Raw genomic sequence first — 99,402 nt, 5'->3', positions numbered from 1 at the left:
CATCCATGATCACGCCAGCTTCCGACCTGATTTTCTGCTTCACGGTCGCGTCCTGAGTGGACTTTTCCGACACGAAGCCCGTCCTGCCCGTCCTTGCAGCGTCATAGGTCGCGTTCTTCAAAAGAATGTCGGCGGCAAACGCGATTCCCGTCTCTATGATGGCAAACGTGATGAAGATCAGGACAGGAGAAATGATCGCGAATTCAACGGCAGTGGCGCCCTCTTCAGACGCGCGAAATCGCTCGATCTCGAGACCTCTCAAAACACACCTCATCTGCCGAAAATTTCAACCTGAGGAAGCAATATCGCCAGAGTCTTCACAAGCTTCTAAAAGAAAGGATTGCATTTGATGCAACCGACGCTTTAGCTCAGTAGATTTTATTTCCCGGATAGGCTTTGCAGAACAGATAGGAGAAACTGCTACATCCTGTTTGACAAGAGGATGTCGTCGGTGAGTGGCTTCAAGCGAGTTGAGGCGACGACTGGCTCATAGTTGCCATGCCATTACACGACGTCAGGTATTTGATTGAATTCGGAATTATCGCAAGGTGTGAGCGGCCATCGTTTATTCTACTTCACTTCCGAAGCCTTGATGGAATTCGAACCTGCGACCGACTCGTGCCTCGATTAGACGCTTCCATAAATCGCCGATTTTTTTGGCTGGAGCGGCATAGGATGATTTGCGGATCTTCCGCGAACACTTCACCATTGCAAAACCGGCTGACCACGAGATGCCTAGCACCTCCAGCGCAATGCAGCGGTAGCAACGGGCGAATCCCATAGAGAAAACTCCTCGTCCGTGAGGAAGGCGAGCGTGATGGAAAGGCCCTGCATGTCGAGCGAAGTGGCATAGGTGCCAACAAGCGAGCGCTCGACCCGCAGGCCGTACTCCGACATGATGCGAAGGGCAGAGTTGTAGGCGAGATAGAGTTCAGCAGGCGGTGTGCCGCCAAGTCCGTTCACCAGAAGCAATGCTCTGTCTGTGCTTCGGTTGGTATCGTTGAGGATCGTCTCGCTGAGATACCTGACGATAGTGTCAGCGTTGGAGAAACGCTCTCTCGAATGACCCGGCTCCCCATGAATGCCGACGCCCATTTCTACCTCGTTCGGCCCGAGCGCGAAGGTTGTGCGCTGGGTGTCCGGCACGGCGACACCGGTCAGGGCAACGCCCATCGACCGGATGCGTGAAGCGAGGTTGTCGCCAAAGGCTTTTAGTTCCGAAAGGGAGCGACCCTGCTCGGCCGCCGCTCCGAGCAGCTTTTCAGTGATGAGCGTGCCGGCAACCCCACGTCGCCCACGACCGTCGCCGGCCCTCGTCGTTTCGATGTCGTCGCAGGCAAGGACCATTTCAATTTTATGCCGGTCCGACGCCATCTCCGACGCCATTTCGAAGTTCATGACGTCGCCATCGTAGTTCTTGACGACGAGCAAGCAACCGGCGCCGGTGTCTGCTTCCTCAATCGCGCTGACGATCTGGCTGGGCGTGGGCGATGTGAAGATATATCCGACGCAGGCAGCATCGAGCATGCCGCGACCGATAAAGCCGATATGCATTGGCTCATGGCCGGCCCCACCACCAGAAATGATGGCGACCTTGCCAGGAACCAGTTCACGGCGGCGTATACATTTACGGTCGGCGCCAAACACAACGAACTCCTGATGGGCGCGCACAAAGCCTTCGATGCTTTCGGCGACCATGGTCTCCGCTGTGTTCATGAATTTCTTCATCAAGCCCCTCCCAAGGCGATGATCATGCCAATCCTTTTGCATGTGCCACAAGGGCTTGCCTAATCCGGCAACCCTGAAATTGCGGCAATCTTCTGCACCAGATCGGCAATCGCTTCCTCCAGCAGCCGGTTGCGTCTCTCGTCGCCGAAATCGGGCACCATCAGCGAAATGTGCCGCAGTTTTTCCGAGGCGCCAAGTTCCGGCAGCTTGCCTGGATGCGCAGCTTGATAGGCATCCAGAAAGCGCTCCTGTTCAGCGGCGCTGAAATGGCACACCCGGAAGATCGTCGCGAGATGCCGGGCAGGAAGCGGCGTTGCATAGGTCGGGCTCGTTATCTGCGTGACGAAACTGCGATGTTTGCCAAGTTCCGTCGCAAGCCGCTGGCGTGTTCCAGAAGGCCTGTTGTCGATGATTTGCGCCAGAATGGACTTGTAGGCGATAATGGCGTCTTCCGTGTCTTCGCGCGCCATCCTATTCTCCGGCTGCCTTTGTCCCATCTGCCTTCAGGCCGACGATTGCCGATCTTATCGCGGGAAGTTGAGTGGGTGCCACGGAAAAATGCCGTATGCCTGCGGCAAGCAGATCCTTGGTCAGGGATGGATCCCCGGCCATGTCGCCGCAGATGCTGACCGGTTTGCGTCCGGCGAGTTTTATGGCCTGGGTCAGCAGGCGCAGTACGGCCGGCACCGCCTTGGCCTGGTAAAGCGTAAAGTCGGCATTCTCGCGTGGCGAGGCGACGAGATATTGCGCAAGGTCGTTCGTCCCGAACGAAAAAAAGTCAGCGCTTTCGAACTCGTCCAGCATGAGGGCTGCGGCCGGGACCTCTACCATCATTCCGATGGGAGGCATGCGATGCGGCACACCGCGTCGGGCGAGCGCGTCCGATTCTTCGCGATAGATCTGCCTGATATCATCGACGTCGGATGGAAACATCACCATCGGCAGCAAGATGCGAAGACTGCCGAAGACTGCCGCACGCAAAAGCGCGCGGGCTTGAACACGCGCGATCTCCGGCCGGGCCAGCAGGAGACGGATACCGCGTAGCGAGGGTACTTCGGCAAGTCCGGCGAGCGGCTTGTCGCCGCCTATATCCAGCATGCGAATTGTAACTGACCGACCGTCCGCCCAATCCAGCAGATGGCGGTAGATTGCAAACTGCTTTTCCTCGTTTGCGGCATCTCCAAGCGATGTCAGGGCGAATTCCGAGCGCATCAACCCGATGCCGGCGGTTGTCGCAACGTCAATCGCATCGACTTCGTCGGTAGCGTTGACGTTGACGGCCAGCAGGACCTGCGAGCCGTCGGCCGTGTACAAAGTGCCGTTGTCGGCTGTCGATGCCATGCTTGTCAGGCGATGGTCGAGCGGAGCCGGCGTCGCCCTCTGCTTGGCTATCTGAAGCATGATGATACCTGAATCGCCATCAACCCCGATGTATTGTCCTTTCTCCGTCGCGAAGCGACCAGCGCCGATGACCATCGGGACCGAGCGAGACCTGGCAAGCAGCGCCACATGGCCGACTGCGCTGCCCGCGTAAAGGGCGATACCCCCACCGGCCGACCAGTCATGTGCCAAGAAGCGACTGGGCTCCATGTCTTTTCCAACATAGATGGAGCCGGCCGGAAAGTCGTCGATCGGCACCCCGGTCAGGATCGACAGGACGCGATTCTTGACGTCGAGAATGTCGACGGCACGCGCCTGCACTTGGTCTTCCTCCGCGCCTTCCAGTTCGCGGATATAGCCATCGAGTGTCCCGGCCCAGGCAAACGCCATATTTTCGCCCGCGTCGATCCGCGCGCCGGCCGTCTCCATCAGCGTCGGGTCCTCGAGCACTTCGATCTGAAACTCGATGATTTCTCCGCTCTCAGGGTCTGTCCCGGCCGCAATGTTGCGTAATTCGTGTATGGCCTTCTTGATGGCATCGCCGAGTTCGGCATGGCCCGAAAGGCTCGATGGCGGCAACGCAGCAGCGGCCATCGGCCTCGCGACATAGGCCGGCCCGGTTGCAACGCCCGGCGATGCACCTATGGCTTTCAGACTAGGCGGTGCGGCCATGCTTCTTTTCCTCATCGAAGTTACGCTCGACGAGGCCTTTCAATGCGCGAATCGCTTCCTCGGCGAGGATCCCCTCGGCGCGAATCTTGAGCAATGATCCCTTACGGATCCTGGCACCCATGATCTTGATGATGCTCTTGCCATTCAGCCAGACATCGCTGCCGTTGATCGCGACTTCGATCGAGCAGGGAAACGACTTTGCAAGCCGCGTGAATGTCACCGAGGGCCGAGCATGCAGTCCAACGCCATGCTTGACCTCTACCTCCGTCTGGCAGTTGGCATGCATCTGTTCGCCCTCACGGCCTCCCATGCGCAATCCGCTGCTCATCAGGGTGATAGCTCCTCTGCCGTCGCAATCACCTTGCCCAGCGATGCGCCGCCGGAGGCCTCGGCCGCCGCGATAACAGCTCCCTCCACGACGGGTGCATTACAGATCGATACCAGCTTCGACCTCGGCAGGCCGAGCATTTCGACCGCCATTTCACTGTTGGTTTCAGCTCCACCAAGATCAACGAAGACGGCAACGCCTGCGTCCGACCAAGCCTCCTCGATGGCTTTGAGAATACCGCGGGCATCCGTCCCGAGTTCGCCGTGACTATTACCGCCCGACCAGGCAAGCGGCACACTGTCGCCGACCATCTGCCGCACCATGTCGGCAGTACCACGCGCAACCAGCGGCGAGTGGGAAACAATCACAATCCCAACGTTGGGCCTCTTCCCATTCATACAGGTCGGTACTCCTCGAGGTAGCGGCAGATCGCAGTTGTCAGCAGTGCACAACTTGAGGCGCCCGGATCGACATGACCGATCGACCGGTCTCCGAGATAGGAGGCACGCCCGCGCATGGCTCTCATCGCTGCCGTCAGCTCGGCAGAAAGTTCGGCCCGGCGCGCGATGTCCGTCAGAGGCAATCGATGTGCGAGCGCGTCCTGAACGGGATAGAGAACATCAAGAAGCGTCTTGTCCCCAGCATGTGAGCGGCCACGACGCGCGACGGCGTTGATCGCCTGTTTCAGTGCCGAAGGAAAATCCTTCTCCTCGTCCGGGGCACGGAGCTCGCGGCCCATCTCCATGAGCAACGTCCCGTAAAGCGGGCCTGCCGCTCCGCCGATGTTCATGACGAGCGTCAGGCCAATTTTCTCAAGCGCGTCAGGCAAGGGAAGGGCAGAAACGAAGGCTTCCTCGGCGCTCACCGCTTCGCAGCCGCGGCGCATGTTCGTTCCATGATCGCCATCACCAATGGCGCGATCAAGCGCACACAGGTGCTCGCTGTTTGCCGCGATCGTCGCACGGCAAGCTTCGATCAATCCCATGAGAAGAACCGGTTCAGCCAGCACCCGAAACCCTCCCGCCTGCAGAGCTCATACGAGCGCTGCCATTACCTCGAATACGCCTGCCACGGCCACGGCACCCGGATCGGGCACACCTTCCAGATCCCTTTCGCCAACGTAGGAGGCACGACCGGCCTTGGCCTGTCGCATCGCTCTTGTCGACTCAGCACCTGCCGTCGCCGCTCTTGCCGCGGCTGCAACCCCCTCCGATGAAAGGGCCGCAAGCGCGGGAGCCAGTGCGTCGACCATAGTGCGGTCGCCCACAACGGCGCCTCCATAGAACGTCATCCGATCAAGCCCGGCAAGCAGGGCAGCGGCGATATCCTCCTTTTCGGCCATGGACTTGGATGCGGCCGTGAAGAAGATCGAGAGAAGGACGCCGCTGGAGCCGCCCATGCTCGTGCTCAGGATTTCGCCGATGGAGGCCATCGTCGCGGCAGGATCTTTCAAGGGAAGTGTGTCGATGCGGGCAAGAATGCTGCGGGCTCCGGTCGCAACGGTGGAGCCGGTATCGCCATCACCAACCCGGCCATCCAGGCGGTTGAGCTCGCTCTCGAGCGAGATCAGGTGCTCGCAAAGTGCGGTCAGGAGACGACGATTATCCCGATCTTCGCTGGCGGGCGCCGCTTCGCTCTGCGACGCCCGTTGAGGCGCGGAAAGGATAGCGATCTCGTGCCGTTCGGTCGCGGGCGGCCAGGCATGGGGTTCGACGGCGGCCCTCAGGGCGGCTTCACGGTCGGCGTCCAGTCGAATGAGCGACAGGGAAAAGCCGTTCATGTTGAGAGCGGTCATCATCGGTGCCGGCCCAATGATCAACCGGACACGGTTGGCGATGGGTGACAACAGCACAGTGTTGGCGATGACGCCCATTTCGAGCGGCGGCACGGCGCCGAGGTTGTTGATCAGCAGCGCATGATCTCCCGCACCATCGAGCTTCGCCGCCAGTCGCCCGGTCATCGTCGCGACCAGATCGGCAATCGGCTGCAGGGAAATACGCTCGACCCCGGGCTCGCCGTGAATACCAAGGCCTAGTTCGCCTTCGTTGGCGCCCAGTCGATCCTCATGCGTTTGGCCCGGCACGCTGCAGGTTGAAAGCGACATGCCAAGCGAAACGATGCCGCCCGCTGCGGCGGTCGCCAGGCCCGCCAACGTCTTGAGCCCGGCGCCGGCTTCGGCATGGTAGCCGGCGATCTTGTGTACGAACAGCGTGCCGGCAACGCCGCGGGGCTGATTGATGCCGGGGATCGCGATATCGTCGGCAACAATGACCATCTCGACGTCGAAACCTTCGGCACGGGCCTTTTCGGCGGCGAGACCAAAATTGAGGCGATCGCCCGTATAGTTCTTGACAACCAGCAGGACGCCCTTGGGGCCGGTTACGGCGCGGATCGCCGTCAGCACCGCATCGACGCTCGGCGAGGCAAAGATTTCGCCGGATACGGCTGCGGTAAGCATGCCCTTGCCGACGAAGCCTGCATGCGAAGGCTCATGTCCCGCTCCGCCGCCCGAGATAATGGCGACCTTCGACTTGTCCCAATCGGCACGCAGTATCACCTTGATTTCCGGGAACGTGTCGAGACGGGCAAGACGACCGGCACTGCTTGTCTGGATCAGGCCGTCCAGGGCTTCGGTGACAATGGTTTCCCGGCGATTGAAGAAATGTTTCATGGAGACAGACCCGTCTTTTATGCCAGTGAGTTCGTTTCTTTCAGTTGCTTATCAAAGACGCTGACCGCTGGCGTCGAAATAGAGTGGATCGCGCAGCGTCAGGCTTATTCGATCACCCGGCCGGATCGCGAGATATGGATCGGCAAGCGTGACCAGCTTGTGGTCGCGCACCTTGATGTGAAGGTGGTTCTGGTCCCCCAGATGTTCGATCCAATCGATCTTCGCATCGGCGTTCTGATCGACGATGATATCAAGATGCTCGGTTCGCGCGCCGATCGTCTTCGTTCCCGGCGGCGGATTGGCACCGGGAAGAAGATCGGCCGGCAACAGGTTGATATGTGGCTGGCCAAGGCGCGCGGCGACATGAAGGCTGGCCGGATTGCCATAGATTTCGCGCGGCGTTCCGACCTGCAACAGTCGTCCTTCCGAGACAATGCCGATCCGATCCGCCATGGTCATCGCCTCGACCTGGTCGTGGGTTACATAGAGTAGGGTCGAGCCGAGTTCTTTCTGGATGCGCTTCAGTTCCAGGCGCAGTTCTGCGCGCAGTTTCGCATCGAGAGACGAGAGCGGTTCGTCCATCAGATAAATGGCGGGTCGGCGCACGAGCGCCCTGCCGATCGCAACGCGCTGCATTTCGCCGCCCGACAGACGCGTTGAACGGTTCTCCAGCTTGTGGTCGATCCTGACCATGCGCGCAATTTCGCGGACACGGCGGTCGATTTCTTCGCTTGCAAGTCGGTGCGCCGGGGCCCGCAGCGGAAAGGCAAGGTTGTCGTAGACCGTCATATGCGGATACAGCGAGTATTGTTGAAAGACGAAGGCGACATCCCGTTCAGCGGGAGCTTCGCCTGCAACATTGCGGCCGCCGATTTCGATACGTCCAGCGTCGGGGTGCTCCAGTCCCGCAATAAGACGCAACGTGGTCGTCTTGCCAGCACCCGTCGGCCCGAGCAGAACGACGAATTCACTGTCTCGGATCGACAGGTTGAGATCGGCCAGAGCCTGAGTGTCACCGAAACGCTTATTGAGCCCCTTGAGAACGACGTCAGCCATGCTGAGCCTCCGAGTAGAGTGCCGAGGCGACGGCGCGGCCCGACTTGCAGTCGAACAGCGCGAGCTTTCCCGGATTGAGTTCAAGGCCAACAGTCTCGCCGATACGGAAATCGCGGTTTGCCGGAACGCGTGCCTTGATCACGCCGCTCGATGTCTCGATTGCCACGACCTGATTGGTTCCGAGATATTCGCTGCCGTAGACGGCTCCGCGCAAGGGTGACGCGTCGCTGAAGCGGATATGTTCGGGCCTGACGCCGAGCGCAAGCTCCGCCTCGGCCATATCCTGGTGCACCTCGGGAATGCTGACGTCGACGCCGTTAAGCGATATCGACCGCGCTCCCGCCTTGAGACCCGACGTGAAGCGCATGAAATTCATCGGCGGCGAGCCGATGAAATCTGCGACATACATGGTGGCCGGCTTGCTGTAGATTTCCTGCGGTGTGCCGAATTGCTCGATGACGCCATGGTTCATGACCGCGATCTTGTCGGCCATCGCCATCGCCTCATGCTGATCATGCGTCACGTAAACCGTCGTCGCGTGGATCCGGTTATGCAGTTCGCGCAGCTCATGGACCATCACCTCGCGGAATTCGGCATCCAGCGTGCCAAGCGGTTCATCCATCAGGAAACACTTCGGACGGCGCACGATCGCGCGGCCGAGAGCCACGCGCTGGCGGTCGCCGCCCGCAAGTCCTGAGACGGACCGGTTCAAGATATGATCGATCTGCAGCAGCCGCGCGGTCTCCTCGACGCGCTGGCGGACCTGCGCCTTCGGCATACCTTGCGACAGGAGTGGGAAGCCGATGTTCTTGCGCACATTCATATGGGGATAGAGCGCAAAAAGCTGGAAGACGAAGGCAATGTCGCGGGCGCTGGCGCGGTTGAAGGTGACATCCTCCCCATCAAGATAGATCTTGCCGCTGGTCGGCAATTCCAGGCCGGCGATCATGCGAAGCGTCGTCGTCTTGCCGCAGCCAGAGGGGCCGAGCAGCGCCAGGAACTCGCCGTCATGAATGACGAAGCTCGAATCCTGCACCGCCACGAAGCCGCCGAACTGCTTGCGGAGATTTTCTATCCTGATGTCCGCCATGGCTCACTCCGGAAACTTCGAGACGATGATGAACATGGCGGTGCCTGCGAGCAGCGTCACCAACGAATAGGTATAGAGCACGAGAAGGAACGGCTGGAAGAGCATGAGGAAACCGATGGCGATCAAGGCGGTCGCGATGTACTCCATGGGGCCTCGGCGCAAAAAGAACGGGCGCTTCGGGCGGGATGGGCGTGGGGTCTCGATGAGATGGGTCATTTGCGAACCGCTCCGAAAGTGATGCCGCGCAAGAGCTGCTTGCGCAGCAGAATGGTGAAGACGAGGATCGGGATCAGGAAGATCGTTGTTCCCGCGGCAACGGCAGGCCAGTCCTGGCCGCCTTCGCCGATGATGGTCGGGATGAATGGCGGTGCCGTCTGGGCTTCACCCGAGGTCAGCAATGCGACAAAGGCATATTCGTTCCAGGCAAAGATCAGGCAGAAGATCGCAGTGGCGGCGATGCCGGTGGTTGCCTGCGGCAGGACGACCTTCCAGAAGGCCTGCAGCCGGGTGTAGCCGTCGATCATCGCAGCCTCTTCATATTCGTGCGGGATCTCGTCGATGAAGCCTTTAAGCAGCCAGACGGCGAGCGACACGTTGACTGCCGTGTAGAGCAGGATCATGCCCAGCGCCGTGTCGGAGAGGCCAAGCTCGCGGTACATCAGATAGATCGGTATGGCGACCGCGATGGGCGGCATCATGCGCGTCGACAGGATGAAGAACAGAAGGTCGTCGGCGAGCGGTATCCTGAAACGGGAAAAACCGTAGGCGGCCAAGGTTCCCAACGAGACGGCCAGAAATGTCGAGCCGAAGGCAATCACCAGAGAATTGGCAAAGCGTGGCAGGAAATTCGAGGGACCCGCAATGACCATGTTTCGCTTGCGGGTAACCTCATCACAGGTGCCGGTCGGTGCAGGCAGGGAGGTGATGTATTCCGGCGTCTGACGCGTTCTCGTCGTCAGCAGATTACAGTAGCCTTCCAAGGTCGGCGTGAAGACGATCTTCGGAGGATAGCTGATGGAATCCGGCGGAGATTTGATGCTGGTCAGGAAGATCCAGACGAGCGGGATCATCGTGATCAGGGCGTAGAGGATCACGATAGCACCGGCGATCCTCTTGCTGGTCGGGCTCGGCTCGACGACCGAATGGGCTGAGGTAACCGAGCTCATCGCTGCTTCACCTTGTTGAGTGCCTTGACGTAGATGTTTGCGAGACCGAACACGGCAACGAAGAGGACGATGGCAAAGGCCGACGCCCGTCCGGTTGCCCAGCTCTCGAAGGCGGCCCGCTTCAAGGTGATGGAGGCAACCTCGGTGGTCGAGCCCGGGCCACCACCTGTCAGCAGTGTCACCATGTCGAACATCTTGAAATTCTCGATGCCGCGAAACAGCACCGCAAGCATGATGAAGGGCAGCGCCATCGGCACGGTAATCGACCAGAATTGCCGCCAGGCGGAGGCGCGGTCCACCTCGGCCGCCTCATAGATATAGTCGGGGATGGAACGCAGGCCTGCCAGGCAGATCAGCATGACGTACGGCGTCCACATCCAGGTGTCGACGATAATGATCGCCCAGGGTGCAAGCGAAACGCTGCCGAGCATCTGTATGTCGGCTGTCGGGATGCCGGTGACCAGGGAAACTGCATAGGCGAAGAGACCGATCTGCGGCTCATAGAGGAAGCGCCAGAAGTTGCCGACGACGGCTGGAGACAGCATCATCGGGATCAGGATCAGCGTCGTCCAGAAGGCGTGGCCGCGAAACTTGCGGTCGATCAGATAGGCGAGCGTAAAACCGATGACGGTCTGCAGCAGGATCGTCCAGAAGACGAAGTGCGCCGTCGTCTGCATCGCCTGCCAGATGTCGGGGTCGTTGAGCACCCGCTCGTAATTGCCCAATCCAACGTTCAGGACCGGCGCATTCGGACGGTTGGCGCGATAATTCGTGAACGACAGATAGATCGCCCAGATCAGCGGAAAGATGTTGATGGCGAGAAGCAGGATAATGGTGGGCGCGATAAATACCCAGGCGATTGCTCGATCGGATAGTCCGCGGACGCGGCGGGCAAGCGATGTCGGCGTCGCCCTTGCAGTTGCGTCTGCAGCCTTCTCGACCATAGAGGAAGAAGAAATGTTCAAGGTGTCACCTGGTCTTTGCGTATATGAGACATGTGGCGGCCCGGCAGTCTTGGCGAGCCGGGCCGCCATTCTGACAAGAAGGTTGTGCGTCCAGCCGGACACTAGATCTTGCCATCGTCCTTGAAGACTTCGGTCCAGTCCTTCACCAGGCCATCAAGCGCCTCTTGCGCGGTGCCGTTGCCGGCCACGACATAGTTATGAACGCGCTTCTGCATGTCCTGGAGGAGGGTCGCGTAGCTCGGCTCGGCCCAGAAATCCTTCACGATCGCCATCGAGTCCAGGAAAGCCTGGGCATAGGGCTGGCTGGAAGCAAAGTCAGGAGCGTTCACCACCGATTTCAGGCAGGAATAGCCGCCGAGCTGCCACCATTTCGCCTGCACCTCGGGCTGAGCGAACCACTTGATATACTGGAGGGCAGCGTCCTTCTTGTCGGAATAGGAAACTACCGAGATGCCCTGTCCGCCGAGCTGAGCGAAGTGCTTCTTTTCAGCCGGGTTGGGGAAGAAACCGATCTTGTCGCCGCCCACCTTCTCGTCCTTGTAGAGGCCAGGCCAAGTGAAGGCGAAATTCATCTGCATCGCGACCTGGCCGGATTTGAAGGCATCGGCCGACTCGACCATGTAGACGTTGGAGCTGCCGGGCGGAGTGCAGCAATCATAGAGCGACTTGTAGAATTCCAGCCCCTTCACCGCGTCGGGTGAATTGACGAATCCTTCCATTTCATAAGGCTTTTCAGGGTTGTCGTACTGGAAACCCCAGTCATACAGCACGTTGGTCACACCCATCGTGATGCCTTCGGAACCGCGCTCGGTGTAGATCGAAGCGCCGTAGACTGTCTTCCCGTCGATCTCACGCTTCTGGAAAAACTCGGCGATCTGCTTCAGCTCGTCATAGGTCTTGGGCGCGGTGAGATCGCGGCCATATTTTTCCTTGAATTCCTTCTGCAGTTCCGGCCGCTCGAACCAATCCTTGCGATAGGTCCAGCCGACCACGTCGCCCATGGCAGGCAGCGCCCAGTAGTTCGGCGTATTCTTCGGCCATTCCGAGTAGCCAACCACCGTCGCCGGCACGAAGTCATCCATCTTGATGCCTTCCTTGTCGAAGAAATCGTTGAGCTTGACGTAGTGGCCGTTTTCAGCCGAGCCGCCGATCCACTGGCTGTCGCCGATGATCAGGTCGCAGAGCTTTCCGTGAGAGTTCAGTTCGTTGAGAAAGCGGTCCGCATAGCTGGTCCACGGCACGAACTCGAACTTCATTTCGGTGCCGGTTTTGGCGGTGAARTCYTTCGASAGTTCGACMAGCGCGTTGGCCGGGTCCCASGCCGCCCAGCAGAGTGTCAGTTGATCAGCTTTTGCGAGATTGGGCAGCGCCGACGACATGATGAATGCCGATGCCAGCCCGAGAAGGGCTTTCGATTTCTTTTGCATACGTTCCTCCCAGAACCAAAGCCGGCTCCCCGCCGACATGCAAGTCCACCAATTTCAGAGAATGCCTACATGAACTCCTCAACCCTCATGTTTAGCAATATGTTTAGTGATAGACGTTTTTATAAACATTGCAAGTAACAATCGTCACAGTCCTGTCACCGACCCCGTAATGATGCAGATTGCCGGCATGTCGAACAGTGCAAGACCCTGACGTGCCACGCCTACGGGGTGAAGCGTGATTGCCTCGAGGTCAGAACGACGCTATGGGCAAAGGGAGCGCGCCGGGTATGATCAATCAATTGAAGGGAGATCGGCTGGTGTCTGCGCAGATGGATCGCGGCGGGGATGTGAAACAAACGCCAGCCGGGCTTTCGGACGTGCTCGGCTTGGGCCTGTCCGTCGTTTTCTGTGGCCTGAACCCTGCACTGTCAGCAGTCCGGGACGGCCATAATTTCTCGTCTCCCAGCAACCGCTTCTGGAGGGTGCTACACCTTTCCGGCTTTACGTCGCGCCTCTTGCGCGCCGACGAAGAGCAGGAACTGCTCCACTATGGATGCGGCATCACGGCCGCCGTCTCGCGAGCCACGAAGAGCGCCAGCGAATTGCGGCTGGACGACTATAAAAAGGCTGCACCTCTGCTCGAAGCGAAGATAACCAAGTTCGCGCCGGCCAACCTCGCCTTTCTCGGCAAGGCTGCCTTCGCAGCGATTACCGCACGGGCGGACTGCGATTGGGGAAGGCAGAGTGAGGTATTCGCCGGCGCCAACACCTGGATTCTGCCGAACCCCAGCGGGCTTAACAGAGCTTTCGGCCTCGAGCGACTGACGGCGCATTACCGTGACTTGAGAGCAGAAACCTAGCCACGCGTCGGCTGAGTTCCTGCTGAAAGCCTACAGGCGAACATCCAGATCGAAGATGGCGCCGGCCTCATCGACAATGTCAACCGAAGCAAGTTCGGCATAACGATCCGAAGGAGAAAGGGAGAGCGCTGCCCCGGTGCTGGGCACTCCCCTCCGCGCAAGAGGCAAGCGCCTAGCTTACCCCATTGAGAACGACCATCTTGTCATCGGCCATCTCCTGCATCGTCCAAGGGATACCGCCGACGCCATAACCGGACTGGCGGCGACCAGCAAACGGCATCCAGTCCGTCCTAAACGCAGTGTGGTCGTTGATGAGAACGGTGGCTGCATCCAGACGCTTCGCCGCCCGGAGTGCAACGGCAATATCAGAGGAAAATACGCTCGACTGAAACGCATAAGGCAGCGAGTTGGCACTCTGAATTGCATCGTCGAGGTTTCGGTAACCGTAGACGCAGGTCAGCGGACCGAAGACTTCGAGTTGCGACACCTTTGCGTCGGCCGGCGGATTGAGCAGCACCGACGGCAGCAGCGTCGTTTCCGACAGACGCCCGCCTCCGAGCTGTTTTGTTCCGGCATCAACGGCTTCCCGGATCCAGTTCGACACCCGCTCCGTTTCGCGTGGCAGGATCAGTGGCCCCACCTCGGTTTGCTTGAGGGTCGGATCGCCGACCCGAAGGGCCGCGACCGCAGCGGCAAGGCTCTCGGTGAACGGCTCCAGGATCTCTTCGTGCACGAATATCCGCTGGACCGACACACAGACCTGGCCTGCATGATAGTAGCCACCTTTGACGATGGGACTGACGACTGCGGCCGCATCTGCACTTCGATCAACGATAACAGGTGCGGCACCGCCATGTTCAAGCGCGCATCTCGTGCCTGGCGGCAGCTTGCTCTTGAGATACCAGCCGACTTTCGCAGATCCGATGAAGCTTAAAAACGCGACGCGGGGATCGGTCGCAAAGGATTCAGCAAGCGCGTTGTCGTCGGTGACGAAGGTCTGGCACCAGCGCTCGTCCAGGCCGGCCTCCCAAAGCAACTTCACGATTTCGACGCATGAGATGGGCGTTGTTGCTGCGGGCTTTACAATGACGGGGCACCCGACGGCGATCGCAGGCGCAATTTGATGGACGATGAGATTGAGGGGATGGTTGAATGCCGAGATCGCCGCGACAACACCGATCGGCTCTTTCGTTGTAAACGCCAGGCGATTCAGGCTCGCGGCCGTCAACCCCATCGGGATTTCCTTGCCGCCGAAGTTGCGGATTTCATCGGCGGCGTTGATCAGTCCGTCGATCGCCCGTGTGACCTCGACGATGGCGTCCGCCAGAGGCTTGCCGCCTTCCCGCGCAATCATCATCGCGAAACGATCCCTGTTGTCGTGCAGCAGTTCCGACGTCTTTCTCAGGATCGCCATGCGCTGATACGCAGGCAACCACCCGTCGCGATCGGCAAAGGCTTTCGCGGCAGTATCCAGCTTGCGATCAAGCGCGGCGGCGTCATCGGTCAGTAACTCGGTGATGATCGCTCGATCAAACGCCTGATAAACCGTTAAGCTATGCGACATCTCATGCCTCCAGAATTGCCGGGAGCCGTTCGCGCAGCTCTTTCACCAGCACACGTTCATTTTCCGAATAGTCGACGGGGACATTGACCAGATGCACGCCCCCACCTTTGAATGCATCCTCAAGAGCCTGCTTGAGCTGGCCGATATCATCGACCCTCGTTCCTTTGGCGCCGTAGGATTGCGCATATTTGACGAAGTCCGGATTGCCGAATGTCATGCCGAAGTCCGGAAATTCGTCAACGGCCTGCTTCCAACGGATCATCCCATAGGCATCGTCTTCAATCACGAGAACGACAAGGTTCAATTTCAGCCGGACGGCGGTCTCCAGCTCCTGCGAATTCATCATGAACCCGCCGTCGCCGCAGATCGCCATGACCCGCCGTTGCGGGTAAAGCATCGACGCGACCATCGCGGACGGAAGGCCAGCCCCCATCGTCGCAAGCGCGTTGTCGAGAAGCAGAGTATTCGCCATTTTGGTGCGATAATTGCGAGCGAACCATATCTTGTACATGCCGTTATCGAGAGCGAGAATGCCATCGTGGGGCATGACCTCTCGGATGTCGTGGACGAGCCTCTGGGGCGTAAACCGTTCCTCGGTCGCCCGGTCTGCAATACGATTGAGAATTCGCTCTCGCAGGTGAAGAAGCGCCTGCGCGTTTGGGAGCTTGCCTTCCAGGCGATCGGCGAGCGCCTTGAGTGACGGTCCGATGTCGCCGATGACCTCGGTCTGAGGAAAATAGACCTGCTCGACCGTCGCCGGCTGGTATCCGACATGGACGACCTTGGGGCCGCCCTTGCCCATGATGAACGGAGGTTTTTCGATCGTGTCATGGCCGATCGTGACGATCAGGTCCGCCTGTTCGATGGCCTCGTGGACGTAGTCTCGCTCCGAGAGGGCCGCGGTGCCCATATAGAGCTCAGTTCCCCCTGGAACCGTCCCCTTCCCCATCTGGGTCGTGAAATAAGGGATGCGCGTTCGAATAACGAACTGGGCGATGTCCGACGTGGATCGAGGACGCGAGGCTGCCGCTCCGAACATGAGCAATGGACGCTTGGCCGATGCAATCAGCGCAGCCGCACGATCAAGCGCAGCGTCGCTTGCGGTCGGTAGTTCAAGCTGATGCGGCGCTACCAGCGCGATGTCTTCACACTCCTCTGCTGCGATGTCTTCAGGCAGTTCGAGATGAACTGGACCAGGCCGTTCCTCCTGCGCGATCCTGAACGCCTCCCTCACCAGGGTCGGGATCATCTGCGGCGAAACGATCTGACGCGTCAGCTTCGTCAACGGCTTCATCGATGCGACGACGTCAACGATCTGGAAGCGGGCCTGGCGCGATGAAAGAATACCCTTCTGGCCGGTGATCATCACCATGGGCATTGCGCCGAGAAGAGCATAGGCTGCTCCAGTCGACAGGTTCAGCGCTCCTGGCCCGAGCGTCGTCAGGCATACGCCAGGCTTACCCGTCAGCCGTCCGTAGGTCGCTGCCATGAACGCAGCYGCCTGCTCGTGTCGCGTGAGCACGAGCTGGATAGACGATTTGCGAATGGATTCGACGACATCGAGGTTTTCTTCGCCTGGAATGCCGAAGATACGCTCCACGCCTTCGTTCTCAAGCGCCGCAATGAGGAGATCCGAGCCTTTGGTCATGGAAGGTGCCTGTGTGCTTTGACGCCGCGGTCAAGGGCGACGCGATGAGAAACGTCAGACGCTGAACATAGGTCGATTTGCGGTCCGAACCAATCGCACCTTAGTGCAGATTTTGCATGCGAGATATGCTCGCAGAACCTCCCTCGGATTTGGAGCAGCCAGTCGATCAAAATCATTGACGGCAAGCGCATTGCCCGCGTGCTGCCTCTCCCGTTGCCTCGCGCAGTTTGCGTTCAGGAAATAGATTGGCGAAAAATGCCAGCGAGGCGCGCTGGCGAGAGGTTTGGGATTTTCGCGACAGGGTTCAACTCCCGAGCAGGATCGCCCCTGCCGTAACAATAATGCAGGCGAGAATGCGCCGAGCGGTCAAGATTTCGCCAAGGAATAGCCAGCCGATCAAAACGGCGAATACAACGCTTGTTTCCCGTAGCGCCGTGATTGGGCCGGCCGGTCCGAGTGAGAAGGCGGCAATCACCACACCGTAGGCGATCATTGCAACCAAGCCACCTCCGAGAGCCTTCCATGTGTCCGGCGCTCGAAAATCGACCCGAAGCCGCCGGCGCATACCAATGAACGCAACAGGCAGGAACGTGCCGTAGAGGACGAGCACCCAGGCAGTATATGCGCCGCTCTGGCCGGCCAGTCGTACGCCGATGGAGTCGACCGTTGCGTAGGCGGCGATGATCGCTCCTGTCGCCAAAGCGAACAGGATAGACGAAGTGGAGGATCTGCCCTTGCCAAAGGATAGGCTCATGATCCCGAGGGCAATGAGAATGACACCTGCAATCTGGAAAGGGTCCAGGTGATCGCCAGCGATGACGAACCCGCCGAGCGTCACGAGAAGCGGCACCGTTCCGCGAACGATCGGATAGACCTGCCCCAGTTCCCCATAACGATAGGCCGCGACGAGGAAGACGCTATAGCCGACCTGGAGGAAGGCAGAGAGGAAGATATAGGACCATGCGGCCGACGGCGGCAGCGGATAAATGAACAGGAATGGAAGCGCGACAACCGTGCTCGCAAAGCTCATGACGGTGACGGTCCAGAGCCGGTCGCCGCCGCTGCGCAGGAAGGCGTTCCATGTGGCGTGAAGGACTGCGGCGAAAAGCGCCAGGCCGATGACGGCGGCGCTCATTGCCGCGTCCTCGTCGCCAGCAGATCGGCGGCGACGTTCCGGGCATTGTCGATCGCCTCTTTCCCCTGGCCCATCTGAGCGAGCATCGTTGCCCCCTCGATCAGCATGAACAGGATCATGGCGATATGCGGCTCTCGACCCTCCTGCATCGACGGCGCCAGGATGTCCCGAATGCGGTCCTGAAGATCGCGCTTCTGGCGCATGACGGCCCCGAATACCACATGATCCCGCTCGCCGAACTCCGCAAGCGCATGCTGAAACAGGCATCCGTGAAAATCCGGACTGTCGAACCAGCGTTCATGCCAATCGAAAACCGCCATGATCTTCTCATCTGGCGTCATTGCGGTTTCCGAAAGCCGGTCGAGCTGGCGTTTGAACCGATCCGTCCGCCAGTTCAGAACCTCGACAATCAGGCCGTCCTTGCTGGGAAAATGCCGATACATCGTCATCTTGGCGACCTCCGCCTCGGCAATGATCCGGTCTATGCCGGTGGCGTGGAAGCCGTCGCGCTTGAACAGGGTATAGGCAGTTTCAATGATGTGCTGACGTTTCTCGATGGCAATGGCGCGGCGTGGCATCGCGAAAATCCAAGTGAGACAGACCTGTCTACCTCATATATCAATCAACAGCTTTGGTCAATGAGCGTGGGAATATCGGGATGGCAGCAGCGCCTTCAGCATCGGCAGCAGATGCCTGAAATGGGCGTGACGCGGATCGAGATCGGACCAGGTGGATAGAATGCCGATCAGCGGCTTGCCGGCCCAATCGCCAGTGTCTTATTGGCTCTCACAGACATGCCGACATGCCTCCATCCACGTAAAGTATGTGACCATTGACATAACTTGAGGCGTCCGAGGCAAGAAAAATACAGGCGCCCGTCAGTTCCTCCCAGTCTGCCCCAGCGGCCGGCCGGCGTGCGCCGCCCGATCCAGCTCGAAAACTCGGTATCGGCCACGAGCGCTGCGTTGAGCGGCGTATCAAATATCCGGGGGCGATGGCATTGACTGCCAGCCCATGGCGGGCCCAGTCGGTCGCCATGCCTTTGGTGAGATTGCCGAGCGCGCCCTTGCTTGCGGTATAGGGCGCAATTCCGGGCCGGGCAAGCGCGGTCTGGATCGAAGCGATGTTGATGATCTTGCCGCGCCCGCGTGCGATCATGTGGCGTGCGACGGCCTGGCCGACGTTGAAGGCGCCGGAGACATTCGTTCGCATCAGCAGTTCGAACATGTCGGGCTCGAACTCCTCTAGCGGGGCGCGATGCTGCATGCCGGCATTGTTGACGAGAATATCGATCGGTCCTGTGGATTGCTCGAACGCGTCGATGGCTGCACGTACGGCCCTGGCGTCGGTCGTGTCGAACAGCAGCGTTTGCGCCGGCGTGCCGGCCGCGCTCAGGAGCCCGGCCGCGGTAGCGAGCTTTTCGGCATCGCGGCCATTGAGCACGATTTCGGCACCCGCCGCGGCCAGGGCCTGAGCCAGGCTAAACCCGATGCCTTGGCTGGATCCGGTAATCAGAGCACGTTTGCCGGACAGATCGAAGAGTTCAATACCCTTTTGCACGGCACCGCCGCGCAATTGCGGCATGCGCGTCTGGGAAGCTTGTCATACGCTGAGCGGCTCCTGGGGTTACCACCGCGACGAGGATACTTGGAGCGCGGAACAATTGGTGCAGATGCTGGTCGGCACCGTTGTCATGGGCGGCAATCTCCTGATGAATGTCGGGCCGACGGCGCGCGGCACGCTCGACCACCGCGCGATTGCAGCCTTGCCACTTATGAGGAGTGGATGGCGCTGCACGAGCGCAGCATCGTCTGCTGCATCCAGTCCGATTTCTCCGCGCCGCTCGATTGCCGGCTGACCCAGAATGGCGATCGCCTCTACATCCACCTCTTCAACTGGCCCTATCGCCATCTGCATTTCGATGCGCTGGCGGGCAAGATCGAATATGCGCAATTCCTGCATGACGGCAGCGAGGTCACCTGGCTGCAGCCGTCCGCCAATACCTTATGGTCGAATACCCAATTCCCCGTCGCCGACGATCAATTGACATTCGTCCTGCCGGTGCGCCGACCCAAGGTCGTGGTCCCCGTCATCGACGTCAAACTCAAGCCGGGAAGCGCCCCCTCCATTCAGGATTGAAGCGATCAGCACGCGTGACAGCTTGCCTGGACCGGGAAACGTCCCGGCCCAGGAAAAAAGGTTTCTGACACGTCGAACTCTAGGGCGGCGATAGGTCATTCCTCTTTGAATGCTCGACCGACCTGGAAAATCGTAGATGTACCACCTGGCCGAATGCTCACCTTATCGATGTCGGTTGGTGAAAGCCTGACGGCGTATTCTCTGTGCGCCCAAAACGCCCTGAGCAACTATCGCAGTGGGGGAATACGAGCAAAAAGCGGGCCGAGTCCTTCCGCGATCGTCAGGTGCACGATCACCGCTTCGCGAAGCTGGGTGTATGGCAGTCCGGCCATCATTGCCGTTTGAACCACAGCCATGACCTCTCCAGCCTCGGAGCCGATCATCGTAAAGCCCAGGATGCGATCATCATTCGCGCTTACCACGGCTTTCATGAAGCCTTGGGTCTCCTCGGTCGCTTCGGTGCGCAACACATTTCCCATTGGCAGCGTCGCGACACGATAGGCAATGCCCAGGTGCTGGGCCTCGCTTTCGCTCATGCCAACACGAGCAAGCGGAGGATCTGTAAACATTACATAGGGGATCTGGCGCGCGTCTGTGCGACGGTTGCCTCCCGCCATGTTGTCACGAACGATCCTGAAATCGTCAACGGACACATGCGTAAACTGCGGACTGCCGGCGCACTCACCGATCGCCCAAACGCCTTCTTCTGTAGTTTCCAGACGCTCACTGACGCGAATGAACCCGCGATCATCCAGCTCGACGCCGGTCTTCTCAAGTCCGATGTCCGCAGTATTTGGAACCCGGCCAGCCGCCACCAGCAAGTCGCTACCCTCGACGGTTCGGTTTCCGGCGTCGGTATGAACTTCGACGACAACAGCGTCCCCCGACAAGCCCCACACTTGTGTCGGTTTTGCACCCAAAAGGACCTCGATACCCTCTGAAACAAGTATACGCTGCATCTCCTCGGCAACATCGGCGTCCTCCCGACCCATCAATCGCTGCGAGGGTTCGACAATGGTCACGCGACTGCCGAAGCGGCGGTACGCTTGCGCCATTTCGATACCCACATAGCCGCCTCCGAGCACAATCAGATGCGACGGCAGGTAGTCGAGCTCCAGCGCCTCGATATGGGTCATTGCGCGCGCTGCCGACAGGCCAGAGATATCCGGTATCGCAGCATGACTGCCGACATTCACCACGACCTGGTTACCGGAAAGCCTGCGCTGGCCGCCGTCATTCAAGCTGACTTCGATGGTCTTCGGCCCGACGAATTTTCCCTCCCCCATGATGAGTTCGGCACCGCTCGCCTTGTAGGCATCAAGGTGAAACGCAATCTCCCGATCGACCATCGCTTGCTTGCGCCGGCGGACGGCCGCCATATCGGTGGTCACCGATCCAGTCGCAGTACCAAATTCTGCCGCATGGCGAGCCAGATGAGCGACCCGCGCACTCCAGATCTCGTTTTTGCTCGGCAGGCAGGCGACCGCCGGGCAGGAACCGCCGACCCATCTTCGTTCGACGACCGCAACTTTCTCACCGGAACGAGCCAGGTGCCAAGCAAGCAATTTGCCGCCCTGGCCGCTACCAAGGATCAGTGTGTCGAAATTCTCAATATCGTGCATAGGAATTCCCCTTCAGCTGGCAGAAGCCCAGCGCGTCGAATGCGATCTGCCTCTGCGATGACAATGGGAGGAGGCTATAACGGCAGCATGATTTGATTAATGCCAATTTAGCTCATATTCATGCTTGATCAGCTCATTCTGGAAAGATCGACATGTCGCAGCGCATCGATTGGCTTAGCCGTCTGCTCGAAATGATGCCGGTCACCGGCAAGCTGGAGCTTCATTGCCTTTATGGTGCACCTTGGCGGGTTGCGTATGAGCAGGGGGCCGCCCAGGACATCGTTTATCACGTGATATTGAGCGGCGAGGCATGGCTGAATGATCGCCATGGCAACAAAGCACAGCGTCTCACGTCTGGCGACATCCTCCTGGTCCCCGCTGGAGCACCGCACGTCCTCACCGATGGCAGCGGCACCGAGCCGGTGAAGGCGACGCAAAGGCAAGGGCTGAACGTCGTGATCAGCGAGAACTCCGGTCAGGGCGAACGGCTGGACATGCTTTGCGGCCGCTTTGTGCTTGCCCCTCCTCACGACCGTCTGCTGGGGACTTATCTGCGTTCACGGATGATCGTACGAGGAACATCAAAATCAGCGATATCGCCACAATCCGTGACGCGCCAACAGATGGAGGCCCTTGTTGGCCTCATGCGGGCTGAGGCAAATGTCGAGGGGATTGGCGGTCAGGCGATGCTCAACGCGTTTTCGGCAGCGTTGTTCACGCTGGCGCTGCGACTGGCAAGTCAATCCCACGATGCGCCACTAGGGCTGGTCGCCCTTGCGAGCCACGTCAGGCTCGCTCCCGCGCTCAACGCGATCTTCTTCGAACCTGCCCGCCCATGGACGCTTTCAAAACTGGCAAGCCTTTGCAACTTGTCTCGGGCGACTTTGGCCCGCTACTTCGAGAGCAGTTTGGGTCGCTCCGCTAGCGAACTTCTTCAAGACGTTCGCATCACCCTGGCAGCCAATGCGCTGCGGATGCCGACGACGTCGACCGCTACGGCGGCCGATCTGGCCGGGTATCGATCTGAAGCTGCCTTCCAGCGGGCCTTTAAGCAGCATCTCGGATTGACCCCCGCCCAATGGCGCGCTTCCCGGACGGCCAAAGCGACGACGGACACGGACGGTGCATCCAGCGCCGCCGACCCTCAGATACGTCAATCCGAAGAGCATCGGGATGTCTCGAACCAAGCCTAGACTTTCCCAGCATATTCCAACGTCGCTGTTGCTGCTTACGCCTGACTGAACGCGTCAAATCAGACAGTACGGTCCGCGGGGCCTTTTCCGCCACCACCAAGACTTGGACCGCTTTTTTGAGTGATGCGAGAGCTTGCGGCGGATGGCGGCGCCCTCCTTCTCAATGAATTTCATCCCGCACAACGCARGCTGTTCTGGCCAGAAGGTCCACACCTACCAAGCCTTCGTGGAGCGCGAGCGCAGTGTCGCTGCACTAAGCGCCAGACAGCTTTCATGCTAGATTGGCGTTCCGGAAATCCACCACGAGCGAAACAGCCATGGCCGCAGCAAACAAATCGTCCCAAGCGGGAGCGCCACAGAAACGTCGCCACAAATTCCATCCCAAGCGAGACCCGAAGCCAGAGGTACTCGCCCAGGCCAATCGCACAGTTTTACGGATGGTTTCCGTGGTGGTAGTTGCTTTTCTCGTCGTCATCGCCGTCCAGGCGCTGTGGTAGAGCGAATGACGCTGGCCCGGAGCGGCCATGGTCAGCGGCCATGGTCAACGGAAATTTCCTGGTCTCGGAGCCTCCCGATATGTCCGTAAGGTAGGCGCTTGCGACAACATGGCGTCGAGTTTGGTTCGCACGGGCGGCTCTCTTAAAGAGCTGTGACTTGAAACGGACAGTCGCCCAACCTCCGGCCCGTCTCCCCTCAACCTGCTCAGACAAGTGCCGCCCTCATCCGATCGCTTTCGCTAATTCGGTGTTGCAGTTTCGCACTCGACTCCCGTGGTACTCAATGGTTCAATTTCCGCTGCTGAGAGGGAGTAGGCAGCGATGTATTACGAGTGGAGCGAGGCGAAGGCACGCAGGCGGTACCTGATCAAGTTCGCGTCCGTATGGTTGGCTGCTATTGCGCTGGGATTTCTCCCGGTTTGGTGGTTGGTGCAGGAGACCACGTTCTAAGCCGCTAACGATATAAACGGTGGCGCTATATCCTGAATGGCACGTTCAGCGACCAGACCCGCCCGTCCCGCGGTGCTATCGGACGGGCTAGCAACAGGCTTCCGTTGCGAGCCACTATGGTCACTCACCATACGTGCAAGCTGCTAGCTGCGCTCCCGGTCAGGGCTGCAGGGACTCGGCCCGACGCCTGATCCTGATCTCGATGCGGCGACGTTCCTTGACGTCTCCCGCCTGCCCGCTGGTGAGCGTATCACCCGGAATAACCAGCTGGGCAGCTGACATCGGTAACACGGTCACGTCCTTCAGCTTCGGATTTTCCTTCAGAATATTCGCAACCGCGATCGCCCGCGCGAGTCCAAGCCCGGCATTATCGGCAGGCTGGAGGAAATCGACAGGTAACTGGCCGTCGATGACGCCGATCGAAGCGTCGTCGAGATTGGATGTGCTTCTGGCGACGCGCTGCTCGTCCGTGTGCCCGATCACCTCGACCACGTCGACCTGATAACGCTCGAGGTTGTCGGCAATCTGGTCCGCGATCGAGGTCTCAAGCTTGTCCTCGAATTCCCGCGTCAACGCGGCGCTGCCTGACGTGAAGTAATATCCGCCGGCTTCGGAGAGGCTAATGATAGGCGGCCATTCATGGGGTTTGATGTCCCCGTGCAGCAGTTGCTCGAGCTGGTCCGGAGCTTTGTCGAGTGGGATGTTGTTCGCTGCCAGTACCTTTGCGACCGCGGCCAGCTTGGCCAGATCAGCGGGGCTGGCGTCGTTCATTTTCAACCTGTCGATGATCTGCCGGGCAGAGACCAGCTCGCGCCATTCGCTCTCGAATTTCGCGCGATCGGTCGCCGACATGTTCGAGCCGAGTTTCGACTGCACCTCTACGAGCTGGGCGGACAGTTCCTTGTTCTGCTGTTCCAGCTGCGCGAGGCGCTGCTCGGCGTCCATCCGCTGTTTCCGCTCGGCCGTGATCATGGCGGCGGCAACCAGCAGCAGGCAGAACACCAGCAGAAGCATGGATTCCGCCATCGTCAGCCCGAGGATGAGCCCGCGGTTGTATCCCTTATGCTCCAGCTTGGGGCTTCCGCTTGCCTGGGTCACCATCTGAACAACCGCCGTTTCGGCTCGTCTAGTGTCGGCCTGGTCTCCGTCTTCTCGCCATCCGGGACAACCGGTTCGGCATCCACCGTCGCACTCTCGCTCGCCCCGACCACGACAACGTCTGCCGTTTTCGAAGGGATGGACGGTTGCGGATTTTCCCTGTCACGCTCAAGCGCTTCCGCGATGCGATCCAGCTTATTGTCGATGCTGGCTAAGGGCTTCAATGCATCATCCACCTTGGCGGACTGCGAGCGTGTTTCCGCGATCCCCTCCTCCATCCGCCTGAGATGGGCAGCGGTCATATCCTTGATCGCGTCTATTGTCGGTGTCAGCTCGAAACGGATGACATCCTCGGGTGGCCTGATCTCTCCGAGACGGGTACCGACGCCCTCCACGGCGACACCGAACTTGTCGATGATCGTCGAGAGCTTATCCGTCGTCTCACTCAGTTTGCGGGTAGCTTCCGCTGCTTGATCTGTCACCGACCTGTTGTGGTCCTCGATGATCGATGAAAGCTTGGTCGCGGCCTCCTGGATCGGGATAATGGCCTCCTTGGAGATCGACTCGATGACCTTGCGGATTTCCTCGCCGTTCTTTTCCGCCTGGCGACCGATCTCCTCAAAGCCCTCCGTCAGCATCTGATTGCTGACCCTGCGGTAATTCGAGAACTCGCGAGCGGACGTGTCGAGCTCGGTTCGGACCCGCCGCGTCATCTCCGCAAGCTCGTGGCGGGCGCTGCGTTCGATGTCGATCGGGTCCCGGCGCATCTGGTTGAAGAGGATGCGTAGCGTCACGCCTGCGATTGTCGATGTCACCGCGATACCGAAGTTCCGGACGATTGTCTCGATCGAAGTCTCCCCGGCGAACAGGTACAGGGATACACCAAGGCTCGAGAGCGTAAACAGGAACCCCATGTAGTAGAGGTTGTCGCCCGCCTGCTCATTGTGCAGCCGGAAGCCAGCCAGCGCTATCGACGCCAGGAAGTAGATCGCCATTAGCACCAGGGGCACTGCCGTCACAACAAATGTCGACCAGGCGGCGAGTTTCGCCGACCAGATGAAGATCATTCCCCCGATCGTCACCGCCGCGAACAGCACGATAGGAGCCCAGTCCCGAAACGCAGTTCTTCCCGTGTCGTTTGATGCCATCACTCCAGTCCCTCCAGACGGGTGAAACCAGCGAACTCGCCGTTATTCTTCTCTACCCAGGATTTCCAGAACGCAGCCAAGTCCTCCATCTTGAACTTCTGGCCCGGCCGCTGGAAAGCTAGGACTTTGACCTGCACCCCATCCAAAGACGTCCGGAATTTCTCCCGTGCAGGACTGCTTTCGAATTTGGCGATCGAAACGCCGTCGCGATAGCTGGAAAACGCCGCAGTATGTTCGACCATATCCGAGGCAACATACAAGGTCTTAGGGATGCCTGCAGGCAAGGGTTGGAAGGCTTCAAGGTTTATGCGCTGGATACCCGCCATGATCGGCGAGAATTCACCCGAAGCGCCAGACCCGAGTTTGCCCGCGATTTCATCCAGGGGCTTCTGGAAACCCTTCTCCCAGCGTTGCTGCACCAGCTTCGGATTGCTGGTCCACTCGTTGGCCAGATCGCCGCTGCCCGGATTGCAGCCGTGGAAGGTTCTTTCAAGCTCACCTTCCTTCTCGGTCAGCGCGTAGACGTCGATCGCTCCGTTGACCGGAACGCCGTAAACCAAGCGCTGGAACTGGTTCTTGAGGTCAAGCGATGTCGTGCCCGAAATCGGGTCAGTGACATCGAGCAGGATGGCCGTCTCGCTGGTCGGACCCGTCGTCGGGCATAGAGATGCCTTATCGAGCGAAACACTGGACATCGCCTGGTACTTGAGCCAACCAAAGGCTCCGATCATGGCAAGCGCGACTGCCGAAAGTGCAATCGTCGCCACAACAGCGCCCGTCGAAAAGCCGCCTTTTCTGGAACGACTGCTACGCCGCCTGTTCCGCGCCAACGCCTGCCTCCGGGAATAGATTGTCCAGTCTGTGGTACTGCTCGACGGCCATCTCGAACGCGGAACCGATCTTTCTGATCTGATCGCTGAGTTCTGCTTGGGCGACCTGGATGCGTTCTGATAGAACGCGATCGTCCCATTCTTCGCTCGTTTTCAGGACGGGCGTTATTCGCTCCAGCTTGTACGCGCTCGTAAAATATTGAGGCTCCGGCCCTGTTCTCGCAGCCCGATTCGCCTCGCGGTAAGCCGTAAGAACAGCGTTTGCCGTGCGCTCGAGGTGGCTCTGGTACTCCGCGAAAAGTCCCGTGCTCCGCGCACGATGGGCGATGATGGCAGCAGATTCCTGGCGGCGCGAGCTCAAATCCCTGACGATCTCTTCGATCTTGTCGTTGTGGTCGTCGCGAATCTTACGAAGGTTGTCGATCAGGTCCAGCTTCCCGGAAATGTAATTTTGCCGCGCATCGTCCAGACGGCGCTGGACGCCGGCAAAACCCGGATACGGATCGGTCAACATGCAGCCGTCGATAAATGCCAGGATCGAGAAGAAAATCCCGATGGCGAAAAGCATCCAGGAATTCAACTCGGTCAAACCGAGCGGATTCTCTTGTATTCGTCTGATAACCTCGGTCCCCGCCCCTTCCAGAATGGTGGCCGACACCTCGCGATAATGGGCTAGAGCAAGGTTCACGGCCAGCGCAACGACAATATAGGCTGCAAGGCCAAGCAATCCCCCGAGCTTCAGTAGCCATGACCGGTGGACGAGATTTCGAACGCAGAAGAAGGCGAACAACAGCGCAGCGCCGATATTGAGCACCGCGAAGACTACCGCTTCGGTGATGCCCCCGATGATGCCCTGTTCGCTGCCCTTGGCCAGGAAGTTGCCGTTCATGACGATCTCGATGAGCACCAAGACGACGAGCAACGCGATCTTGACGCTTGTTGCTCCGGCGCTCGGTACCTTCGCCGCCCGATCCAGCCGATGCTGCCTCTTGAAAGACGTCATCTCGTCTTCGGCGATCTTGAGATCGCGGCGCAAGCCATGGAGTTCGTCGACGCCGCTTGCGATCTCGGCCTTGAAATCGGAAAGACTGGACGCGTTCGCCTGCCGGATGAGCCCGAACTGCCCCTCGAAATCGAGATTGCGAAGCCGTCCGTCGAAGGTCTGGAATTGATCCTCCAGCACTTGATAGGCCGATGCCTTTTCCTGCTCGATGCGGCCGACGATACGCTGCTCGACCTCGTCCAGCGACTGTGCCGACGGTGCGGGACGGTTAGCCTTTCCGTTTTCAGCACCCTTCTCCCGGACTTCCAGCGTCTGGACCAGTTTGTCCGTATCGAGTGACGCGAAAATCTCCGTGGATGCGCGGAAGTCGTGACTGGATTCGCGAACACTGGTCCAGAGCTTGTTTAGTGCTTCAAACGGCAATGCGTCCTCATCGGAAACATGGTTGCGGAAATCCTAACTTGTAATGCGTAGCTCAGAGGTTGTGATCGGTCCAGCAGCTGCGTCAACGATCGGAGTTTAATCGCTCACCACGGTTAATCTGTGTCGGCAAGAACATCCTTCCAGGCGGCGGATAAAACGGTTCCGGCTCGGCGACCGGGCTACCTAAAGCTGTGGATTCGGACGCCAATCCACCAAAAAAAGTCCGGCTCTCCGATCGACTTGAGGGTGCAATGGCAAGAATGTCATAATCGCGGGCATTCCATCGGAAGTTGATATGGCGCGAAAACGCCGGCACAAGACGACATCGAAATCGACTTCGGCAGTTATCTTCGCGGTGTTGGTCTTCGGTGTTATTGTATCCCACTCTGGACGCAGGGAACCGCCGCTCGAGCCAGTAGCTCCACTGGCCGTATGAAGCCGAGATTGATACGGCCTGCCTCGATATGGCGGATGCGTCATCGGTGGTGCCGCTTTCGATATGTGGACGAAAGCTGGCCGTCGACCATTTCGCATGATGTCCAAGCCGACCAGCCGAACGCACAGCGCCATGACCGCGTCATTGATCCAATGGCACAGGCCTAGCGGACCGTTCCCCGCTAGGCGAAGTGGCAAAGCCATAGCTCACGCAGCAATACCGGCGCGCAGTGTCAGCGCCAGATCCGGGCTGTCCGAGGTCAGGCTGCCGATGCCGCGCTCCAGCCAGTGGCGGATGCCGGGCTCGTCGTTGACGGTCCAGACACAGAGGCGGTCGAGCGGCAGCCGGCTGCGGATCAAGTCCCATTCGGCTTCCATCAGCTCGTGATGAATGGCAACGATCTCCACCAGCCCGTCCAGGCGGTCGATGAAGGCGGCGAGCCCGCCCTGCTTCTCGGCCCAGGCGGCGTTGACGGAGACGAGGCGGGAAACATCAGGCGCGTGAAGGCGGCACTCCTCCAGTACCGACGGATCGAAGGAGGTCAGGTAGGAACGTTCGCCGACACCGAAGCGAAAAAGCTCGGCTGCGACGCGCGCGGCAATGTCAGGATAGGGCGTACCGGTCTCGTCGATCTTGATCTCGACATGTAGGTCGATGCCCTTGTTGACGGCAAGCACGTCGAGCACATCGGCGAGCGTCGGAATGGCCTCGTCCGTGCCTTTCAACCTGACGGACTTGCGGGCTTCCACCGACAGGTCCTGCACCGGGCCAACACCTTCGGCGGTGCGTTCCAGCGTCGCGTCGTGGATGACGACGAGTTCGCCCGAGCGCGTCAGGTGCACGTCGAATTCGATGGCGTCGACCCCGAGCGCGGTCGCGTTGCGGAAGCCGGCGAGCGAGTTTTCGGGCCAGAGGTTGCGGGCGCCGCGGTGTCCGGTGATAAGCGTCATGAAATATCCTTCAACCTGTTGATTTCATAAGCATTAGCGGATCGTCGGGTCGAGCTTGTCGCGCAGCCAGTCGCCGACGAGCGAGATCGAAAGCGTCGTCAGCATGATGACGGCGGCGGGCGCCAGCATGATCCAGGGTGCGCGCGTCAGATATTCGCGCCCGAAGCCCACCATGTTGCCGAGGCTGGTTTCTGGCGGCTGCACGCCGAGGCCAAGGAAGGAGAGCCCGCTTTCCATCAGGATGATTTCCGGGAAAGTGAGGGTCGTGGAAACGATCAGCGTCGAGGCGACGTTCGGCAGGATATGATGCAGGTAGACGCGCGCAGGTGTGGCACCAAGCTGCACCACCGCCGCCGCATAACCCTGCGCGCCGGCGGCAATGGCGAGGCCGCGGGCGATGCGCGCATAGCGCTCCCAGCCGTAGAAACCCATGAGGCAGACGAGCAGCAGCATCGAGGAGCCGAAGAAGGCGAGAACCGCGAGCGACATGATGAGGAAGGGAAGTGCCGCCTGGAAATCGGCGAGCATCAGGACCAGATGCTCCACAAAGCCGCGCAGCTGCGCCGCCAGGAACCCGAGCAGCGTGCCGAAGAGTGCCGACAGGATCGTCGCGCCGAAGGCGATGACGAGCGAGACGCGGATCGACTGGATGAGGCGCGAAAGCACGTCGCGGCCGAGTTCGTCCGTGCCAAGCAGATGCTTGAGCCCGCCCGGCGCCGAAAGCCGGCTGCTGAGATCCATGGCCGTGATGTTGAACGGGCGGATGGTATCGGCGAAAATGGCCGTCAGCACCATTGCCGCAAGCCACAGCAGGCCGAACGCCACCGAGAGCGGCACGTTGCGGCGCAGGAAGGAGACGAGGCGGTTCGGCTTTCCGGAAGCCGGCGTACCGGCGAGATCGACAGTTGCCATCGGCTTTCTCCTCAATGTCCGGCCGCGTGCGAGCGAAGCCGCGGATCGAGCCAACCGTAGAGCAGGTCGACAACGAGGTTCGACAGGACCATGACGGCGGCGATGATCAGCAGGATGCATTGAACGACGGCGAGGTCGCGATTGCTGACGGAGACCACCAGCAGGCGGCCGATGCCGGGCCAGGAAAAGATCGATTCCACGACGACCGCGCCCGCTATCAGCGAGCCGACCATGAAGCCGACGATCGTGACGATCGGCACCGCCGCATTGGGCAATGCGTGGTTCCACACCACGTCGCGCCATGTCAGCCCCTTGGCCGAGGCGGTGCGGATATAGGGCTGGCCCATCACCTCGATCATGGCACTGCGCGAAAAGCGGGCGAGGATGCCGATGCCGCCGATGCTCATGGTCAGCGTCGGCAGAATGCCGTGCACCCAGGTATCCTGCCCGCCCGAGGGCAGCCAGCCGAGGATGACCGAGAAGAGCAGCACGAGCAGCAGTCCCATCACGAAGGAGGGAATGGTGAAGCCGAGGACGGCTAGCAGGATGACACCGCGATCAGAGAAGCTTTGCCGGTGCAGCGCCGCGTAGACTCCGGCCGGAATGCCGAAGACGAGCTTCAGGATGAGGGCCGGCACCGTCAGCTGCAGTGTCGCCGGCACACGTTCCAGCACCAGCTGGATTGCGGATGCCTTGTCACGCATCGAGACGCCGAAATCACCGGTGAAGATCGACTTGATATAGGCGAGATATTGGATCCAGAGCGGCTGGTCGAGGCCCCATGCCTTGCGGAAGGCATCGACCGCCTCCCGCGGCACGTCAGGCCCGAGCATCACCATGGCGGGATCGCCCGACATGCGCAGGACCACGAAGGCGAAGGTGACGACCGCCATGATGGTCACCATCGCACGGAACAGGCGGACGAGAACAAAACGGATCATGGAACCCTCCCCTTATGCCGCCACCGGCGTGGTCTCGCCCGCCACGACATGGCAGGCGGCGGTGCGGTACTCGCCGATCCCTTGGAGCTCCGGCACGACGGAACGGCAGATGTCGCGGGCCAGCGGACAGCGCGGATGGAAGGCGCAGCCAGAGGGGCGCTTGGCCGGGTTCGGCGGTTCGCCCTGCAGGATGACGCGGCCTTCCAGCGGCTTGCCGGGAATGGGCACGCTGGATACCAGCGCCTTCGTGTAGGGATGCTGCGGGGCGCGGAAGATGACGTCGGAAGAAGCCTCCTCGACGATGCGGCCGAGGTACATGACCGCGACGCGGTCGGCGATGTTGCGCACCACCTTCAGGTCGTGGCTGATGAAGACCATGGCAATGCCGTTCTTTTCCTGCAGGTCGCGCATCATGTTGACGACCTGCGCCTGGATGGAGACGTCGAGCGCCGAAACCGGCTCGTCGCAGACGAGCAGTTTTGGCCGCGAAGCCAGCGCCCGGGCGATCACGGCTCGCTGGCGCTGGCCGCCCGAAAGTTCGTGGGGATAGCGGTCGGCCTGGTCATCGCGTAGGCCGACGGCCCGCATCAGTTCCGTCACGCGCGACCCCTGATGCTCCCTAGGAATGAGCTTGTGGATATCAAGCGGCTCGGCGATCTGCTTCGCAATCGTTACGCGGCGGTCGAGCGCTGCGAGCGGGTCCTGGAAGACGAGCTGCATCTTGGCGCGCAGTGCCCGCCATTCCGCGGTATGGCGCGCCGGCATCGGCTGCCCCTGGAAGCGCACACTTCCTTGCTGTGCGTCATCTATGCCGAGCAGCATGCGCCCAAGCGTCGATTTGCCGGAGCCGGATTCGCCCACGATGCCGAGTGTTTCGCCGGGCATGACCGAGAGCGAAACGCCGTCGACGGCGCGCACCGGCGTCGGGCGGCCGAAGAGGCCGCGACGGATCTGATAAATGCGGACGAGATCGTGGACTTCGATGAGCGGCGTCATTGCAGCAGGCCTTCGGCGATACGGGACGACCGGGTCTCGACGGCGCCCGCAACGGGCACCGGGCGCGTGCAGGCGAGGTTGCGGCCGCCATCGAGGGAAACGAGCGGCGGGCGCTCGCTGCGACAGGACTCGACGGCGCGCGGACAGCGCGGCGAGAAGGAACAGCCCTCCGGCAGATGTTTGGGATTGGGAACGGTGCCGGGAATGGGGATCAGCCGTTCGCGGCCGCCGTCGAGGCGCGGAATGGCATCGAACAGGCCGCGCGTATAGGGGTGGCGCGGCTCGGAGAAGAGCTGTTCGACACTGCCCTCCTCCACGATGCGTCCGGCATACATGACGCAGACGCGCTCGCAGACCTGGCTGACTGCGCCGAGATCATGGCTGATGAAAACGGTCGCCATGCCGGTTTCGGCACGCAGGCGGATCAAGAGATCGAGGATCTGCGCCTGGATCGTCGCATCGAGCGCGGTGGTCGGTTCGTCGGCAATCAGAAGATCGGGCTGACCGGCCAGCGCCATGGCGATCATCAGGCGCTGGCACTGGCCGCCGGAAAACTCGTGCGGATAGAGATCGAAGCGGCGGCGCGAATCGGGAATGCCGACCATGTCGATCAGCCGCAGCGCCTCGGCCTTTGCCGCCCCGCCGCCGAGCCCACGATGGACCCACAGCGCTTCCGCGATCTGCCGGCCGATGCGCAGCACCGGGTTGAGCGAGCTGGACGGATCCTGGAAGATCATGGCTATGCGGCTGCCGCGCACGCTTTCGAGCACCGTGCGCGATCCGCCGATGAGTTCGCGGCCTTCGATTTGCACCGAGCCGGAAACGCCCGCCTTGCCGGGCAGCAGGCCGAGGGCCGCAAGCCACGTGACCGACTTGCCGCAGCCGGATTCGCCGACGAGGCCGAGCGCCTCGCCTCTGGCGACATCGAGATCGATGCCGTGGAGAACCTGCACCCCGTCGAAGGCGACCCTCAGGTCACGCAGTTCCACGAGATTGGAGCCGGTCGAGCCCATCTTTCATCCCCGCTCTTCGTTTGCATCAAAAACAGGATCTCCGGCAGCCCTTCAGCCGCCGGAGACCGGAGTGACGGACCGATCAGATCGACCAGTTGGTGGCGCGGAAGTCCATGGCGAAGGCCGGAGCGGCCTTCCACTTCAGCGACGACTTCATGCCGGTGAAGACGGCATTCTGATGCAGGACCTGATAGACCGGGTCTTCGCGCTCGGCGATTTCCAGCATGCGGGCGATGGCCTTCTTGCGCTGCGCCCGGTCGGTGGAGGTTTCCATGACGACGGCGAGCTTGTTCATCTCTGCGTTCGTCCAGTCCTTCTTCTGCTGCACTTCGCCGTTCGGGCCGAATTGCACGACCATCGGCGTGATCGGGTCGTTGATCGAGTTGCCAGCCGACCAGTCGCGCACGCCCTTGATGCCCTGGGGATCGTGGATCTGCGCCCAGTTCTCCTTCATCTCGATCTCGACGTTGAGGCCGACCTGTTTCCACATCTCCACCATGATCTGGCCGTTGGCCGTCTGGTTCGTGTAGTAGTTGTTGAGCAGGCGGTAGGGGATCGCATCGCCCTTGTAATTGGCCTGCTTCAGAAGGTCCTTGGCGAGATTGGGATCGTAGGCCGGGGGCGCCCAGCCATCGATGAACATGTCGCTGTTGCGGAAGGATTCGAACTGCAGGCCGGCCGGGATGACCGTCTTGCCGGCCCAGAGCGCATCGACGATCGCCTGGCGGTCGATGGCATGGGTCATCGCACGGCGAACCAGCGGGTTGGCGAGGATCTCGTTCTGGGTGTTGAAGACCGAAATGCGGTGGTTCCAGATCGTCGAGTTCTGGATCTCGTAGCCCGGAGCGGCCTGAACGGCGGCGATCTGATCCGGCGGCAGGTCGCAGGCGAAGTCGTATTCGCCAGACAAGAGGCCGTTGACGCGCGAGGCGACTTCCGGAACTTCCACGAAGCGGATCTGCTCGAGCGGCGGGCGGCCGCCCCAATATTCGTCGAAGGCGACGAGGGTCAGCGAAACGTCCGGCTTGTATTCGCCGACCATATAAGGACCCGTCGTGATCGGCTTGCGCGACCATTCGGTGAAGCTCGCGGCCTCATCCCAGGCGCGGCGGTTGGTGATCTGGCTGCCGCCGGAATAGAGGCGCCCTTCCAGCGTCACGTCGGGCGTCGTGTTGTGCAGGCGCACGGTGTACTTGTCGACGATCTCGATGCCGGCGAGCGCCGGCCACAGGCGACGTCCGACGCCGGGAACGGTTGCCGGCAGTTCCTTGGCGGTCGCAGGCTTGTGGTCAGCTTCGAAAATGGTCTTGCCACCGGCGGGCTCCGTGTTGCCGAACACGCGTTCCTTGGAGAAGGAGAAGGCGACGTCCTCGGCGGTCATTTCATCGCCGTTGTGGAACTTGACGCCTTGGCGCAGCTTCAGCTCGAGCGTCTTGTCGTCGATACGCTTCCACTCGGTGGCAAGACCCGGAACCGGACCCTGATTGCCCATCCAGTCACGCAGGATCAGGCCTTCCCAGAGGTTGGGGAAGAAGATGCGCTCGCCGACGTTGGACTGCTCGTGATAGACGTCGAGCGAGTTGTTGTTGGTGATCTTCTGCACCGCGATCGTGATGGACGGGCGCTTGCCCTGGCTGAAAGCGAGGCGCGGCAGAACGAGCGTGCCGGCGGTGGCGCCGATAAGGCCGAGCGCGCCGCGTCGATTGATCGAAATCATCGGAAACTCCTTGTGTCTTGACCGACGAGCCCCCGCTCGTGGTCTGTGTTGTTAAAATCAGCTAGATGTCGCCGCATTGACGGCTTCATGAATTTTTCAATAAAGGCGCCCGTCGCGGATGCCGCGAAGAGCCGTTCCAGCGCGTGAGGCAAGGCCCCCGCGCGACGAGATCAGCCGGCGACAGGAACCACCGGTTTGCTTGCAGGCGAAGCGGCGGTTCCCGCCGAAAACGCTTCGAGCGCGCGCGCCAGTTCACCCGCTCCCTCCACCGTTTGCAGAGCGCCTGCCGCCTTCAGCGCCGCGTGCCGTCCGCTGCGCGGATCGGCCGGATCGACGAAGCCGATCGCCGCCATGCCGGCCGCCACGGCACCCGTAATCCCGAGCGCGCTGTCGTCGATGACAAGGCAGCGGTGCGGCGCCACGTCGAGACTTTCGGAGCAGAGAAGGAAAAGGTCAGGCGCAGGCTTGGGCCTCGCCACCATCTCGGCGCTGTAGATATGCGGTGCAAATTCCGTCCACAGATCCAGAAGACCGAGGCTGCGGCGCAGCCTCTCCATGTCGCTGTTGGACGCGACGCATTTACGCTGCTTCACCTTCCGCACCAGCTCTTCCATGCCGGCCATCGGCCGCAGCGAACGGGAAAACTCCGCGTAGAGCGCGCTTTTGGCATCGGCGAAGACACGATCCGGATCGGCAAGGCCGAGTTCCTCGCGACAGAGGCGGCCGGCCGCCTCCCTCGAAAGTCCGGTGAAGCGACGGTGAACCTCAGCGTGGCTCAAGGGAACGCCGGCGCGCTGCAGGGCCTGCGCCAGCGTGCCGCTCGCCACCGGCTCGCTGTCGATCAATACGCCGTCGCAATCGAAGATCAGAAGTTCTATCGTCATGCAGACGGCATTACGTTACATATGTTACACCAATGTGAAATATGTAACGCCGAGGCGTTTCGGGATGGGGATTGATGGAATCGCATGAACTGAAAATTCGGGCGGCCTGGCTCTATCACGTGGAGGGGCTGACGCAGGCACAGATCGCCGAGCGCATGTACCTCACCCGTCGCCGGGTGAACGAGTTCCTGGCCTCAGCCCTTGAGGAAGGCATCGTCAGGGTGAGCTTCGCCTCGCCGCTTGCCGCCGGCATGGAGCTGGAATCGCGCCTGCAGGGACGTTTCGGCCTGGAGGCGGCAGTCGTCGTGCCCACCCCTGCCGATCCGCAGCTTCTGCACCAGGCGCTCGGCCGCGGCGCGGCCGCCTATCTCGACCGGCTGATCCAGGCCCGCAAGCCCCGCTCCATCGGGGTCGGCTGGGGCGCGACGCTGCGCGAGACCGTCACCAACATGACGCCGGCAAGCGAGCCCGGGATCGAGCTGCGCTCGATGATGGGCGGGCTGACACGCGGCTCGGAGATTAACACGTTCGAGATCGTGCGAGCCTTCGCGCAGGTCCTGAAGGCGCAATGCCACTATTTCGCGGCACCGATCTATGCCGAGAGCCCGCAATCGCGCGAGGCGATCATCACGCAATCGGTCTTCGAGCGCATTTTCCGCCAGACCTGCGAAGTGGATATTTCCTACCTGAGTGTCGGCGACGTGACCAGGCAATCCCTGCAGGTACGCTACGGCCTGCCGGCCGGAACCGACATCGGTGACCTCATCGCCGTCGGCGCCGTCGGCGACCTGCTGGGCCGCTATATCGATGCCGAGGGCCGCCCCGTCGCCCACCCGCTGAACGCACAGGTGCTAGCCCCCGACCTCACCGACTACCGCAGGATCCCCTGCCGCATCGTCGCCTCGGGCGGTATCCACAAACACGCCATCCTCACCGCCACCGTACGCGCCGGCCTCGCAACCGCGCTGATCACGGATGAGGAGAGCGCAAGGGCGTTGCTGGCGGGCGGATGAGGTGAGGTGTGTGCCTGCGTAATGGGAGGCGACCGGCGGGCGCGCAGGGTTTGAGCATGGTAGGTGGAATGTGGAACGTGTGCCCTTCCACCCCTTCGGCCGCACGTACCCGAATGTTGTCGCAAATGCCACCAACCGAAAGGCGCTACGGCGCCGACAGTTTTGGCCCGATGGCGGGTCGTGCACCCCGATGCTGGTGCATCGAGAGTAGAGCCTGCACGTGCCAAGGCGACACAAGATTATACGAACATGGAATTTCGTCAGGCGGCCAAAATAGGCGCCCATTCCTTTTGGGGATGGGTACTGGGAAGCGCGGTCATAGTCGGAGGAGCGGTATACGGGGCAAATCTCGATCTCCAGGGGGTTCGAAAGGCATTCTCGGAAGCCAGTCCGACGCGAAAGCCCGAATGGTTTGCCGAAGATGCACCGCAATCTTGATGCAAATCCTCGGCACGCCGGCCGAGCTCCTGCGCTGTTCGCGGCGAGGGTTTGACCTGGCAGCTCGACGGTGGCATCTTCCCTGTGCGCCCTGCGCATAGAATCCGGCTACTTCTCATTGTGTACTGAAATCGAAGCCCCCGCACCGCGTTGAACTGGCACGAAGGGAGAGTCTTGGATGCCTGGCCCGCAGCGTTCCGCCCTAGGATCCCTCGTATTGATAGCGGCCGTCATAGGTTTCGGCGTCGGCGCGTTTGCCTACACTGCCGGATGGCTCAGCCCTGACCGCCTTACGTCGACGAAGCTCGTAAATGCGTTGGCGCCTCCTGGCGGACCGGCTCTCGGACATCGGAGAAACCACGCAAAGGGCGTTTGCTTCACTGGCACATTCGAAGCGAACGGGAACGGTACTGCGATTTCACGGGCGTCAATGCTTGCCGCCGGACAGTACCCCGTCCTTGGCCGCTTCAACCTCGCAACGCCGGACCCGAATGCTGCCGATCCGACAGTTAGAGTTCGGGGCATTGGCGTGCAGATCGCAGCGCCCGACGGCAACGTCTGGCGGATGGCTCTGATCGATCCGCCTGTTTTTGCGGTCTCCACGCCGCAAGGTTTCTACGACTTGCTTAATGCGTCTGCGAGCAAGGATCCGGAAGCGATGAAAGGCTTTGTGGCAGCGCATCCAGAATTCGCTGCGTTCGGCGAGTGGGCGACCACGGCTCCCTGGACGGCCAGCTACGCCGAGGTGGCGTTCAACAGCCTCAATGCATTCATGTTCAAGGATGGGTCGGGCGTAGAGCACGCCGTTCGTTGGTCTTTGCGTCCGGAGGCGCAGGCCGCGCCGATCACGGCCGAAGACTTCGCCAAGCTCGGCGCCAATCATCTCGAGCAAGATATAACCGAACGCGTTGCGAGGTCGCCTCAGCGTTGGACGCTCCTGCTGACGGTGGCCGATCCCTCCGATCCAATATCAGATCCTACCAAGGCCTGGCCCCCGGGGCGGCGTACTGTCGAAGCTGGAACTCTGGTCGTGCAGAAAATAGAGCCGGAGGCGGACGGCCCATGCCGTGACATCAATTTCGACCCGACCATCCTGCCTGACGGAATCAAGGTTTCCGATGATCCGTTCCCCGCGGCCCGCTCGGCAGCCTATGCCAAATCCTATGATCTGCGGACATCGGAAGCGAGCAGTTATCCTCGAACAGGAGCGAGCGCGAAGCCATGACGGACGGCACCAAGACACGATTCTCCACCATCCAGCGCTTGTTGCACTGGCTGATGGCGATAGGCATCCTGGCAATGCTATTCATCGGCGTCGGAATGGTTTCCACCATCGGACGTGAGTATGTGCCGCTCTTGCTGACGCATAAGACGTTAGGGATCGCCATTCTTGTCCTTGCCCTGGTTCGCCTCGTGGTTCGCTTCATATCCGGCGCTCCACCGTTGCCCGCAGACCTTCCGGAACCGATGAAGCTTGCCGCTCATCTGTCCCACGTAGGTTTGTACGTGCTGATGATAGGGATGCCCTTGATCGGGTGGGCGATGTTGTCCGCCGCCGCTTACCCAGTCGTGCTCTATGGCGGCATAAGGCTCCCCCCGATACTGCCGCAGAGCGACACCCTGCACGCACTGCTCTGGAGCGCGCATTACTATCTTGCCTTCGCGTTCTTCGCTCTTGTGTTGATGCATCTTGCGGCGGCGCTTTTCCACGGGCTCGTCCGTCGCGATGGGGTCCTCGAGACTATGCTGCCTGGCAAATAACGGTGGTGTTCGTGGAAGGGTTATCGTCACCGCCAGGCCCTCAACCGAGGCAGCGCTGAGTGTGAGGGTGCCTTCGGCTACKGCATCTACCGCCGGTACCTGGATGAACCGCCTCACAGCTGATCGCCAACGCAATCGTGCGTTGCACTTCTAGGGCGCCAAGCCGACTCCATGGGGGCACCCCACTCGCCAAAACCAGTCCTGATCGAGATCGGGTTCACGGGACACCTCTCCAATGGCGGACTTAGCCCGGTTGAAGATCGCGTAGCAGAGTTCGGTATCGTCATGGCGAGCATGATAGGCAATTCCGTCAGGGCTCAGCGGATGATCGATCAATGCCTTTGCCCAAGCCTGTGGAGCGTCGTAGGAAAGACCCGAATGAGGGACTTCCCTCACGCTGCCGGACCAGTGCGGCTTCTTTCCCGCCGAAGCTAAGGTTGGCTATCCCCATCACCAGTTAGATCACGGCCGGACACAAAGATTACGCGCGGACGTGGGATTTCCGCAACTCTACGCCCGTCTCGGGCAGCAAGGACGGCGCGGAGCGTAGACTGGATGTCGTCGTTGCGGACTCTGAAGTACGAGCGGCCGCTCAATTTGGTCTATGGAACGCTTTTGACCAAATTGCCGCGACCGGTGCGGACCTGCCCCAACCTAAGACTTAACTGGTGCGAGCACGAAATCGTGCTCGACCTGCCAGAATTTTCCCTCGAAGCCGAGCTCTCTGGCTCGAGCGGGATCCTCGGTCAGCTTGAAGTCGGCAAGAAGGCTCTCCTTCACGCCAAACACCGCGTCCGAATGGATGTAGGGATCGTCGGGATCAAAGATATGCGTGACAAGTGTTTCGAACCCTCCCGCCTTGATGATGTAATGCAGATGCGCCGGCCTGAAAGGGTGTCGGCCGAGCGCACCCAACATCTGCCCGACAGGCCCGTCATCAGGGATCGGATAATATTTGGGCTTGACCGCGCGGAACCAATAGTGCCCGTCCTTTCCCGTTCGGAATACGCCGCGCAGGTTGAAATCCGGCTGGATACCTTGCTGCTGCACGTCATAGAAGCCTTCGTCATTGGCCTGCCAGACATCGAGGACGGCATTGGCGATCGGCTTGCCATCGGTATCCAGGATGCGGCCACTGATGACCATATCCTCGCCCTTGTGGTCCAGGCAGATATTGGCACCCATCGGCAATTCCGGGGCATCGGCGACGTGGAACGGTCCGAGTACCGTGCTCTCCGAGGCCCCGGTGGGTTTGCGATTGTTGATCGCATCGACGAGCATCGAAACGCCGAGCACATCCGAAAGGAGGATGAATTCCTGCCGCCAGTCGGTACAGGTGTGGCCGGTGCGCGTGAGGAACAGGATCGCATCCATCCATTCCTCCTGCGTCGGTTCCAGTTCCTTCACCGCCTCGTGGAGCTTGCGGGTGACGACCTCGATGATCACCTTCAACCGCGCGCTCTTTGCCCCGCCATTGCGGCTGGTGACGACGTCGACGGAATTTTCTTCGGTGAAATAGCCGTTTTCTTCAGCACCCATGACGACCTCAGCGATCCAGGATTATTTTCAGGACGTGGCTCAGTTCGGCTTCAGGCTCGGCGACCGCCGCATGCGAGCGCCAGGCGACATGATGGTCGGGACGAACGAGCAAGGCGCCGGAATCACTGATCTCGCGGGCGCCCGCCCAATCTCCCGTCAGATCCTGCCAGACCTGCCGGGGACCAATCTTGTGGATGGCGATCGGGATGCCGAACTCCTTCGACAGCGCCTTTACCGCGAGAGCCCAACTGTCGCCGCCGATCCCGGTCAGGACCGTGAAAATGCCATGCCCCGTAAGATCGAGACTGGAAACCTTCTCTCCCTGCGTCCCGAACAGCCAGACATGCGGAAGCCGTGCTCCCGGCCATGTCGTCGGCTGGCAGTGAAGCTCGGGGTCCTTTTCGAAGGCGGGTTCTGCCTGCCCGTCCTTGACGACGGCCTGCGATGCATAGCGATGGTTCATCTCGACGCCATGGGCATCAAATTCATAGACCTTGTAGGCGATGGCATCACGGATGGCGGCGCGCTGGCGTTCGGCGGCCTCGCCGTCATCGCAACGCGCGTCCATGTTCTGCTGCATCTTGACCGGATCGACGGAATCCAGAAGGCCCAACGCCTTGAAGATCGGGCCGAATTCCTCGATCGACTTGTTGGCGCGCGTGACGATCTGCTTTGCAATGGGCGCGCGCTCAGCCTGATAACTGTCGAGAAGGCCCATTCCGGCCTGGCCCCTGATCACCATGGCAAGCTTCCAGGCGAGGTTGAAGCCGTCCTGGATCGACGTGTTGGAGCCGAGACCGTTCGATGGCGGATGGCGGTGCACGGCATCACCGATGCAGAAAACCCGGCCATTCGACAGGGTCGTCGCGTACATATTGTTGACGGTCCAGGTGGAGACCGACTTGATCTTCGGCTCAAGCTCGGGAACGCCGACCAGTTCACGCACGACCTTGGTGGCAAAGGCATTGTCGACTGCGGGGGCCGGCTGATTGATGTCATAGCCCCAGACGATCAGCCACTCGTTCCACGGCCTTACCATGCGTACGAGGCCCATGCCGATACCGCCGACGTCGGCACCCGGCTGCAGAACCCAGTAAAGCACGGAGGGGCGATGGGCGACATAACGCGACAGATCCGCCTCGAAGAGAATGTTCATCGAACCGGCCACACCCATCCGGCCCTCGAAGGACAGGCCGGCATGCTCGGCGACCTTCGAATTGCCGCCATCGGCGCCGATGAGGAATTTCGAGCGGATCGTCACTTCCTTCCCCGTCAGGCGATCGAGGCATGTCGTCGTGACGCCGTCAGCATCCTGGACATGGCTCAGATATTCGGTCGACATGCGCGACTGGGCGCCGCGCGAACAGGCCGTCTTGAAGAGGAGCGGCTCCATATAGGTCTGCGGCAGGTCGTTCATCCGCCCCGGCGAGGACAGGATATGTTCGGCGCGCGACAGCGGATGATTGCCCCAGCTCTGCATGCGGCCGATTTCCTCGCCCGCGACCGCCGTGCAGAAGACGTTTTGCCCCATCAGGTCCTGTTCGGTCGCAAACAGATAGACCTCGTCTTCCACATCCCGGCCGAGATCGCGCAGAACCTCCATCGTGCGCTGGTTGGTGATATGCGCGCGCGGCGTATTGGCGAGCCAGCGATAGCGATTGATCACGAGCGGCTCCAGACCGTAGCTCGCCAGCAATGCGGCAGTCGCCGAGCCCGCAGGTCCCGTTCCTATGATCAAGACGTCGGTGGTGATATCAGCCATTCGGCCCTCCCTTTTCATCTGGTAGAACAGATCCGCCCCCGAGCAGGCGGCGAACCGGAAAGAGTTCCCAACCTGTGCGGTCGGATATCAGCCCCCAGAGTCCCCGGGGCGCAAACAGCATGGTGACGATGGCAAGCGCCCCGAGCGCCAGAAGGTACCAGGAGCCGTAGGCCGAAAAGGCGTTCTGCAGGAAAAAGAAGACCAGCACGCCAAGGATCGGCCCTTCGATCGTGCCTATCCCACCGATGACCGTGATGAAGATGACATAGGCCGTCCAGTCGGTCAGCGAGAAGGCGGCATCAGGCGATATCCGCCCCTTCTGGAGATAGATGAGCGCGCCGATGATGCCGGTGATGAAGGCCGTAAACAGATAGATCATCGTCTTAAGCCGGCGTGCATCGACGCCGAGTGCACGCGCAGCCGTCTCGTTGTCGCGCACCGCCGCAAGCCCGAGACCCTGGCGGCTGCGCAACAGCTTGTAGACGGTCGCAATCGTTGCGGCCGCGACGATCAGCGCAAGCCAGAAGGACAGGGCATCGGCTGCCGCGGCAGCCCGCATGCCGAACCAGTCTTCAAGCAGGGAGATGCCCAGCATGTCGCGGGTCGCATCCCGCGGCAGCGACGTGCCGGTACCACCGCCGAGCGCCTTCCATTGGGCAAGCAGCAGTCGTCCGACTTCAGCGATAACCCAGGTGCCGATCGCAAAATACGGGCCGTAGAGGCGAAAGGCGAAGAAAGCGGTCGGTACGGCGATCACCATGGCGGCGACGCCGGCAAGCGGGATGGCGAGGATCGGATCGAGCCCGGCCAGAATGACGAGGCCGAAGAGAGCATAGGCGCCGCAGCCGACAAAGAGCTGCTGGCCGACCGAAATCAGCCCCGCATAGCCGGCAAGCAGGTTCCAGCTCTGCGCCAGGGTCAGCATCGTCAGGATGAAGAACAGATCCTGCACCACGCCGCGTGACAGGAAAAGCGGTGCTGCCGCAAGGCCGGCGAGCACAACCAGGCAGACCAGCGAAAAGATCTGGGACAGCCGCGTGCCTGTTTCGATCCTCCAATCCGGGGATGCTTGACTATCGGTTGTCATGGTTTCCAAACCCGTGGTCATGGCGCCGCCTCAATCGACAGCGCGCGGAAAGAGGCCGCGCGGCCGCAGGAGCAGAACGATCAGGAAGGCGATATGTCCGGCAAGGATCTGCCATTCCGGATTGATGGCGGCCCCGATCGTCTGCGCAAGCCCGAGGATGACGCCGCCGGCAAGCGTGCCCCAGAGCGATCCGAGACCGCCGATGATCACGGCTTCGAAAGCATAGATCAGCCGCGCCGGCCCGGCTGTCGGATCGAAATTTGCCCGCATGCCGAGATAGAGCGCGGCAACGGTCACGATCATCATTGCCAGTCCCGTGGCGATGGCAAAGATCGAGTTCGGACGGATACCCATCAGGCCGGCTGTGACCACATCGTCCGACGTGGCGCGGAAGGCGCGCCCGAGTGCGGTGCGATAGATGAGCTGGTTCAGAGCGACAATCACCGCGACAGCCGAGCCGAAAGTCAGAAGCGGCATCAATCCGGCATTGATGCCGCCCACCTGCAGCGACGCCGTCTCCAGAGATCCGGCGGAAATCCTTCTGCTATCGGCAGTGAAGACCTCCAGAAGACCATTCTGGATGACGATGGACAGGCCGAAGGTCACAAGCAGTGGCGGCAAGACATCCTTGCCGAGCGTGCGGTTGAGAAGGTGGTATTGCAGCAGCCAGCCGATCGCAAACATCAAGGGCGCTGCGATCAGCGCCGCAGTGAATGGATCGAGGCCGAGCGACGAAACGAGAAGCAGAATCAAAAATGCTGCCAGCACGATGAGGTCGCCATGGGCAAGATTGACAAGCCGCATGATGCCGAACACCAGACTGAGGCCGGCAGCAAACAGGGCATAGAGCCCGCCGAGCAACACGCCCTGAAGAAGCGTATCAAGCCAGTTCATTGCTCTCCGCTCCAAAATAGGCTGCGTGGATGTCGGCCCGATCGAGGTCGGCCGGGCGCCCGCTCAGGGTTATCCGTCCCTCCATCATGCAATAGACGAGGTCGGCGACCTTCAGGGCCTGGGCGATATCCTGCTCGACGACGACGATCGCCATCCCGGATGCGCGAATGCGGCTGAAGGCTGCGTAGATATCCTTGATGACGACGGGCGCCAGACCGAGGCTGAGCTCATCGCAGAGCAGGATCTCCGGGTTCGACATCAGGGCACGGCCGATTGCCACCATCTGCTGCTGGCCGCCCGAAAGCGCAGTCGCCGGATTGCTGCGCCTTTCCTTCAGGATCGGAAACAGCGTGTAGACGCTTTGCAGCGACCAGGGCCCGGATCGCTTGCAGCCGTAGCTGCCGACCTGCAGGTTTTCTTCCACCGTCAGCGAGGCAAAGAGCTTGCGCCCTTCCGGCACGAGAGCGATGCCGCGGCGCACGACATCAAAAGAAGGCATTGCACCGATCGCCTCGCCCCGATGCAGGACCATATCCGCCCGGTTGGCAATCACACCTGCAATCGAGCGCATCAGCGTCGACTTGCCGGCACCGTTGGCGCCGATGACGGCAATCGTCTCGCCGGCATCGAGATCAATGTCGATGCCGAAAACGGCCTGGAAGTCGCCGTAAAAGGCCGTCAGGCCGCGGGTTTCAAGAAGGCTTGCCATCAGACCTCCATGCCGAGATAGATGGCGCGCACCTCGTCCGAGGCCATGATCGCTTCCGGCGCACCGATACCGACGACACGCCCGAAATTGAGGACCAGGATGCGCTCGGCGACAGCGGTCAGCGCATGCAGCACATGCTCGATCCAGATAATGGTCATGCCGCGTTGATGAACGCGCCTGATCGTCGCCACCAATTGCCGGCATTCGCCTTCCGTCAGGCCACCGGCGATTTCGTCGAGGAGCAGGAGTTTCGGCCGGGTGGCAAGCGCGCGGGCAAGCTCCAGCCGCTTGCGCTCCAAAAGGGACAGCGATGCCGCCTGTCGGTTGGCCTTGGCGATCAGGCCGGTCTCGACCAGGATGTCGGCGCAGAAACCGGCGACATCGGCTTCGCTCGCCCGTGTGCCGAAAGCGCCTGCGACGAGCAGGTTTTCATAGACGGTCAGACGCTCGAAGGGCTGCGGGATCTGGAAGGTGCGACCCATGCCGGCAAGGCAGCGCTGCATCGGCGGCGTATGGGTAACGTCCCGGCCGTCAAAGCGGATTGCCCCGCTCGCAACGGACAGATTGCCGTTGATCAGGTTGAAGAGCGTGGATTTGCCGGCACCATTCGGCCCGATGACGCCGAGCGCCTCGCCCGGCTCGACCGAAAAGCTGATACCCTCGGCAACGACGAGCGCGCCGAAGGATTTCGAGACAGCATTGAGTTCCAGGATGGGCATCGGCCAATCTCCGCAAAGGTCCGCCCGGCCGCAAAGCCGGGCGGATGTGCCTTACGCCAGCGCTTCGAGCTTGCCGCCGAGCGGCACGTTCGGTGCAAGGCCGTTTTCGACGACGATGAGATCGTAACCACCGCCCGATTTCAGCCGCCACTGACCGCMGACCAGCGGCGTCTTGGCGACGTTCTTCTGGGCGAAGGGCGGAAGCTTCTCATTGCCCCAGGCAATCGGTCCGACAAGCGTGTCGAGCTTGGTCTCGCCGATCGCTTTTGCGACCGTATCACCGTCACTGACATCGCCGGCACGCTTCATGACGTCGACGGCGAGTTCGAATAGGGCATGAGCAAAGCCGATCGGCTGCGTCCAGGGACGGCCGGTGGATTTCGTGAAGGCATCGGCGACGGCAGCCGTCGTCTCGCCCGTCAGTGACGATTTGAACGGATGGCTTGGTGTCCACCACACTTCCGTCGACAGATTGTGGCCGGCATTGCCGAGCGCCTCAACCGTCTGCGGAAAAAGCAGCGCCTTGCCGATCGAGGCGATCTTTGGCTTCAGGCCCTGCTGCTTGGCCTGGTTCCAAAAGGTGGTGAGATCCGGCGGGATCATCACGCCGGTCAGAATATCCGTGCCGGCCTGCTTGAAGGCGTTGATCTGCGCGGAGAAATCGTCCGTCAGGTTCTGATAGCGACCCGTGTCCGTCAGCCCATAGCCGAGCTTTTCAAGCACCGGCGGGAAGCCGACGACCTTGTCGCCCCAGGCATTGCCATCCCCGTCATTCGGAAAGAGCCCGCCGATCTTCTTGTTGGTTTCGATCTGTCCCCACATGCCGGTGAAGACGGCAATGATATCCTCCAGGCCCCAGAAGAAATGATAGGCATAGTCGAAGGGCTTCCAGGAAGCAGGATCGCCCGGATTGCCCTGCTGGCCGATGAACCAGGGCTGCCAGGGCGCGACCGTGGAAATGCAGGGCATGCCCTCGCCTTCGCAGGTCGTCGAGACCGGATTGGTCGTCTCCGGCGTCGAGGAAACCAGCATCAGGTTGATCTGATCATCGACGATCAGCTCCTTGGCGACCTCGGCAGCGCGGTTGGGGTTGGATTGGCTGTCCTTGACCACGACCTCATAGTTGAGGCCGAGCTTCTTGGTCGTCGCCAGGAAGGCATCGATGACGAACTTGTCGGCCTCTCCGAAGGCTGCAAGCGGACCGGTCTGGGGGCTGACATAGCCAAGCTTGATTGCCGCCGTCTGACCGATTGCCGGGGCGGCAAGGCTGGATGCGGCAAGCGCGGCTCCGCCGGCTGCCGTCGTCTTCAGAAAATTGCGTCTCGTAAACATATGTCCTCCCATTGTCCTCTCCTCCCAAAGAGTGCGTAGTCAGGCAGACGATCAATCTGCTGGTCGGCGGCCATCCCAGGCCTCCTGCAAAAGTGCCCTGATCGAACCCCGGTCAATCGGGCGCGGGTTCCAGTAAGGATTTTCAACGGCAATCGAAGCCGCACGGTCGAGATCGACCTCGGTCAGCCCGAATTCCTTGAGCGTCAACGGCGCGCCAATCGACTTGGCAAAATCCCACAGGCCGCCACCGATCGAGCCTCCGAAGAGATTGGCAGCTGGGGCAAGTTCTGCCGCTGCCGCCMTCGCGTTGAACGCGGCCGTATGCGGCAGCATCACCGCATGGGTTTCGGCATGCGGGGTGTCGAAGGAGCCGCCGAGCGTGTGGCAGATCTTGTGATGCAGCGCCATACCGACCGTGCCAAGCACTGTGCCGCAGAGCCAGGCACCATAGAGCGCCTCATTTCGGGCATCGGCATCGTCGGGCGCTGTTACGATTTTTGGCAGGCTTCTGGAAAAAGCGCGCAGCCCCTCAAGAGCCATCAGGGTCGAAATAGGATTACGGTCACGTGCATAAAGGCCTTCGACGGCATGCGCCATGGCATTGAGGCCGCTCGTCACACTCATCGAAACCGGTAGCCCCAGGGTCAAGGCCGGGTCGTAGAGAACGATTTCCGGCAGGATCCGCGCGTCACGTACAGTCGTTTTCCGACCGCCTTCCGTCTGGCCAAGAATGGGCGTGACCTCGGAACCGGCATAGGTGGTCGGCACGACGATCTGCAGAAGGTCGGTGCGATAGGCAATCGCCTTGCCGAGGCCGGTCGTCGATCCTCCACCGAGCGAGACCACGCAATCCGCCTCGGTTTCGGCCACCATTTTCATCGCGGCCTCGGTCACGTCGACCGGCGTATGCATGGTAGCGCCGGTAAAAACACCGCAGGCAAGAGAGCCGATTTCGGTTGCCAACGCCTCCGCATCCGCCTTTTGATGAGGCGTTGCAAGGACGAGCGCCCGCTTGCAGCCGGCCGTCACAATCCATTCTCCAACCTTGCTCCTGCTGCCGTCGCCGAAGACAATCCGGGCCGGACTGCCGGCATAGGAAAACGCGTCGATCATGCCGCCCTCTCCGGTTTTGCCCGGACCATGACGAAGATAAGCTCCACCGCCTTTGCATTACGTCCGTCGACCTCGACGGGATCGAAAGAGGTGATGAGCTCGGGGCGCACGCCAAACAGCGCGTCTTCGTGCAGGTGCGGGTCGCTTGCGTCATAAACGTGTGTCGTAATCGTCTCGAAGCCCTTTGCACGCACGACGAAATGCAGATGCGCCGGCCGGCGCAAGGGATAACCGGCCGCAGACAGCAGCCTACCGACTGGACCGTCGGCCGGCACGCCGTAGCCGGACGGAACAATAGAGCGATAGGAAAGGCACCCCTCTACATCGGTTCTGAACAGGCCCCGCAGATTATGTTCGGGCTGGAGATCCGGTTGCTGGTTCTCGTAGAAGCCCTCTGCGTTGGCCTGCCAGGTCACGACTTCAGCGCCTGCGACGGGCAGGCCGTCGAGATCCTGGACGCGAACCGACACCATAAGCGGCTCGCCGATGCCGTCGAGCGAGATCGACGACGCCGAGGCACGTGCAGGCGCATCGGCGCGGAAGAAGGGGCCGCGGATTGTATTGGGGGTTGCCCCCTTCGGCCGGCGCGAATTGATGTCTTCGATAAGTGCCGAAGCGCCGATCAGGTCGGATAGAAGCACCCATTCCTGCCGACGCTCGTCCGAAGCGTGACCGACCTCCGTCAGGAAAGCGATGAAGCTTCGCCACTCGTCCTGGGTCGGCCGAAACTGCTTGATGAGGTCGTGCGCATGGGTCACGGCGGCTGAGAGCAATTCGACTAGCCTGGCGTCCCTGCCGGCAGAAAAACGCTCAGCGAAGGCTTCAGACGATGTCGCCTCGCTGAATGTGAGCGGTTGAGAGTGCCCCGCCATGCCAATCCTCCCCGACTTGCTCTGCGACGTGCGGGTAGAATAGCAGGCAGAGCCACGTCGATTGATGATTTTGTTAAGAGATAATATAACGGATCGTTATGAAGATCGATGAGCGTCACCTGATCCAGCTCGCCGCCGTCGTCAAGACCGGCGGCGTTACCGAAGGCGCGGCTTTGCTGGGACTTGCACAACCTGCCGTCTCGCGCACCTTGTCCATGTTGGAAAAGCGCCTGGGCGAGCCGCTTTTCGTCCGGGGCCGTCGCCCCCTGCAGCCGACAGCCTTTGGCCTGGCGCTCGCCGAGCATGGTTTCGTCATGCTGGCGGCCTCCCGCAAGGCCTCCGATCTCGTCGAGAGTTTCAGGGTCGGCAAGAGTGGCGTCGTGCGCGTCGGCGGCACGCCTTTTTTCATGGATGGGCTGATCGCCGGAATCTGTGCGGAGTTTCAGTCGAGCCACCCCGATGTGCGCATCGACCAGAGCTACGGCTACTTCCCGGATCTCAGGGCAGCGCTGAAAGCCGACCAGATCGATCTCGCTATCTGCCCGATCGATATTCTCGATGAAGGCTCGGGGCTCGAGTTTCAGCAGATTCTTCCCGGCCGTAACGTTGTCGCCTGCCGGGTCACGCATCCCCTGCTCTTGAAGCGGCGGCCGCAGCCGAGCCATCTTCTCGAATATCCCTGGGTCGCACCGCCACCAGGCAGTCCCTTGCTTGCGGACTTGCGCGCGCTGCTTCTCTCATTCGGCGCAACCGAACTCAAGATCCGCTATTCGGGTGGTTCGCTGATGGCGGTGATCAACTATCTGAAGACCGCCGATGCACTGACGATCATGCCCCATAGCGTCGTCTTTGCGCAACGCAAGGACAAGTCGATCACGGCTTTGCCAATCACCATTCCGCATCCCGAACGGGCACTGGCGATCCTCAGCCGTGTTGATGCGCCGCGCTCTCCCGCCGTCGACCACTTTGCCACATTTGTCCGCTCCGGTTTCGAAAACTTGCGCCACCTCATCAAACGCCACGAAGAAGCGGTCGTATGGGGTCTTTGATATGCCAGCCTCTCGATCAGTGACGACTGTTGACGGCACTTCCGGGACCAGACATGGCATAGCCGGCTGAACGAGATCAAAGTGCCGCCTCCCGTCGTTCACGGCAACGATCCAGTTTTCCCCGTCGCGCACGGCAAGGCACTCGCGCGAGCTGTGGCGGACGCGAAGTTCGTGAAGATCGAAGGCGACGGCCATGAAATTCGTCCCGAGGATTGGGAAACGATCATTTCTGCTATCGACGAACATGCCGAACTCTCGTCAAGTGACCGAGGCAAAACCACGTGAGGATGGACATGTTGGATCGTGCTGACTTCTATGATGCAGAATTAAAGCGGCACAATGGGCATTTGCGTGCCGCCGCCTCCGTTGGAATACGTGACCGTGTGCTCGATATCGGTTGCGGGGCAGGACAAACGACGCGTGAGGCCGCCCGTGTCGCGGTGGAAGGCGAGGCGATCGGCGTGGATACTTCCACAGAAATGCTCGAGGTTGCGCGCCGACGTTCCAACGAAGCGGGATTGCGAAATATTGCCTTTGAGCAGGGTGACGCCCAGCACCACGCATTTCCGGCTGCGGGCTTCGACCTCTGCATCAGCCGGTTTGGCGTCATGTTCTTTGCCGATCCGGCGGCAGCGTTTGACAATGTCGCCCGCGCGATGCGTCCGGGCGCGCGCCTTGCATGGATGGTCTGGCAGAGCCAGGAGCGCAACGCTTGGTCTGGTGCCATCAGGCAAGCCTTGGCTCCGGGAATTGCGATTTCCGCACAGGCTTCCACGCCGTTTTCGCTTGGCGATCCCACCATCGCTGCAGAACTCCTCAAGACGGCCGGCTTTGTTTCGATCGATTTTATCGACGTGCGAGAACCGGTTTTCTACGGACCGGACGTCGATACGGCCTTTGACGCGCTCGTCGAGCTCTATCTTGTGAAGGACGCGCTGGCGCAAACCGGTGAAGCGCCCGACAAGGCGCTGCAGCGGCTGCGCGAACTGCTGGAGGCATATATGACCACGGAGGGCGTACTCTTTGAGTCGCGCGCGTGGATCATCACAGCTCGCAGGGTGTAAATCGGACGAGGAGATCTCCTCCTCAACATGCGTTTCGGCGGGCACTCGGTGTCGCCGATGACGCCGTTCTGCTCATGCTCCGTGTGGCGCGAGACCTTCTTCCGTCGTTGCGGCACCCGCGCATGCGATCGCGAGCGTCCGTATCCTGATGGCCCACAACAGATCGCTGATCGAGGGCAAGGGAGACGATGACGGTGCAGGCAAAACCACCGTCGAACGCACCGGCCCGGAGATGCTCCGAAGGTTGCGAGGTCATATGATGGGTTAGAACAAGGCGCGCTTCGGCACGCGATCGATGTCGGGATGGATCGGATGCGCGGCGAGGAGACGAGGCTACCGGACACCTTTGCGTCCGGTAGCCTCGTGTTCATTCGACTTTGGTGTTCTCGATGCTGAGACCCGACTGGAATGTCAGGAAGCCGGGCATGTTCGTAAAACCAGTTACACCCTTCCTGACGGCGTAGTTCTGTTCGCGCCACATAAAGTAGACGAGCGGCGACAATTCGAGCGCTCTATCGACGAAGGCATCATAGACTTTCGCTCTCTCGTCCTTGTCGATGGTTGCCCTGCCCTTGTCGAGCAACTCGTTGATCTGCGGATCGTTGAAGTAGGGGGAATTGTTGGTTCGGACGAGCTTGTCGCCACCGTAGTAGTAATTGCTCAGCCAGTCGGCATCGGTAATCTCGCCGAGGCTGCCGAGTACGGTAAAATCGTAGTCTGCAGCGGTTGCCTTGGCCATGCGACTTGCCCAGTCCGGCAGGTCGAGCTTCACCTTGATGCCGATTTTTGCAAGCTCCGACTGAATGGCGATCGCCGTATTCTGATGGAAGCTATATTGCGATGACGCGAGCAGTCGCGCCTCAAAGCCGTTCGGATATCCCGCCTTGGCAAGCAGTGCCTTGGTCGGCGTTGAAGTGGCGCGTGCTGGGGAAGAGTTTCGCCGTCGTCGCGAAAGAAGTGCGTGAAGTTGCACAGCGCTCGGCGGTGGTCGCGTCACACTATTATTCGCTCACACTAAACCGGGCGCTAGAGAGTCGGAGGCCAGATATCCGTTTCATGGTCTGGATGCTGATGGTTGGTGCTCGTGATCCGGTGCAGCATCTGAGGGTTGTCGGCGTAAGTCGGTCGGTCGCCGGGTACCTGTACGAGCCCAGAATACCAAGATACACGACTCTCGTTACCGTACTGATTTTCGGGCGGCGCACGGTTAGGCTCGTCGAGCGTACCGACGAGAACACCGATGTCCTCGCCATCAGGATAGTCGAATGTCAGCGGGGTGCCGCAGTCGCAGCAGTATCCGCGGCGCCCGACATCCGAACTGCGGAAATAGCTGACTGCGCCACGTGTCACGCGAAATGCCGTCTTCATTACGGGGCAGATGATCGCGAAGGGGCCGCCTACTGCCTTCTGGCACATTCGGCAGTGACAAATGTGAACGTTCTGTGGTTGCTGATCGAGCGAATATCGGACGGCACCACATTGGCAGCCTCCCGTCAGAACGATGGTTTGCATAATGTCCTCCACTAACTAAGTTTCGGAAATAGGCGACGTCCAGGACTCCTGCGGGCACACGCGTCAAAGTCGGTCCTTGCGAGATAGTCTCCCGCGAAGAAGGTCCACGTCAACTGCGATGACGGGTGGCGCTCATCAGTTAGGCGACTGAGCCGTATCAGGACCCGAAGCAGGCCGAGACTCGTAATCCGACTATGCGCTGGTTCCGGAAAGAATTTCTTTCCCGAACCCCAAATTCATTTGTCTGGACTTGCCCCGAGCATCGGTCGACGGTCGGCGCCATAGACGCCGCCAGAAAACCTGGCGCCATGATGCGCAGAGGCGATATGTCGTTCGAATTTGACGTTGATGATCCGCTCCTAGCAAAGGCTGCCGAGTTGCGGGCGGCGTTCCACCGGGATGCGGTCGATCGGGACAAGCAAGGGGGAAGACCTGTTGAGCAGATCAGGCTCCTGAAGGAAAGCGGCCTGCCGTCGGCGCAAATCGCGAAAGCCTATGGTGGGCAGGGGGCTCCCTGGCTGACGATCCTTCGCATCGTGCGGGAATTCGCCAAGACCGACGGATCGCTCGCACACCTCTTCGGTTACCATCATCTGCCACTGAACCTCATCCTCTTTCGGGGTTCAAATCCCCAGAGGGATAGGTGGCTGAGTGGATCGGCTGCCGGCAACTGGGTCTGGAGCAATTCCGGCAATGCCATGTCGAAGACCTCGACAGGCGAAAAGACCAAAGGCGGCTGGATGATCAACGGCAGCCGTCCCTTTTCCTCGGGCTCGCACATTGCCGACTATATCCAGATATCCTGGGAAAATTCGGCCGGTGAACGCCTCACCGCGGCGGTCCCCGCAGATCGTCAGGGAATCGTGATTGCGGATGACTGGGACGGGATCGGGCAGAGGCAAACCGGCAGCGGCACCGTCCATTTCCGCGACCTCCAGATCGGCGACGATGAGGTCATCAGTGCCCCTTCCGTGCCACTGACGCCTTACGCGTCCCTCACCTCGCTTCTTCAGCAGAGCGTCCTTCTCAACGTGTTCGTCGGCAGCGCCCAGGGCATCCTGGAAGAGGGCCGCGACTACACCGTAACGGCATCCCGATCGTGGATTTATTCCGGTGTGGAACGACACATCGACGACCCATGGATCAAACGCCAGTATGGCGAACTCTATATCCGCACGCTTGCGGCCGCAGAACTTGCCGACAAGGCTGCCCGCAGCCTAGATGCCGCCTATGCGCAAGGACCATCCCTGAGCCACGCCGATCGTGGTGCTGCCGCCATCGATATCGCCACGGCCAATCTTTATGCGGGCGAGGTCGGCCTTGCCGTGTCGAGCGAGGTCTTCGAGGTCATGGGCGCGCGTTCCGCCACGCAGGCCAACGGCTTCGACCGTTTCTGGCGCAATGTGCGGACCCACACGCTGCACAATCCTGCCGAATACAAGAAGCGCACGGTCGGCGCCTTTCTGCTGACGGGCGAGTTCCCCGTGCCGGCCATCTACCGCTGAAAGGATATTCCATGGCAAGACGCAAGGACCAGATCAAGCTCGGTGCCTTCCTGCTCTTCACCGGCCACCATGTCGCCGCCTGGCGCCATCCGCAGGCCTCTGTCGGCACGGAATTCGAAAATTATCTCGAACTTGCACGCCTTGCCGAGGCTGCGAAATTCGATGCCATCTTCTTTGCCGATGGCGTGGCAGCACGGTTGAAAGACGTCGAAGCGGCAACCCGCAAGGCCCATAGTGGCATTTATCCGTTCGAACCGATCACGTTGCTTTCCGCGCTTTCCTCCGTCACCCGCAATATCGGCCTGATCGCCACCGCCTCGACGAGCTTTTCCGATCCGTTCAATCTGGCACGGCAGTTTGCGTCCCTCGACCGGTTGAGCGGCGGGCGGGCCGGCTGGAACCTCGTCACATCTTCCGATCCGGACGCCGCCTATAATTTCGGGCATGACGCGCAGATCCTGCATGCCGACCGTTACGAGCGCGCCGAGGAATTCGCCGATGTCGTCCTCGGCCTCTGGGACAGCTTTGAAGACGACGCCTTCATTCGCGACAGGCAATCGGGACGCTATTTCGATCCTCATAAGCTCCACAGGCTCGATCACAGTGGCAAGCACTTCAAGGTGCGCGGCCCCCTCAACATCCCGCGCTCACCGCAGGGGCGGCCAGTCCTCGTTCAGGCGGGAGCCTCCGAGCCCGGCAAGGAGCTTGCCGCGCGTACCGCGGAAGCCATATTCGCCGCCCAGATCACCCTTGAGGAAGCGGTCGCTTTCTACGCCGATGTCAAAGGCCGGCTTGCCAAATTCGGCCGTTCACATGACGATCTGAAAATCCTGCCGGGCATTTTCCCTGTTGTCGGCAGAACAGAATCCGAAGCGCAGGAAAAGTTCGAATCCCTGCAGGCGCTCATTCAGCCCGAAGTCGGACTGAACCTGATCTCCCAGCTCTCCGGTGTCGATCTATCCGCCTATCCGCTCGATGGGCTGGTGCCCGACGATCCGCCGGCCACCAATGCCGGTAAAAGCCGACAGGCTCTCGTCCTTGATCTCGCCCGACGCGAAAATCTGACGGTCCGCCAGCTCTATCTGCGCATCGCCGGCGCCCGCGGCCACTGGCAGGTGGTCGGCACGCCGGTCCAGATCGCCGATGTGCTCGAAGAGCGTTTCGAAAATTACGGGGCCGACGGCTTCAACATCATGGCGCCGCTGATGCCGGGCGGGCTTGCCGACTTCATCGAGCTCGTCGTTCCGGAGCTGCGCCGCCGAGGCCTCTTTCGCACTGAATACGAAGGCGCGACGCTGCGCGAGAATCTGGGTCTCAAGCGCCCGGCAAACCGCTTCGCAGATGCCAGCAATGCTGCGGCGGCCGAATAGGGAGAAACCAATGAGCCACGACAAGCTTTATCTCATCGAACCGGGTTTTTCCGATCCCAACAAGCCGGGCGTCAGTTTCGTCTGCCCCTATTGCAACGCTATCGAGGGACTGCTGGCGTCCTTCCCCGATCTTGCAGGCAGGATCGAGGTGGAGCGGGTTGCCTTTCCCCGGCCGCGCGCAAGCGTGATTGCTGCCGTCGGCGAGGAACATCAGTCGTTGCCCGTGCTTGTTCTCGCCGAGAACGCACCGGCTGATGCGGAACACTGGAATGGCGTGCGTTTCGTCAACAAGACCGATCGCATCCTCGAACTGCTTGCCGAGCGCCATGGCTTCCCCCGGCTTCATAAGTGAAGGAAGAACACCGTGACCGTAAAGCCTGGAACGTTCGAGCCAAATCAACCAGAGCCGACACCGAATCCGCCTGCCCTGTTTGAGGCGGATCGAGACAATCCCTATCTCGCCAAGGCGGCCGAACTCACGGAGATCTTTGCTCACGATGCTGTCGAACGCGACCAGCTCGGCGGCCGACCCTGCGAACAGATTAGGCTTCTGAAGGAGAGCGGCCTCGTCAATCTGCTGATCCCGAAGGAATTCGGCGGTGAGGGGCAGCCCTATTCGACCGCGCTCAGGGTTCTGCGTGAATTTTCCAAGGTCGATGGTTCGCTCGGTCATCTCTACGGCTATCATTTCAGCCCGCTGCAGAACGCGGCGACGGCTGGCGACAAGCGCTCACATGAGATCTTGCGTCGCTCAGCGGATGGCCGCTGGTTCTGGGGCAATACGACCAACAGTTTTTCGAAGAGCCTGTTCGGCCGAAAGACCGCCGGTGGTGTCATCCTGAACGGCTTTCGCCCCTTCGCCTCCGGCTCGCATGTCGCCGACTATCTCATGGTCGCCTGGGAAGACGAGGAAACCAACCAGCGCAGCTTTGCCTATATTCCGGCCAATCGTCCGGGGATCACCATCGCCGACGATTGGGACGGTATCGGCCAACGGCAGACAGGCAGCGGTAGAGTCTTCTACAAGGATGTCGGGATCGACGGTGACGAAATCCTGGCGGAGCGCCCGCGCGACCCGATCGCGCTTCTGGCGCCCCAGCAGCAGCAGAGCGTGCTCCTCAACGTCTTTGTCGGCACCGCCCAGGGCGCGCTCACAGCAGCCCGCGACTATACGGTCACGAAATCACGGCCCTGGATCTATTCCGGCGTCGAGCGACACGTCGACGATCCCTGGATCAAGCGGCAATATGGTGAGCTCTGGACGAAGGTGCAGGCTGCGACCGCGCTTGCCGACCGGGCAGCTCAGGCCATGGACGCCGCCTATGCCAAAGGCGCTGCGCTGACGGCGGACGAGCGCGGCCAGGCAGCGATTGCAGTTGCTTCCGCCAACGTGCTGGCCGGCAAGGTGGCGCTCGAGGTGACAAGCGAGATCTTCGAGGTCATGGGCGCGCGGTCGGCGGTGCGCGCCCATGGTTTCGACCGGTTCTGGCGCAATGTGCGCATCCATACGCTGCACAATCCGGCCGAATACAAGACACGCAATGTCGGGACGTGGTTCCTGACGGGCGACTGTCCTGAACCCGGGATATTCCAATGAGCGGGCGAGAGCTTCATCTCAACATCAATATCCTGCATTCGGGCTTCTCGCCTGCGGCTTGGCGGATGGAAGGCGGCGATCCGCGCGCCTCCTTCGATATCAATCACTACATCAATGTCGCCAGGATCGCCGAACGCGGCACGTTCGATGCCGTCTTCCTCGCCGACCAGGCGGCGATCTCGGACCGGGTGGACTTCCGGCCGCTGACCTCGCTCGAGCCAACGATCGTGCTTGCGCTGGTCGCCGCCAACACACAGCATATCGGGCTCATCGCCACCGCCTCGACGACCTATAACGAACCCTACAATATCGCCCGTCGCTTTGCGACGCTTGACTATGCGAGCGCCGGCCGGGCCGGCTGGAACATCGTCACCAGCGCCGACCTGTCGCAGAGCCGCAATTTCGGCCTCGAAAAGCCGGTCGCCCATTCCAGCCGCTACGAGCGCGCCGGCGAATTTACCGCCGTCGTCAAGGCGCTGTGGGACAGCTGGGAGGAAGATGCCTTTATCGGCGATGTCGCGACAGGCCGTTTCGTCGATCCGACACGTGTCCATGCGATCGCCCATCGCGGCAAGCATTTCCAGGTGCACGGGCCGCATAATATTCCACGCCCGCCTCAGGGCCATCCGGTTCTCGTCCAGGCCGGCGGCTCGGACGATGGAAGAGAGCTTGCGGCCGAACATGCCGAAGCCGTTTTCTCCGCCTCGCAATCCTTCGAAGAGGCGCTCGATTATGCCGGTGACCTGCGCCGGCGTGCCGCCCGCTTCGGCAGGCCGGCCGACAGCATCCTCGTGCTTGCCGGCCTCGCGACGATCATCGGCAGTACCGAGATCGAGGCCAAACGCCGGCAGGAAGAGCTGCGCGAGCTGATACCGCTCGAATATAGTCTCGCTCGACTTGCGGGCGTGCTGCAGCTCGACGCCAAGAACCTCGACCTCGACGCGCCGCTACCGGACGACATTCCGCTGCCACCCGATGGCGGCCATACATTCTTCCGTGCGACGCTGGCGCTCGCCAAACGGGAAGGGCTCAGCGTGCGCGGCCTGATCCGTGCCTTGAACGGGGGCACCGGCCATCGCACCATTGTCGGCACGCCACAGGACGTTGCCGACGACATCGAACGCTGGTTTGTCGCCGGCGCGGCAGATGGCTTCAACCTGATGCCGGACGTATTGCCGCACGGGCTCGAGGTCTTCGTCGACGAGGTCGTGCCGATCCTGCGCAAACGCGGACTATTCCGGCGAGCCTATAGCGGCCGGACGCTTCGCGAGCATCTCGGTCTTGCCCGCCCGACCAACCCGTATGCGGCCGCGGCAGAATAGCGATCGACAATGACAGCAGACAGGGGAAATCGATATGACGCCATCAACAGCAGCAGAAAGAAACGTCGGCAACGACAGGCTGAAGGCGCTTGCCGGCGAGCGTTACCGCAATAAGCAGCAGCTTTCGGGCGATTGGACCGAAACCATCGAGACGATCCTCTCACATCGGAGCGTGCGTCACTATCTGCAGGACCCGGTACCGGCGGAGGCAATCGAGCTTGCCGTTGCCGCCGCCCAGTCGGCACCGAGTTCCTCGAACCTGCAGGCCTGGAGCGTGGTTGCCGTTGAAGACGTCGAACGTCGCGGACGTTTGAATGCGGTTGCCGGCAATCAGCGCCAGATCGCCCAGGCCCCGCTTCTGCTCGTCTGGCTCGCCGATCTTGCCCGACCGCGCAAGATTGCAACCGAGCGCGGCGCGACGGGCGAAGGTCTTGACTACGTGGAAAGCTTTCTTCTTGGCGTGATCGACGCGGCACTCGCCGCCCAGAACGCCGTCGTCGCCCTGGAATCTCTTGGCCTCGGCACCTGCTATATCGGTGCGATCCGCAACGATCCGGAAACGGTCGCCCGCGAACTCGCCCTGCCCGATGGTGTCTTTCCCGTTTTTGGCCTGACGGTCGGTTATCCCGATCCGGCGGTGCCCGCCGGCGTCAAGCCACGCCTGCCGCAGACAAGCGTCCTGCACCGCGAGCGCTATCGAGATGGCGCACCGGCCGATGATCTCGCCGGTTACAATTATATTCTCAGAACCTTCCAGACCGAACAGACCATGCCTCTGATCGACTGGACCGATCAGGTTCGCAATCGCATCGGCACGGTCGAGGCGCTCAGGGGCCGCCATGTACTTGGCGAGGTGGCGCGCAAACTGGGGTTCCGGCTGAAATAGGCCGTCCCGGCCTGCCTCTGCACGATCTCACTCGGCGGCGATCATATCGAAATCGGATCGAGGGCTACGGGAGGAGGCGACCTCAATCGTCTGCGCGGCGCGCGCCTCGGCAAGCAGCCAGTTGCGGAAGAGATCGACCCGCATCAGCCGCGCCTTGTGGGTGGATGTGACGAAAAAATAGGAATAGCCGACCGCCTGCGGACTGCCGAGGGGGCAGACGAGCCGGCCACTGCGGATCTCGGCTTCCGCGAGCCGGATCTTGCCGAGACCGAGCCCCTGGCCGGCGACAGCCGCGTCGAGCACCAGCGAGGACTGGTTCAATCGGAAGCCGCCGCGCGACGGGCGATAGGAAAGTCCCTCGGCGCGCAGCCAAGCATGCCAGTCCGGGCAGGCATGGTCATGCTCAGCCCCTTCTTCATGAAGAAGCGGCACGTCTTCGATCGCCTCCGGTCGCTCCCACAATCCGTGGTGGTCGGCAAATTGCGGACTGCAGACTGGCACGACCGCCTCTGAGAAGAGATGATCGACCGCGAGGCCGGGATAGGCGCCGCTGCCGAAGCGGATCACGCAGTCGGCGTCGCTCGCGTCGAGGTCCGTCAAATCGGTCGAGGCTTCGACCAGGACCTGCAGGCCGGGGGCTGCGCGGCGAAGCGCATCGAGCCGCGGGATCAGCCATTTGCTGGCGAAGGACGGTGCGACGGACACCCGGATCGGCTGCTCGTGATCGCTCGTCGCAAACTGCGTCATGGCCGAAAGAACGGCGTCGAAGGCATCGGTCAGACCCGGCATTAGGGCGTGGCCTGCTGGTGTCAGCTGCAGCTGGCCGCGCACCCGGTTGAACAGCGGCTGGCCAAGGTAGTTTTCCAGGAGCCTGATCTGCTGGCCGACGGCAGCCGAGGTGACGTGCAGCTCTTCGGCGGCACGGATGAAATTGAGATGACGCGCCGTCGCGACGAAGGCGCGCAGCGACGTCAGCGGCGGCAGACGGGCAAGCGTCGGATTGATGGTCTTCCTGCGGTGGGGCGCGAGCGTGTTCATGAGCTGATTGCACCACAAACCGACCAGACAAGACGAGAACCCACTTTGCGCCGATAGCGAGGCCGGAAACATTTCCTTGCGCGTGATCACCCTTGCCGGAGAAGCAAAAACTAAAATCGGAAAATTGTCTACTAAACGACTAGATTATTACGGCCACGGCACGCCTGCCGATTTGCGCGAAGCTTTGCTTTCGGGCGCTGTTAGAAAAACATTCTTCTCGATTTCCCCTCCCCGGACCGATCATGCGCGCTCACCAAGGCGTGGGCCTCGGCAGGCCGAAACGGACACAGGGGGTCGTTATGGATATCAATAGACGTCAGCTCAATCAGCTCTTCGCGTTCACGGCGCTCAGCGCCGTGGTGCCCATCGGCCGCTTTGCCGAGGCGGCGGAGCCTGTCGCCGGCGGTACGCTCAATCTGCTCGTCCAGCCGGAGCCACCCACACTCGTCACCCTTGCGCATACGGCAGGCCCGACCACCCGCATCTCCGGCAAGGTCACCGAAGGATTGTTGGCTTACGGGCTGGACTTCAAGCCGATCCCGCAGCTTGCGACCGCCTGGTACGTCAGCGACGACGGGCTGGAATACCGTTTCGAACTCAGGCAAGGCGTCAAATGGCATGACGGCAAACCCTTTACCGCCGAGGATGTCGCCTTCTCGATCCTGGCACTCAAGGAGGTGCATCCGCGTGGCCGGGCCACCTTCTCCAGCGTCAAGGAGGTCGCGACACCGGATGCCCATACCGCCATCATCCGCCTGTCGAAGCCGGCGCCCTATCTGATCGGCGCCTTGCAGGCGAGCGAATCCCCGATTGTGCCCAAACATGTCTACGAGGGCGCCACCGATCTTGCCGGACACGCAAATGGCCGCGCCCCGATCGGCACCGGTCCTTTCATCTTCCGTGAATGGGCGGTCGGCAGCCATGTGATCCTGGATCGCAATCCCGACTATTGGGACCAGGGCAAGCCCTATCTCGACCGCATCGTCGTCAAGTTCATTCCCGATGCCAGCGCCAGACTTGCAGCACTTGAGACCGGCGAAGTCGATATTGCTCCCGATACGCCGGTGTCGCTGAGCGAAATCGACCGGCTGAAAGCCTCGCCCACGCTTGCCGTCGACGATCGCGGCAACGATTATTCGCCGACTGTCTACCGCATCGAGTTCAACCTGCAGAACGAGTATTTCAAGCATGACAAGGTCCGCCAGGCCGTGGCCCATGCGATCGACCGGCAGACTGTCGCCAATATCGCCTTCTACGGCTATGCGGTCGCAGCGCCGAGCCCGATCAGCCCCTTCCTCAAGGCTTTCTATAATCCTGACGTCCCGGTCTATGCCCATGATCCGGCAAAGGCCGAACAGCTTCTCGACGAAGCAGGCTTCCCGCGCGGGCCAGACGGTGTGCGCTTCGAGGTGCCGCACGATGTGATGCCCTATGGCGACACCTATACTCGTATCGGTGACTATTTGCGCGATGCGCTGTCCAAGATCGGCGTCAAGGTGACGCTGCGCGGACAGGATGTGCCGACCTGGCTGAAGCGCGTCTACACCGACCGCGATTTCGCCTTCGTCACCAACGGCATGGGCAATACGTTCGATCCGACCATCGGCGTGCAGCGTCTCTACTGGTCGAAGAACTTCAAGAAGGGCGTGCCCTTCTCGAACGGCTCGGGCTACAACAATCCGGAAATCGACGCGATCTTCGAACAGGCTGCGGTCGAGAACGACAGGGCCAAACGCGTCGAACTCTTCAACCGCATGCAGGTGATCATCGCCCGCGATCTGCCCGATATCACGCTCGTCTCCTTCCGGCAGCTGACGATCTTCAACAAGATGGTCCAGGACCATACGGTGGTTGCCGACGGTCTCTCGGGCAGCCTCTCCTCCGCCTATCTCCTCAAGAACGCCTGACAGGGACGATCCTCATGAGCATCAATCGCCGCACTTTCAACCAGCTGCTGCTTTTATCCACCGCCAGCACGCTCGTGCCCTCGTTCGGCCTCAAGGCCGCAGAAGACAAGCCGAAGCCGGGCGGAACGCTGAACTTCATTGTCGTACCAGAACCGCCGACAATCCTGGCGCTGGCGCACACCGCCGGCGGCACACAGAAGGTCAGTCCGAAGATCACCGAGGGGCTGTTGACCTATGATTTCGACCTGACCCCGAAACCGCAGCTTGCGACCGAATGGTCGATATCGGACGATGGCCTGAGCTACACGTTCAGGTTGCGACCTGATGTCAAATGGCATGATGGCAAACCCTTCACCGCCGATGACGTCGCCTATTCGATCGAACTCTTAAAGCAGGTCCATCCGCGCGGGCGCGGCACCTTCGCCAATGTCGTCAGGGTCGAGACACCTGATCCGCTGACAGCGGTCATCCGCCTGTCGAAGCCCGCACCCTACCTGCTCAGCGCTCTCTATGCGGCGGAATCGCCGATCGTGCCGAAGCATATCTACGACAATGTCGCGATCGCCGACGTGCCGCTCAACAAGAACGGCAGCGCACCGATCGGCACCGGCCCTTTCGTCTTCAAGGGATGGACGCGCGGCTCGCATATCATCCTGGAGCGTAATGCCGACTACTGGGATGCAGGCAAACCCTATCTCGACCAGATCGTCATCCGCTTCGTGCCCGATGGAGCGGCACGAGCAGCAGGATTCGAGACCGGTGAATTCGATATCGGCGGCGACAATCCGATCCCGCTCAGCGATCTCGAGCGCATCAAGGCGCTGCCGAATATCAGCGTCGATTCCCGCGGTTACGAAACCAAGGGCGATCAGACCCAGCTCATCTTCAATCTCGACAACGAATATCTGAAGGATGTTAGAGTTCGCCGCGCCATCGCCCACGCGATCGATCTCGACGTCATCCTCAACACAGTCTGGTACGGTTACGGCCATATTTCGCCGACACCGATCAGTACCTTCCTGTCACGCTACCACGACGGCTCGATCAAGCCCTACGCCTACGATCTTGCGGCAGCCGAACAGCTTCTCGACGAGGCCGGCTACAAGCGCGGCGCCGACGGCACGCGCTTTGCCCTCAGGCTCACCCACAATTCCTACAATGAAGGCTTCAAGCGGGTCATCGAATATCTGAAACAGAATCTCACCCGTATCGGCATTGCCGCGACGATCGATTCCTACGATTTCTCGACCTACATCCAGAAGGTCTATACCGAACGCGTCTTCGACGTCACGGCCGAATATCTCGGCAACCAGTTCGATCCGACGCTCGGCGTCCAGCGCATCTACTGGTCGAAGAACTTCAAGCTCGGCCTGCCTTTTTCCAATGCGGCGCATTACGCCAACCCGGAGGTCGACCGGCTGCTGGAGGCAGCATCAATCGAAATCGACGAGCACAAGCGAAGACAAGAATTCAACGATTTCCAGAGGATCATCGCCGACGAGGTTCCGGTGGTCAATCTGATCGCGCTGGAAAATGTCACGGTCTTCAACAAGCGGGTGAAGAACCACACGATCGGCGCCGAAGGCGTCCAGGCCAATTTCGCCGAGGTCTATATCAAGGACGGCGAAGGCTGACGGTTCGGGGGTCACGACCAGCCTTCACGGATCGGGGGCGCATCGCCAGATGCGCCCCCGATCGCTTTCCGATCTGTCGAATAAATGTTTGCTTAAGAGGCGGCGCGGGCCGGCGTGAATTTCGCGAGGATGCGGTCGGCAAGCGCGATCGCCTGCGTGCGCTGCTCGGTGATCGAGCTCGATTCCCAGGCGACACCGCGCAACGGATGGCCGATGGCGCTCAAGTTGCGGTGAACGCACCCTTCCTCATTGATGAGGTCGCCTTCAGGGGTGGCGTCGATGCCGAAGCCGGTCGAATGCGGGCGCACCTCGCCGCTTGAAAGAAGCTGGCGAACAAACGGATCAGAGATTTGCCGCCAGTCGTGCAACTGATGTCCACGGCAATCGATCACACCGCCGAACACGGTATCCTCGAGGCCGCCCGCCGTCTTCAGGATTGCTGCAATACCGTTCTCATCAGGCCTTAGCGCCAGCAGGCGGGCCGTCTCTGCGACGAGCCGTCCCTGCGACCGCGCTTCTTCGACGCTGCGGTGGCTTTCCGGCGCGGATCGATGTGCCGTCACGTCCCAGAAGGCCCTCAGATGACGGGCAAAGCGCAGTCTTTCCCGATCCTCTGCATTCTGCCAGAGCGGCAGGATGTAGGGGCGAATGGCAAGCGGCAGCCCCTGCCAGTCCCCACCAGCGGCGGCAAGCCGGCGCCGTTCCGCCTTGACGCGCGCAAGCAGGCCGCGCGCCGTCGCAGGAAAGGGTCCCTCGGCGAGAAAGTCGCGGGCCGGCTCGGCATTCCTGCGACCCTCGACGAACTGGCCCCGCCGCGAAATCACCCGGTAGCGTCCACGAAACCCCCTCGCCTCCATGCTCGCGATCGCATCAACCATGGAGAGACTGGCACCGATGATGAGGATATCGGAACTGTCGCGCAACCGGTCGAGCGCTGCCGTGTTCCAGGGATTTTCGGCAAAGCGCGGATGTCCCGCCACAGCTGCCTCGGCAGGGCGCAGATCGGGCTGGAATACCCCGAGCGCCAGGACGGCCTCGTCCGCTTCCAAGACAGTGCCGTCCGTGGTCGCAACACGGACCCGGTGTGGCGATGATGACAGATGTGCCGCCGACGAACGGACATGCTGCAGGCTCGATCCGGAACGTGCCTGTGCAACCGCGCGCTTCAGTTCGTAGCGCACATAGGTCCCGTAAAGATGGCGCGGCGGGCTGCTTGCGGCAACGTCTGCGGGCGGCTGCCAGCCGTTGGCGGGGCCGTGTTCGGTAAGCCAGCGGGCCAGGTGCCCCATGTCTTCGGGATAGAGCGAGAAGATCTCAGCCGGTCCGTTGACGAGATGGGCGGGATCGCTGGTGCTATAGGCAACGCCGCGCCCGAGCTCGGCACGCGRCTCGATGATGGTGATCGACAGCGCGACCGTGGTCTGGTCGAGCAGTTTGAGCGCGGTTAGCGCGCCGGCAAACCCGCCGCCGATAATGATGACGGAATGGCCTGGCTTTGGATCGAAATGCATGAGACCTCCCTCCCCGTCACGCAGATCCGGGGGACGACAGCAAGAAAGGCGCAAAGATCTCCTGCCGACGCGGCGGCCGGAGATCCGGATGACCCCGGGTGATAGATGGAAGCGACGCGACCGGCTGGGCTTTAGAAGACCTTGCCTTCCTCCAGATGCGTCGTCGTTCCGTTGATGTAGAAATCGCCGACCACACGCGCCTTGTGCAAAAGCGGATTATGGTTGAGCACAGTGCGGATATTGCGCCAGTGGCGGTCAAGGTTGAGATGCCTCGATGTAGCCGAGCCACCGCCGAGCTCGAAGACGTTGGTTGCGGCAGAAAGCGCGATCTGAGAGGCGACGATCTGCGTGCGCGCCGTCGTCAGGGCGCTTTCGACAAGAGCCGCTTCCAGTCGTTCCGGATCGCCTGCTCCGAACGCCGCGACGGAACGGTCAAGCGCGCGGGCCGCCTCGCGGATCAGCGTATCGACAGCAAACGAGCCGCTGGCGATCTCACCCAGAATTTTCTGGACAAAGGGGTCGGCATTGGCCGTCTCGGCCGCGCTATGGGCAGCCGAACGTGCCTGTCTGCGCACGTAATCGGTACCCTCGGCCACTGCGCCGCGCACCGCACCTGCCATGGAAGCGGCAAGGTGGAGCTGGCGCAGGGTCGATGTATGACGCCCGACAAGCGAATTGAGGCCGCGCGTGGAAATCTCATGGGCCAGCACCTCCACGTCCTCGAGCAGCACGCCGCCGCTTGCGGTCAGCCGTTGGCCCATGCCGTCCCAATCATCGAGAATGGTGATGCCTTTGCGGTCGACCGGCAAGAGAACGCTGACGAGCTGGTCCTCGTCATTTTTCGCGCTGAAGGAAGCGAAATCGGAAAAGGCAGTGCCCGTCGCATACCATTTGCGGCCGTTGAGGCGATAGCTGTCGCCGGATTTTGAAAGCCTGGTCGTCACCTCGCCGGGCCGCTTGGTGCCCTGTTCCGTATGAGCGCCGCCGAACAGCTTGCCGGCAAGCACTCTGGCAAGCTGTGTGCGATCGAGCGCTGTATTCGGATTGAGAATGAGGCTCTCGGTGAAATTGAAGTGGCTGCGAAGCGCATGCGCCACATTGGAATCGGCCGCACCGATCGCCATGATCGTTTCGATATAGTCGAGGACACTGCCGCCAGGCCCGCCGAGCGAGACGGGGATGCGCAGCGCTCCGAGACCGGCCTCCTTGAACAGGCGGAAAGCCTCAAACGGAAGCTCGCGATCGAGATCGCGCCGTGCCGCTTCCTTGCCGATTTCGGCTGCGAGCGCCGGTACCGTCGAAAGCAGGGCGGCAAGATCGGAATCGGGCGCAGATCCACCTGCAGATAACAGCACGGAAGAGGTCGGAGTGGCCATGGTCAAGCTTTCAACGGCGGATTTTTGAAGAATGGGGAGGATCCACACGAGAGCGGATCCTCCCTGACGGCCTCAGGCGACGGCGCGCGTCAGCGACACGACATTGTCGGTCCCACCTTCGCTGACGCGCGGAACGCGCCCTTCGACCGGATGGCTTGGATCGTTGAAGCCCGGCGTCGACGGATGACCGGCCGTCACCAGCCTGTCGACCAGGGCCTCGTCCTCGGCATCGAGCTTGACGTCGAGCGCGCGGATATAGCTGTCCCAATGCTCTTCGGTGCGCGGACCGGTGATGGCGGCCGAGATCAGCTTGTTGTTCAGCACCCAGGCGAGCGCGAACTCGGTCGGCGTAATGCCCTTGCGGTTGGCATGGGCAGCGATCTCCTTGGCGATCGCAATCGATTCCGGACGCCATTCGGTTTCGAGGATGCGCTTGTCGCCACGCCCTGCACGCGTATCGGCACCCGGCTCCTTGCCCGGCTCGTATTTGCCGGTCAGCACGCCGCGGGCGAGCGGCGAATAGGAGACAACGCCGAGGCCGTAGTAGTGGGCGGCCGGCAACTGTTCGGCTTCGGCCGTGCGGTTGACGATGTTGTAGAGTGGCTGGCTTGCGACCGGCCGATCGATGCCGAGCTGATCGGCAAGATGAGCGATCTCGGCGATGCGCCAGCCGCGGAAATTCGAGACCCCGAAATAGCGAAGCTTGCCCGCGCGGATAAGGTCAGCAATGGCGCGCACCGGCTCTTCGAGCGGCGCGTCGAAGACGGCGCGGTGGAAATAGAGGATGTCGATATAGTCGGTGTTCAGCCGGCGCAGCGAATTCTCCACCGTCTCGATCACCCATTTGCGCGAGTGGCCGCCAAGGTTCGGGCCCTTGGTGTGCGAGTTGACGAACTTGGTCGCCAATACCCAATGGTCGCGGCTTGACTTGATGCCACGGCCCACGACCTCTTCCGACTTGCCGTCGTGATAGACGTCGGCCGTGTCGATGAAGTTGATCCCCTGCTCGCGGGCCCTGTCGATGATGCGGAAGGCGACCTCATCGGGCGTCGGCCCGCCGAACATCATGGTTCCAAGGCTGAGCGGTGACACTTTGAGCGCGCTGCGCCCGAGGTAGCGATAATCGACCATTTCATTCTCCATTCATTGAGCGTGGTGACAGGCGACGGCATGGCCGGCGCCGAACTGGCGGAATGCCGGATCCTCGGCCCGGCAAATATCGGTGGCAAGCGGACAGCGCGTGTTGAAGCGACAGCCGGAAGGTGGATTGTGCGGACTTGGCAGGTCGCCGGTGATCGGGGCGGCCTGCTTGCGCCGCGACGGGTCGGGCACGGCGGCAAGCAGGGCCTGCGTATAGGGATGTTTGGCACCGTTCCAGAGGTCGGCGGTCGAGGCGCTTTCGACTATACGCCCGAGATACATGACGAGCACACGGTCGGCGAAATAACGAACGACGGATAGATCATGCGAGATGAAAAGATAGGAAAGCGACAGCTCCGTCTTCATCTCGACCAGCAGGTTGAGGATCTGGGCCTGGATCGACAGGTCAAGTGCCGAGACCGGTTCATCGCAGATGACGAGCTCGGGCTGCAGGATCAGCGCCCGGGCAATGCCGATGCGCTGGCGCTGGCCGCCGGAAAATTCGTGCGGATAGCGCTCCAGGCTGTCGCGTGGCAGGCCGACGTGCTCGACCATTCCCGCAGCGATCGCATCACGTTTCCTGCGATCGCCGATGCCATGCACGGCAAGCGGCGCCGTCAATATGGTGCGGATGGTCTGCCGTGGATTGAGCGAAGCGAAGGGGTCCTGGAAGATCATCTGGATGCTGCGGCGGATCGACTGCAGCTCCTTGTTCGACATGGCCATAACATCGCGGCCGCGAAAGCGGACCTGCCCGGAAGACGGCGTGACGAGACGCGTCAGCGACTTGCCGAGCGTCGACTTGCCGCAACCGGATTCGCCGACGAGCGCAACTGTCTCGCCTTCCGCGATTTCCAGTGACACGCCGTCGACGGCACGCACCGTGCCGGCGCTGCCTGGATAATGGGTGGAGAGCCTATCGACCGACAGGAGCGACATGAGCGACCTCCGCATGGACTGAAACATAGGGGCAGGCGACTTCGCGGCCCGCCGAGATGGAAAACAGCGTCGGCACCGCCTGGGCGCAGGCGGGACGGGCGACCGGACAGCGCGGGCGGAAGGAGCAGCCCTTCTCGCCGGCGGCCGAGACGATGGAGCCCGGAATTTCGGCAAGCGGCCCATCGCGATAATGATAATCAGCCGTCAGCCGCGGCGAGGCAGCCAGGAGGCCGCGCGTATAGGGGTGATAGGGCGTATCAAAGACCGGACCGGGCAGCCCCTCCTCGATCTTGCGGCCGGCATACATGACGACGACGCGATCAGCCCATTGCGCCACGATGCCGAGATCGTGCGTGATCAGGATGACGGCCATGTTCAGCTTGGCGCGCAGATTATCCAGAAGCTGCAGGACCTGCGCCTGGATCGTCACGTCGAGCGCGGTCGTCGCCTCGTCGGCGATCAGAAGTTTCGGATTGCAGGCAACGGCAATCGCGATCATCACGCGCTGGCGCATGCCGCCCGACAGCTGATGGGGATAGTCATCGATGCGTCTGGCCGGCTCCGGAATACTGACGAGGTCCAGAAGCTCGATCGCCCGGGCACGCGCCTGGCGGCGGCTCAGATCCTCATGGATCCGCAGCACCTCGATGATCTGGTCACCGATCGACAGGACCGGATTGAGCGAGGTCATCGGCTCCTGGAAGATCATCGCGATGTCGCGCCCGCGAATCCGGCGCAGCTGCCGTTCCGACAGCGTCAGCAGACTGCGACCGTCAAACAGGATTTCGCCACCCGGCCGGGCGTGCCGTGGCAGGAGCCCCATTAGGGCAAGGGCTGTCAGCGATTTTCCGGAGCCGGATTCACCAACGATCGCCAGCATCTCTCCGGGATTGGCGTCGAAGCTTACGCCCTTCACCGGCTCTGCGGTCGCAAAGCGGACGAAGAGATCGCGGACTTCGAGAAGATGGCTCATCAGCGTTCCTCAGAAAAGCGCGGATTGAGCGCGTCGTTGAGACCGTCACCCAGAAGATTGAGGGCGAGGACGGTAAAGACGATCGCGAGACCCGGCAGGGCCGTCAGGTACCAAGCGGTGCGGATCACGTCCCGGCCGGCACCGATCATCGATCCCCAGGAGACGCGATTGGGATCGCCAAGCCCCATGAAGGACAGCGCCGATTCCATCAGGATGGCGCTTGCGACCATAACCGAGGAGGTGACGATCAGCGGCGGAAGGGCGTTCGGCAGGATTTCGCGGAAGATGATGCGTGCATGGCCGAAGCCGAGGCTTCGAGCGGCCAGCACATAGTCCTTCTCGCGGATGGCGCGGAACTCGGCCCGTGTCAGGCGCGCCACCGTCGGCCAGCTGACGATCGCAATCGCGATTGTGACGGTCGAGGTCGTCGGCTGAGCGATGGCGACCAGGACGACGAGCAAGACGAAGCTCGGGATCGTCTGGAAGATCTCGATGAATTTCACCAGGAGATCATCGACGATCCCGCCGAAATATCCCGCCATCGCGCCGATCGTGATGCCGGCGGAAAGCCCGAGGGCGGTCGCAGCGATACCGACCGTAAGCGAAATGCGCGCCCCGTGGAGGATGCCTGCGAGCACATCGCGTCCCATCGAATCCGTACCGAGCGGATAGGACGGATTTTGGCCCGGCCAGAGGAACGGTCGCGCCACCATCTCCATCGGATCGCCGGGATAAAAGACGGGAGCAAGAAGGGCAGCGAGTGCGGTGGCGATCAGGAACAGGACGCCGAACAATGCGGTGGGATTGGACAGAAAAACCTTGAGCTCCCGCCGCAGACCGCGCCAGGCAATACCGGGTACGGCGGCGGCGCGCACGTCGGGCGCATGGATATGCGTCCAGCTCGGCTCGGCGGGTTTTTGGGGCAGCGGCCGCGAGGCGTCGCTATCGTGCTCGGCCAGATCGATTGCGCTGCCGGCATAGGTATGAAGCTTCTGACTGGTCATCGGCTGGCTCCGATTCTGGGATCAATCCATGCCTGCAGCAGATCGACGGCCGCGTTGGCGACGATCACAAGGAAGGAGGACAAGAGCAAGATGCCGAGCAGCACGGAAAAATCGCGGGCCATCACGGCTTCGAAGGCAAGCCGGCCGAGCCCCGGCCAACTATAGACGGTCTCGACCACGACGGCTCCGCCAAGCATGCCCCCGAAATGCATGCCGGCCATTGTCGTGATCGGGATCAGCGCATTGCGCAGCACGTGACGCGTGGTCAGGAAGAAGGGCGACACGCCCTTGGCGCGGGCGGTGCGGACGAAATCCTGCGACTTGACCTCCAGCATCGCCGCGCGTGTCAGTCGCGCATAGATTGCCAGATAGAAGAGGGAGAGCGAGGTTGCCGGCAACACCATGTAGCGGATCCGGTCGAGGAGCGCCGGAAGCCCGGTCAGCCGCGATCCGATCGTGCTGTCGCCGCCGCTCGGCAGCCAGCCGAGCTTGACCGAGAAAAACAGGATCAGCATCAGGCCGATCCAGAAGCCGGGGATTGAGTAAAACAGCAGCGAGACGACCGAGATCACCCGGTCGGCAAGCCTGCCGGAAAAGCTTGCCATCAACGCGCCGAGCAGCAGACCAACGGCAATGGCGATCAGCAGCGCGGCCAGCATCAGCGTCAGTGTTCCAGGCAGCCGCTGGCCGATTAGATCGGCAACCGGCATTCCGTAGCGCGGTGAAAAACCGAGGCTGAAATGCGCCAGGTTGTCCAGGTAGTTGGCGAGCTGCACGAGGAGAGGGTTGTCGAGCCCGAAGCGCTGGCGCAGAGCCGCCATTGTTTCCTCCGTGGCCGAGCCGGATTCTGCCGCCATCACGTCGGCCGCATCGCCCGGTGCGAGCTTGAGCAGGAAGAAACTCAATATGACGATGCCGAGCATGGTCGGCACGGCCTGAATGACGGTCTTTCTGATCGTGCGGGCGACCCGCTTGAGTGCCGACATGGATTTCCACCTCGCGTCGCCGGAAGAATTCATCGTGCTGCGTTGCGATAGTAGTTGACTAAATCTGTGGGTTTTGTCAAATCCATATTAGTAAATAATTCCAAGAAGAGATCGAATATCGAAGTCTTTTGAAATTATTTAACGTCACTAAGATTTACATAAGAATTTCCTACCGAAGCAGCTCCGGAATTGGGTAAAAAACTCTACTGCGGCGCCGAAGTATGGAAAGGCGAACCCAGGACGCCTGGCAACGGGCACGCACAATCATTGAGGGACCGACCATGCCAGCATTTCCTGCCCCGACACGCCGCAATTTCCTTCTTGCTTCCGTTGCGCTCACCGTGGCGTCGGCGACACGCCTGCCGGCCTTTGCGGCCCCTGTGCGTGGCGGCACAGCGACGCTGCTCCTGTCGGCCGAGCCGCCGGTGCTGACGACGATTGCTAACACTGCCTTCAATTCCGTCTACGTCTCGCCGAAGGTGATCGAAGGCCTTCTGACCTATGATTTCGAGCTGAACCCGCAGCCGCTCCTGGCCAAGGAATGGTCGGTGAGCCCGGATGGGCTGGCCTACACGTTCCACCTGCGCGAGAGCGTAAAATGGCATGACGGCCAGACCTTCACATCGGCCGACGTCGCTTTCTCGATCAAGACGCTGAAGGAGGTTCATCCGCGTGGCCGCAACACGTTCCTCAACCTCGTCGACGTCGAAACGCCGGATCCGCTGACTGCGATCCTGAAACTCTCCAAGCCGGCTCCCTACCTCATCACTGCGCTTGCCTCCTCCGAGACGCCGATCGTTCCGCGCCATATCTATGAAGGAACGAAGGTCGCGGAAAACCCGGCCAACCTTGCACCGATCGGCACCGGCCCCTTCAAGTTCAAGGAATGGGTTCGCGGCAGCCACCTCGTCTATGAGCGCAATCCTGAATACTGGGATCAACCGCGTCCCTATCTCGACCAGCTCATCGTCCGCTTCATTCCCGATGCAGCGGCGCGCTCCATCGCGATCGAAACCGGCGAAATCGATCTTGCGCCCTCGACGCCCGTTCCTCTCAGCGACCTTGAACGTCTGAAGGAGGTCCCCGGTATCGCCTTCGAGCAGCGCGGCTATCAGTATGCGAACGGCGTCAGCCGCATCGAGTTCAACCTCGAACGTCCCTTCTTCAAGGACATTCGCGTCCGCCAGGCCTTCGCCCATGTGATCGACCGCAAGGTGATCCTCAACACCATCAACTACGGCTATGGCGCGGCCATTCCCGGTCCGATCAATCCCAATCTTGCCAAATGGTATGATGGCGATCTGAAGACCTATCCGATCGATCTTGCTGCCGCCGAAAAGCTGCTCGACGAGGCCGGCTATCCGCGTGGCAGCGACGGCGTGCGCATCCGCATCAATCTCGACTATGTGCCGAGCGGAGAAACCTATCCGCGCGGTTCGGAATATATCCGCCAGGCGCTCGCCAAGGTCGGTGTCGATGCGACCGTCCGCAGCCAGGACTTCGCCACCTATACCAAACGCATCTATACCGACCGCGATTTCGATTTCGCCTTCGAGGGCATGAGCAACCTCTTCGATCCGACCGTCGGCGTCCAACGTCTCTACTGGAGCAAGAACTTCAAGCCGGGCGTGCCCTTCTCCAACGGCTCCGCCTACAGCAATCCTAAGGTCGATGCGCTTTTGGAGGCTGCGGCGATCGAGGTCGATGCGAAAAAACGTGTCGATCAGTGGCGCGAGATCCAACAAATTCTCGTCGAGGACCTACCGGCGATCGACATAGCCAGCCAGCCGGAGCTGACCATCTACAACAAGCGCATCGCCGACCACACGGTCGGTGGCGAAGGCGTTTCGGGCAGCCTCGCCTACGCCTATGTGGTGGCAGCCTAGGCAGGCAGAAAGAGAAACAGATCCGTCATGTCCATCCAACATCCTCCCGGCTCCATCGTCGGCCTGCCGAAATTTTCCGCCCCCACCGATTTTGCCGAAAGCCCGCTCTCGCAGGCGCTCAAACAGCCGGTACTGCTCGGCCTTTTCCTGCCGATCCAGGCCGGTGGCTGGACGCAATCGACCCTTGAGCGGTCGACCGACTGGCGCTTCGACTACAACAAGGCGCTCACGTTAAGGGCCGAGGAACTCGGCTTCGATCTCGTCTTCGCCCTGTCGCAATGGCTGCCGAAGGGCGGCTATGGCGGCGTCTTCAACGGCCAGGCCCTCGACAGTTTCGTATCAACCGCAGCCCTTGCCGGGCTCACGAAGAAAATCATGCTGATCTCCACCATGCATGTCCTCTACGGTCCCTGGCATCCGCTGCATCTTGCCAAATTCGGCGCCACACTCGACCACATCACCGGCGGCCGTTGGGGCATCAATGTCGTGACCGGCCACCGCGCGGTCGAGCACGAAATGTTCGGCTGGCCGCGCATCGAACATGACAGGCGTTACGAGCTGGCGGCCGAATTCCTCGAGGTCGTGCAGCGCCTCTGGAGCGACACGGAGAACTATTCCTTCGAGGGCGAAAGCAGCTGGAAACTCGGCGGCGGCTTCGTGACGCCGAAGCCCAATTTCGGCCGACCGATCCTCGTCAATGCCACGGGTTCGGATGCCGGCATCGCCTTTGCGGCCCGCTATTCGGACATCGTCTTCATCACCAGCCCGACGGGGGCCGATATCGACAGCGCGCTACAGTCGCTGCCCGCCCATACCAAGAGGGTCAAGGATGCGGCCAAGGACGTCGGACGCACGGTGCGCACGCTGCTCAATCCGATGGTCATCTGCCGGCCGACAGAAAAAGAGGCCTGGGAGCTTGCCGACAGGATCGTCGCCCATGGCGACCAGCGCTCGCCGCAGGGGTTTTCGTCGCTAAACTCCGACGCCCAGGCCTGGAAAGGCCGCGATCCCCAGGATCCCTACCGCTTCGTCGGCGGCAATATCCGCGTCATCGGCTCGCCTGAAAGCGTGGTCGACCAGTTTCTGAAATTGAAGGCAGCCGGCGTCGACGGTCTGCAGCTCAGCTTCTTCGATTTCCGTGACGACCTCGAATTCTTCGGCAGCGACGTGCTGCCGCTGATGAAGCAGGCCGGCCTGCGCCACTGAGAAAGGGACAACCATGACCAGCAATGCCATTTCCGAAATCTGGTACACGCGCTGCCCGGTGCCGACACCGGTTGGCCTTGCCGCCCAACTCGGCTACCTGGAGGAAGGCTTCCGCAAGGAAGGTGTGACACTTAAATCGATCATCGACTCGCCGGACCGCGCCATCCGCCAGAGCCATTTCAACCATACGCTGGACTGGTCCTTCCGCCATGGCGGCAATGTGCCGCCAATCCGCGCCCGCTCGGAAGGCCGCAAGACCCGGCTCGTCGGCATCACCTGGACCGACGAGTTTCAAGCGATCATCACCCTGCCCCAGACCGGGATCAAACRCACCAAGGACCTGAAGGGGCGTCGTTTCGGCATTGCCCGCCGGCCGGAAGGTATCGTCGACTTCATGCGCGCCACGGCCTTGAAAGGTCTGCAGTCGGCCCTTTCACTCGAAGGTCTTGCGCTTGGCGATGTGGAGATCATCGACATCGCACTTGCCGATTCCGTGCTTGCCACCCAGGAGGGACCATCGCTATTCGGTCTAAAGCGTCGTCAGGCCTATGGCGAGGAGATCGCAGCCCTCCTCCGTGCTGAGGTGGATGCGATCTATGTGAAGGGAACGGCCGGCATCAGCGTCGCCAATCTGATCGGTGCCGTTCAGGTCGTTGAATTCGGTTTTCACCCTGACCCGAAGATCCGCATCAATTCCGGTTCGCCGCGCGTCCTCACTGTGGACGAACTGCTTGCGGACGAGCGACCCGATCTCGTCTACCGGCTCCTGGAGGCGATCTACAAGGCGTCCGACTGGGCCGAAGCCCATCCCGACGAAACCCGCCGCTTCGTTGCGCGCGAGGCAGGCGCCACCGAGGAGCAGGTACTGGCGGCAAACGGGGCGGAGATCCACCGCCATCTCGGCCTCGGTCTGGAGCCCGGGTTGGTCGAAGCGGTCGGCCACTACAAGGATTTCCTGCGCGACTTTGGTTTCCTCGCTGCCGACTTCGATATCGCCGATTGGGTCGACCGCCGTCATATCGACGGCTTTGATGCCCGCGCTGTCGCCTGACAGGAGATAAGCATGCTGCAGGAAACGTTCGACCCCATCGACAGAGCACGACGGCTTGCTAAGGATTTCGCGGTAGACGCTCATCATTTCGACGCGAGCGGCGAATTTCCTTTCGAGAACTTCGCCCGGCTCTACGAGGCGGGCCTGCTCGGCTTGATGACGGCGCCAGAGCACGGCGGCTATGGCGGCGGGCTTGCGGATGCGCAGGCTGTGATCAGCGAGATCGCCCGCGGCGAACCCTCCACGGCGCTGGTGCTCGCCATGCACTACAATAGCCACTACAGCCTGCGGCGGTTCGGAAAATGGCCGAGCCATCTCGCCGAGCGGGTGCTTCTTGCCAACCGGCTCGGCCCGGCCCTGATCAACGCCGCCCAGGCCGAGCCGCGTATCGGCTCTCCGGCCCATGGCGCCTTGCCGGAGACGATTGCAAGGCGGGTCGGCGACAGCTGGCGGATTACCGGTCGCAAGACCTATGTGACCGGCATTCCGATCCTCAAATGGGTATCGCTTCTGGCCCTGACCGACGAGCCCGAGCCACGACTTGCCTCCTTCCTCGTGCCGACCGACAGCCCCGGTTTGACGATCGAGAAGACCTGGAACGCCGCCGGCATGCACGCGACCGCCAGTGACGACATCATTCTTGATGATGTCGCGATCCCCCTCGAAGACGTTATCGAGGCGCAGCCCGCTTCGGAGCCGATAAGGCGGGAGGAGCACGCGACGGCCTTCTTCTTTTCGCTGATCGGCGCCGTCTATCACGGCGTGGCGCTGTCGGCGCGTGACAGGGTGATCTCCTTCTCGGCGCATCATGCGCCTGCAAGCCTCGGCGCACCGATTTCAACCGTGCCCCGCATCCAGGATGGTCTCGGCGAGATCGAGGTTCGCCTGTCGACGAATGCCAGGCTGCTGCGTTCGCTCGGCGAAGACGTCGATGCCGGAAGGCCGGTCGGGATCGACGGCATGGCGGTGCGCCATGTGGTGATCGACAACGCGGTTGCGGTGACAAGCCTGGCGCTCGATCTTGCCGGTAATCCCGGGCTCAACAGGGATTTCGGACTCGAACGTCAGCATCGCGATGCGATCACCGGCCGCTCGCACGCGCCGCAGAACCACATGGTCAGGGTGATCGCCGCCAAAAACGCCCTCGCTCGCCTGGAGGCGGGGCGTATCTGAAATTCGAAATAACACAAGGCTCGGCCGTCCCCGTAGGGGCGGCCGGTCATGTCGGAGCCATCAGGCATCCGGGCTCAGCCATATCTGGCCGAAGCTGTTGTTGATGCCCTGCGCTCCGGGCGCGAAATTCTTCACCTTTTTACTGGCGACGATTTGCGAGCCTGCGGCGACAAGATCGACCGAGACGACATCCTCGTGAATGATGCGCTGGAACTGGTACCAGAGATCGCGGCGCTTGGCCTCGTCGGGCTCGACGGCTGCAGCTTCGAGCAGCCGGTCGACCTCGGGGTTGGCATAGTGGCTGGCGTTGGAGAAGACGAGGCCGATCTTGAAATTCTTGGACCAGTAGGCGCGCTGGACCCCGAGCGTCGGATCGAACGTGTTAGACAGTGATTCGATCACGAGGTCGAAGGCGCGATCGGTGTAGACAGTCTTCAGGAAGGTCGCGAGGTCGAATTTGAGAATTTCCGCATCGATGCCGACGGCCAAAAGCGACTGGCGGATGAAGTCGGCATAAGAGGGCGGCAGGAAGGAATTGTAGGCAAGACGAAGCTTGAAGCGCACGCCATTTGCACCGCGCGGGTAGCCCGCCTTATCGAGCAGCTTTTCTGCGAGCTTGGGATCCGGTTCACGGGCCTTGATGCTCGGATCATACCATTTCGGCAAGGCGGTGCTGATCGGGCTCGGCGAGACCTGCGCATAGCCGAACAGAGCGATATCGACAAGCTTCTGCAAATCGATGGCATGCGCGATCGCCAGGCGCACGTCGCGCTTGGTCAGGATTTCGTTCTCATAATTGAAGAACAGTTGCTGCTGTGGTCCGGAATAGGCATAGGTCGTCGTATCGACGACCAGGTTGGGATTGGCCTTGAGGCGCTCGATGTCCGACAGGGGCACTGGGTTGGCGCCGATATCGATCTCGCCGGTCTCGAGCGCGGCAGCGCGAGCGGACGGATCGAGGATGACACGCAGGATGACACGATCGAGATAGGGCTTTCCCGCATCCCAGTAATTCGTATTGCGCTCGAAGATCAGGTGGCTGCCGGGAACCCATTCCTTCAGAAGAAACGGGCCGGTTCCGATCGTCTGGGCAAGCTTGGGCTGCTCTTGTGGTTTGAAGGTTTCGTAGACATGTTTCGGAACGATCGGCGATTCCGAACTGGAGAGCGCCGTAATGAGATAGGGCGCGGGTTTGGTGAGCACGACGATTGCTGTGTGCGGATCGGGCGTCTCGACGGCCGTGACGTTCTGATAGGTGATCCGGCCGCGCGGATGGGCTTCCTTAAGCCGGAAAATGGTGAAGGCGACGTCGGCCGATGTGAAGTCGGCGCCGTCATGCCATTTGACCCCCTCGCGCAGCTTGAACGTATAGCGCAACTGATCCTCGCTGACCGACCACTCGGTCGCAAGAAGCGGGATGGGATTAAGATCGTAGTCGAAGTCGAACAGGCCCTCGTTGATCTTGGGCCCGATGGCCTGGCCGGTGCCTGAGGATGTATTGATGGCGATCAGTGCGCTCGGATCGGGATAATAGGCCCAGTTGAGCGTGCCGCCTCTGACTGGGGTCTCGCTTGCGGCGCCGGCAACCTGGGGACCGGCGGCACCAAATGCAAGGCCGGCGGCGCCTGCGAGGAGGAACTGATTGAATTGACGGCGGCTGATCGACATGGTCGGCTCCAAAGGCGGCGACGCTCAAGAAAGCGCTGACGGAGCCCCATGCCCCGCTGTCGGAATGATCCCTTTGCGGCCGGCCGAAGCAAAGGCAGATTTTCTATCGCGGCGGAGAAGCAAAGCTTGTCGCGCAGGCATCGCGTCCGCTGCAACAGGCAGCGGACGGCGCTCGACGTTGCCAATGGTGAAAGATGGGATCTAGCGAAGGACGTGGCCCAATAGCCGACGCGCATTGCCACCGGCAACCAGAGACCGTGCTTGCGCGTCAAGACCTGCCGCTGCCAGGTTTTGCGCCAGCGTTTGCCGGGAAAGGGCGGGAAGGATGGGCCAGTCCGTTCCAGCAACAACACGCTCGGCGCCGAAGAACTGCACCAGAATGGCGATGATCGACGGATCGTCGCCCATCGTGTCGAAGTAGACATTCGGCCGATGCCCGGCAGCGCGGTTTTGTTGGGAGTAGCGGCCACCACGCGCCGCCTGCACGACCGCGCCCAAGCCAAGGGTTGCGAAGACGAAGTTGAGATCCGGGAACTCGTCCAGCACGCCGTTTTCCAGCAGGGACAGAAAGGCAACGCCGTTCATCAGCCCGCGGCCCAGCGAATTGCCGAGCTTGCCGGCACCGGCAATAAGGACGCCGGCTTGCGGCGCATTGACCGGATGCACGAAAACCGGCTTGCCGAAACGAGCTGCGACGGCGAGCGTAGGGCGGGCGACCGGATCACCGATGAACTTGCCATCACGATAGGAATCGACGACGAGGCCGGCCAGTCCAAGTTCGCCGAGCGCCCTCTCTGCCTCCCGGGCGGCCACCTCGCCGGAAAAGGGATCGATGGTCGCCAGTGCGGCCAGGCGGTCGGGCTGGGTCTTGACGAGCCCGGCAAGCCAGTCGTTCACCTCGACGATCACATGAGGATCGGCAGGCTTCTCCATACCGAACAGGCTCTCGACGGTCGTGCTCAAAACAGCAAGCGAGACACCAGCCGAGGAAAACTCGTCAATCAGGGAAGCCGGGTCGACAATCTTCTTCAGGACAGTGTCGGGAAGCCCGGCGGATATGCGTTTGCTGCCATCAGCACCCCATTCGAGGGGCCAGAGATGTGTGTGAATGTCGACGATATCCAGTTCGTGGCTCATCTGCTGACGCTTTCCTTCGAATAACGATTGTCGTTGGTGGTCTCGTGTCCCGCGCCAGGCGGGTCTCATCGGTGATGGATCTCAGAACCAAGGCATCGAGCGCAAACACCACGCCGGTGACGCTGAAGCTTTTTTGGAAGTGGGGAGCGGTCTTGCGCAGCTACGCGGCCTCAAGCCCGTGAATACGCCTGATTTCCTCGGCGACCAGTGCCTGGAGCCGCCATAGATTTCGATCGCGGATGCCCTTCTCTTCGAGATGCTTGACGGTGAGATAGAGATATTCGGCACAGGACCCCATATGCCCGCAGGCCCTGGCCAGAACCTCGGCGACGCTTTCCAGAGGCAGCCCGCGCAGAACGCGCTTGCCTTTCGGTCCGGCCCAGAACACTAAGGCGCGCAAAGGTCCCTGTGGCGTTTCGATCGGAACCCATCGGATGAAGGAGGAGTCGGTGATCGTGCCAATCTCCCTGCGGATCATGCGACGGATCTGCCCCATGCGGTCTTCTTCCGAGAGCCTGTAGGCGACGCCGTTGCATTGCCCACCCTGATCGAGCGCCATCATCAGACCGGGCACGGCATCGGTCGCCCGCCACCGCGTCATCTGCAGGCAAAAGGACCTGTGCCAGCCGCGGGCACGGGCGTGCTGCCATTCCACCGCGTCGAAGTCCGGCTTCCAGATCAGCGAGCCATAAGCAAAAACCCATAGCGGCCGGCCCACGGCGTCACGGTACAGTCTCTCCGAAAGGACCTGAAGTTCCCCGTCGCTTAGCGGAACACGATTGGGATCCGGTCCGGGGTCAGCTTCCAGCCTCAGGCTGAGTGAAACGAGATCGGCCGTCAGCGCCATCGTACGCAAGTCTGCGGGATGGTTCTTTTCTTCCGAGGCGGCCTCATGGATCGGTGAGGCTTTCGACAAGAACGCCTGCATCCTAGTGGACCGTGAACTGGCTGAAATAGGCCTGTCGATCACGCACTGCCCGGATCAGCAAGGCGGCCTCGCGCATGATCGCATTGAAGGTCGCATCGTCGGCCGATGCGATGCCGTCCGACATAGTCTGGAGAATTCCGATCAGGCGCCCGATGGATTCCTGTGATACCCCATTCTGGCCTTCCAGCCCTTCGGCAAGAGCGGCGAGCGTTCTCACAATCTCGTCAATGATCTGACGGCGGCGCGCCTGGCTTGCCGGCGGATCGCCAGCCCCGGCTAACGCCGTTTCTTCTAGGTCCCTGTCCATCATGGCTCGCCGCTTCATCGTCGTCGATCAAATCAGTCCGAGGACGAGCGCCAGAATGAAGGCAAACGATCCGGCGGCCGCAACCTGATGGAGGCGCAGACAGACGGGAGAGAGCCAGTCGGCGCGATGTCGCGGCAAGAAGCGCTGATGATTGTCGACAATTGCCATTGTCGCCTCCGTTAATACCAGATTGGAGCTGCCGCTCGCCAAAAGGAAAGCTCGTATTCCAGTGCCGTCTGGCGGTCTTCACCCTCGAGACCGGGCGATCCGACCTTTTGTCCGTGCACTCGCCGGTGAGAAAGCCGGGTAATTCTCGCAGCGAGCTGGGCAAGCATGCCTCGTGTCATAGCGAACCTCCTCGATCGGTCGGTTGTTACGGAGACAATTCGGTTCGCCTGGCGCTCGAAAGCAGGTCGCGAGGCGACGCCATCTTTCCGAACAGTTTCAGCAGGCGATTCTCTTCAGACTTCGCCAGCCGGTAGCGCCGCGAGAAGTCGAAGACGCTCCATAATTCCTCGCTCGTTGGCTCAGACTCGGTCTTTTCCTGCAATCTCTGGTGCATGGCCGCCTCCTATTCTGCGGCATACAGCGCCGGGCGAGAGCCTGGGAAGAAAGCGTCGATCTCGCTTATGACCTCGTCTATGCGCTTGGAAAGCTGTTCGGAGGAAACGGCGTAGTCGGCAAAATCCCGATCGGACGCATAGATCGCAGTCGGAAGGGTATGAGACATGAAGAAGCCGAACAACGGGCGCAGTTGATGTTCGACCATCAGTGCGTGCCGGTCGCCGCCGCCCGTTGCGGTGATGATGATCGGCTTTGCCCGCAGCTCGTGCGGATCAATCAGATCGATCAGATGTTTGAAGAGACCTGGATAGGAACCCTTGTAGGTGGGGGAGCCGACGATCAGCAAATCCGCGCTGACGATCTCGGAGATCACGGCCTCGGCCTGTCCGTCAAGATCTCTGCGCCAGCTGGCGTCTCCAAGGGAAGGTCCGACATCAAGCATGTCGTAAACCTTGCTAGTGAAACCATGTTTGTCGCTAGCGATGCCGGCGATATGGCTCACGAGCGCCAGCGTCTTGGACGGACGGTTGAAGCTGCCTGCGATTCCAACGAGTTTGAGAGCGGCCATCGGCTTTCCTTTCGTTAAAATCACTATTGTCTATAAAAATACTAGATTAAAGAAACGGCAGTTTATGATCGGCGCAATGCGCGAAAAAAATGCCTCTTTCTACGGCGGCTTGAACGGGCTCCATCGCATCGTTCCATCTGCGGCCGTGCCGCGTTGAGCGATCGATGCTTATGTTTCAAGAGCCGATGCGGGCTGCGACGGGAACCGCAAGCGCGCTCGCGTCACCAGCCCGAGCAGGATCCTGCGGATAGGGCAGCCCATAGCGGTCACGAACCGTCTTGCCTTCATATTCCCGCCGATAGACGCCGCGATCCTGCAGGATTGGAATGACTTTATCGACGAATTCCTCGATATCGTCGGGCGCGCGTGGTGGCTGGAGTGTGTATCCATCCACGGTAGCGTCCGCCCAGAGATCGATGATGTCGTCAGCCACGTCCTCTGGCGTCCCGAGCAGGAGGCGATGATGGCCCTCCGACCTGCGCACCGCTTGTCTCGCGGTCAGCTTCTCATGCGTCAGAAGGTCAGACAGACCAAGTCCCATGCCCACGGCCTGCAGGCGATTGGGATCAGGGATGAACCGTTCCGCATCCAGCACGGCGTCGGGATCGAAACCGTCTGGGTCGATGCCGTTCTCCTTGACGAACCGCGCCAGCAGTCCGTCTTCCGACCCCGTGCCGCTATAAAGTTCGTGCTTGCGCAGCGCTTCCTCGCGGCTTTCGCCGAGGATGACGACAAGACCGGGCACGATGCGGATACCCGACGGATCGCGACCGATTGCGACGGCGCGATCCCTCACCTTCGCGCCGAAAGCCCGGCCCGCGCCGCGCGAAAGAATGTTGCAATAGATGATTTCACCGTGACGCGCGGCAAGTTCGATACCCCCCTCGGATGCCCCGGCCTGGGCGATGACGGGATGCCCCTGCGGCCCTTTCGGCACGTTGAGCGGCCCTCTGACCGAAAAATAGGCGCCCTTGTGATCGATCGTATGCGAACTTCCCGCGTCCCAGAAACGGTTTTCAGGCACCTCGCCCTCACGCATCGGGTCCCAGCTCGCCCAGAGCTCCTTGGCGACATCAAGGAATTCGGAGGCTCTGGCGTAGCGCTCGCTGCGCGCAGGCAACGGTTCGGAACCGAAATTGGCGGCGACATGCGGGTTGAAGGAGGACACGACATTCACGATCAGCCGGCCGCCCGAGATGATATCGGTCGACTGCACCCGCCGGGCAAAATTGAACGGCGAATTATAGGTCGAGGACATCGTCACGACGAAACCGATATCCGGCACCTGTGCCGAAAGGGCGGTGCAGAGGATCAGCGGATCGATCGTATGAAAGGGCCGGCTCGCGGGATCGGTCATCAGCGCCGGATGATCGGAAAAGAAGACCGCATCGAAGCGCCCCTTGTGCGCAAGTTCGGTCAGCCGGCGGTAATAATCCGGGTCGTTGATGTCGTGCCGGTTGCCGCTCCTGTATTTCCAGGCATTGGCAAGATAGCCGGTGGTGTTGATGCCGACGTTAAGATTGAGTTTGCGGGCCGGTGTCGTCATTGTCAGGCAACCTCGCTGCTCGGGCCGAATGGTGTGATGATCTTGCGGTAACCGACGGCTGCCGGCTTCTTGCCGGAGACGGCGAACTCGCCCACGACGCGATCGTGATAGATGCGCGGATTGTGCGAGGTGATCGTGCGGGCGTTTCGCCAATGGCGATCGAGCGCTGTGGCACGTTTGGCCGCGGATGCGCCGAGGGCGTCGAAGAGAACCGTCGTCGCCTCGAGGATGAGCGTCGAGATGACGGTGACCGCCTGGCTCGTTTCGATATCTGCAAGAAGGTGGATATCGGTTTGTTCAGGATCGACGCCGGCGGTATTGGCTTCAAAGGACCGCTGCAAGGCTTGCGCGACATTCAGTACGATGGCGCCGGCAGCATAGGCCGGCCCCCTGACACGGCCCACCACTTCAAGCACCTGCGGATCTTCCGCGCTCGTCGCGCCATTACCGCGCGGGTAGATCCTGGCCCGGCTGCCGACATGGCGGGCGAGCTCCTTGGCGGCAGCCCGGCCGATCCCGGCAAGGCTTGCCAGGTGGACGAGCTGGAAGAAGGCTGGGGTATAGGGAAAGCGAGCCGAATCCGGTTTGATGTGGGCGCCCTCCAGCCTGACGTTCTCAAACCGCGCGGTACCACTGCCGCTCATGGTCTGCCCGAAGCCATCCCAATCGTCGAGGATCTCCACGCCGGACACGGACGTGGGCACGAGAGCGGCGACCGGCGAACCCGATCCGTCGACGGCGGCCAGGTTGATCCAGTCGGCATAGATCGAGCCGGTGGTATAAAACTTCTCGCCGTTCAGGCGATAGAAATCGCCATCCGGCACGATTGTCGTGGAATGGTCCCCGACCTTGAGGCCGGCGAGCTCCGAAAAGCCGCTGCCGATCATCTCGCCGCGCCCGAGGCGAGTCAGCCACTCGTCCTGCCAGCTATTGTTCGGCGCATTAAGGAGATCCTCCGTGAAGCCCAGATGGCTGCGAAAGATATTGGTGATATTGGGATCGGCCGCCGCGAGTTCGATCAGCAGCGCAAAAAGCTCCGGCAAGGTAACCTCAAGACCGCCATAGACCGCCGGAATACGCAAAGCGCCGAAGCCCGCCTCCCGCAGCCATCGGACTTCCTCGAAAGGCAGGCGCCGCTGCTGATCCCTTTCGATTGCCGCCTCCCCTATCCGATCGAAAATGGGACGGAATCGCGCGGCAATTTCCTCATAGCGCGCCGAGGGGCCACGGCCCCAGCCTTCATCGATCCTGGTCATCAACACGCTTCCTCAATGTCTATGATTGTTCTGTTCTGGCTTTTCGACTGCCGGCTCGCTCACGCCCAGCCAATCGAGCAGCTGCAGGCGAAGCCGGTTGAAGCCTATGCTGCCGGTCGAGCGCGGCCGTGGCAGATCGATCGTCGCTTCATGCGCCACCACCCCGTCTCGCATCACCAGCACCCGGTCGGCAAGCAGCAGCGCCTCTTCGACGTCATGGGTGACGAGGAGCACCGCTTGCCGATGTTTTTGCCAGAGATCGGCGACGAGGGCCTGGGCCTTCAGCCGCGTCAGCGCGTCCAGCGCTCCGAAGGGTTCATCGAGCAGCAGCAAATGCGGATTGCGCACAAGCGCGCGCGCCAGCGATGCACGCTGGGCCTCGCCGCCGGAAAGATCCTTTGGCCAGGCATCGCCGCGATGGACCAACCCCACTTCGGCAAGCGCCGTCTCCGCCCTCGCCCGGTTACCGCTCCTGCCGAGTCCGGCCACGACATTGCTCCAGACCCGCTTCCAGGGAAAGAGCCGCGGCGACTGGAACGCCACGCCGCGGCGCGGTGAGACAAAGACATCGCCCTCGATCTCGTGATCGAGATCCGCCAGGATGCGCAGCAGCGTACTCTTGCCACAGCCGCTCGCGCCCAGCAGGGCGACGAATTCCCCGTGTCTGATTTCGAGGTCGAGATGATCAATGACGGTGCGCGGCCCAAAGCGGCGCACAAGCCCGTGAACGCTGACCGAGAGACCCGTCGGGGACGGGGCGTGAAAGGACATGCTCATGCTCCATCGAAGCTTTGACGCCATCTGAGCAGCACGCGCTCGAGCAGCCGGACGATGAGGTCGGCCGAAAGCCCGAGAAGCGCATAGATGACAAGGCAAAGGATGATGATGTCGACGCGATAGACTTCGCGTGCGTGGGTGATCAGATAGCCGAGACCGCCTTGCGCATTGACCGTCTCGGCAAATACCAGCGCCAGCCAGGCAGATCCCAGCGAGTACCGCAGGCCGACGAGCAGGTTCGGAAGTGCTCCCGGCAAAATGACCTGGAAGATCAGCGCGGTTCGCCCGAAGGAGAGCGTGCGCGCCGCCTCGATGAGGGTCTTGTCGACATTGCGGATCCCGGCGAAGGTATTGATGTAGAGCGGAAACGTCACGGCGAAGGCGACGAGCGTTATCTTCGGTGTTTCGTCGATACCGAGCCAGATGATCAGGAGCGGCACGAGGCCGGCCCAGGGAAGCGTGCGCGCCATCTGCATCGACGCATCGACGAGGTCCTCTCCGAGGCGCAGGAGCCCGGAGATGACCGCGAGGCCGACGCCGATCACGAAGCCGAAACAAAAGCCGATGACGACCCGCTGGAGCGACAGCAAAAGGGCTTCAGACAGGTCGCCGCCCGTGATCATGTCGAGGAGGGTTGCCCAGAGCGTCGCCGGTCCCGGAAACAGGTCCTCCGAAATCCAGCCGTAGCGCGTGGCCAACCACCAGGCGACCACGAGCGCAGCAGGTCCGAGGCTCTTGCCGAAGCCCCGCGGCAGGGAAGCCGTTTTCTGCTTGCCTGCCGGAACGATACGTTCAAGACCCGTAACCGGGCGAGGATCGGACACGCCCGATCCGGGTAGCGCCGGTTGCCCTTCCGAAAGGCTGGCGAGCAACGCCATCAATTCGTCTTTGCCAGCTTCTTGTTCTCATCACGGATTACGTCGCCAAAATCCTTGAGGACATAGTCTTCGACCCTGAAATCGCGCTTGAACTGGCCGCTTTCATGAAAATAGGCGACCTCCTTCTGCCAGCCGGCAAGCACGTCGTCATCGGTTGCGGGAACATATTCCACCCGCGAGCGGCTGGCCTGGAGGTTGGCCGCATCGAGCGAGATCTGCGACAGCTTGGCGACCTGCTCGGCCCATTCCGTCGGATGGGCGTTCACCCAGGCTTGCGCCCGGATGATGCGACGCGCCAGGTCCTCGAGAGCGGCCTTGCGGGCCGCATCCTCGACGGAGGACGTCGGCGCGTAGAGGACGCCCGCCGTGTCGATCACCTTGCTCAGCGATTTCAGAATGCGCGCGCCATGCTGCTGCTGGGCGATCGCCGTGTTCGGATCCCAAACCACGAAAGCATCGACTTGACTGTTGACCAGCGCCGACAGGCCGTCCGTCGTGTTGAGATTCAGGATCAGCTTGTCGTCCCATGGCACGCCGGCCTGTTCCAGCGCCTTGGCGAACTGATAGTGCTGCTTCGTGAAATAGGGCAAAGCGACCTTGTGACCCTTCAAATCGGCCACGTCCTTCAAGGAGGAATCGCCGCGCACAAGGATGGCGCTGCCGCTTTCCTTGCGCTCCCGCGTGCCGGCCAGGATCGTCACTTTCACGCCATTGGCAATCGCCGCCAGCACGCCGGTGTCACCGCCGGCTGCGATATCCACGTGTCCGGCGCGCAGCGCTTCGACGAGCGGCGGCGTGGAATCGAAATCCGCCCATTTGATCTTGTAGGGAAGATTTTCGATTTCATTGGCAGCGATCAGCTGGCGGTGCAGGCCCGTCTTGTTCGGGGTGCCGACCGTCAAGGTCACGCTCGCGAGGTCGGGAGCACCCTGCGCCCAGGATGCACCGGCAAATAGGCTGGCAACAGCGATGCCAAAGCCAGCGTTGCGGATCAGACCGGTAATCTCTTTAAATCTCACTCTTCGTTCCTCCTGGCCGATCGGCCCCATGGCGCTTCAATGAGCGAAGGGCCGGTGAATGACGGTCAAAAACCTACGAGAGGTAGGAAATGCAGGTAAGAAAATAAACTCTATAGATTTTATGTATTATGAAAATGCTTTTCGGGTTTTGGTCTGTGCTCGCATCGACCGGCTTCGAAACGGTACGGCGCGACCGCTAGTCTTGAGCCATCACCACAAAGGACAAGGAGACCAATCATGGGCCAGAAGACGATTTCGCGCGAGACGTTCCGGCATTGGCTTGCAGATGGGAACGAGCTTGCAGTTTTCGATATCCGCGAGCCCGATGTCGTGGGTTACGCCTCACCGCTCTTTGCCACCAATCTGCCGGCCGACAGAGTTGTGCGTGAACTTTCGCGCTTTGTGCCGCGCAAGGTCGTCCGCACCGTGCTCGCCGACGGCGGCGATGGAGCGGCCGAGCGCCTTGCCGCGGAAGTTGCAGTTGCCGGATGGCCGAACATCTTCGCGCTCGACGGCGGTATTCCCGGCTGGACGGCAGATGGAGAAGGGGCCGAATTGCCGACATTCGATACGCCCGGCGTCGACTTTACCCTTGCAGTCAAGGAGGAAAAGGGCACGCCGGTCATCTCTGCCGATGAATTGAAGCGACTTCGCGATGATGGTGAAGATGTTGTCGTCATCGACACCCGCACCGTGCCCGAGTTTGCCCGCGAGCACGTGCCCGGCGCCGTCAGCGTGCCCGGTGCGGAATTGGTATTGCGCTTCAAGGACGTGGTGCCCTCCGAAAAGACGAGGGTCGTTGTCTCCTGCGCCGGCCTGCCGCGCGCCATCCTCGGCGCACAAACGCTGATCGACGCTCAAGTTCCCAACAAGGTGTCCTATCTTCACGACGGGACCAAGGCCTGGACCGCAGCCGGCCTCAGCCTGGAGACAGGCAAGACGCGCACCTACGGACAGGCCAGCGAGACGGCGGTCGAATTTGCCCGCCGGCAGATCGGCATCCTGAGCAGCGGTGATAATTTCCCCGAAATCGATATCGCGACCGCAAGGGCATGGGCGGCCGATCCCGATCGCACCACCTACCTCTTGGACGTCAGGACGCCGGAGGAATTCGAAACCGGCCATCTCGACGGCACACTGTCTTCGGAAGGCGGCCAGCTGCTCGGTGTGGCCTATCGGACCATCGCGGTCAGAGGGGCTCGCGTCGTACTAGTCGACGACCTCATCGGCGCACGCGCGCGCATCGTGGCCCACTGGCTGCAGCGACGTGGTTATGAAATCGCAATCCTGTTGATCGATTTTGCGTCGCAGGAATTAAGCAACGTGGCCTGACGCGCTCCAGGCGCTCTGCGTCGGCCTTGCCCAGAACCGCATCGGCCGGAGATCCAAGAGCTGACAACGGACCTCCGGCAGATTGGACCGCACTCCAATCGTCAGATCTTGTCAAACGACATCGGCAGGATTGCGGAAAAGAGAAACTCGGTCTCAGACAGTCGGCCTGACTGCGGTCGAACTAAGGCGCCACGATAGAATGGCGGACCGCGGGCTGGCGGCTTCATCTCAACTTCGACCGTTCAGAAAGACGTTAGCCCTGTCGATCCTGCCGGGCGGCAGCGAACCTCACACACATATTCCAGTTCCCCATCACACGGATGTCGCCTGCACCACGTTCGTAGCGTTGCCAATCCATTCATTCAGCGACGCAGCGGCGGCATGGCTCTGTGAGACGATCTGCGGCACCAGATCGATATCGGCAACACTGCCAAGACCCAAGAGGCCCATCGCAAAAAGACCGGAAACTGAACGGTGCGCAGCAATAGTGCGCCCGCATTCGTCGGCGACGAGACCAAGTTCGAGCTCATCGCGTGTTGCCAGACCGCACGCAACCACGGACCTTATAAGGGAACTGTCATTGGTGGACGAAGGAAGCCGGCAGTCAACCGTGAAATCGGCCTGAAGTACTTCGAGGCCTTGCGAGGCCGACAGCAACACACCATTGCTGGCAATGCGTTCAACCCTGCCCTTCCTCAAGGTGATCGCGCCGCTTTCGATAGCCTGATGCAGGTGCCTGTAATCGTCTGGCGGCAACCGGTGGCGATGGCTGTCATACACTGCTTTCACATGCCGTTTGAACCTTGCGCGTTCATCCGGCCTCAACTCCTCCCAAAGCTCGCGTGCCTGCAGCCGAAACCCGTTCATGATGCCCTGCCATCCAGACCCCTCTGCGTCCGCCCGCCTTGCCGCATCGCGCAGATAGCGGAACGCACCACGCAGCGTTCGCGGGATGGGTTCGCCCGCAGCGGCGGATCCGACCGCCGCCTGGGCATGCGATTGCGGCAGAAAGCCGGATTCGGAAATGAGATTGATATGAGGGACCTTGCCGTCTTTCAGAAGCGCAAGGGCTTGACCCACGGCTTTGACCCCGCCTCCGATCACGACACCGCTTTGGGCTCCGATGGGTATTGTGGGCTTCTCCAGACTGTCGCGCAATCCATAGCCCGTCGCCAGGAAGACGACGTCGAAATGCTTCCTCTGGTCATTGCCGAAAAAAACGGAAAAGCCCATCTGCGGATGGCGATCGATTGCGATCACGGTCTCCGGAAGGAATTGAACAACCACGTCCGGCCGCGCCATCAACGCCTCAGCGAAACGCTTGTAGACGTAGCTGCCAAACACCCGCTCCGGAACGAATGAGTGCTCGAGCCCCGCAGAATTGGCGGGAAGGCCATCATGCCAATCCCTGTCCGCTTCCAGCCAGCTCTGGAAGTCGTCCCTGCGCGTGGGATCGACGGACAAGTCGCGAACACGACTGTTCAATACCGTTGCCACAGCATGGTTCACGCCCTCTCCGACGTCGATCTTGGGTCGGGGATCGAACATTATCAGGTGAAAAGGACGATCGATGCCTTTGAACAGAGCGATTGCGGTCATGATGCCGGTAAAGCCCCGGCCGACGATCGCAATTCTCGCAAGGCGGTCCGCATCTTTCCCCTGAGGGTCCAAAGAGTGGGGCGAGAGAAGAGTCATGCGTTGGCTCCTTCTGCGTTGGATCAGCTCGGTTTACAAAAACACAGCCGGAACTGTTCTTGCCGCGTTAATCTCTACAAAGATGATAGATAATGGTCGCCGGATAGCAAGATCTATTCGGCAAGTCATCCTCGCCAACCCCCGCCACAGGACGCAAACCGTTTAATGTGCTGGGTAATTTCTCAACCGCATCCGCATGGGGCTGCCGCGAATTGCGACCTTTGACCTGCGTCGACGGCAGAATTTTCTCTTTTTCTATCGAATATATAGGAAAATAAACGAGCTTTCGTCGTCGTCGCGAGCGTTTGCAACCTCCCCCCACGGTAGCAACCGGCCTAGCATCGCTTCCTACAATGGAGACGAGTACTCGCGGTTTGAGGAGGTTGGCATGGCAGGTTTAAACCGCAGCTTGAGCGATCTGTCAAAAGAACCGCCCCCGTCGTCAGACGTTTCTAAATTGTGGGACGCGCTTTGCGGTGAGGCGATGGATGCAGCCTCGAAGGATCCGTCCCTGGCTCGTACAATGAATTCCGCAGTTCTTTATCATGCGAGTTTTGCGCAGGCGCTCGCGCAGCGCATCGCCTTCAAACTTGCCAACCACGACCTTGATCAGGATGAGCTGTTGTCCGTGATCGCCCAGGCGCTGATCAGCAACGCAGATATCGTCGATCATGCTGCTGCGGATTTGGCGGCGATCAAGGAACGTGACCCCTCAAATGCGGAAATCCTGACGCCATTCCTGTACTTCAAGGGATTCGTGGCTTTGCAGGGACAGCGTGTCGCGCATTGGCTTTGGCATCATGACCGCATCCATATGGCCCGGCACGTGCAAAGCCGCATTTCCGAAGTCTTTGGGGTCGATATTCATCCCGCCGCGAAAATGGGAAAGAGCATCATGCTCGATCATGGAAGCGGCCTCGTTATCGGCGAGACAGCGGTTGTCGAAGACGACGTATCGATCCTTCAAAACGTGACCTTGGGCGGAACCGGCAAGGAAAGCGGTGATCGCCATCCAAAAGTAAGGCGTGGGGCGCTCATCGGAGCCGGAGCCAAAATCCTCGGTAATGTAGAAATTGGCGTCGGCGCCAAGGTTGGGGCCGGCAGCGTGGTCGTCGGTTCCGTTGCGCCCTACACCTCCGTCGTCGGCATTCCGGCGACACCGACCGGAAAACGCCACTCAAGCCTTCCCGGCATCACAATGGATCAAGCGCTGGCAGAGCCGGAATACATCATCTGATGCAGGCTTTCGCAGACGCTGCTGTCCCGGACCCTATGTCTAGGAGACTCTGGGGCGGATATTGCCCCTCGTTGCATTCTGGTTTCGCATCTTTCGAAGAACCGCACTCACCGCTTCAGACTCTGCTATCTTTGCCCAATCGGGAACAACAATAGCATCATTGCGACCAAACCCAGTCCCGCGCCGACCATCTGTGAGGGAGCGAGCCGCTCGTCAAAGACAAAATATGCAATCACGTTGATGAGCAGCAGTTGAGCAACGGCGGAAACCGATATGGCGAGCCCCATTCCACCCTCTCTCATCAGCCGCACCATGATCAGATTACCCACACAATAAAGCGCAAGTGACAGGACCAGCACAAGAATGCTGTTGGTCGCGATATAGGTGCGTGAAGCGGTCGCCGCACCGAGGAATGTTGCCATTGCGCCGGCGAGCCAAAGCAGAAATTCTATTCTCATAGGTGACCTTCGTTCGTCTTTCCGCAAGCTGCATACAGCTGTCGGCCGAGGATCGCCAGCATTGGATTCCACTTACGGATCGGCTGTTCTGGCCTAATCGGACGCTTTTCTCAAGCCTCGCATCGAGAGCGTGAATGACGTTCTCGATCCGCAGCAGCAGGCTCTTGCCGACATCGTCTTTCACCATCCATCGGCTGATTGCGGGTCTTTCTGAGATCGTCTGCGGTAGAATTTGTCATGGAGCGCCTCGATTTGAGTGCCTTATACTTCGCATCAGCAACGACCTTCGGTCATCATCTCGACAGTCGACGATCTTCGGCGGTTCATTCCTCCCGACCCGCTACGTCGGCTGTTCCCCCTCTGGAGGTTCTTGACCTTCACACCTCGAGGCCCGGCTTTACGCCCGTGGCCTCTTTTTTTGTCCATCAGGCCCAGATCCCGTTGCCATACAGCCGTTGTTTGCGCACTCTTGCGCCGCGTTTTCTCAGCACAATTTCGAATTCTGTCTCTGGATCGGGGGGATTTGATCTAGCTTTTCAGCCCCTGGCAGGCGCTCGGACGTGGCCTGGTGGTGTGTCGTGAACTCGTCTCCAGGCCCGCCGAAACTGTCGAGCCGACGAAAAGCCGATGCGTTCGGCGACGTTTTCCATATCGAGTCTTGAACCGATGATGAGTTCTCGTGCGAGCGCAATTCGCATGCGGTTTACATAGTCGGTTACGCTCATGCCGGTGTGCTCGTTGAAAAGCCGTGACAGATTGCGCGGGCTCGTCGCGGCGATCTTGGCAAGCGCCTCGACGGACCAGTTCTGCGACGGATCGGCACCGACGGCATCTTGAGCTCTGTGGATCGCCGGATGGAGGTGGTTTCGCCCTTCCAGCCACGGCGACAATTGAGGATCACCGCCGGCCCGTCGCAGGTAGATGACCAGCGTGCGTGCGACGGCAAGCGACACGGCGTGGCCGACCTCTTTTGCGACAACGGCAAGCATGAGATCGATCCCTGCAGTGACGCCGGCACTGGTCAAGCGCTCGCCGTCCTCGACATAGAGCCGGTTTTCGCGGACGCGAGCGGTCGGAGCAAGTCGGACGAGATCCTGCAGCATGGAATGATGGGTGGTGCATTCGTGTCCCTCGAGCAGTCCCGCGCGTGCCGCAAGCAAGGCACCGGAACAGATCGTCGCAAGCCGGATACCAGGACGAACGATCGCCCTCAGCCATTCAACGATTTTCGCTTCGAGAGCCGCGTCTCCCGGAGCAGTCTCAACCGCTCCAGCGAGCGGTTCATCCACCGCACCGGAAACAACGAGAAGTGCGTCATCGGGCAGGCGTGCCGGAAGCGGGGAAATCCTGGCCAAGTCGAGACCGGTCGAACTTCGCACCTCTGCGGCAGGTCCGATGTAGGTCGGCAAGAACGCTATCGATTCCTGTTCGAGATTGGCTCTGCGCAAGACTTCCATCGGACCTGCGATATCGAGCAGGAGCGCCCGCGGCGGCACGACCACAAAAACCGGGATGATGCGCCGGGGGCCTTCCACCATTATGCGGCCGCTCGTGCTGAAAGCCCGTTGAGCACCTGCTCCACGGTAACGATACGGGCAAAACGATCGGCAAGGACCAGTTCCGTGCGCGCCCTGATCTCGGCGGCACTCCATTCGCGGCCGGATGTATCGGTCATTGGAAAGGTCAGCGTCGCCTCGCCGACATAGTCGACCTCATAACCGAGGTCGGAGGCGTGCCTGGTCGTCGTCTCACAGCACTGCTCTGTGCGAATGCCGGAGACGATGACGCGGCGGATGTGGTTTTCAGTCAGCCAGACGTCCAGGCCGCTGCCAACGAGCGCGCTGTGGCGGCGCTTGCGAAACACCGCATCCGCCTTGATCTGAAGCGGCGTCAGCGGACGGACGAAACCCGAGCCTTCAGAGAAAACGCCTGACTCCTCGACGTGAAATATCTGGACGACCGGAAGACCGGCCCTTTTCGCGCCATCGATCAGCGCCTGCTGAGACGCAATGTAAGTCCCGATCTCATCTTCACGGAAATAGGGTCGATGACGGAAGGATTCCTGGGCATCGATGACGAGGAGTGCGGTATCTGCAGACATGTGATTATCTCCAAGGGATGAGCGTGAAGACAGTCTACCGACAACACCATACTGCGAAATGCCGATTGCGGACAGATAGCGGACAGATCGCGCCAACCCGAAGACCGCCCGCACGCCCTCACCTTCGGGAAGTGTCAGACGACCGATCATCCCGGCCGACGGCAGGAAGCTATCCGGATCCTCGGCATTGATACGGCATTCGATCGAATGGCCGGTGCATCGGGCCTCGGCTTGATCGATCTCCAGACGGCAGCCCTGGGCGACCTTGATCTGCTCCTGGACGATGTCGAGACCGCTCGTCATTTCGGTGACAGGATGTTCGACTTGCAGGAGCGTATTCATCTCGATAAAATAGAACCTGCCGTCCTCGAAGAGAAACTCGAAAGTCCCGACGCCGCGATAGCCGATCTGACGGCAGGCCTCCACGCAGGCCAGCCCGACGGGATCGGTGATCCGCGGCGAGATACCCGGGGCTGGCGCCTCCTCGACCACTTTCTGATGGCGACGCTGCATAGAGCAGTCCCGATGGCCGAGCCAGAGAGCATTTCCGTTGTTGTCGCAGAGGACCTGGATCTCGATGTGACGAGGATGCTGGAGGAATTTTTCCATGTAGAGCTCGGCCGAGCCGAAGGCCTGTCGCGCTTCCTCGCGGGTCAGCGCGACGGCTTCATGCAGCTGCCCCGCATCGGCAACGACGCGCATGCCGCGACCGCCACCACCGCCAGCGGCCTTTATGATGACGTGGTATCCGATCTTACGGGCGGTGCGTTCGATCACATCCCGGTCTTCCGGAAGGGCCGTGTCCGGCCCGGGCACGCAGGGAACGCCGGCTGCGATCATCGCCCGCTTTGCGGCAATCTTGTCACCCATTGTTGCGGTGGCCGAGGCTGGCGGTCCAATGAAGACGAGGCCGGCTCTTTCGACCGCCTCCGCAAAAGCCGCCTTCTCCGGCAGGAAACCGTATCCGGGATGAATGGCGCCGGCACCGGTCAGCCGGCCGGCAAGCAGGATTGCATCCTGATTGAGATAACTCTTTGCCGCCGGAGCAGGTCCCACGCAGAGGAAGTGTTCAGCGTCGCGCCGGTATGGCGCCTGCCTATCCGCCTCCGAGCAGATCATGACCGTCTTGATCCCAAGAGCGTGGCAGGCACGCTGGATCCTCGTTGCGATCTCGCCGCGGTTGGCGATCATCACGGTATCGAACCGGAGAGGCGCCGCTGCACTGTCGGAAGACTGCCTCATGCCGTGATCTCCGCAAGGAGGTCACCGGTCTCCACCTCGCCACCGTCGATCTCGGACAGACGCGTGATGCGTCCCGCGCGCGGAGAGGTAATGCGGTTGAATACCTTCAAGGCCTCGATGATGAACAGCGTCTGACCTTCCTCGACGGTCTCGCCCAACTGCACGAACGCCGGTTCGCCGGGAGAGGGAGCGCGGTGGAGGATGCCGAAGATGGGCGCCCTGACTGTCACCGCGGCGGTGTCGGCCGTTACCGGTCCCGTAACCGCGTCCTTGGAAGGGTCAGATAAGACCGGAGCGGGCGCGGCTGCCTGATCGTTGAGGCGAAAGATCCGGACGGTCGTGTCCTTCTGTGTGACCGTCAGCTCAGTGACGTTCGACCGCCCAACGCAGTCGATCAAGGTCTTTATCTTTTCCAGATCCATGAGCATCTCGGTATTTGGAATGCAACTTCCAGCCGCACCCGACGGCGACGACTGCATGACCATTCCCTAGCATGATGCTTGTGACGATGGGGTCAGACGAAGTTTTGATGACCGGCAATTTGCGCCGACCGGCACGGTGAGGCACGGTTCGCAGAGAGCCCAATAATCTTCGGCTCCGACCGTACGATGCGGAGTATATGTCCAGTCGGAGGTCTTTGAGCGTATCCCGAATGCTCTGCGATCTCGCAGGCACCCTCCAAAATAAAGAAGCGTATCTGAGCTTTCAGCATCAAGTCGATGCGGTCGGCGCTCAGGCCTTTCGTGATCGCGCTCGGCGTCTCGATCTGCTTCTTCCGGCAGGTGATCGGCGCATTGGGCAAGCGATACGATGATGGGCTGGACTGGTGGCGCCGCATTCGCCTTTTGGCTCGCCCACCAGTTCGCCCGCAGACAACTCGTCGTCAGATGTGGACCCAAAGGGCGACCTGAAGCTCATCGCCGCAGAACGATCCGGGCCTCGAAACCATCTCCACGGCTGCTCGCTGGCGAGCGGAGCTCCAATACTCCACCCATCTGGCGAACGATCGTATCGGCAATGGCAAGTCCGAGGCCGGCGCCCTTGGCAACGGTCGCACCTCTGCGAAACCGAACTTTCAGGCTTTCCAGTTCGGCCGCAGAAAGCACCGGGCCGTCATTGGCGATACTGATACTACCATCATCATCGACCGAAACGCCGATCGTGCCTCCCGGACTTCCGTGCAGGATCGCATTTTCGATGAGATTGCTTGCGACGATCCCGAAGGCGTCCACATCGACGGCACGCATCAGGGGATCTGCCGAAGCGGAGTAGGTAAGCCTCTTGCCCGTTGCAGGATTGCGCTGATAGTCGCGGACGATCAGGTCAAGCACCTTGCGGAGATCGGTCACCGTGGCCGTCTGCCCAAGACCCGCGTCGGCTCGAGCAAGCTGCAGAAGTTTTTCCGATGTGCGCCCAAGCTTGGTGAGCGCGGCCTCGATGTTCCGTGCGCGAGCTTTCGACGCTTCGTCCGGCAACTCGGCAAGAAGTCTCTGTGTCTGCGCCAAGGCCCCGGCTACAGGTGTCCGAAGCTCATGAGCGCTGTTGGTGGCGAATTCCCGTTCCGCATCGATGGTCGCCTTCACGCGCTGCAGCAGCAGATTCACTGACTGAGCGATCGGCCTCAATTCTCGTGGAATCGTCTCCGTCTCGACAGGAGAAAGGTTGCCACCGTCCTTTTCCGAGATCGCTGTGCGCAGCTTGTTGATGGGATCTACTGCGCGTCTCGCAATCCACATCATCAACAGGACGCTGACAGGCAGCAGAATGGCGAGCGGGATAAGCATCGTGACAGCGCTTTCCCGCACGGCCTCACGTCGGTGGCTCAACCGGTCGGCCGTCTGAAGGAAAAGAGCGCCGTGCGAGCTCTTCGCGGTGTAAAAGCGATATTTTTCAGAATCATGGAAGCCGACAGTGAGTGGGGCATCGAATGGCTCGACGGGAGCGTCTTTCGAACGGAAGACAACCACTCCGTCGGCGGTTCGAACCTGGTAGACGAGATATTCATGTTTCGACGTCGTGGGCGGCGCCCGCTCGGGCTGCTCACCGCCCTGAACATTCGGCAGGTGCCCCTCCTCCACGATCGCCAGCAGCCGTTCGGTGGTTTCCTCAAGCGCGTTGTCGAAGATCTCGTCGAACTCACTCCGCATCACGAAGATGCCAAGCCCGATCGCACCAAGCCAGAACGCGACCAGCGCGCCCGTGAGCGCGGCCATGAGGGGTCGGATGATGCTGCGGTTCCTCGTCATTCAACTGACAGCATATAGCCGATGCCGCGGGCTGTCCTGATCTTCTCCATCCCAATCTTCTTGCGAAGCCTGCTGATGTACACCTGCACCGTATTGCTCTCGACCTCCTCGCCAAACGCATAGAGGGCATCCTCGATCCGTTTCAGCGCAACGAGCTTTCCCGGTCGCTCGACGAGGAGATCCAGCAATGCCCATTCGCGCGGCGTCAACTGAACGTCCTGTCCGGCCACGCTGATAGAGTGCGTCGATCGCTCGATCACGAGATCTGCTATCTGAATGGTGTTTTGCCGACGTCCCTCGTAGCGACGCCGGACGGCAAGGATTCGAGCTTCGAGTTCGTCGAGATTGAAGGGCTTGATCAGATAATCGTCCGCGCCGGCGTTCAGCCCGGCGATGCGGTCGGATATCTGATCTCGAGCGGTCAGGACGATGACCGGAGCGTCACCTCCCCTTGCCCGAAAATATTCAAGGAAGACCAGGCCGTTGCCATCGGGAAGCTGCAGGTCAAGGAGGACCAGGCCGTAGTCGATGGACTTGCTCGCCGCTTCTGCGTCGATGATCGTACGGACCCAGTCCGTCGCATAACCTGCCGTGTTCGTATGGTCCCGGACCGCATCGCCGATGATGTCGTCGTCCTCGATCAAGAGAATACGCACGATCTATTCCTTCCAGCCTTACGCCTTGGAGAGCGCTCGATGGCGGTGTCATACCAGACCATTGCCAACGTAGCACTCTCAGGCGTCGTCGCGGCTATCGAGAACCCGTCCATCCCCTGATCCCAGACGGTCGTGCGGACAAGCGACCAGCATCTGAAGGTCAGCGCTGATCGCTTCCTCGTGTTTTACCAGTGGTAGGAAATACCGACATTGACGGCGTTGGTGACGATGTTCGTCTTCAGGCGGTCGCCGCTGTCGATCGGAACGTCGACGCGCGAATAGGTGCCCTTGTATTCCACGAAGGTTGACCAGTTATCGGTGACGCGGAAGTCGACGCCAGCCTGCGCCTGGAAAGTTACACCGCCGAACTCATAGTCGAAGGTCGTGCCCTGCGGACGGGTGACTTCAACGTGCGGAATGTTTACCCCGACACCGGCGCCGAGATAGGGGGTCCAGCGGCGGGCCGGGTCCTTGAAG

92 protein-coding genes and 3 pseudogenes are annotated in these 99,402 nt (G+C 61.0%); 23 read left to right on the top strand and 72 right to left on the bottom strand.

Annotation, left to right across the window (positions count from 1 at the left end; all coding sequences use genetic code 11):
• From AC1DTN_RS28570 to AC1DTN_RS28505, 14 genes are all read right to left on the bottom strand, one after another.
• On the bottom strand, positions 1 to 262 hold a 262-nt coding region (locus AC1DTN_RS28570), incomplete at its 3' end, for a TadE/TadG family type IV pilus assembly protein (protein WP_477923631.1).
• A 473-nt stretch (positions 263 to 735) separates the two neighbouring features.
• On the bottom strand, positions 736 to 1,728 hold the full coding sequence (locus AC1DTN_RS28565; RefSeq protein WP_477923630.1) for a dihydroxyacetone kinase subunit DhaK: 993 nt from the start codon (positions 1,726 to 1,728) through the stop codon (positions 736 to 738).
• A 59-nt stretch (positions 1,729 to 1,787) separates the two neighbouring features.
• Positions 1,788 to 2,198, bottom strand: coding sequence for a hypothetical protein (locus AC1DTN_RS28560; protein ID WP_310381495.1), 411 nt, complete (start codon positions 2,196 to 2,198; stop codon positions 1,788 to 1,790).
• A gap of 1 nt (position 2,199) precedes the next feature.
• Positions 2,200 to 3,780, bottom strand: a complete 1,581-nt coding sequence (locus AC1DTN_RS28555) for a putative PEP-binding protein (protein WP_477923628.1) — start codon at positions 3,778 to 3,780, stop codon at positions 2,200 to 2,202.
• Complete coding sequence (locus AC1DTN_RS28550; RefSeq protein ID WP_113320765.1) at positions 3,764 to 4,108, bottom strand: HPr family phosphocarrier protein; 345 nt, start codon at positions 4,106 to 4,108, stop codon at positions 3,764 to 3,766. Before AC1DTN_RS28550 ends, AC1DTN_RS28555 begins: the two co-directional genes overlap by 17 nt.
• On the bottom strand, positions 4,108 to 4,506 hold the full coding sequence (gene dhaM, locus AC1DTN_RS28545) for a dihydroxyacetone kinase phosphoryl donor subunit DhaM (RefSeq protein WP_310381490.1): 399 nt from the start codon (positions 4,504 to 4,506) through the stop codon (positions 4,108 to 4,110). Before dhaM ends, AC1DTN_RS28550 begins: the two co-directional genes overlap by 1 nt.
• Positions 4,503 to 5,093: a dihydroxyacetone kinase subunit DhaL gene (dhaL, locus tag AC1DTN_RS28540; RefSeq protein ID WP_113320845.1), complete on the bottom strand. Its 591-nt coding sequence runs from the start codon at positions 5,091 to 5,093 to the stop codon at positions 4,503 to 4,505. Before dhaL ends, dhaM begins: the two co-directional genes overlap by 4 nt.
• Before the next feature lie 48 nt (positions 5,094 to 5,141).
• On the bottom strand, positions 5,142 to 6,779 hold the full coding sequence (locus AC1DTN_RS28535; RefSeq protein ID WP_477923626.1) for a dihydroxyacetone kinase subunit DhaK: 1,638 nt from the start codon (positions 6,777 to 6,779) through the stop codon (positions 5,142 to 5,144).
• A gap of 51 nt (positions 6,780 to 6,830) precedes the next feature.
• Complete coding sequence (locus AC1DTN_RS28530) at positions 6,831 to 7,835, bottom strand: ABC transporter ATP-binding protein (protein WP_477923624.1); 1,005 nt, start codon at positions 7,833 to 7,835, stop codon at positions 6,831 to 6,833.
• Positions 7,828 to 8,925: an ABC transporter ATP-binding protein gene (locus AC1DTN_RS28525; RefSeq protein WP_113320761.1), complete on the bottom strand. Its 1,098-nt coding sequence runs from the start codon at positions 8,923 to 8,925 to the stop codon at positions 7,828 to 7,830. The genes AC1DTN_RS28530 and AC1DTN_RS28525 overlap by 8 nt, the downstream gene beginning before the upstream one ends.
• A 3-nt stretch (positions 8,926 to 8,928) precedes the next feature.
• Positions 8,929 to 9,141, bottom strand: coding sequence for a hypothetical protein (locus tag AC1DTN_RS28520; protein WP_477923622.1), 213 nt, complete (start codon positions 9,139 to 9,141; stop codon positions 8,929 to 8,931).
• Entirely contained in the window at positions 9,138 to 10,091 is a 954-nt protein-coding gene (locus AC1DTN_RS28515; RefSeq protein WP_477923620.1) for a carbohydrate ABC transporter permease, read from the bottom strand. The genes AC1DTN_RS28520 and AC1DTN_RS28515 overlap by 4 nt, the downstream gene beginning before the upstream one ends.
• A complete protein-coding gene (locus AC1DTN_RS28510; protein WP_183800803.1) occupies positions 10,088 to 11,056 on the bottom strand; it encodes a carbohydrate ABC transporter permease in 969 nt (322 codons plus the stop codon). Before AC1DTN_RS28510 ends, AC1DTN_RS28515 begins: the two co-directional genes overlap by 4 nt.
• Positions 11,057 to 11,157: 101 nt before the next feature.
• Positions 11,158 to 12,483, bottom strand: a complete 1,326-nt coding sequence (locus AC1DTN_RS28505; protein ID WP_113320758.1) for an ABC transporter substrate-binding protein — start codon at positions 12,481 to 12,483, stop codon at positions 11,158 to 11,160.
• 329 nt (positions 12,484 to 12,812) lie between these two features.
• On the opposite strand from AC1DTN_RS28505, the gene mug reads away from it, so the two are divergent.
• Positions 12,813 to 13,343, top strand: coding sequence for a G/U mismatch-specific DNA glycosylase (gene mug, locus AC1DTN_RS28500; RefSeq protein ID WP_113320844.1), 531 nt, complete (start codon positions 12,813 to 12,815; stop codon positions 13,341 to 13,343).
• Between the two features lie 172 nt (positions 13,344 to 13,515).
• Here the strand turns inward: mug and AC1DTN_RS28495 are convergent, their stop codons facing one another.
• The 5 genes from AC1DTN_RS28495 to AC1DTN_RS28475 form a co-directional block, all read right to left on the bottom strand.
• Positions 13,516 to 14,907: an aldehyde dehydrogenase family protein gene (locus AC1DTN_RS28495; RefSeq protein ID WP_477923617.1), complete on the bottom strand. Its 1,392-nt coding sequence runs from the start codon at positions 14,905 to 14,907 to the stop codon at positions 13,516 to 13,518.
• A gap of 1 nt (position 14,908) precedes the next feature.
• Positions 14,909 to 16,555 (bottom strand): acetolactate synthase large subunit, encoded by a 1,647-nt coding sequence (locus AC1DTN_RS28490; RefSeq protein ID WP_477923615.1) that lies wholly within the window; start codon positions 16,553 to 16,555, stop codon positions 14,909 to 14,911.
• Between the two features lie 304 nt (positions 16,556 to 16,859).
• Positions 16,860 to 17,690 (bottom strand): EamA family transporter, encoded by an 831-nt coding sequence (locus AC1DTN_RS28485; protein ID WP_477923613.1) that lies wholly within the window; start codon positions 17,688 to 17,690, stop codon positions 16,860 to 16,862.
• Positions 17,687 to 18,268 (bottom strand): TetR/AcrR family transcriptional regulator, encoded by a 582-nt coding sequence (locus AC1DTN_RS28480; protein WP_442206541.1) that lies wholly within the window; start codon positions 18,266 to 18,268, stop codon positions 17,687 to 17,689. The genes AC1DTN_RS28485 and AC1DTN_RS28480 overlap by 4 nt, the downstream gene beginning before the upstream one ends.
• A 208-nt stretch (positions 18,269 to 18,476) precedes the next feature.
• Entirely contained in the window at positions 18,477 to 19,265 is a 789-nt protein-coding gene (locus AC1DTN_RS28475) for an SDR family NAD(P)-dependent oxidoreductase (RefSeq protein ID WP_442206647.1), read from the bottom strand.
• 4 nt (positions 19,266 to 19,269) lie between these two features.
• Between AC1DTN_RS28475 and AC1DTN_RS28470 the strand changes: the two are divergent.
• Positions 19,270 to 19,829 (top strand): annotated as a pseudogene (locus AC1DTN_RS28470) (alpha-L-fucosidase); the annotation flags it as partial.
• Positions 19,830 to 20,056: 227 nt separating this feature from the next.
• Here the strand turns inward: AC1DTN_RS28470 and AC1DTN_RS28465 are convergent.
• Complete coding sequence (locus tag AC1DTN_RS28465; RefSeq protein WP_477923611.1) at positions 20,057 to 21,451, bottom strand: FAD-dependent oxidoreductase; 1,395 nt, start codon at positions 21,449 to 21,451, stop codon at positions 20,057 to 20,059.
• A gap of 152 nt (positions 21,452 to 21,603) precedes the next feature.
• On the opposite strand from AC1DTN_RS28465, the gene AC1DTN_RS28460 reads away from it, so the two are divergent.
• The gene (locus AC1DTN_RS28460) at positions 21,604 to 22,644 is read left to right on the top strand and encodes an AraC family transcriptional regulator (RefSeq protein WP_113320751.1); all 1,041 of its coding nucleotides are present in this window, start codon (positions 21,604 to 21,606) and stop codon (positions 22,642 to 22,644) included.
• 1,106 nt (positions 22,645 to 23,750) lie between these two features.
• Here the strand turns inward: AC1DTN_RS28460 and AC1DTN_RS28455 are convergent.
• From AC1DTN_RS28455 to AC1DTN_RS28405, 11 genes are all read right to left on the bottom strand, one after another.
• Positions 23,751 to 24,692, bottom strand: a complete 942-nt coding sequence (locus AC1DTN_RS28455; protein WP_113320749.1) for an OmpA family protein — start codon at positions 24,690 to 24,692, stop codon at positions 23,751 to 23,753.
• Positions 24,686 to 25,837 carry a hypothetical protein gene (locus tag AC1DTN_RS28450; protein WP_477923609.1) on the bottom strand — a complete coding sequence of 384 codons (1,152 nt, stop codon included), beginning with the start codon at positions 25,835 to 25,837 and terminating at the stop codon, positions 24,686 to 24,688. Before AC1DTN_RS28450 ends, AC1DTN_RS28455 begins: the two co-directional genes overlap by 7 nt.
• Complete coding sequence (locus tag AC1DTN_RS28445) at positions 25,837 to 26,667, bottom strand: hypothetical protein (protein ID WP_477923607.1); 831 nt, start codon at positions 26,665 to 26,667, stop codon at positions 25,837 to 25,839. Before AC1DTN_RS28445 ends, AC1DTN_RS28450 begins: the two co-directional genes overlap by 1 nt.
• Positions 26,645 to 28,093 (bottom strand): hypothetical protein, encoded by a 1,449-nt coding sequence (locus tag AC1DTN_RS28440; RefSeq protein ID WP_113320746.1) that lies wholly within the window; start codon positions 28,091 to 28,093, stop codon positions 26,645 to 26,647. The genes AC1DTN_RS28445 and AC1DTN_RS28440 overlap by 23 nt, the downstream gene beginning before the upstream one ends.
• A 642-nt stretch (positions 28,094 to 28,735) precedes the next feature.
• On the bottom strand, positions 28,736 to 29,479 hold the full coding sequence (locus tag AC1DTN_RS28435; protein WP_477923605.1) for a glycerophosphodiester phosphodiesterase family protein: 744 nt from the start codon (positions 29,477 to 29,479) through the stop codon (positions 28,736 to 28,738).
• A gap of 33 nt (positions 29,480 to 29,512) precedes the next feature.
• Complete coding sequence (locus AC1DTN_RS28430; RefSeq protein ID WP_477923603.1) at positions 29,513 to 30,391, bottom strand: ABC transporter permease; 879 nt, start codon at positions 30,389 to 30,391, stop codon at positions 29,513 to 29,515.
• An 11-nt stretch (positions 30,392 to 30,402) separates the two neighbouring features.
• Entirely contained in the window at positions 30,403 to 31,332 is a 930-nt protein-coding gene (locus AC1DTN_RS28425; RefSeq protein WP_113320742.1) for an ABC transporter permease, read from the bottom strand.
• A gap of 12 nt (positions 31,333 to 31,344) precedes the next feature.
• Positions 31,345 to 32,328 (bottom strand): ABC transporter ATP-binding protein, encoded by a 984-nt coding sequence (locus AC1DTN_RS28420; RefSeq protein ID WP_113320741.1) that lies wholly within the window; start codon positions 32,326 to 32,328, stop codon positions 31,345 to 31,347.
• Entirely contained in the window at positions 32,325 to 33,341 is a 1,017-nt protein-coding gene (locus AC1DTN_RS28415; protein ID WP_477923601.1) for an ABC transporter ATP-binding protein, read from the bottom strand. Before AC1DTN_RS28415 ends, AC1DTN_RS28420 begins: the two co-directional genes overlap by 4 nt.
• 82 nt (positions 33,342 to 33,423) lie before the next feature.
• Entirely contained in the window at positions 33,424 to 35,058 is a 1,635-nt protein-coding gene (locus AC1DTN_RS28410; RefSeq protein ID WP_113320739.1) for an ABC transporter substrate-binding protein, read from the bottom strand.
• 170 nt (positions 35,059 to 35,228) lie between these two features.
• Positions 35,229 to 35,942: an HAD-IA family hydrolase gene (locus AC1DTN_RS28405; protein WP_113320738.1), complete on the bottom strand. Its 714-nt coding sequence runs from the start codon at positions 35,940 to 35,942 to the stop codon at positions 35,229 to 35,231.
• 74 nt (positions 35,943 to 36,016) lie between these two features.
• Between AC1DTN_RS28405 and AC1DTN_RS28400 the strand changes: the two genes are divergently transcribed.
• The 3 genes from AC1DTN_RS28400 to AC1DTN_RS28390 all read left to right on the top strand — a co-directional run bounded on the left by AC1DTN_RS28400 (position 36,017) and on the right by AC1DTN_RS28390 (position 39,154).
• Positions 36,017 to 36,955, top strand: a complete 939-nt coding sequence (locus AC1DTN_RS28400; RefSeq protein WP_442206531.1) for a sugar-binding transcriptional regulator — start codon at positions 36,017 to 36,019, stop codon at positions 36,953 to 36,955.
• Positions 36,956 to 37,571: 616 nt separating this feature from the next.
• Positions 37,572 to 38,618, top strand: coding sequence for a catalase family peroxidase (locus tag AC1DTN_RS28395; protein ID WP_113320736.1), 1,047 nt, complete (start codon positions 37,572 to 37,574; stop codon positions 38,616 to 38,618).
• Positions 38,615 to 39,154 carry a cytochrome b gene (locus tag AC1DTN_RS28390; RefSeq protein ID WP_113320735.1) on the top strand — a complete coding sequence of 180 codons (540 nt, stop codon included), beginning with the start codon at positions 38,615 to 38,617 and terminating at the stop codon, positions 39,152 to 39,154. The genes AC1DTN_RS28395 and AC1DTN_RS28390 overlap by 4 nt, the downstream gene beginning before the upstream one ends.
• Positions 39,155 to 39,304: 150 nt before the next feature.
• Here the strand turns inward: AC1DTN_RS28390 and AC1DTN_RS28385 are convergent, their stop codons facing one another.
• The 10 genes from AC1DTN_RS28385 to AC1DTN_RS28340 all read right to left on the bottom strand — a co-directional run bounded on the left by AC1DTN_RS28385 (position 39,305) and on the right by AC1DTN_RS28340 (position 49,181).
• Positions 39,305 to 39,550: an RES domain-containing protein gene (locus AC1DTN_RS28385; protein WP_477923599.1), complete on the bottom strand. Its 246-nt coding sequence runs from the start codon at positions 39,548 to 39,550 to the stop codon at positions 39,305 to 39,307.
• Between the two features lie 258 nt (positions 39,551 to 39,808).
• Complete coding sequence (locus AC1DTN_RS28380) at positions 39,809 to 40,693, bottom strand: intradiol ring-cleavage dioxygenase (protein ID WP_439018372.1); 885 nt, start codon at positions 40,691 to 40,693, stop codon at positions 39,809 to 39,811.
• A gap of 7 nt (positions 40,694 to 40,700) precedes the next feature.
• Positions 40,701 to 42,455 (bottom strand): FAD-dependent oxidoreductase, encoded by a 1,755-nt coding sequence (locus AC1DTN_RS28375; protein ID WP_477923598.1) that lies wholly within the window; start codon positions 42,453 to 42,455, stop codon positions 40,701 to 40,703.
• Complete coding sequence (locus tag AC1DTN_RS28370; RefSeq protein ID WP_477923597.1) at positions 42,448 to 43,563, bottom strand: branched-chain amino acid ABC transporter permease; 1,116 nt, start codon at positions 43,561 to 43,563, stop codon at positions 42,448 to 42,450. The genes AC1DTN_RS28375 and AC1DTN_RS28370 overlap by 8 nt, the downstream gene beginning before the upstream one ends.
• 9 nt (positions 43,564 to 43,572) lie before the next feature.
• Positions 43,573 to 44,436: a branched-chain amino acid ABC transporter permease gene (locus tag AC1DTN_RS28365; protein WP_477923595.1), complete on the bottom strand. Its 864-nt coding sequence runs from the start codon at positions 44,434 to 44,436 to the stop codon at positions 43,573 to 43,575.
• Positions 44,423 to 45,145 (bottom strand): ABC transporter ATP-binding protein, encoded by a 723-nt coding sequence (locus AC1DTN_RS28360; protein ID WP_477923593.1) that lies wholly within the window; start codon positions 45,143 to 45,145, stop codon positions 44,423 to 44,425. Before AC1DTN_RS28360 ends, AC1DTN_RS28365 begins: the two co-directional genes overlap by 14 nt.
• The gene (locus AC1DTN_RS28355) at positions 45,145 to 45,864 is read right to left on the bottom strand and encodes an ABC transporter ATP-binding protein (protein ID WP_477923591.1); all 720 of its coding nucleotides are present in this window, start codon (positions 45,862 to 45,864) and stop codon (positions 45,145 to 45,147) included. The genes AC1DTN_RS28360 and AC1DTN_RS28355 overlap by 1 nt, the downstream gene beginning before the upstream one ends.
• Before the next feature lie 51 nt (positions 45,865 to 45,915).
• Positions 45,916 to 47,196 (bottom strand): ABC transporter substrate-binding protein, encoded by a 1,281-nt coding sequence (locus AC1DTN_RS28350; protein WP_477923633.1) that lies wholly within the window; start codon positions 47,194 to 47,196, stop codon positions 45,916 to 45,918.
• A 51-nt stretch (positions 47,197 to 47,247) separates the two neighbouring features.
• Positions 47,248 to 48,309 (bottom strand): maleylacetate reductase, encoded by a 1,062-nt coding sequence (locus tag AC1DTN_RS28345; RefSeq protein ID WP_477923589.1) that lies wholly within the window; start codon positions 48,307 to 48,309, stop codon positions 47,248 to 47,250.
• Complete coding sequence (locus AC1DTN_RS28340; protein ID WP_113320726.1) at positions 48,306 to 49,181, bottom strand: dioxygenase family protein; 876 nt, start codon at positions 49,179 to 49,181, stop codon at positions 48,306 to 48,308. The genes AC1DTN_RS28345 and AC1DTN_RS28340 overlap by 4 nt, the downstream gene beginning before the upstream one ends.
• A gap of 98 nt (positions 49,182 to 49,279) precedes the next feature.
• Here AC1DTN_RS28340 and AC1DTN_RS28335 point away from each other — a divergent pair, with 98 nt between their 5' ends.
• From AC1DTN_RS28335 to AC1DTN_RS28325, 3 genes are all read left to right on the top strand, one after another.
• A complete protein-coding gene (locus tag AC1DTN_RS28335) occupies positions 49,280 to 50,230 on the top strand; it encodes a LysR family transcriptional regulator (protein WP_439018379.1) in 951 nt (316 codons plus the stop codon).
• Between the two features lie 81 nt (positions 50,231 to 50,311).
• Positions 50,312 to 50,515: an alpha/beta fold hydrolase gene (locus tag AC1DTN_RS28330; RefSeq protein WP_439018380.1), complete on the top strand. Its 204-nt coding sequence runs from the start codon at positions 50,312 to 50,314 to the stop codon at positions 50,513 to 50,515.
• A gap of 8 nt (positions 50,516 to 50,523) precedes the next feature.
• On the top strand, positions 50,524 to 51,294 hold the full coding sequence (locus AC1DTN_RS28325) for a class I SAM-dependent methyltransferase (RefSeq protein ID WP_439018901.1): 771 nt from the start codon (positions 50,524 to 50,526) through the stop codon (positions 51,292 to 51,294).
• Positions 51,295 to 51,661: 367 nt separating this feature from the next.
• Here the strand turns inward: AC1DTN_RS28325 and AC1DTN_RS28320 are convergent, their stop codons facing one another.
• A complete protein-coding gene (locus AC1DTN_RS28320) occupies positions 51,662 to 52,291 on the bottom strand; it encodes an ABC transporter substrate-binding protein (protein ID WP_442206527.1) in 630 nt (209 codons plus the stop codon).
• A 29-nt stretch (positions 52,292 to 52,320) separates the two neighbouring features.
• A complete protein-coding gene (locus AC1DTN_RS28315) occupies positions 52,321 to 52,806 on the bottom strand; it encodes a GFA family protein (protein ID WP_113320724.1) in 486 nt (161 codons plus the stop codon).
• Positions 52,807 to 53,132: 326 nt separating this feature from the next.
• On the opposite strand from AC1DTN_RS28315, the gene AC1DTN_RS28310 reads away from it, so the two are divergent.
• The 6 genes from AC1DTN_RS28310 to AC1DTN_RS28285 are packed head-to-tail and all read left to right on the top strand — an operon-like array spanning position 53,133 to position 59,486.
• Positions 53,133 to 54,311 (top strand): acyl-CoA dehydrogenase family protein, encoded by a 1,179-nt coding sequence (locus AC1DTN_RS28310; RefSeq protein ID WP_113320843.1) that lies wholly within the window; start codon positions 53,133 to 53,135, stop codon positions 54,309 to 54,311.
• Positions 54,312 to 54,322: 11 nt separating this feature from the next.
• Positions 54,323 to 55,681 (top strand): LLM class flavin-dependent oxidoreductase, encoded by a 1,359-nt coding sequence (locus tag AC1DTN_RS28305; RefSeq protein WP_442206526.1) that lies wholly within the window; start codon positions 54,323 to 54,325, stop codon positions 55,679 to 55,681.
• Between the two features lie 10 nt (positions 55,682 to 55,691).
• Entirely contained in the window at positions 55,692 to 56,033 is a 342-nt protein-coding gene (locus AC1DTN_RS28300) for a DUF3088 domain-containing protein (RefSeq protein ID WP_113320722.1), read from the top strand.
• 12 nt (positions 56,034 to 56,045) lie between these two features.
• Complete coding sequence (locus AC1DTN_RS28295) at positions 56,046 to 57,278, top strand: acyl-CoA dehydrogenase family protein (RefSeq protein ID WP_439018405.1); 1,233 nt, start codon at positions 56,046 to 56,048, stop codon at positions 57,276 to 57,278.
• On the top strand, positions 57,275 to 58,600 hold the full coding sequence (locus AC1DTN_RS28290; RefSeq protein WP_442206525.1) for an LLM class flavin-dependent oxidoreductase: 1,326 nt from the start codon (positions 57,275 to 57,277) through the stop codon (positions 58,598 to 58,600). Before AC1DTN_RS28295 ends, AC1DTN_RS28290 begins: the two co-directional genes overlap by 4 nt.
• Before the next feature lie 34 nt (positions 58,601 to 58,634).
• Positions 58,635 to 59,486 (top strand): NADPH-dependent oxidoreductase, encoded by an 852-nt coding sequence (locus tag AC1DTN_RS28285; protein WP_113320720.1) that lies wholly within the window; start codon positions 58,635 to 58,637, stop codon positions 59,484 to 59,486.
• 27 nt (positions 59,487 to 59,513) lie between these two features.
• Here the strand turns inward: AC1DTN_RS28285 and gcvA are convergent, their stop codons facing one another.
• The gene (gene gcvA / locus AC1DTN_RS28280; protein ID WP_113320719.1) at positions 59,514 to 60,524 is read right to left on the bottom strand and encodes a transcriptional regulator GcvA; all 1,011 of its coding nucleotides are present in this window, start codon (positions 60,522 to 60,524) and stop codon (positions 59,514 to 59,516) included.
• 299 nt (positions 60,525 to 60,823) lie between these two features.
• On the opposite strand from gcvA, the gene AC1DTN_RS28275 reads away from it, so the two are divergent.
• Entirely contained in the window at positions 60,824 to 62,431 is a 1,608-nt protein-coding gene (locus AC1DTN_RS28275) for an ABC transporter substrate-binding protein (protein ID WP_113320718.1), read from the top strand.
• A 14-nt stretch (positions 62,432 to 62,445) separates the two neighbouring features.
• Positions 62,446 to 64,065 (top strand): ABC transporter substrate-binding protein, encoded by a 1,620-nt coding sequence (locus AC1DTN_RS28270; protein ID WP_113320717.1) that lies wholly within the window; start codon positions 62,446 to 62,448, stop codon positions 64,063 to 64,065.
• A gap of 92 nt (positions 64,066 to 64,157) precedes the next feature.
• Here AC1DTN_RS28270 and AC1DTN_RS28265 read toward each other — a convergent pair whose 3' ends face one another.
• From AC1DTN_RS28265 to AC1DTN_RS28235, 7 genes are all read right to left on the bottom strand, one after another.
• On the bottom strand, positions 64,158 to 65,576 hold the full coding sequence (locus AC1DTN_RS28265) for an FAD/NAD(P)-binding protein (RefSeq protein ID WP_477923580.1): 1,419 nt from the start codon (positions 65,574 to 65,576) through the stop codon (positions 64,158 to 64,160).
• A gap of 131 nt (positions 65,577 to 65,707) precedes the next feature.
• The gene (locus AC1DTN_RS28260) at positions 65,708 to 66,952 is read right to left on the bottom strand and encodes an acyl-CoA dehydrogenase family protein (protein ID WP_442206524.1); all 1,245 of its coding nucleotides are present in this window, start codon (positions 66,950 to 66,952) and stop codon (positions 65,708 to 65,710) included.
• Positions 66,953 to 67,024: 72 nt separating this feature from the next.
• Positions 67,025 to 68,083, bottom strand: a complete 1,059-nt coding sequence (locus AC1DTN_RS28255) for an aldo/keto reductase (protein ID WP_113320715.1) — start codon at positions 68,081 to 68,083, stop codon at positions 67,025 to 67,027.
• Positions 68,084 to 68,095: 12 nt separating this feature from the next.
• Positions 68,096 to 69,031 carry an ABC transporter ATP-binding protein gene (locus tag AC1DTN_RS28250; protein ID WP_442206523.1) on the bottom strand — a complete coding sequence of 312 codons (936 nt, stop codon included), beginning with the start codon at positions 69,029 to 69,031 and terminating at the stop codon, positions 68,096 to 68,098.
• On the bottom strand, positions 69,009 to 70,004 hold the full coding sequence (locus AC1DTN_RS28245; RefSeq protein WP_477923578.1) for an ABC transporter ATP-binding protein: 996 nt from the start codon (positions 70,002 to 70,004) through the stop codon (positions 69,009 to 69,011). Before AC1DTN_RS28245 ends, AC1DTN_RS28250 begins: the two co-directional genes overlap by 23 nt.
• Positions 70,004 to 71,008, bottom strand: a complete 1,005-nt coding sequence (locus AC1DTN_RS28240; RefSeq protein ID WP_477923576.1) for an ABC transporter permease — start codon at positions 71,006 to 71,008, stop codon at positions 70,004 to 70,006. The genes AC1DTN_RS28245 and AC1DTN_RS28240 overlap by 1 nt, the downstream gene beginning before the upstream one ends.
• Positions 71,005 to 71,994 carry an ABC transporter permease gene (locus AC1DTN_RS28235; protein ID WP_113320712.1) on the bottom strand — a complete coding sequence of 330 codons (990 nt, stop codon included), beginning with the start codon at positions 71,992 to 71,994 and terminating at the stop codon, positions 71,005 to 71,007. Before AC1DTN_RS28235 ends, AC1DTN_RS28240 begins: the two co-directional genes overlap by 4 nt.
• Positions 71,995 to 72,275: 281 nt before the next feature.
• On the opposite strand from AC1DTN_RS28235, the gene AC1DTN_RS28230 reads away from it, so the two are divergent.
• From AC1DTN_RS28230 to AC1DTN_RS28215, 4 genes are read left to right on the top strand one after another with little or no spacing between them, the layout of a single operon-like run.
• On the top strand, positions 72,276 to 73,880 hold the full coding sequence (locus AC1DTN_RS28230) for an ABC transporter substrate-binding protein (RefSeq protein ID WP_439018415.1): 1,605 nt from the start codon (positions 72,276 to 72,278) through the stop codon (positions 73,878 to 73,880).
• Positions 73,881 to 73,907: 27 nt separating this feature from the next.
• Entirely contained in the window at positions 73,908 to 75,086 is a 1,179-nt protein-coding gene (locus tag AC1DTN_RS28225; protein WP_310381301.1) for an LLM class flavin-dependent oxidoreductase, read from the top strand.
• A 13-nt stretch (positions 75,087 to 75,099) separates the two neighbouring features.
• Positions 75,100 to 76,137 (top strand): ABC transporter substrate-binding protein, encoded by a 1,038-nt coding sequence (locus AC1DTN_RS28220; RefSeq protein ID WP_477923574.1) that lies wholly within the window; start codon positions 75,100 to 75,102, stop codon positions 76,135 to 76,137.
• A gap of 12 nt (positions 76,138 to 76,149) precedes the next feature.
• The gene (locus AC1DTN_RS28215; protein ID WP_477923573.1) at positions 76,150 to 77,310 is read left to right on the top strand and encodes an acyl-CoA dehydrogenase family protein; all 1,161 of its coding nucleotides are present in this window, start codon (positions 76,150 to 76,152) and stop codon (positions 77,308 to 77,310) included.
• A gap of 60 nt (positions 77,311 to 77,370) precedes the next feature.
• On the opposite strand, the gene AC1DTN_RS28210 is transcribed toward AC1DTN_RS28215, so the two are convergent.
• The 12 genes from AC1DTN_RS28210 to AC1DTN_RS28155 all read right to left on the bottom strand — a co-directional run bounded on the left by AC1DTN_RS28210 (position 77,371) and on the right by AC1DTN_RS28155 (position 87,958).
• Entirely contained in the window at positions 77,371 to 78,978 is a 1,608-nt protein-coding gene (locus AC1DTN_RS28210) for an ABC transporter substrate-binding protein (protein WP_113320707.1), read from the bottom strand.
• 201 nt (positions 78,979 to 79,179) lie between these two features.
• Positions 79,180 to 80,115, bottom strand: coding sequence for an amidohydrolase family protein (locus AC1DTN_RS28205; protein WP_113320706.1), 936 nt, complete (start codon positions 80,113 to 80,115; stop codon positions 79,180 to 79,182).
• Positions 80,116 to 80,275: 160 nt separating this feature from the next.
• Positions 80,276 to 80,962 (bottom strand): gamma-glutamylcyclotransferase, encoded by a 687-nt coding sequence (locus AC1DTN_RS28200; RefSeq protein WP_310382173.1) that lies wholly within the window; start codon positions 80,960 to 80,962, stop codon positions 80,276 to 80,278.
• An 82-nt stretch (positions 80,963 to 81,044) separates the two neighbouring features.
• Positions 81,045 to 81,350 (bottom strand): hypothetical protein, encoded by a 306-nt coding sequence (locus tag AC1DTN_RS28195; RefSeq protein WP_310381288.1) that lies wholly within the window; start codon positions 81,348 to 81,350, stop codon positions 81,045 to 81,047.
• Between the two features lie 27 nt (positions 81,351 to 81,377).
• Positions 81,378 to 81,518 (bottom strand): hypothetical protein, encoded by a 141-nt coding sequence (locus AC1DTN_RS28190; protein ID WP_162748058.1) that lies wholly within the window; start codon positions 81,516 to 81,518, stop codon positions 81,378 to 81,380.
• Positions 81,519 to 81,723: 205 nt separating this feature from the next.
• Positions 81,724 to 81,912, bottom strand: coding sequence for a hypothetical protein (locus tag AC1DTN_RS28185; protein WP_113323913.1), 189 nt, complete (start codon positions 81,910 to 81,912; stop codon positions 81,724 to 81,726).
• 9 nt (positions 81,913 to 81,921) lie between these two features.
• Positions 81,922 to 82,482, bottom strand: coding sequence for an FMN reductase (gene msuE / locus AC1DTN_RS28180; RefSeq protein WP_113323914.1), 561 nt, complete (start codon positions 82,480 to 82,482; stop codon positions 81,922 to 81,924).
• A 175-nt stretch (positions 82,483 to 82,657) separates the two neighbouring features.
• A complete protein-coding gene (locus tag AC1DTN_RS28175) occupies positions 82,658 to 84,028 on the bottom strand; it encodes an NtaA/DmoA family FMN-dependent monooxygenase (protein WP_442206520.1) in 1,371 nt (456 codons plus the stop codon).
• 2 nt (positions 84,029 to 84,030) lie between these two features.
• Positions 84,031 to 85,284: an acyl-CoA dehydrogenase family protein gene (locus tag AC1DTN_RS28170; RefSeq protein ID WP_113323915.1), complete on the bottom strand. Its 1,254-nt coding sequence runs from the start codon at positions 85,282 to 85,284 to the stop codon at positions 84,031 to 84,033.
• 12 nt (positions 85,285 to 85,296) lie between these two features.
• On the bottom strand, positions 85,297 to 86,061 hold the full coding sequence (locus AC1DTN_RS28165) for an ABC transporter ATP-binding protein (RefSeq protein ID WP_439018421.1): 765 nt from the start codon (positions 86,059 to 86,061) through the stop codon (positions 85,297 to 85,299).
• Entirely contained in the window at positions 86,058 to 86,939 is an 882-nt protein-coding gene (locus tag AC1DTN_RS28160; protein WP_477923569.1) for an ABC transporter permease, read from the bottom strand. The genes AC1DTN_RS28165 and AC1DTN_RS28160 overlap by 4 nt, the downstream gene beginning before the upstream one ends.
• A complete protein-coding gene (locus AC1DTN_RS28155; protein WP_162748059.1) occupies positions 86,939 to 87,958 on the bottom strand; it encodes an ABC transporter substrate-binding protein in 1,020 nt (339 codons plus the stop codon). The genes AC1DTN_RS28160 and AC1DTN_RS28155 overlap by 1 nt, the downstream gene beginning before the upstream one ends.
• 237 nt (positions 87,959 to 88,195) lie before the next feature.
• Between AC1DTN_RS28155 and AC1DTN_RS28150 the strand changes: the two genes are divergently transcribed.
• Positions 88,196 to 89,290, top strand: a complete 1,095-nt coding sequence (locus AC1DTN_RS28150) for a rhodanese-like domain-containing protein (RefSeq protein ID WP_113323919.1) — start codon at positions 88,196 to 88,198, stop codon at positions 89,288 to 89,290.
• A 312-nt stretch (positions 89,291 to 89,602) separates the two neighbouring features.
• Here the strand turns inward: AC1DTN_RS28150 and AC1DTN_RS28145 are convergent, their stop codons facing one another.
• On the bottom strand, positions 89,603 to 90,985 hold the full coding sequence (locus AC1DTN_RS28145; RefSeq protein WP_113323920.1) for an FAD/NAD(P)-binding protein: 1,383 nt from the start codon (positions 90,983 to 90,985) through the stop codon (positions 89,603 to 89,605).
• A gap of 388 nt (positions 90,986 to 91,373) precedes the next feature.
• On the opposite strand from AC1DTN_RS28145, the gene cysE reads away from it, so the two are divergent.
• Entirely contained in the window at positions 91,374 to 92,222 is an 849-nt protein-coding gene (gene cysE / locus AC1DTN_RS28140; protein ID WP_113323921.1) for a serine O-acetyltransferase, read from the top strand.
• Between the two features lie 125 nt (positions 92,223 to 92,347).
• Here the strand turns inward: cysE and AC1DTN_RS28135 are convergent, their stop codons facing one another.
• From AC1DTN_RS28135 to AC1DTN_RS28100, 8 genes and pseudogenes are all read right to left on the bottom strand, one after another.
• On the bottom strand, positions 92,348 to 92,644 hold the full coding sequence (locus tag AC1DTN_RS28135; protein ID WP_477923566.1) for a hypothetical protein: 297 nt from the start codon (positions 92,642 to 92,644) through the stop codon (positions 92,348 to 92,350).
• 572 nt (positions 92,645 to 93,216) lie between these two features.
• Positions 93,217 to 94,218, bottom strand: a complete 1,002-nt coding sequence (locus AC1DTN_RS28130) for a GlxA family transcriptional regulator (RefSeq protein ID WP_113323922.1) — start codon at positions 94,216 to 94,218, stop codon at positions 93,217 to 93,219.
• A pseudogene (locus AC1DTN_RS28125) lies at positions 94,218 to 94,757 on the bottom strand (isochorismatase family protein); the annotation flags it as partial. The gene AC1DTN_RS28130 and the pseudogene AC1DTN_RS28125, both read right to left, overlap by 1 nt.
• A gap of 132 nt (positions 94,758 to 94,889) precedes the next feature.
• A pseudogene (locus AC1DTN_RS28120) lies at positions 94,890 to 96,023 on the bottom strand (ATP-binding protein); the annotation flags it as partial.
• Positions 96,020 to 96,445 carry an acetyl-CoA carboxylase biotin carboxyl carrier protein gene (locus AC1DTN_RS28115; RefSeq protein ID WP_113323931.1) on the bottom strand — a complete coding sequence of 142 codons (426 nt, stop codon included), beginning with the start codon at positions 96,443 to 96,445 and terminating at the stop codon, positions 96,020 to 96,022. The gene AC1DTN_RS28115 and the pseudogene AC1DTN_RS28120, both read right to left, overlap by 4 nt.
• A 492-nt stretch (positions 96,446 to 96,937) precedes the next feature.
• Positions 96,938 to 98,236: a sensor histidine kinase gene (locus AC1DTN_RS28110; RefSeq protein ID WP_442206519.1), complete on the bottom strand. Its 1,299-nt coding sequence runs from the start codon at positions 98,234 to 98,236 to the stop codon at positions 96,938 to 96,940.
• A gap of 29 nt (positions 98,237 to 98,265) precedes the next feature.
• Positions 98,266 to 98,925 carry a response regulator gene (locus AC1DTN_RS28105; protein WP_113323926.1) on the bottom strand — a complete coding sequence of 220 codons (660 nt, stop codon included), beginning with the start codon at positions 98,923 to 98,925 and terminating at the stop codon, positions 98,266 to 98,268.
• A 185-nt stretch (positions 98,926 to 99,110) separates the two neighbouring features.
• Positions 99,111 to 99,402, bottom strand: a 292-nt coding sequence (locus tag AC1DTN_RS28100) for an outer membrane protein (protein WP_477923562.1), incomplete at its 5' end; no start/stop codon positions are given.

The sequence above is a fragment of the Rhizobium sp. 01T444 genome (assembly GCF_056398305.1).
The sequence above is the reverse complement of the archived record's forward strand: the minus strand, read 5'-3'. Positions and strand labels throughout refer to the sequence as shown.

Bases quoted from the DNA above. Each gene is read 5' to 3' on its own strand.
- AC1DTN_RS28565 (WP_477923630.1), bottom strand. From the start codon at position 1,728: ATGAAGAAATTCATGAACACAGCGGAGACCATGGTCGCCGAAAGCATC.
- AC1DTN_RS28560 (WP_310381495.1), bottom strand. From the start codon at position 2,198: ATGGCGCGCGAAGACACGGAAGACGCCATTATCGCCTACAAGTCCATT.
- AC1DTN_RS28555 (WP_477923628.1), bottom strand. From the start codon at position 3,780: ATGGCCGCACCGCCTAGTCTGAAAGCCATAGGTGCATCGCCGGGCGTT.
- AC1DTN_RS28550 (WP_113320765.1), bottom strand. From the start codon at position 4,108: ATGAGCAGCGGATTGCGCATGGGAGGCCGTGAGGGCGAACAGATGCAT.
- dhaM (WP_310381490.1), bottom strand. From the start codon at position 4,506: ATGAATGGGAAGAGGCCCAACGTTGGGATTGTGATTGTTTCCCACTCG.
- dhaL (WP_113320845.1), bottom strand. From the start codon at position 5,093: ATGGGATTGATCGAAGCTTGCCGTGCGACGATCGCGGCAAACAGCGAG.
- AC1DTN_RS28535 (WP_477923626.1), bottom strand. From the start codon at position 6,779: ATGAAACATTTCTTCAATCGCCGGGAAACCATTGTCACCGAAGCCCTG.
- AC1DTN_RS28530 (WP_477923624.1), bottom strand. From the start codon at position 7,835: ATGGCTGACGTCGTTCTCAAGGGGCTCAATAAGCGTTTCGGTGACACT.
- AC1DTN_RS28525 (WP_113320761.1), bottom strand. From the start codon at position 8,925: ATGGCGGACATCAGGATAGAAAATCTCCGCAAGCAGTTCGGCGGCTTC.
- AC1DTN_RS28520 (WP_477923622.1), bottom strand. From the start codon at position 9,141: ATGACCCATCTCATCGAGACCCCACGCCCATCCCGCCCGAAGCGCCCG.
- AC1DTN_RS28515 (WP_477923620.1), bottom strand. From the start codon at position 10,091: ATGAGCTCGGTTACCTCAGCCCATTCGGTCGTCGAGCCGAGCCCGACC.
- mug (WP_113320844.1), top strand. From the start codon at position 12,813: ATGGATCGCGGCGGGGATGTGAAACAAACGCCAGCCGGGCTTTCGGAC.
- AC1DTN_RS28495 (WP_477923617.1), bottom strand. From the start codon at position 14,907: ATGTCGCATAGCTTAACGGTTTATCAGGCGTTTGATCGAGCGATCATC.
- AC1DTN_RS28485 (WP_477923613.1), bottom strand. From the start codon at position 17,690: ATGAGCGCCGCCGTCATCGGCCTGGCGCTTTTCGCCGCAGTCCTTCAC.
- AC1DTN_RS28480 (WP_442206541.1), bottom strand. From the start codon at position 18,268: ATGCCACGCCGCGCCATTGCCATCGAGAAACGTCAGCACATCATTGAA.
- AC1DTN_RS28465 (WP_477923611.1), bottom strand. From the start codon at position 21,451: ATGCACGATATTGAGAATTTCGACACACTGATCCTTGGTAGCGGCCAG.
- AC1DTN_RS28460 (WP_113320751.1), top strand. From the start codon at position 21,604: ATGTCGCAGCGCATCGATTGGCTTAGCCGTCTGCTCGAAATGATGCCG.
- AC1DTN_RS28455 (WP_113320749.1), bottom strand. From the start codon at position 24,692: ATGGTGACCCAGGCAAGCGGAAGCCCCAAGCTGGAGCATAAGGGATAC.
- AC1DTN_RS28450 (WP_477923609.1), bottom strand. From the start codon at position 25,837: ATGGCATCAAACGACACGGGAAGAACTGCGTTTCGGGACTGGGCTCCT.
- AC1DTN_RS28435 (WP_477923605.1), bottom strand. From the start codon at position 29,479: ATGACGCTTATCACCGGACACCGCGGCGCCCGCAACCTCTGGCCCGAA.
- AC1DTN_RS28430 (WP_477923603.1), bottom strand. From the start codon at position 30,391: ATGGCAACTGTCGATCTCGCCGGTACGCCGGCTTCCGGAAAGCCGAAC.
- AC1DTN_RS28425 (WP_113320742.1), bottom strand. From the start codon at position 31,332: ATGATCCGTTTTGTTCTCGTCCGCCTGTTCCGTGCGATGGTGACCATC.
- AC1DTN_RS28420 (WP_113320741.1), bottom strand. From the start codon at position 32,328: ATGACGCCGCTCATCGAAGTCCACGATCTCGTCCGCATTTATCAGATC.
- AC1DTN_RS28415 (WP_477923601.1), bottom strand. From the start codon at position 33,341: ATGGGCTCGACCGGCTCCAATCTCGTGGAACTGCGTGACCTGAGGGTC.
- AC1DTN_RS28410 (WP_113320739.1), bottom strand. From the start codon at position 35,058: ATGATTTCGATCAATCGACGCGGCGCGCTCGGCCTTATCGGCGCCACC.
- AC1DTN_RS28405 (WP_113320738.1), bottom strand. From the start codon at position 35,942: ATGACGATAGAACTTCTGATCTTCGATTGCGACGGCGTATTGATCGAC.
- AC1DTN_RS28400 (WP_442206531.1), top strand. From the start codon at position 36,017: ATGGAATCGCATGAACTGAAAATTCGGGCGGCCTGGCTCTATCACGTG.
- AC1DTN_RS28395 (WP_113320736.1), top strand. From the start codon at position 37,572: ATGCCTGGCCCGCAGCGTTCCGCCCTAGGATCCCTCGTATTGATAGCG.
- AC1DTN_RS28390 (WP_113320735.1), top strand. From the start codon at position 38,615: ATGACGGACGGCACCAAGACACGATTCTCCACCATCCAGCGCTTGTTG.
- AC1DTN_RS28380 (WP_439018372.1), bottom strand. From the start codon at position 40,693: ATGGGTGCTGAAGAAAACGGCTATTTCACCGAAGAAAATTCCGTCGAC.
- AC1DTN_RS28375 (WP_477923598.1), bottom strand. From the start codon at position 42,455: ATGGCTGATATCACCACCGACGTCTTGATCATAGGAACGGGACCTGCG.
- AC1DTN_RS28370 (WP_477923597.1), bottom strand. From the start codon at position 43,563: ATGACCACGGGTTTGGAAACCATGACAACCGATAGTCAAGCATCCCCG.
- AC1DTN_RS28365 (WP_477923595.1), bottom strand. From the start codon at position 44,436: ATGAACTGGCTTGATACGCTTCTTCAGGGCGTGTTGCTCGGCGGGCTC.
- AC1DTN_RS28360 (WP_477923593.1), bottom strand. From the start codon at position 45,145: ATGGCAAGCCTTCTTGAAACCCGCGGCCTGACGGCCTTTTACGGCGAC.
- AC1DTN_RS28355 (WP_477923591.1), bottom strand. From the start codon at position 45,864: ATGCCCATCCTGGAACTCAATGCTGTCTCGAAATCCTTCGGCGCGCTC.
- AC1DTN_RS28340 (WP_113320726.1), bottom strand. From the start codon at position 49,181: ATGGCGGGGCACTCTCAACCGCTCACATTCAGCGAGGCGACATCGTCT.
- AC1DTN_RS28335 (WP_439018379.1), top strand. From the start codon at position 49,280: ATGAAGATCGATGAGCGTCACCTGATCCAGCTCGCCGCCGTCGTCAAG.
- AC1DTN_RS28325 (WP_439018901.1), top strand. From the start codon at position 50,524: ATGTTGGATCGTGCTGACTTCTATGATGCAGAATTAAAGCGGCACAAT.
- AC1DTN_RS28315 (WP_113320724.1), bottom strand. From the start codon at position 52,806: ATGCAAACCATCGTTCTGACGGGAGGCTGCCAATGTGGTGCCGTCCGA.
- AC1DTN_RS28310 (WP_113320843.1), top strand. From the start codon at position 53,133: ATGTCGTTCGAATTTGACGTTGATGATCCGCTCCTAGCAAAGGCTGCC.
- AC1DTN_RS28305 (WP_442206526.1), top strand. From the start codon at position 54,323: ATGGCAAGACGCAAGGACCAGATCAAGCTCGGTGCCTTCCTGCTCTTC.
- AC1DTN_RS28300 (WP_113320722.1), top strand. From the start codon at position 55,692: ATGAGCCACGACAAGCTTTATCTCATCGAACCGGGTTTTTCCGATCCC.
- AC1DTN_RS28290 (WP_442206525.1), top strand. From the start codon at position 57,275: ATGAGCGGGCGAGAGCTTCATCTCAACATCAATATCCTGCATTCGGGC.
- AC1DTN_RS28285 (WP_113320720.1), top strand. From the start codon at position 58,635: ATGACGCCATCAACAGCAGCAGAAAGAAACGTCGGCAACGACAGGCTG.
- gcvA (WP_113320719.1), bottom strand. From the start codon at position 60,524: ATGAACACGCTCGCGCCCCACCGCAGGAAGACCATCAATCCGACGCTT.
- AC1DTN_RS28275 (WP_113320718.1), top strand. From the start codon at position 60,824: ATGGATATCAATAGACGTCAGCTCAATCAGCTCTTCGCGTTCACGGCG.
- AC1DTN_RS28270 (WP_113320717.1), top strand. From the start codon at position 62,446: ATGAGCATCAATCGCCGCACTTTCAACCAGCTGCTGCTTTTATCCACC.
- AC1DTN_RS28260 (WP_442206524.1), bottom strand. From the start codon at position 66,952: ATGGCCACTCCGACCTCTTCCGTGCTGTTATCTGCAGGTGGATCTGCG.
- AC1DTN_RS28255 (WP_113320715.1), bottom strand. From the start codon at position 68,083: ATGGTCGATTATCGCTACCTCGGGCGCAGCGCGCTCAAAGTGTCACCG.
- AC1DTN_RS28250 (WP_442206523.1), bottom strand. From the start codon at position 69,031: ATGTCGCTCCTGTCGGTCGATAGGCTCTCCACCCATTATCCAGGCAGC.
- AC1DTN_RS28245 (WP_477923578.1), bottom strand. From the start codon at position 70,004: ATGAGCCATCTTCTCGAAGTCCGCGATCTCTTCGTCCGCTTTGCGACC.
- AC1DTN_RS28240 (WP_477923576.1), bottom strand. From the start codon at position 71,008: ATGACCAGTCAGAAGCTTCATACCTATGCCGGCAGCGCAATCGATCTG.
- AC1DTN_RS28235 (WP_113320712.1), bottom strand. From the start codon at position 71,994: ATGTCGGCACTCAAGCGGGTCGCCCGCACGATCAGAAAGACCGTCATT.
- AC1DTN_RS28230 (WP_439018415.1), top strand. From the start codon at position 72,276: ATGCCAGCATTTCCTGCCCCGACACGCCGCAATTTCCTTCTTGCTTCC.
- AC1DTN_RS28225 (WP_310381301.1), top strand. From the start codon at position 73,908: ATGTCCATCCAACATCCTCCCGGCTCCATCGTCGGCCTGCCGAAATTT.
- AC1DTN_RS28215 (WP_477923573.1), top strand. From the start codon at position 76,150: ATGCTGCAGGAAACGTTCGACCCCATCGACAGAGCACGACGGCTTGCT.
- AC1DTN_RS28210 (WP_113320707.1), bottom strand. From the start codon at position 78,978: ATGTCGATCAGCCGCCGTCAATTCAATCAGTTCCTCCTCGCAGGCGCC.
- AC1DTN_RS28205 (WP_113320706.1), bottom strand. From the start codon at position 80,115: ATGAGCCACGAACTGGATATCGTCGACATTCACACACATCTCTGGCCC.
- AC1DTN_RS28200 (WP_310382173.1), bottom strand. From the start codon at position 80,962: ATGGCGCTGACGGCCGATCTCGTTTCACTCAGCCTGAGGCTGGAAGCT.
- AC1DTN_RS28195 (WP_310381288.1), bottom strand. From the start codon at position 81,350: ATGGACAGGGACCTAGAAGAAACGGCGTTAGCCGGGGCTGGCGATCCG.
- AC1DTN_RS28190 (WP_162748058.1), bottom strand. From the start codon at position 81,518: ATGGCAATTGTCGACAATCATCAGCGCTTCTTGCCGCGACATCGCGCC.
- AC1DTN_RS28185 (WP_113323913.1), bottom strand. From the start codon at position 81,912: ATGCACCAGAGATTGCAGGAAAAGACCGAGTCTGAGCCAACGAGCGAG.
- msuE (WP_113323914.1), bottom strand. From the start codon at position 82,482: ATGGCCGCTCTCAAACTCGTTGGAATCGCAGGCAGCTTCAACCGTCCG.
- AC1DTN_RS28175 (WP_442206520.1), bottom strand. From the start codon at position 84,028: ATGACGACACCGGCCCGCAAACTCAATCTTAACGTCGGCATCAACACC.
- AC1DTN_RS28170 (WP_113323915.1), bottom strand. From the start codon at position 85,284: ATGACCAGGATCGATGAAGGCTGGGGCCGTGGCCCCTCGGCGCGCTAT.
- AC1DTN_RS28165 (WP_439018421.1), bottom strand. From the start codon at position 86,061: ATGAGCATGTCCTTTCACGCCCCGTCCCCGACGGGTCTCTCGGTCAGC.
- AC1DTN_RS28160 (WP_477923569.1), bottom strand. From the start codon at position 86,939: ATGGCGTTGCTCGCCAGCCTTTCGGAAGGGCAACCGGCGCTACCCGGA.
- AC1DTN_RS28150 (WP_113323919.1), top strand. From the start codon at position 88,196: ATGGGCCAGAAGACGATTTCGCGCGAGACGTTCCGGCATTGGCTTGCA.
- AC1DTN_RS28145 (WP_113323920.1), bottom strand. From the start codon at position 90,985: ATGACTCTTCTCTCGCCCCACTCTTTGGACCCTCAGGGGAAAGATGCG.
- cysE (WP_113323921.1), top strand. From the start codon at position 91,374: ATGGCAGGTTTAAACCGCAGCTTGAGCGATCTGTCAAAAGAACCGCCC.
- AC1DTN_RS28135 (WP_477923566.1), bottom strand. From the start codon at position 92,644: ATGGCAACATTCCTCGGTGCGGCGACCGCTTCACGCACCTATATCGCG.
- AC1DTN_RS28130 (WP_113323922.1), bottom strand. From the start codon at position 94,218: ATGGTGGAAGGCCCCCGGCGCATCATCCCGGTTTTTGTGGTCGTGCCG.
- AC1DTN_RS28115 (WP_113323931.1), bottom strand. From the start codon at position 96,445: ATGGATCTGGAAAAGATAAAGACCTTGATCGACTGCGTTGGGCGGTCG.
- AC1DTN_RS28110 (WP_442206519.1), bottom strand. From the start codon at position 98,236: ATGGCCGCGCTCACGGGCGCGCTGGTCGCGTTCTGGCTTGGTGCGATC.